Source organism: Asticcacaulis sp., assembly GCF_047605585.1.
Classification (GTDB): Bacteria; Pseudomonadota; Alphaproteobacteria; order Caulobacterales; family Caulobacteraceae; genus Asticcacaulis.
The window spans coordinates 115,344-224,756 of the sequence record NZ_JASGFK010000006.1 but is presented as its reverse complement, the minus strand read 5'-3'; the positions used below and the strand labels follow the sequence as shown (position 1 = coordinate 224,756).

Below are 109,413 nucleotides of genomic sequence, written 5' to 3'. Positions count from 1 at the left end.
GCTGAGGTCTCCCGCGTCTCGATGCTCGGTGCTGAGGCCCCCCACGTCACGATGCGCGGTGCTGAGGTCCCCCGCGTCACGATGCGCGGTGCTGAGGTCTCCCGCGTCTCGATGCGCGGTGCTGAGGTCTCCCGCGTCTCGATGCTCGGTGCTGAGGCCCCCCACGTCACGATGCGCGGTGCTGAGGCCCCCCACGTCACGATGCTTACGTTCGCATCGCCAGTGATGATTAGGGCTGGCGCCATAGCGCCCGTGAGGACGACGCGGAACACGCCCTTAAGGAACTTGATTTCGGCGTTTTCGTCGGCCTTGATGGCTTTGTCGAATTCCGCCTGTGTTGAGACTTCGATCATTTCGACCCCTTGTCGATTAGGTGTTTCCACAGTTTTTGCAGGTACGCGAAAGTTTGAGGGGCGCGCTCTTCGAGGCGAGCCAAGCCGGTCCCGACGCCATCGATCGGCAGGACGATCACGCCTCCTCGTTCAGCTATGTTGAACAGGGGCTCAAAATCGGCTGCGAGAACCTGACATTGTCGTGCGCGGTCACTGTCTGACCAGAAGACGCCGGGAGCGCGGAGTGTGGCTATGCCGTGAGCGTTTTTCTCGCCCCTCATCTCAGCGGCTTGACCACCGAGGCCGTAGCGGGCCTCATTGCAGCCGAAGACGTAAGTGAAGGCCGGATTGGCGCGAAGGTCGCAGCGATAGATCCTGTATTGGTGGATGATCATCACAAACCGCCCAGGCACTTGATGATGACGACCATCGCTGCGAGAATGGCGACAGCATCGGTGATGATTTTGAATTCCTGATAGGTCATGCTGCGGCCTCCTCGGCTGGCATGGTGATGTCCAAGCAGCAGGCATCTCCAATCATGTGGAATTGACCATCGGAGGCCCGCCACGTCTCAACGCCCAGGAACTCGCCCTTGGGTGAGAACATTGCGCCGATGGCGACGGGGATGCCGTGGAAGCTGCAATTGGTGATTTCGTAGACCTTGGCGATGCGACCGCCGCCACGAATGGGATAGGTTCCGGGGGTGAGCATTACCGGACCCCCTTGCGGATGGCGGACGAGATATTCGCAAGCATCTGCTCAGCGGCCATGCCAGCCTCAGTGCGAGGTCCGACAAACACGCGCTTTGGCTCACCGGCCAGCTTGGCCAGCATGTCGCGAGTACCTTCGCGGCCCTCCTGTGTGCGCATGTCAAAAGTGATCAGCGTTCCGGCAGATGCGTAATCAGCCGCATCGGGTGTGTAGGCAGAGGCTTGTATGTCGGTGTGAAGCATCGGTCTGTTCCAATCCGGTGATGTCCGGGCATGGAGATAAGTTCGCAAATTGCGGACTATGTGTCAACAATAAAGTTCGCAAAAATCGGACTTTTATTTTGCCCCCACCTCATCCCCATGCTATAAGGGGTCATGAAAAAGCCCGCCGGAGCGGGCTGGAGGTGGTGATGGATATTTCAGGCCTTGTAATCGCCCTAAGTGATCTTCCAGCCCTTGAGGCCAGAGAAGGCGCCCCTAAGTCTTGCTCTGACCTCAGCAGCGGCGGCATCAGTGACCTTGGCTTTCACTTCGCCCCATGTTCCGAATCTGACACCACAGCTTGCACAAGTGACGGCGCTGTCGTCGTTCGTCTCGTCCTCGACCCGGATACTAATAGGCCCGCAATTCGGGCATGTGAATGATGCTTTGATTTCGTCAGTCATTACATTTCTCCTGTGGTTGTGGTGACCTCGACTCTACATTGAGTCATTCAGGAGTAAAGCCGAGCCGGGGCGGCATATCCCCGGCGCAGAAAAGGCCGCCCGGGAAGGGGCAACTGTGGCAGAACGAAAAAGGCCCCGCTGGGGCGGAGCCTACAGCTAATAATAGGACGTGCTAGCGCGCACCCTTATCGTTACCAAAGATGTAATGTTGTGCGCCCTTGGCCACCACGGCTCCAAGGGCACTACTGAATATTATACTTTGCAGATGCGCTACCTCTTCCGGTTTTAACCAGCGCCATCTCTCAGGGCCGATCATGTGCCATAAAAGAGTAATGCCGCCGGCCCACAATGCAAAGAAAGCGATCCAGACCGTCAACCGAAGACAGCCGCCGACCGCCTTTTGGATGATAATTCTATTCCTATGCGTAGCGCCGCTAAGCGTATCAAGGCGAACCCATCCCGACTGCTCCAGGGCAGCCATAGCATCCGCTGACGAATCGTCGTCCTTGTTGAGCAGGTCTTTGGGATCTGGAATGCGGTTCAATTGTGAACCGCCTCCAAGATGTCCTTGTAGTGTTCCTTGATCAGGTCATTCGATATGCCATCCGACCAGCCATCAGGCCTGAATGTGCGTTGCCAGGGCGTACCGGTGCGGTGCGTAAGATAAGACAACTGAATGCCGGACAGTTTCCCGTACTTGTCAAAAACTTCCTTGATAAGCTGCCTGTCCTCACCCTCTACGGATTCGGAACGCGTCCACAAGGCATTGTCAATCGGGCCTTGAATGATGCCGTTCCCATAGCGCTTCACCGCCTTGTAGAGCGGCGGGATAACAGGGCCATACTTCCAAGCTTCAATGCGGTCGCTGATCAGCGGCGCGTTGTCTAGCGCTAGGGAAAACCCGTGTGCGATATAGGTCAATTTAACCAACTGCATGGGCGTTAAATGTACGCCGCTGCTGTTGGCAATATTTAAAATCTCCTGAGCGACCGTGGTCGAGTGATACGGCTTTGGCATTACCTGACCTCCTGTTCAGAAAAGACATGAATCATCAATATGGCGTTTCGTTAAAGAATTACACCACACTGTGAGATTATATCACTCTTCGCGCGAAATTGTGTCACTGGCTCAGAAATAATTTCGCATTCACCGCCCCGTCTCCTCTATCCTGAACGCCTCTCTCCGTAACTCCTCAGCCTTCTTGCGCAACACAGCTGCACGCTCTGGCTCAGCCCTTTTGGCGGCTTCGTACATTGCCTCGGCCTGGAAGCGGAGCTGGAAAGCGCGGTCGGTGGGGGAGGGCATGATTACGTCATGGCTCGACTGGCGTAGGCGTATCTTGTTGTTGGAGGGGTGATCCATCCTTTAAAGTTTGCTTTTGAGCTTTTGTCAGTTCTTGCAGATTGACGCCTTTCGGGCAAACATACTCAGCCTCCCATGTCACCGGTGCGTCTTTTGCAACCGACTCAATGGCACACCCCACCGGTGACACGAATTTTTCCGCAACAGCCCGATAGTCCTGAATATTTGCGTTGTTGTCGTCTACACCAGATCCAAAAGCAGGTTGAATAAGCAAAGAATTGTACTTTTTGTGCATCTGCACGATGAATTTGCGTCCATTATGGAAAACGGGAAATCTTCCACCTGTATACGATAGCATCGAGTAGGGCGCATCCGAGGCGTTCGCAACCGATGTAATGGCTAAACTTGCCATAGCGAAAACAATGACTATTCGCATTTCACGGCGCCATTAATTTCGGAGCACTTTCTAGAGTCCTTGGTGGCTGCAAACTTTACAACCTCATGCGCATCAAAAACCATAGCAGAAGCTCCATCCGGTATGGGCCCGTGTCTCATTTTGATCATGAACGTCTGGCCAGGCTTTATGATCTGATAATTGCTGGCAAAGGCATATCCTCGACCATAAGAACCAGTTGAAAAGCCCTCTTTTCTTGATCGGTCAGCATCCGAAAGAATTTCGAAGTTGTCGAATCCGGCGCTCAGTGTTGTTTCAGCCGCCTTGCGTAAGGCATAGCGCTGAATTGTATCGGGGTCGGTATAACCATTTCCACGCGCGGTGATCTGGACCGTGTCCGATGTGATCTGCGCGGCGGACACCCCGCCCGTAAAGCCCATTTCCTGATATTTGGTGGCGCAACCGGTCAATGTGACCGCAAATGCGACTGCGACAATAACGGTAACTTTTTTCATATTCCCCTCCAGATATTCTATCTATAGACGCGATTCCTGAATGCGCAACTTAATACTTAAGTGTTCTTAGCGATATAGTCACAACCAATGGCCTGACATCGCTCAGTCAATGCGAGGTAGGTTCCAAAGAATTGATCACACGCCTTGCACTTAACCTCGCCGCTTGGAGCTAAATCATCAGGTACGTTGAGAATATAACCGCCACAATCCAGACAGCAAAACTCAAAATCGCAGTGATAGTTTCCATCCAGGCGCTGATGGTGAGAGGTGACGGAGATGCTCAAGCGATCAAAAGCGCTATCCATGGCCCTTGACTCCAATTATTAAAAAGCGGAACATATGGAGAACATTGTGGGTGGGTGAGGTGTCAAAATGAGCGCCGTAAAGAAGCTTGATAGTTATTGTTTAGGCGCAGGGTGGAAGAAACATCTCAGACTTTCCGACCTTAACCCCGTGCAAAACATATTGATAGTTAAGGAAAACTCTCAGTTTTATACCACGCCACAGGAATTAATCTGCCGGGGAATGCCTGCCCACCTCACGCTCGATGTTGTGGAGTGGGCCTTTTCTTCTCCGGAGGATGCGCGGGAGAATGTTGTACCAATATGGCGAAACCGTCTGCCTCGTGGCCGTTAAGCAATTATGTGCCGGTATCGCTTTCAAAAACCTTCAGGGCACGGATAGCTTTCGGCCGATCGTCGTCTTTAATTGTTGCCCATATCTCAATGATGTCGTCCGGCAAAGTCGCCGGATCGTGTTCCAAGATATAGCCAGGACGAATGCGTAAGGCGGTGGAAATTTTCCAAAGCCACTTCGTTCCAAGTTCGCGCTTGCTGTTTTCAAGGTCGCTGACAACGCCCTTGGTGGTCCCCATCAACTCGGCGAGCTGCTCCTGGGTGAGTTCCTTTTTTTCCCGCCAAGCACGCATGTGGTGAGGCGGGGGCGTGAAGTCCTCCGGGATAAAGTCGACTTCAAGTGTCGAAAGGTCTGCTTTGCTTTTACGAGTCCGCGCCATGCGAACAAAATCGCATGGCCGCGTTCCCATGTCGTCACGCAGAATGCGAACTTTATTTGTTGACAAATAGTCCGCGTTTTGCGAACTTAATGACATGAACATTCAATCCAATCCTTCCGAAATCGCCGCCGGTCTCAGGGCTATGGGCCTGTCGAAGTCTTACGCGAGTGAAATCGCTTCGGGCAAAAGGACGCCTGGATACGACCTCGCACTGCGGATCGAAAAGGCTTTCGATATTCCGCCTCGCTTTTGGGGTGAGCGACAAAAGTCAGCCGCCTAACCCATTCGATCCGTCTCCCCCACGGATTGATAGAGAGCCAGTAAGCAGTAGTCCCACCCATCGGACCCAGTTGCTGGCTCTCACGCCATCCGCCCCGCGCTTCGGCGCTTGGCGTAATGCCGCCGGTCATACCTACCGGCCCCTTGTGGTTGAGGGCAGGGAGACGATGGGACCGTCCTTTCGTCTCCCTCTTTCCACAAGCTGGAACTGAATACCGCAGACAACAACCACGAGGATTCGTCCCATGTTTGAAAAACACGCAAACCCTTACAAATTAACCAATCTTGATAACCTTAACGCTCCCCACACGCCCGGCGACGACACGGCCGGGTGCGACCCAGACTTCGACGCCAGCGATGATGACGACCTCCGCGAGATCAAGGACGGCCTCCGCGATATGGCCCGCATGAACGGGGAGCGCGTGTAATGACCATCCCCGTTTCTACAGGCCTCACCATACCCGACAATGTGCCATCAGACGTTCTCAAGGCCGTCCAGCAGTTCCTTGATGACGCTTCCTCCGCCGACGCAACGGGGGGGGGCATCGCCGTCTATGGCCTGTACCTGCTGAGCGAGCGCGAGGAACTGCACTTTTCCGGATGCTCCGGCAAATTCCTGCAGGACGCTGTGGTCGAGGCCATCACGATCTCGGCGACCATGGACAAGATCATGGGCGGCAAGTCCTGCTCATGTCCCGAATGCCGTCCTGCAACAAAGACGGACGACAAGGCAGTTCCAAACCTCCTCTCTCGTATTTTCGGTAGGGGGAAGTAATGGAACGCAAAATCCCCCTCAGCATCACTCTTACCTGGCTGACGCTGATGTGCGCCACCTTTTGGCTCATCACCCTTTGCTGGCCTGAAATCGTCGGTGCGTCGGTTCTTCTCGTCGGCCTGTTCTGCGCCCTGTGGCGCGGCGTGATCTGGATCCGCACCAAACTCTATGAAAAGCGCCTCGAGGCCGATCTGGCATATTTCACGCGTGGCAAGTCGAGGCCTCAACCGCGTTCGGAAAAGGGTCAATTCGCCTCGCCCAAGGAGGCGACACATGCCCGGCTGAAAGCCGAACTGGCCAACCGGAAGGGGAAGAAGTGATGCGGACCTCAACCAACATGTGGATCGAAAAGCATGGTGCCGAGGCGCTGCATCTCTACGCCAATACCGATATGCGCGCCTCCGAGATTGCAGCGCGCTACGAAGGCGCCACAAAAAACCGCCTCATATCGTATGCCTATTCCAACGGCCTCATGCGTAAGCAACCGTATAAGCCCTCCAAGCGCGCCCTTCGCGCTCGTATCAACGGGAGTGGCAAGGTCGATCTGCGCTACCTGCAAGACGATGTATGCCTCGTCCGCGCCTGTTCCGGCGATCTCAAGAAGATGCTGGCCAAGGCATGTGAACTGAGCGCAATCGGCGTTGCCGATGTGGTGAGCGATGCCCGGTGCAATGACATAGCTCGTCGCCGCTGGCGTGTCTGCTACCTGTTGCGTCAGGCCGACCTCTCATACCCCCGCATCGGTCTGATGCTCAAGAAGCATCACACCTCAGTTCTGTATGGCGTTCAGGCTGTTGAGGCTTGCATTGCCGACGCCCAAGAGGTGGCGGCATGACCCAGCTTACAAAACGCGAACAGGCCTGCCTGAATTCCATCATCCGCCTAACCACTTCAGATGACGTGACGCCTTCGTATCGCGAGATTGCCGACGATTTGGGCCTCAAGTCTGTTTCCGGTGTTGCTGTCTGGATCGGCGTTCTCGAAAGCAAGGGCCGCATCCGTCGCCTCAACAACCGTTCCCGGTCCATTCAGGTCATCAACCCCCTCAGTGTCGAGCTTAACCGTCTCTATGACTTGTTCGGTCGGGATGCGGTTGTGAAGGCGGTGACGCAATGACCGTATCAAGCCTAGACGCCTATCGCGCACTCATTGCTTCGAAGCGGGTTGAGTTCCAGCCGACAGGCTTAACGCGCCTTCCAGCCTTGAACAGCCGTCTCAAGCCTCATCAGGAGCATTCAACCGTGTTCGCCCTGGAGCGCGGCCGCGCTGGTTTGTTTCTTGACACCGGCCTAGGTAAGTCATTCTGCGCCCTGGAATATGGCCGCGTTGTTGTGGAGCATACGAACAGGCCTGTACTGATGCTTGCGCCGCTGGCCGTGTCATCTCAGCACGAGCGAGAGGCGGAAAAGTTCAGCATTGATGCGAAAGCAATTCGCGATCCATCCGAGATCACTACGCCGCGCGTCTACATCACGAATTACGAGCGCGTTCACCTGTTTGACCTGTCAATTTTCGGCGGGGTAATTCTTGACGAAAGCTCTATCCTTAAGGCGCTAACGGGCAAGACATCGCGAAGCCTGATCGATAGCTTTAAACAAACGCCATTCCGCTTGGCATGCACGGCCACACCGGCTCCTAACGATCACGTCGAGCTTGGCAATCACTCTGAATTTCTCGGCGCCCTATCTGCCACGCAGATGCTCACCCGCTTTTTCCTTCATGACAGCGCCGATACGGGCGAGTGGCGCATGAAGGGGCACGCCGTAAAGCATTTCTGGGAATGGGTGTCTTCGTGGTCACGCTGCATCAGCAAGCCCTCTGACGTTGGCTTTTCCGATGAAGGCTACATTCTTCCCGATCTTCTGGAACACACCCACATTGTCCAGATTGCCCGCGATGCCAATGGCGAGACTGACAGGGACGGTCAGGGCTTTCTTTTCCGAATGCCTGATACATCCGCTACGTCGATCCACAAAGAGAAGCGCATCAGCCTATCTGACCGCGTGGCGAAAGTCTCGGACATCGCCGGCAGCAAAGTGACCGATCCATGGGTAATCTGGTGTGATACCGATTATGAGGCCGATGAACTGGCTCGCGCATTGCCCGATGCCGTCGAGGTCCGCGGCTCAATGTCTCCGGACGAAAAGGAAGAGAACCTTGTCGCGTTTTCAACGGGTCAGGCCAGGCAGATCATCACCAAGCCAGGTCTGGCTGGGTTCGGTCTGAATTGGCAGCACTGCAACAACATGGCGTTCGTGGGCCTCAGTTTCTCCTACGAGAACTATTACCAAGCCGTGCGCCGCTGCTACCGCTTTGGCCAGACACGGCCTGTCAATGTGCATGTCGTCTGCGCCGATACTGAGGCGAACATTCATAGCGTAGTCAGCCGCAAGGCCGGCGACCACGACAAGATGAAGACTGAGATGGTCAGCGCTATGCGCCGTGCCATGCGCATCGAGCATGAAACCCAAACATATAACCCGACCAAGAGGGCGTCTTTACCGACGTGGCTGTCAGCATGATCATGGATCAATACAACGGCAAGAACTTCACCGTGATCAATGGCGACTGTGTAGAGTTTGCCATCGATATGCCGAGCGATACGATTGGCTTAAGCGTCTACTCTCCGCCTTTCGCCCAGCTTTTTGTTTATTCCGATATCGATCGGGATATGGGCAACGTGAAAGACGAGGCGGAGTTCATTGAGCAATACCGCTACATTGTCCGTGAACTTTACCGCGCCACGAAACCGGGCCGCTTGACCTGTGTACATTGTTCGGACCTGCCTCGCACCAAGGCTGCGCACGGCACATCTGGGCTTTACGACTTCCCCGCAGATATCGTTCGCGTGCACGTGCAGGAGGGATGGACCTTCCATAGCCGCATCACGGTTTGGAAAGACCCTGTGATCGAGATGCAGCGCACCAAAGCGCATGGCCTGTTGTACAAGACCATCCAGACTGACAGCACCCGTAATCGTCAAGGCATGGCGGATTATGTGCTGGTGTTCCGCAAGACGCCTGATGATGAAGCGCAGGCTGATAAGGTTTCGCAAGACAAGCGCCTATTCCCTGTCGATACATGGCAGAAGTGGGCGTCTCCGGTATGGATGGACATCAACCAGACCAATGTCCTGAACGTCAAGGTCGCGCGCTCTGACAAGGATGAGCGTCACCTTTGCCCATTGCAACTGGATCTGATTGAGCGCTGCATCTATCTGTGGTCCAATGCCGGCGACGTGGTTTTTTCGCCGTTCACCGGAATCGGCTCCGAGGGCTACGCCGCGCTAAAAGCGGGCCGCAAGTTCCTCGGCACAGAGCTTAAGCCGGAATATTATCGCCAGGCTGTCAAGAACCTGATCGATGCCGAGGAAAACAGCGCCACCCTCGATCTGATGGGTGCAGCAGAATGACCTCACGCATTTCCGCATCTCAAGCACGCGATATCTTGCGCAGCACCCTCCCAAAGCCAAAGGCTAATTACGGCAACATCAAGCACCAGGTGGAGGGCATCACCTTTGACAGCAAGGGCGAGCTTAACCACTGGATGCACTTGAACCTTCGCCAGGCGGCCGGTGAGATTTCGAACCTCAAACGTCAGGTTCGTTTCGTTCTGTGCCCGCCTGTCAGGTTGGTTGGTGAGGATCGCGCCTCCGCCATCACATACGTCGCTGATTTCCAATACGAAGAGGACGGCAAGACGGTCGTGGCTGATTACAAGGGTTTCGACACGCCGATGGGCCGCCTGAAGCGCCGCCTGATGGCGCATGTTCATGGCATCGATGTGCTGGTCGTCACCAAGCGTTCTCGCGGTGCGGAAAGCGAGGAGGCGGCGTAATGCAACTCGACCTATTCGCCCCACCACCTCCGCCGCCGGTTGTCTACGTTCCGCGAGAGCGCCGGCAAGTCATGACCAAGGCCTATGGCGAAGATTATGCCATGGATATCTATGTTGAAGATCCTGATCCATTTGAGATAGAGGTGCGTGGCATCCCGGCGCTTATCACGCGCGGGTTCTGCACCTATGCGATACGTCCCGCTGGTTCGCTGTTTTGGTCTGAAACCGGATTCCGCTCTTTCGGCATAAATGTCATCGATCGGGATGAGGTCGCTGAGTGCATCGAAACGCATTTGGCAAAGTCAGGCAAGATAGAGCGCTGGTGGCCGCGTTACGTCCTGTGGTGGCGTCAAAGTCTCGCCTTTGAGCTAGAGATGACCGCCCGCCTCGGTCGGGCTAACATTTGGGATCAGTGGGGACCGGAGAAGCACGCAGAGGCATGGGCGAACCATGACGCAAAGCAGGCTGAACATATGGCCCACATGCTGGCTGACGGCATAGACCCGAATGAGGTTCAGAAGCCTGTGCACTTTAAAGGCAAGTGGCCGCGCTTTGATATCGCGAGGTTGGCTGCATGAGTGACCTCAAGATCAACTCCTACCCTATGCACATAGGCGACTGGCATAGCGGTACATCCCGAATGAGCCTTGCAGAGGCCGGCGCCTATATTCGCCTGTGCAACCAGTATTACCTCGACCAGGGCGATGGTTGGACGGTCAACGAGTGCCTACGCCTGTGTGCGGCTATGTCTCGTGACGAGCAGAAAGCCGTCAAGAACGTGCTGGCGTCCAAGTTTGAGGCTGTCGATGGCGGTTATCGTCACGATGGTATGGATAAGCGCATTGCGGAAATACAGGCGGCGTCGGAACGAAACCAAGAGCGCGCCCGACGCGCAGCCAACGCCCGGCATCACGGTAAGCAGTCCTCAGAGGATGCTGCAAGCAGTGCTGCAAGCAATGCTCCAAGCACACAACAAGCAGTGCTTGAGGAGTGCGATCCAAAAGCCAAAAGCCAAAAACCAGATAATAAGATTGATGATGATGGCGCGAGCGCGAGTGATTGGCCTGATCTCGATAAGGTCCTGTCCGACCTCCAAGCCTCCGCTGGCATGACCCCGGCGGAGTGGCAGGCGCACACTGCCCGGGTCCTGATCTCATGGCGGAACAGCGGGTTCAGCTACCGGCTGGATGTAGTCCCGACCGTTAAGGCCGTCTCGGCCAGAATGCACCACGCCCCGAAATCGTGGGCCTATTTCACGGATTCGGTGGCCCAGGCCTGCGCCGACCGAACGAAAATCATTCCGCTGCCTGATGCGCAGCCGCCACCGCCCCGACGAGGTTACGGACCGGCAGAAGGTGAGATCAAGGCAGCGTTACGGAAGGCATTGGGATGAACGACAACGAGGAAATTCTGGAGAAATTCGAGGCGATGTACCTCGTCTACAATGCGCGCTCCCCGCTGGTGGGCGATGCCCTGGTCAAGTACTTCAGCCAGTACTCCGAGGCCTTGCGTGGCTGCACTGTTGAGATGTTCGACCGCGTGCTTCGCATCTGGCAGTACGAGCGCGAGAGCAAGCGTTTCCCGTACCCGAATGAGCTGAACGAAATCGTCCAGTCCCTGCGCAGCCGTGCCGATGAGCCTGTGGCCGAGGCCTGGCATCAGATCAGCCGTCAGGAATACGCCGACCTCACTCTGCGCGCAAAGGTGCGATACCTGACCATCCTCGCGTTTGAGTACCGCAAGGCTGCTGGCCCTATGTTTGGGCCCGGCAAAGGTGAGGGGCCCGCAAAGCCCGAAGCGTTCGCCAAGTGGTCACCCCTTGCCGAGCAATGCGAAGCCGAGTGCCGGCGCCTGAGCCAGCAGCTCAGCGGCTACGACGACGGCAAGGAAGCCGTGTTTCAGGAGCCCGTCATGCGTCTGGTGGCGTCGCTGCCTTTTGGTCGATCAGCTGAGTTCATGGAGGCGGCACAATGAAAATTCACATCGAGACAGAAACGCAAATACCGTCGATGGAGCCGATTGTCGGCAACGTTTACCCCAGAATGGGCGGTCGTTCACGTCAGGCAGGCGAGATGATGATCATCTTCGCGATCAGCGATCCAGCCAAGCAAAAGGAACGGTTCCAGTATCGAGGCCGCATGGCTTGCGTGATGGTCATTGATCCAGATGGAAACATCGTCGGCGCAGATTCGTACGGCATGAGCTATTTCGATGGAAAGTGCCCCATCGCTTTCGTTGAGGGCTTGGAAGATATCGACCTGACCATGAGGACCATCTGATGGCAGAAGCCGCTGAACACATCGCCGCACTGGCTGACATCATCCGCCGCAGAGGCCCGACCGGCATGAGCCTGGGTCACCAAACAATCGCTTGGACCAAGCAGTGCTGGCGCAATGACGCAACCCGTGAGGACGCGGAGATCATCATGCAGGCGTTTCCGCGGGAGGACTGGAGGTGACTGGTTTCCCGCACATCAGACTGACATCGGAACAAGTCGAGGGGCGCTGGCAGAAGGCCAGCGTTGTGCGTTGCTCGCAATGTCATCGCGATAGATCGTTCCCCAGGTTCCCAGATCATCTGACTGCCAAATACCTCCAACAGCGAGGATATCAGAACCCATTGGACGGAAAGTCCATCACATGCCCGGAGTGCGTCTCAATGGCCGAAGAAGAGAAGAAAAAACTGACCCAGAAGCAGGCGGCATACCTGCATTTCAACAAACCGAAGGAGAAGCCCATGGCAGACGCCGTCAAGGCCGAAGCGCCCCGCCAGCCCACACGCGAGGAAAACCGTCGCATCAACGACGCCCTTGAGGAGCATTACGAGGTCGCCAAGCAATGCTACCGCCTGAATTTCAGCGATGAGAGTTTGGCCGGAAAACTCAACGTGCCGCGCGCCTGGGTCTCCGATATCCGTGACAGATTCTTCGGACCGAACGTCAGCGCGTCAAAACTGGAGGCTCCGGCAAAGCTGCGGGAATACGAGGCTAAGCTGAAAGAACTGTCCGACAAGGCGTTGGGCCTGGCCCAAGAGGTTGAGGACACACTGAAGTCCTTGCAGCAGTACCGCGTCGGCCTTGACTACCAGGGAGTGGCGTAACAGCGATGGCCAGTAAGAAGCGAAACCGCAAGGCCCGCACTACCATCCCGACGCCTGCCGAGATGCGGGCTATACGTGAAGCGCAGGAACAGGCACGGAAGGACAGGGAACTTATGAAAACCGCGGAGGGCAAGAAGGTCGAGAACTGGGGTCCGAACATGGAGGGCGGCCTATACGACTACAAGCGCCACGTCGGCACTCAGATGACCCGTGATGATCGTGGCAAGCCTCGTGGCATTTGGCGCACCAACCCGTTTGTTGCGCTAGCCACCCGTGACACGATCACGCAGGACGAAGGCAACGCGGGAATGGATTACCTGCGCTTCCATGCGTCATCTAAAGGCTTGGAGGGACCGCCAGAACCGGCCGGCGCTCCCGACCACACAAAGGAATGGGGCAAGGAAGACCGCAAGCGCTATTACATCCGCCTGTGCGCCGCTGTTCTGGCCCTAATGACGATGCGCTCTCGCCAACTGATCAGCGCTTTCGCCTTCGCGCTGATAGAGGAGGATCGCCCCCTTGAATGGCGCGGCATCATCGAACATGAACTTGGCGAGAAAGACCCGGCAAAGCAGGTTACCCGCTTTCAGGTTATGTGCGAGGAGTTGATTGAGGTTATACCAAAGGCTCGGAAAGAATTGCGAGATTTCTACGACAGGGCCGCTTGACCAAACATTCGAATAACCGTACAAATACCTATCATCGCACGGAAACGTGTGACACGAACAATCACCCCGCAGGTTCACGCCTTGCGGGGTTTGTCGTTTCTGGAGGTCGGCATGAGCAACCCCAGCCACAAAGCCGCCTCTCACATTAACGCCCTCGCCAAGAAGCATTATCCCAAGCGGGGCAACACAGTCACTCCGAAGCCATCATCTATCCCGGAAGCTGAGGCAATGGGTAGCGTGAAGACGAAGGCGTGACCTAATAGGCCAAGAAAGGCACCGACATGCCTGATAAGCCATTGACCCCAAAGCAACAACGGTTTGTTGACGAATATTTGATCGACCTGAACGCCACCCAAGCAGCTATCAGGGCGGGCTATAGCGGCAAGACGGCTTGTGAGATAGGTGTAGAAAACCTCAGAAAACCTCAGATAGCCGAGGCCATAGCCAAGGCACAGGCGGCGCGTGCAAAGCGTACCGAGATCACTGCCGACAAGGTGCTTGCTGAGCTTGCTAAGGTGGGCTTTGCGAACGCTTCAGACGTGGTGAACTGGGGCACCAAGGAAATCGCATTCGGCTACACCGAGGATGGCAAAAAGCTTGCCCCGGAGGATCTGGGTGATGCTGCTGTCGTCCGTTATGTCGAGGCTCCGTTCGTGGAGCCCATAGACCGCGACGACCTTCCGGAAAACATCAAGGCCGCAGTGTCCGAGGTCAAACTGACCCGCGACGGTTTCGCGATCAAGATGCACGACAAGGTGGGGGCTCTGGAAAAGATCGGTCGCCACCTTGGCATGTTCAAGGACAAGATTGAACTGACTGGCTCTGAAGGCGGCGCAATCAAGGTAGAAACCAAGACATGGCGCGAGATGCTGCGGAAGGAGCGCGAGTAGCCTGTACGGCGCTGACTAATCCCGCACTTTATGACTTCTGGGAGCAAGTCTTTCTCGGTGAGGTCGATACCGCTGTCCTATATGGCGGGCGGTCCAGTTCGAAGACCCGTGACACGGCCTGCCAGTTAATTAGACTGGTGGACCACGTACCGGCCAGGATGCGGGTCCTATGTATCCGGCGTTTCCAGAACCGTATTCAGGAGTCGGTCTACACCGAACTGAAGTGGGCGATTAATCACCTGGGCCTGGCGGATAAGTACGACGTCCAGAAGACGACGATCATCCATAAGGCCACGGGTTCGGAGTTCATATTCTACGGCATTGAGCGCAACCTTGAAGACATCAAGGGCACGTCCGATATCGATATCCTATGGGTGGAGGAGGCTGAAAAGCTAACCGAGGATCAGTGGACCGTCATTGGCCCGACGATCCGTAAGGAAGACAGTCTCGCCATCCTGCTGTTCAACCCGAAATTCGTCACCGACTATGTGTGGCAGAACTTCATCGTCAAAACCCCGCCGCACTGCCTCGTCAAGCGGATCAACCACGACGAAAACCCGTTTCTGTCTAGTAAGGCGTTGCGCGACATCGCTGCGATGCTTGAATCGGACCCGGAGAAATTCGAGCACGTCTATGGCGGCGTGCCGCTGGGCGATAGCGAGTTGTCGATCTTCAAGCGTCGCTGGCTTGAGGCCTGCGTCGATGCGCATAAGGTTCTGAAACTCAGTCTGACTGGTAGGTCGGTAATAGGCTTCGACCCCGCTGACGCTGGCGAGGATAACAGCGCGACAGCTGACAAGGTTGAGGGCGTGTTTGTCGATGTCGGTGACTGGGCATCGGAACAGGACCAACTGGTGCAGAACGCCAAGAAGGTCTGGGCCAGGGCGAGGAACATCGGCGCCACGGTTTCGTATGACACGATCGGCGTCGGTGCTTTCGTCGGCGGCTACATCGATGAGCAAAACGAAAAGGAAGGCGCTAAGGTAGAGCACTTCGCATTCCATGCCGGCGGCGCTGTCATGGACCCGGACAAGCCTAGCGACCCGCAGAACGCGAACAGCCCGTTGAACAGCATAGAGTACCTAAACCTCAAGGCTCAGGCCTGGGCCAACACGGCCCGCCGGGCGATGCTGACGTTCAACGCTGTGACGCGCGGCCACCCCATCAAGCCGGAGGACGTTCTGTCGTTCGCGTCTGATATGGGCAAGGCAAAACTTGACGCGCTATTCACTGAACTCTGTGTGCCCTGGTGGGTCGAGACGGAGGGCAAGAAGCGTGTCGTTCCGAAGGCCAAGCTCAAGAAGGACTTGGGCGTGAAGTCCCACAACCTGGCTGACGCGGTGATCGCGGCGGACAACATTAACATGTCGGGCTCGACGTTCACGTTGGCTAACCTTTAGGAGCGCGAATGGGCGACATCATCACCTTTGCCCGCGATACCCTGACCAATCTGGTCAGCCGCATGGGTACGGATCGCGACAAGGGCGCGGCGTCATTCTATGGCCGGTCGGTGCTGGATGATGGCCAGATCGCAAATGCGTACGCCGGCGCCTGGCTGCCACGTAAGATTGTTGATGTGCCGGCGTTCGATAGCGTTCGGGTGTGGCGTGACTGGCAAGCAAAGCCGGACCAGATCGAGGCCATTGAAGCGGAAGAGCTGCGCCTCAACCTGAAGGCCAAGGTCTTTGAGGCCCGCACAAAGGCCCGCCTGTTCGGCGGCGCTGCGATCATGATCGGCACCGGCGATGTGGTACTGGACAAGCCGCTGAAGCCCGAAGGCATCGGCAAGGACGGATTGAAATACCTCACGGTCCTGTCGTGTCGAGACCTTGCCGGTGGCGAGATCGAGCGAGATCCAACCTCGGAATGGTACGGCAAGCCAAAATACTACACTCTGTCTAACGCCAATGGGCAAAGCCTGAAGATTGACCCGTCCCGACTGGCGATCTTCATGGGGGCGCAGATAGCCGATCCCAGCCTGTCGCCACCGACTCATTCGGGCTGGGGTGACAGTTGCCTGCAAGCGGTTCTGGATGCGGTCAAGCAGGCTGACAATACCGCGGCGAACATCGCAACGCTCGTTTTTGAAGCCAAGATCGACATTATCCGCGTGCCGGATTTCATGAAGAACCTGGGCGACAACGCTTATCGCGAGAAGATCCTTCAGCGCTACACCTTGGCCAATACCGCAAAGGGCATCAACGGCACGCTGATGCTCGACAAGGAAGAGGAATACGAGAGCAAGTCAACGTCCTTCGCGACGTTGCCTGACGTGCTCGACCGCTTCCTGCAGATCGTCTCCGGCGCCGCCGATATTCCGGCTACCCGGCTGCTTGGGCAGGCCCCGGCCGGTATGAATGCGACGGGCGAGAGTGACACGCGGAACTATTATGATCGCATCTCATCGATGCAGCAGATCGAGATGACGCCAGGCATGGCCCGCCTTGATGAATGCCTCGTTCGTTCCGCATTGGGCAGCGCTCCACCTGAAGTGCATTACAACTGGGCTCCGCTTTGGGGAATGTCCGAGAAAGAAAAAGCCGACGTATTCAAGACCAAGGCCGATGCTGCCCGCACCATTGCAGGAACCGGCGGCGCGAGTCCGTCTCTTATGCCGATCGATGCTCTCTCGGATGCTTTGGTGAATGAGCTCATCGAGGATGGAAGCTTGTCTGGGCTTGAGTCGGCCATCGAAGAATACGGCAAACTTTCGGAACAGGAAGATGATCCGACTGACCTTGAGGCCGCCGTCACACCAACCACGCCTGAGGCTGTTGCCGCCAATGATGCCGCGCCTCGGTCTTTGTATGTGCGCCGCGATGTCTTGAACGCTGGCGATATCATCGCATGGGCCAAGGGGCAGGGTTTCGACACGACACTGCCGGCCGACGATATGCACGTCACGATAACTTACAGCCGGGCACCGGTCGATTGGATCGCAATGGGTGAGAACTGGAGCGGCGACGATAAGGGCAACCTGACCATCAACGCAGGCGGCCCGCGTATGATGGAGCAATTCGGCAAGGCCACGGTCCTGTTGTTTGCCTCGTCATCTCTGTCGTGGCGTCATGAAAGCATGATGCGCAATGGCGCTTCGTGGGATCATGAAGAGTACCAGCCACACATCACCATCTCGTATGACTTCGACGGCGACATCTCAAAAATTGAGCCGTATCGCGGCGTGATCAAGCTTGGGCCTGAAATCTTTGAGGAGATCAAAGACGACTGGCAGGCTGGAATCACCGAGGAGTAATCCAGTGCAATTCACAGACGCTGCAACTGTCGCCGGCACGCGACGGACTGATGACGGCTACCTGATTGCTGAGGCTCGTGCCGTTCGCACAGGCATCCAGCTTTATCTCGGCTCCGAAATGGATATGGCCGACAAGGATGTGGTGCGCGTCTATCGCCCGCCAGAAGAGGTCTTTGCCGACGCCAGCCTGCGCAGCGCCTCGCACATGCCCGTCACCATCGATCACCCGAGGGATCAGGTTTCAGCTGACAACTGGAAGAAACTGGCGGCCGGCGAGGTCAGTACGCTGGCCAAGAAGGATGGGGAGTGGGTTCAGTTCCCCCTGATCCTGAAGGACTCGGACGCCATCGGCGCTTTCGAGGCCGGTAAGCGTGAGCTTTCCGCTGGCTATACCTGCGTCATCGACTGGACACCTGGCACGACTGCTGACGGCCAGGATTACGATGCGGTTCAACGCAACATCAAGTTCAACCACCTCGCGCTCGTGGATCGGGCGCGCGCTGGTTCTCAAGCTCGCATTGGTGACAGTGCGATTTCGTGGGGCGCTGCCCCGATCACCGTAGCAGACGAAAGGAATCCGCAAATGCCGGACAATCTGCGCAACGTGATGGTTGACGGTCTTTCGGTTTCTACGACCGATCAGGGCGCTCAGGCCATCGAGAAGCTGACCAAGGATCGGGATGCCCTGCAAACCCGTATCGCCGACGCCGACAAGGCCCACAACACGGCCATCGCCACTAAGGACGAGGAAATTGGCACCCTCAAGGCCGACCTCAAGAAAGCCCAGGATGCCGCCCCGAAAGCCACTGATCTCGACAAGATGGTGGCTGACCGCGCCGCACTGGTCGAAACCGTCAAACTGATTGACGCCAAGATCGACGTCGCCGGCAAGTCCGACGCCGATCTTCGACGCGCCGCTGTCGTGTCCAAGCTCGGTGACGAACTCGCCAAAGATGCCTCCGACGCTGAAATCGGCGGCATGTTCAAGGCCATCGCCAAGGACGCCAAGCCGACTGACCCGTTCCGCGCCGTTGTCGGTGATGGCCTGAAGGTCAATGGCGACCTGCGTGCACAAGCCGACGAAGCCCGCCAAAAGCACATTCAATCGCTTCGTGACGGGTGGAAATCGCCCGTTGACGCGGCCTAAGCGAGGGAGATCAGCACATGGCTGTTGTTCAATCCACCTATTCGACCACGCGTCCTGTCGGGTACGCCGGCATGATCGCGAACGGCGAAACCAGTAACCGCATTAGCCGCACCATCGAGGATTCGGCTGGTGTGGCTTTTGGTAAGCCGGTGTTCCGCGGTGCTGGTGACCATGGCGTTACTGCCACACCGTCGGCTGCCCTCATGGGCTTCACCATCGCCAACTACGCCGCTCCGCCGGTCCAGGCCAGCGGTGTTCAGTCTGATACCTACCCGCAATACGCCACCGCCGGCATCCTGACCCAAGGCGAGATTTGGGTCAATGCTGGCGTAGCTGTTGCGGATGGCGATCAAGCCTACGTCACATCTGGCGGCGTCATCACCAACGTATCGACCTCGAACACCATCCTGACCGGTTGGTTCTTCCAGGACACCATCAGCGCTGCGGGCCTTACCCGCGTCGCGAAGCGCTAAGGAGGCGCGCACATGAAACCCATGCAGTTCGCCGATGCGCAGTCCGCTATCGGCTTCGTGACGCCCGCATTCTACAATATCGAGCGCACGATCTATCAACGCAAGTATCCGTCGTTCGACTACGCCTCGCTCATCCCCGTGATCACCGAGGGTAGCGAATGGGCGCGCGGTACCCTGTTCCGTTCGTCGGACGCCGCCGGTACGGCGGAATTCTTGTCGGGTAAGGGCTTCGACATGCCTTATGCCGATGTGACCCGCGATCAATTCCTCAAGGGCTTCGAACTGGCCGGTATCGGCTACGAGTGGTCCCTGGAAGAGATCAATGTCGCAGCCGCCGAGGGCCGCAATCTGACCGACGAGAAGGCCTCTGCATCACGCCGCATCGCCGAACAGATGCTGTGGACCGTGGCCATGTCCGGCACGACCGAAAAGAACTGGACCGGCCTGATCAACGACGCGAACGTCACCTCGACCGTAGCGCCAGCCGATGGTACGAGTTCGGCAACGGCCTGGGCTAGCAAAACCCCCGACCAAGTGCTGCGGGACTTCAACGCCCTGATCACCAACCAGTACCTGGGCACGTCGGAAACAGCGATTGCTGACACGGTCCTGTTGCCTTGGGCGGTCTTGAATAGCATGGCGACTACCCGCCTCGGTTCGAACGTGTCTGACACGATCCTCCGGTTCCTTCGCGAAAACAACGCGTATACAGCCGAAACAGGCCAGCAACTGACCATCCGCTCATTGCGGGCACTCAATACGGCTGGCGCATCTTCGTCGGGCCGTGCCGTCGCGTATCGCCGTGACCCGGAAGTCCTGCGCTTCCATCTGCCCATGCCACACAAGTTCCTGGCCCCGTGGCAGAAGTCGTCCATGTCATACGAGGTGGCCGGCATCATGCGTACCGGTGGTACGGAAATCCGCCTGCCGAAAGAGGTTCGCTACCTCGACGGCGTTTCCTAAGGAGCGCGCCCATGTTCGCAAAGAACGTAACCAACGGGCCCAAGGGCCTGAACACCAAGGCCGGCGTCATCGAATTAGCTGCAGGCGAAGTTTCGACTGATGTCGAACTGGAAGAAGCCGAGTTGAAATCGATGAAGGCCGCCGGCTGGTTCGATTTTAGCGCCAAGGCGCCGAAGTCAGACGCCTCTGACGAAGCCACCAAGGCTGTGGAGTAAAGCGTAATGGCTGGGTATGGCGACGACGTTGGTTTCAATGCATGGCTGTCCGACAACGGCTATGAGTTGACCTCCGATGCCCCGACCGTCGCTGTCCTCCGTCAACGGGGATCGACTTACATTGATGCTACCTACGCTGCCCGGTTCGTCGGTCGCCCCACCGGCGGCGTGGCTCAGGAACGCCAATGGCCGCGCACCGATGCATCTACGCTCTGGACCGATATTGGACCTGACGTCATCCCGGCTGCTGTGGTCGAGGCCAGCTATCAGGCAGCGTGGTACGAGGCGAATAACTCCGGCGGCCTCGTGGCTGGTGGATCGGCCGCATCTGGCGTCAAGCGCGAAAAGGTCGGCTCAATTGAGGTGGAATATCAGGCATCGTCGTCATCCGACAGCTTTGCGGCTAGCCTGACGCCGCTCATATCGACAGTCGATGGACTGCTGGCGCCGTACCTGCGCGGCGCTTATAGCTGTCCCGCAATCCTCGTTGTGTGATCCGTGGCCGACTTTTACGACCGCGCATCAACTACCGCTTCTCGGTTGCTTACGAAATTCAATCAGGCTGAATACATCCTGTCTCGTGCCGGCATCGTTATTCCGGCTCAGAACGAATGGGACGAGCCGACGCAGTTGCCGCCTCAGACGTGGACGCTTTACGGCACTTCAGATGCCGTGGAAGCCAAGTACGTCGACGGCGACGTTGTGACGGCATCGGCTCGACAATTGATGTTCGCAGCCTTCGATGACGTGATCAAGACCGGCGACGTGCTGACGGTCAACGGCAAGGTTCAGACTGTGCTGAAGATCATGCCGGTGACGGAGCGGAACGTCGCCTGGGTCGTGTTTGTGGTGGGGTGATCCATGCCGAAGCCGACACTTCAGCAGCAGCTCGATGCCCTGTTTGACAAGCTATGGCCAGAAATGGCCCAGGCCTTCCGTGAGGCCGTTGCCGAGATCCGGTCACGTATCACACTCAAAGTGCTGATCGATCGGCTGACTGCTGGCGACATTCAGGGCGCGCTTGAAGCGCTGCACATCGACCGGGCCGCGTTTTACCCGTTGGAGCAGGCTTTGACCCTGGCATACCAGTCCGGTGGGGCTATCGTGTCGCAGGCAATGCCGTTGCAGCGCGAGGCCACGGGCGCCCGCGTCGTGATCCGTTTCGACATGCGCAACCCGCGTGCCGAGGCCTGGCTGGCGGAGCGATCGTCACAACTGGTGACTGGCATCGTTGACGATCAGCGCGCCTCTATCCAGTCCGCACTTGTCGAGGGCATGGCAAAGGGGCAAAACCCGACGACAACGGCGCTTCAGGTCGTGGGGCGCATCAACCGCGCCACAGGCAAGCGGGAAGGTGGCATTGTCGGCCTGACCAGCCAGCAGGCACAGTACGTCGCTGCGGCCCGTCAGGAGTTGCTCAGCGGCGATCCGGCGCAGATGGCGAACTATCTGGCCCGGAGCGACAACACCCGCGATAAGCGTTTCGACAAGGCTGTCAGGGCGGCAATGAAGGCCGGAAAGCCTCTGCCCGCCGATACGGTCAATGCGGCAGTCACGTCCTATGAAAACAGGATGTTGAAGTACCGCGGCGATCTGATCGGAAAGACAGAGACATTTGGCGGGATCGCGGCATCGAAGCACGAGGCATATGCCCAGGCCATTCAGAGCGGGAAGGTTCTGGCCAATCGGGTCAAGAAGCGCTGGAAGCACTTCCCGAACGAGCATCCTAGGCTTTGGCATGAGGCCATGGCCAATGTTGAGGTTCCGTTCGACGGGCTGTTCAGCCTGCCAGACGGATCGCAAATGGCGTTCGCACATGATCCTACCGGCGGCATGAAGAACAACGCGGGCTGTCACTGCCAGACGGATTACTTCATCGACTATTTCGAGAGCCGGGCCTGATGGGCAGCTTCGTTGACGATATCGAAGCCTTCATCGCCAAGGCTGAAAAGCGGGCGATGGCTGTATTTCATGGCGCGGCACAAGACGTGGCGGAGCAGGTAATAAGGCCGGTCAACGAGGGCGGTCACATGAGAATTGACACTGGCTTCTTGAGGGGCTCGTTCATGGGGTCGCTCGAATCCATGCCGTCGATCAACCCGAACGCCAGGCCGCCATCTGATGCCGCAAAGAACAGCTTCCCGTCCAATGCGGACCAGATCAACCTAGTGATCGCAGGCGCCGGCTGGAACGATACGATTTACATGGGGTTCACTGCCTCGTATGCCCGGCCTCGCGAGTTCAAGGACGGGTTTGTAAGGCTCGCGGCTCAAAATTGGGATCACATCGTCTATGATAATGTACTCAAAGCTATGAAGGCGTATCCGTAGCCTCGTCCCTGATCATAACCATAGCCATTTGAAGGGCGTCTATGTCGCGCAGGGCCGTGGCGATGACGGATTGACCAAGTTTAGTACTGACGGTGCGGCGCTCCAGTTTCAGGCGGATTTCCTGAAGCAGTTCATACACCTGATCGTCTGTCAGAGGCGGATTGTCGGTCATGTCAGCCCATTACCACACGCTGTCCATGCCGGATAGCTGACACACCGGATATGATGCATGACCGAGCCGACCGTCGAGCAAAAGATATGGCAGGCGCTCAAGGCTCGCGTTTTGACGTTGCCGGTCTTCTACCCACAGGAAATGCCGCTCGATGACGACTTTACAAAGCCGGTCGATGGCAACGGCCCGACACCTTACATCGAGGTCCGTCACCTGCCGAACAATTCGACCCGCATCCTGATCACTTCCCCGGGCCCGCACGACCGGCGCGGCCTCATTCAGCTGACCCTGTGCATTCCCGTTTCGATGAAGCGTTCATATGAACAGGTCAAACAACAGGCGGGCGATATAGCCGCTTGGTTCCCGTGCGATTTCAAGATGTCGTTCCAGGGCGTCACGGTTCGCGTCGAAAAGGCGCCAGACGAGGCCCAGCCCTACCGCGAAGATGGCTATATCCGCGTGCCAGTCACGGTGAACTACCAAGCTTACGCATAACCCACTCCGGCCTGCCGGTTTAATCGCCCCGTCAGTTTCTGGCGGGGTTTTTCTTTGACCTAAAAGGAACTCAGCAATGGCACTTCAAAAAGTTGCCGGGGAAAAGCTCTATATCGGCGGCGTCCTCAGCGATAAAGCGGCGGATTTCGTCGCTTCTGACTTCTCGTCCCAAACCTGGACCCTGATTGACGGCTACTCGTCCCGGCCTCCGATTGGTGATGAGGCTGTCGAAATCGCGACTGACCTAATCAATCGCGGCCGCACAATCGTCCAGAAAGGCACGCGCCGTTCTCCCACAGGCGAGCATCGCTTCGCCGCTATCGCCAATGATGCGGGGCAAGTAGCCATGAAGGCGGCGGCCTCGTCTAACTCGAATTATGCCTTCCGCCTCGTGAAGGATGATGCGACCTCGAAGACCTCGACCGTAACCATCACCATCGCCTCTCCCGGCGTCGTGACCTGGGCCTCTCATGGGCTTCAGGATGGAAATACCATCTCGTTCACAACCACCGGTGCGTTGCCGACCGGGCTTACCGCGGGGACGACCTACTATGTGAAGTACGTCGATGCCAACACCTTCCAATTGGCGGCTACTTCAGGTGGCACGGCTATTGTGACGAGCGGCACGCAGTCGGGCACCCATACCGCTACCGCCATGCCGAGCGGGACGACGCTCTATTACATCGGACTGGTTATGTCGAAGTCAGATCAGGGCGGCGAGGCTAATACCGCATCGATGCTGTCCTTCAACGTCGCGCCTAACAGCAACATTGTTGAAGTGCCGGTCGCGGCCTAACCCACCGGCCCGCCAGCCGTTGAAACGTCGCGTCTCTCCGGGCGCGGCTAGGGGTGGTGTGTCGGCGCCACCCCGCCCTCCGACAAGGATAGTGAAATGGATATTTTTTCATTCGAAAAGGACGCCTCTGCAATTAAGGCAGGGCAGTGGGTGAGCGACATTCCAGGCATGGGCGATGCGCGTCTCAAGGTGCGGGGTATGAACAGCCCGGCCGCGCTGGCACTGCGCTCACGCAAGGAGCGAAAGGTAGGACGTGATGGGCGCGAGCGCGATGGCTCACTCAAACCTGCCGAGCGCCTACGCATTACATGCGAAGTGCTTCATGAGGCGGTTCTGATCGATTGGGATGGGTTGACGGAAGGCGGAAAGCCTCTTCCATACAGCATAGAGGCTGCGGGGAAGTACCTTCTTAACCCCAACTTTGAAGCCTTTGCGGATGCAGTGACCTATGCCGCCGGCGTTGTAGATCAGGGGCGGGGCGAGACGAGCGAGGATTTAGCAAAAAACTCGAAAGCGCCGTCCTCTGGAGACTAGAGCACGGCGAAGCCTACGATTGGTTCCTTCAGCATGACAGGGAGCCGCCCGATGACATTTTGCCCCCTGAAATGTTGCCCGGTACTGAAGATGTCTATCGGGCCTTCTGGCAGATAACATCAGACAGGCCTGTTGCGTTCGACCTGGGGTCAATTCCATTCACATCGATTGACCGTTGGGCGGCGCGATACGGAATCACCGATGCAGACGATTTCGACATCTTCGCCAAGTTGATCAGGCGCATGGACGTTGTCTACGTCGAAAAGCTTAAGCCTAAACAACAGTAGCTGAGTCAGGCCGCGGTCAAAGACTTGACTGCTAACTCGCCTTCACGCTCGCGCGCTTTGGCGAGATCGTGACGAGACTGCATCCGCATGAGTGTATCAGCCTTGACGCCGAAAGCGTGTTCAAAACGGATCGCCATATCGGCCGTAAGGGCGGTGTGACCGTTCAGGACATTGCTCAGGTTTTGCCTGGAAACACCGAAGTGTTGAGCTAGTTCTTTCACGCTGTAACCATAAGGCTCCACAACTTGGCGCTTAAGCCACTCGCCAGCATGAACATAAATGGATGGGTGAATCTTGATAGCCATCAGTGATAATCCTCTAAATCGAGATCGGTGATGGTGTCATCATCGGTAATTGTGAATGTCAGTCGCCAGTTCTTCGTCACGGTCATGGCATAGGTGCCCTTGCGGTCACCGGTTAGTGCGTGAAAGCTAAAGTTTGGAGGAACATCAAGTTCCGCAAGCCCTGACGCCGAAACAAGAAATGCAATCATGTCGATCACGCGATCGGCCTCAATAACGCCTTTCACCTTTCCCTTTTCGATAAGGTTGCGCAACGCCTTGTGCGTGATGCTTTCGATTTCCATGTGTCAACTGATACACGACACAGGTATCCGTGTCAATCGGTAATTGACACGAAATCTTCCACCCCGCCCTAACCGGCGGGTCTTGCTATGGAGATAGTTCATGGACATGGCTGCCCTTGGCATCTCCGTAACAAACAAGGGCGTAGATACAGCCAAAAAGGAATTGGATGGGCTGGCGTCGAGCGCAAAAAACGCTGAGCTGGCAAGCGAGAACCTTACCAAGGGTGCCACTCGCGCCGCCGCTGGCCTAAAGGCGGAAACCGACGCAGCCAGGTCCACGGCCGGGGCTATGCGCGACTTCGCCATGGGTAGCGATAAGGCGGCAACATCTCAAGGCGCCCTTGCCAAGCAGGTTCTGGCCGTTGGAAATGCTCATGCCATCGCCGCCCACAATGTCGGCAATATGACCCAGCAGTTGATCGACGTAGGCACAACGGCCGCCATGGGCATTAATCCGCTCATGATCTTGATCCAACAGGGCGGGCAGATCGCTACCGTCTATGCCGCTGCCGGGGTGTCGCTCGGGGCGTGGGCCACGCAGTACGGCCTCATGTTGGGCATTTTGCGCAAGGTGCCCATAGCAAATGCTGAAATCGTGGCGTCAAACGAGGCTGTAGCGCTCTCAGCGGCACAGGTAAATGCAGCCAACCTAGCCTTTGTGCCGACTTCACAAGCGGCAATTGCTGCGCGGGCTGAGATGGCGGCGGCCAACGTAGCGATGGGGGAGACCGCGACAGCTGCCGCTGCGGCTGAAACTGTTGCGCTCACTCCATTGCTTCCGATTATACTAGCTGTAGCAGCAGCGATTGGAGTGGCGGCGGGGGCATTTGAGTTATTCAAAGCCGATACTGACAAAGCGGCCAACAATGATGCTTTCATCGCGTCGCTTGGTTTATCAAAAAAAGAACTCAAGGAACTCAAGAACACGTCGATAACGACCGGTGATGTTCTCAAGGGTTTTTGGCGCACCATCGATTCAAACGGAATGGTCTCAAAGACGTTTACCTCTATCAAAGAGGTAGGCGTGGGGGCTTTTCGTGCTGTTCTGGAGGGCGTTGAGTGGTTCGTAGCTGGCGCTTACGCAGGCCTTCAAGCGGTTGCCCATGCCATAAAGGGTGTGGCTATGGTCGCAAGCGGCGACTTCTCCGGTTTCGATTATTTCAACCACTCGCTGGACAATCTGATCAGCGACACCAAAGCCGCGAAGGCGTCGATGGATCAGTTCTGGGCCTCGGTTCAGAAAAATACCATAGCAGTCAACCATGAGGAAACAGCGGCACGCGCCGCAGCTATTCGAGCCGATGGGACCGCCAAGGCAATCAGAGCTGAGCGAACCGCGAAGGAGGCTTCTGAAGGAAGCGCGACCACCGATCCAAAATGGACTGTTAATGAATACTGGAAGCAAGGCGGAAAAATCACATCGTGGGACAAGTTCACTCAATTAGGCACAGTTAGGCAGGTAAATGAGCTAGCGAGTTCACTTGCCAATCTTCCGAAACTGTTGACGCCGATTCAGGACGCGTTTGTCTCTTTCGGTCAGGCGGTTGGTCAGAGTCTTGGTCAAGCAATAGCCTACAGTCAGGATCTGGGTGATGCTGTTGGCGACATGTTCAAGAAGATGTGGGCTCAATATATAGCCAACAAGATTTCAGACATCTTCACCACTATTGGTAAGGCTTTCGGAAGTTCAGGAAGTAACAATTGGCTCGCTAGTGAGGTGTCCAGTTTTTTTTCGGGCGATTCCACATTGAAGGCTAACGCACTTGGCGGTGTTTATTCCAGCCCGTCACTGCATTCCTACGTCAACGGCGTCTACGACAGGCCACAGACCTTCGCCTTTGCCAAGGGCGGCGTCTTTGCCGAGGCGGGCCCTGAGGCCATCATGCCGCTGTCTCGCGGCTCAAATGGCAAGCTTGGTGTAACAATGAATGGTGGAAATTCCTTCAACCCTCGTGAAATGGCCATGGCCTTCGTTGACCATCTCAGTGCCGAACTGGATCGACGCGCTGCCTCATCGGCTCAGTACTCCAATGCCGCCAGCGCACAGGCCGGTGTAGCTGGGGCGCAAGGCGGAAGTGCTATGTCTATCGCTCGTCAGGCGAAGATCAGCCGGAACAAATTGGCATGAGCATAACGCTTCCCGAGCTGCCCGACATGTCGGCATTTACACCGACGCTCGTCACCTATTCCAATGACCTCAGCGGCCCGTTGGGAGGTCCCACACAGCGCTTGTTGCGCATGGGTGACCGCTGGAAGGTCGCGGTAACGCTGGCCCCTCTGCCGCGTTTGGAGGCGGACGCATGGGCCGCGCTTCTGATTGCCGCTTCTCGCGACACAGCCGTGCTGAACTGGCCCCAGCCGGAAGGGGGCGCTGGTTCGCCGGGCACGCCCGTGGTTTACGGCGCTGGCCAGTCTGGCATGACTCTGACCATTGGTGGCCTGACAGCGGGGTACATGTTCAGGGCCGGTCAGATGATCAGCTTTATCACCGATGGGCGGCGCTACAGCCACATGGTCATGACGGGGGTAACCGTGGCCAGCAATGGCCGTATCGGGCTGTCCATATTGCCCCTGCTGCGCGTCTCACCGGCTGACGGCGACACTGTGGAGGTTGAGCAACCCAGCATCGAAGGTCTGATCGATCCTGACGGCCTGACCATTCCTTACGGTTCCGGCGGCATAACCTCCCTCGGCTTCACCCTGACCGAACAGAAATAGATTTCGAAAATCACTGCTTTGCAACCCGCCCTAACCGGCGGGTTTTTTATTGGAGTAATGGATGACGCTTGACGCCACAATGAAGGCGGCGCTGCAGAGCGATGTCATCGGCCTGTTTGTCGCCGTCGAGATCGTTCACCCGGCGGGCACGATCCACCTGCTGGACGGCGCGGGCTTCATGGTCTTCGGCGGCAAGACCTTCTATGGCCATGTCAATGGCGTGGGGTCGCTCGGCACTATCGATGTCAGCGAGGATTCCACTGGCGGCGATGACGCGCCAACCCTGACGATCGCCATCCTGCCTTCTGACGCCACTGTGGCCGGGCTCTATGCCATCCCGTCGGCGCAGGGTGCCGCGGTATCGCTGTGGATCGGCTGTTTCAACCCCGCGACCGGGCTTGTGGTGGGTACTCCGGACCTGCGCTTTAGTGGCGAGGTGGACACGGTTCAATGGGTGCAGGCCGATAGCGAGGGCTCGGCAACGGCCCTGACGTTCGAGATCGTCTCAGCGTTTGAGCGCTTCTTCGAGGTCGATGACGGGGCGCGACTGGGTGACAGCTTCCACCAATCCGTTTGGCCCGGCGAACTGGGCTTTCAGTACTACTCCGACATTCTCGACACCATTCCCTGGGGCACGGCCGGCACCCGGCCTGCGCTCACTACATCTTCCAGCTAAAATTCATGGACCTTATCTATCGCACAGCCTGCGCGGAACAAACCGTCGCGCAGTACATCGACGCGCGCTTCGAATGGGGCCGCTATGACTGCGCCCGCATGACGGCGGCGCATGTCAAGCGCATGGGCCACAAGGCGAGCCTGGCCATGTTCGGCCATTACAAGTCGTTGGCCGGGGCGAAGCGCGCCCTGACCCGCGCCGGTTTCGACAGCCTGGAAGCCGTGCTTGATGCTCGCTTTGCACGCATCGCTCCGGCATCGGCCTGGGTGGGGGATATCATCGCCCTCCCGGGTGATACCGACATGCCAGCGCTGGCGGTGAGGCTGACGAATGGCCGCGTCATTTGCCTGGCGGGCGAGGGGTTTGTGATAGCGGAGCCGGTTGAGTATGTCGCGGCCTGGCGCATTCCCTATATCGCCGTGAGCGCTACCTGATGGCGTCGGCAGCGATCGCAGCGATCAAGATCGTGAAGGCGGCCTGGACCATCTACAAAGGCTGGGCGGCGACCCATGCCATCGCCGCCTCCGTGGCGAAGCTGGTTGTGACCACGGCCGCCAGTTCACTGATCAGCAAGGCCCTGACATCCAAGACCAAGGGCCTTGGCTCTTCCGGTTCGCAGACCTCCTTCAGCGCCGATACCGATGCCGGAATCCCGTTCGTGCTGGGTCGCAGCGGTGTGGGCGGCGATTGCGTATTCAAGTATCCGTTCGGCCCGAATAACAAGCACCTGATCTTCTTTGTGGCGCTGTCGGCCGCGTCGACCCCGACCGGCGTGCAGGCCATCGAAGCCTTTACGGCCAATAAAACCACGGTGCCTTTCACCGCTTCGACCGGCGCGGTATCCGACACATCCAACGATTTCCACTCGCGCATGTGGATGAAGACCCAGCTTGGTCTAGGGCCTTCCCCGGTCATTCCGCAACCGACCGAACCGGCGACCGATAGTTCGTGGACATCCATCTGGACATCGGCGCACAAGCTTTCGGGCTACTGCGCCGCCGCCTGGGATATCGAGTACGACACGGATGTCTACTCGTCGGGTGAGCCTACGCCGATCTGGGTCGTGCAGGGCATCAAATGCTACGACCCGCGCCTTGACGACACCTACAGCGGCGGATCCGGTCCCCAGCGCATCGCTGACCGGTCCACCTGGACCTATACCGAAAACCCCTACCTCCACGGCCTGACCTATCTGCTTGGCTACGAACAGAACGGGGTCCGTATCGGCGGCGTCGGGATGGCGGCGTCCGAGATCGACATTGCCTCCTATGTCGAGGCGGCGAATGTTGCTGATGCCAATGGCTGGAAGGTCGGGGGCCGGATTACCTCGACCGACAGCAAGTGGGAATGCCTGAAGGCCATCCTGAAAGCCGGGTCGGGCGAGCCGCTCAAGATCGGCGGCATGGTGTCGTGCCGGGTCGATACGCCTCGCACCTCGCTGGCCACGCTGCAAGCCGACGATCTGGCCGGCGAAATCAACATCATGGCGGTCAAGACCCGCCGTGAGCGCAAGAACAGCATCATCCCGCGCTACCGCTCGGAGGCCGATAACTGGATCTATGTGTCCGGCAGCGCCGTGTCGGTGTCGGAATATATCGCCCTGGACGGCGGCCTTCGTCAGCAGGAAACTGAATACACCCTCTGTCAGGACTCGACCCAGGCGGGGCAACTGGCGGCCTATGATCTGGTCAATGCGCGTGAATTCGGCCCGGTTCAGATCGCCTGCAAGCCTGCCTGGATGGGCTACAAGCCGGGCGATTGCATTACGCTCAACCTGCCGGACATGGGGCTTAACAATCAGAAAGCCCTGATCACGGCGCGGGATATCGACCTGACCACCGGGGCGGTATCGCTGACATTCCAAACCGAGACGGATGGCAAGCATGAGTTTGCCCTCGGATCGAGTTCAATACCGCCGGAGACGCCGGGGCTGTCCGTCCCGAACTTCCTGTCCACGCCAGCCCCGGAAAGCGGGCAGTGGAGCGCGGCGCTGGGCACGGATACGGCGGGCATTCCGTCGATCGTCGTCACCGGTTCGGCCTCGGACTACGCGTTTTGCCAGGACATCGTGGTCGAATACCGCGTCACCGGCGCTACGGCATGGACCATGTTCAGCGCATCGCCGCGGACAGCCACGTCGATCACGATTAGCGGTCTCGGCGGCAGCACGGCCTATCAAGTCGCGGTCAGTTACAAGTCGATCTACGGCGTCACGGGGACGCGGCTTGTTCTCGATGCGCTGACTACCGGCGCCAGCACTGTCGATACGATTCCGGCGGAATCCATCACGGGGCAGATCACGGGCGATCAGATCGCCGATGGCGTGATCGCCGATGCTATTGCCGATACGATCGCGGATGTTCAGGCGCAGATTGATGAGGCTCAGGCTGAAGCGTCAGATGCTCTGGAAGCCGCCACCACGGCTGAGGCTGATGCGCAGACCGCCATAGCCGCAGCGGCGCAGGAAGCCGCCGACCGGGCCGCTGAGGTCTCTGCGCTTTCCGCCAGCCTTCAGGCGCAGTTGGATAGCGTGGCGGCTCAGGTCGCTGAACTGAACGACACGGCGGAATATGATTCCGCCACCGCCTATGAAGACGGCGATATCGTCAAGTTCGACGGCGGGCTCTACAAGGCCATACAGGATGTACCGGCGGGGCACGACCCGACCGAGACGGACTATTGGACGAAGATCGGCGACTATGCCTCGCTGGGTGACGCGGTTATCGCGCTTGCCGCTCAGGTCTCGGATCTCGACAGCGAGGTCACCGAACTGGATGGCGAGCTGACGGCCGAAATCACGTCGCGGGAAACCCTGGCTGCGCAGCTGCGGGGTACCTACACCGGCACCGATCCCTCCGCCTTGTCGCAGGGCCTGGTCTATAACGAAAAGCAGGCGAGGGTCAGCGGGGATGCGGCCAACGCGTCATCCATAACGGCCCTGTCGTCCACCGTCACGGCGCTGCAAGGCACGGTGTCGGGCAATTCGACGGCCATCACCGCCCTTCAAACCACGGTCACCAATCAGGGCACGTCGATCACAGCCAACAGTAATGCGATCACCTCGCTTACGTCGACCGTGGCCGGGAAAGCTGATGCCTCTGCTGTCACAGCCCTGACCACGCGTGTCACCGCAGCCGAAAACAGCATCACCAGTCTGTCCAGCTCAGTCACAAACCTTAGCAGTTCGCTAGCGGACAGCGGCTCGCAAAATCTCGCTTACAATCCCTCGTTTGATGTCGGGTCAGGCACGGTCGCAGACGGGTGGGCGAGCTCTGCTACCGGGCTGACCGCGACCTTCACTATCTCCAGCGGCACTTCCTATGACAGCAACGCCGGCAAGTCCCAATACATAACCTCAACCGGGTTCACAACGACCGCCTATGCGGACATCCGAAGTGGCGCGGCCTATTATCCCGCAGTCACGGCGGGCGTCACCTACACCTGGTCGGCCTATGTCCTAGCGACCGCTACCGTTCAACACCGGCTGTATATCCAGTTTCGAAACTCCTCAGGGACGGTCCTCAGCACACCCACGTCCGCTCTGACGGCTGCAACCGGCGACTGGCTTCGCATGTCTATCAGCGGCACGGCGCCGTCGGGTGCGGTTGAAGCCATTCTTTACCTGCGCACCTATGGTCTGACGACGACCGCCGCCACGGCGTCTGTTTATTGGGATCGCGCCCAATTCGAACAAGGTTCGTCCGCCACCGGCTGGCGAGACAACAAGCTTGCCGATGCTGCCGCGCTCACCGCCCTAACCACGCGGGTGACGACGGCTGAAGGTACGCTCACCACTCTTTCAACCTCAGTCACCAGCCTGACCTCGACAGTGGCCGGCAAGGCTGACACTTCCGCCCTGACCGCCCTGACCACGCGTGTCACCGCAGCCGAAAACAGCATCACTTCGCTGTCCACGTCGGTCACCAGTCTGCAAAGCAATCTCGCCTCCAGCGGCGGCCAAAACCTGCTTTACAACCCGGGGTTCGATACAGGCTCCTCGCCTACGGCCACCGGCTGGTCCGCCCAAACATCAAGCGGCGTAACCCAGACGACAACGCTCATAAGCTCGGTCACCTATGATCCGGGTGGCTTAGCTCAGCGCTTATCCGGCACAGGATTGTCGGATTCCCTCTACATGGGTCTTTACGTGCCGAGCAGCACCTATTGGCCAACCGTCGTTGCGGGCAAGACCTATACCTACTCGATTTACGCGGCTGCCGGGGGAGGGCTGCGCGGTCAGATAATCATTCAATGGCTGCAGAGCGACGGTTCCACGGTGATATCCACCGTCTCGCTCGCGCAGACAACTGTAACCGCCGCCTGGATGCGCCTCACATTGACGGTTACGGCTCCCACCGATGCTGTCTACGCTCGTTGTTATGCCCGCTACTACGGCAGTAGTTCGGTGTCCTCCGGTGTTGGGTACTTCGACTGCGCTCAGTTTGAAGAAGGCTCTGTGGCCACGGCCTGGCGGGACAATCCCAAGGTCAACGCCGCCGCGATCACCGCCCTGACCACCCGGGTGACTACGGCTGAAGGTACGATCACTTCGCTGTCCAGCTCGCTGACTTCTTTGAGCAGCACAGTGGCCGGCAAGGCTGACACTTCCGCCCTGACCGCCCTGACCACGCGTGTCACCGCAGCCGAAAACAGCATCACTTCGCTGTCCACGTCGGTCACCAGTCTGACCTCGACCTTGTCGGACGCGGGATCGGAGAACCTGCTATACAACCCGTCATTCGACGCAGGCACCGGGACCGTTGCCGACGGATGGACCTCGTCCGTGTCCTCCGGGGTGACAGCAACGTGCGCCATCGTGGCATCCGACCTGGATGCCGACGGTAAAAGCCAGCGTGTGGTGGTCGATGGGGTGAGTAGCAGCCTTGTGGCTGATCTGGTGACCTATCCATCCGCCGCCTATTATGCCGCCATCACGCCAAGCTCAAACCATACCGGGTCGGTCTGGTACAAGGCCACGTCGGGGCTGCGGATATATCTGATCCTGAGTTTCGGAACCGTCAGCGGGGATACCTTCACGACGGTTCAGAATTTTTCTGGCACCGCTGTTGTCACGACGGGGTCTGGCACGTGGCAAAGGTTGAGCCTGACAGCGCTCGCGCCAAGCGGCGCAACCCATTGCCGTCTCTATTGCCGGACACTTGGCGGATCTACTGCCACCTCCGGCACGGTCTATTGGGACCGTGCTCAGCTGGAGAAAGGCGATACGGCGACGGGGTGGCGCGACAATAGCCAGGCCAACGCCGCTGCGCTCACCGCGCTCACCACGCGGGTGACGACGGCGGAGGGGACGCTCACCACCCTTTCGACTTCGGTGACCACCCTGTCTTCCACCGTATCGGGCAAGGCCGATGCGTCGGCAGTCACCGCCCTGACGACCAGGGTCACTTCCGCCGAAGGTACGATCACTTCGCTGTCGTCCTCGGTATCGTCGCTCTCAACAACGGTCGGCAGCCATACATCCACCATTACGACGCTGACCAGCACCCAGACCACACAGTCCGGCCAGATCACTTCGCTGCTGAGCCGCTGGAGCGTTCTGGTCGATAACGATGGCAACATCTCAGGCATCGTCCTGAACAGCAGCGGCGCGACCAGCAATCTGAATCTGTTGGCCAGCAAGGTGACCATAGGCGACGGAACCACATCCGTGCAGCCCTTTACGGTATCCGGCGGCATTGTCCAGATGACGAACGTGATGGTCAGCGGCACCATCGGCGTGAACAGCGCCGCGAGTTTCGTTGACCCGACCCAGCCCACGCTGGCCCTGCGGTCGCGGGCCCTGGCCTCGTCCAGCTGGGATACGACCGATTTCAGTACCCTGTCCAACACCTACCAGCCCGTTTCCGGGTCGAACGGCAGCTGGATCACCATCGCGGGCAACTGTCTGTTCCGAAACAATTCATCGACCACGGACATCAAGAACCGGGTGCGGACCGGTTCGGTGAGTTTCCGCGTCGATGCCTATGGATCGGTCGATTACGATCTGTCCATCTGGTACCGCATGAATGGCACGGGCGGATATACCTTCCTGGCCCATGCCACGGACAACTCCTCAGCCTATGGCAACGTCTCGGTGGGGTGGGTGGGGGATATCACCATCGCGGCGGGCGACTACATCCAGTTCTACCTGGGTATCTGCGACAGCAGCGGCAACATCTTCAATACCGGCAACCGGCAGTTCGTCAATGCAAAGATCATTGTCGAGGCCACCAATTTCTAACCGAAAAGGAGAGACCATGACCACCTATTCCACAGATGACCGCAAGGCCATGCTGGCGCAGATCGCGACTGAGCGGGACGCGCTTTACCAGGACATCCGCGCCGATCTGGCGGCCATCATCGCCAAGATGGACGCGGCCAAGGACGCCGCCCTGTTCGCCGATGGTGATGAGCCGCAGTTCTTTCTCCTTCTGCGCAACTCCGCCGCCGCCTACAATATGAACGTCCCGGCGAAGACGACCGAGGAGGCGACCAATGACTGATGCGGCGCAAATTGAACGCGCTCTGCGCCTCCAGATCGAAGCCCTGACCTTCCAGCGCAACAAGGCGCAGGATGAGGTGGCCGAACTATACGCGCAGAAGCAGCAGCTTGCGGCAGAACTGGCGGTTCAGAATGCCTATCTGCAGGGTAAAATTGCCGAACTCACGGCTGAGCTGGCCGAACTAAAACCGCCGGTTATTGTGGCTGAAGTACTTGAAGCGGCTGAATGAGGCAACCCTCCATCTCTGAATACACCCACCCGCTTCGGCGGGCTTTTTTATGCCTGCGGATACGAACGCCATGAATGACACACCGGTTTACCGCTTGCCCATCAAGCAGGGCGCCGACTTCAGCTACACCTTCCGGCTGTTCAAGGTCGATGTGCAGGGCCGCGTAACCGACGAAATCGCCGACCTGAGCGGATACACCGGCGCTGTGTCGGAGCTGCGGAAGGCCCCAGGCGCGCCGCTGTTGGCCACGTTCGATACCACCATCGATGTGGGAGACGGCTCAGTCACCATCGCGCTTCCTACCCCCCAGACCAATGCGCTCGATTTCACAACGGCGCGGCTCGACATCTTCCTAATTAAACCGGGCGGCAACCGAGACAAGGTGCTTGTCGGCGCCATAACTTTCGAAAGGAGTATTACCCAATGGCAGGAATAAACTCTGTCGTCATGGCGGTCCCCGTCATTCAGGGCGCACCGGGGCGCTCGGCCTATCAGCTTTGGCTCGACGCCGGAAATGAAGGCACCGAGGCGGACTATATCGCGTCCCTGAAAGGCGACAAGGGGGATAAGGGTGACACCGGTGCTGCCGGGCTTTCGCTCGCCACGGCCGTTGGCCTTTCAATCGCGCTGGGAGGGTAATCATGCGCAAATTATTCGTCGGCATTGACGCCGGCACGGTCGTCTTTGTCCCGACAGCCAAGACATTCACCTTCAGCGGCATCAGCGGCTTTGACCCCCGCCGCGTGATGATGATCACCAATTTGACGCGTGGCAAACTGGTCTACCTGCCGCAGGAGACAACCCTCGGCGGGACGTGGGACGGTCTTGTCAGTGACGGCGGCGTGCTGACCGTTACCCTCGACGTGACGGCGCATTCTGCCGGTGACCGCCTGCAGGTGATTTATGGCGATGCCACCGACAGCACCACACTGATCGGCGTAGCTGGCGACAGCCCTCCGGCGCTGGCCACCAATGCGTCAGGGGTCGTAGGCTGGCTTCGCAAAGTCGTGGATGTGCTGCTGGGCACACTCAAGGTCCAGCCGCCGATACCGGCGTCGGTTGTCGTGGGGCAGACTAAAGTCGCCACCACAGGCACGGCTGTACAACTGGGTGTCGGCGCACTGGTCAATGGCGTCGTTATCACGGCCCGATCCACCAATGCGGGCAAGATATTCGTCGGGGGCGCTGCTGTCACAACGACCGATGATGGAAGCGGAAACGGCTATCCCCTGGCAGCTGGTCAATCCATCTCCGTGGCGTGCGCCAACCTGTCCAATCTTTCGATCAACGGCACAGCCGGTGATTACGTCTACTACGCCGGAAACTAACCATGCCAGCACCAGCGATACCCCCCTCAGTACTCACTTCCCTTGCCATTGCTAATTCGGGCGGGGCGATCATCGGCGCGACGCCGGGCAGTCAGCGCATCGCGGTTCCCGTCCCGTCGGTCTTCAGCACGTCGGACATGTTCCTGCCATCTGACATCAAGTTTACCTCTTTGGACGGCGGGCTAGGCAGTTGCGACTATACGTATTGCAACTATACCGCCGAACAGATTTTCGACCTGAAATCAACGGCCCGGTCGAGCCCCGCGAATACCTATTGGGTTGATCCGGTTTCCGGCTCCGATTCTAACGCCGGCACGGAAGCGGCGAACTTCCAGACGCTCGGCAAGGCCATCGCTACTGGATCGGCGGCGGCTTCACCCTTCAAGGTCAGGCTGAAGGGCGGCGGGGCCTATACCCAGGACGCCGTGAAGACTAAGAATTTCACGAACAACAGTTCGAGCACGACCTATGATAGCGTCGTGGACTTTTGCGTCGAGTTCTACAACGGCGTATCGGTCATCTCCTCGCATGCCGATTTTGCAACGCCTAGCCTGTACACCGGTGCGTCCTATACCTACGCCATCGCCAATACGATCGCGGATAATGTGGTGGATCGTGCCCTTCTCGATGAAAACGGCTGGGATACCCCCATGAACTGGGTGCCGTTCGTAGCATCCGGCGATCTGCCACCGGGCAATAACTGGTCCACTGATGGTACGACCGTCTTGATCCGGCGCGCCGATATGGCCCCGGTCACAAACCTGAACACCCGCATATTCGATCAGGTGCGTAACTTCCGCCTGACCAATAACATTTCTGTCGGGCTCTTCCCCGCCACGGATAACGACTCATTGGTTGTTATCGGCGGTGGCGCGATGAACGGTCCTATAGATATGCTGGTGAGCAGTTCGGTCACGGACAAGACGCCACGAGCGTTCGTTGCTAAAAACGTCACGGCGTTGAGTTACAACAAACGCGGCTCCGGATCCGGTCGATGCTGGAGCATCGACGGGCTTCATGGCATTGTTTGGCTTGAGAATTGCTGGGCAGGTCATGCCAAAACAGATCATTTCAATTTCCATTGTACACGCGGCGCCCTTGGAACGGGTGCGCAATCGGGCGTTAATCAGCGTGTCGTAATGCTTAACTGTCATGGTGACAAAGCAGGCATCGATTTGCGACCTCTAGGCCTGACGCAGCAGAATAGCTGCAATGGTCCGACCGCGCATGAAGACGTTAAGGGCTTCAGCCTTGGCGGATCATACGGTCACACGAGCGGCGGCACGCTGCGCAATATCGGCAGCACGAAGTGGTTCACAGCCGGTGAAATGTTCCAAGACTTCGGTGAGCGCTCGACCGGCTCGACCTTGCGGCCCACCGCCATACGCGCGCAGGACGCGGCGGACATCTACGTGTTCCGGCCAAAGTTCGGATTGATGCCGAGTAACTCCTACAGCCTCGTCAACGCTGGCACGGGCGTCGTTGCCAAGAAGGATGTCTTCCCCAGCGTCTGCCAGACGACCGGCACTATTACAGACGGCTACCAAGCCGCGTAGACCGCACAAGGGCCGCGCATCTGGGGAACACGCGGCCCTCGGCACTCCGCCCCTGCGACGAGGGCGTCTGACAGGCTACCACATCAGCGCAGGGGTTTGTCAAATTACCAACTTCTGACCGCCTCCGGGCGGTTTTTTGATGCCCAAAAGGAGGGCGATATGAAAATCATCGACAATTGGAAAGCCACGCTTTCCTCCTACTCCGCCATAGCCCTTGCCGCGTCAACGGGTCTGGCCTCGCTCGTGGCGACCTGGGGTCAGGTGCCGGACGAACTGAAGGCGCTGATCCCGCAGAAGTATCTGGCCATCATCACCGCCACTGTTGCAGCCGCTGGCTTCATCGGCCGCTTCATCGATCAGCCCCATGTCACGGCCTCAGCCTCTCCGGCGTCAACCGCTGCCGCCGTGGCTGAGGTAGTGGCTGATCAGGTGGTCGATCAGGCCGCGGATGCGATCGAGGACAAGGCTGCCGATATCGTGGCGGACGCCAAGGCCAGCATCATCAAGGCGGTGACGAAGTGACCCTCTATGACCTCCAGGGCCACCTGCGTGCAACGGGGCGCTATAGCGGCGCTCTCGATGGGCTGTGGGGCCGCCTGACCGAGGCGGGCGTCCTCCTCCTGCTCAGCGACGGGCCTGACACTGTTCTGTCGGATGAGGACCTGCGCAGCGCCGCCAAGCGACAGGGCCTGACCTTCGCGCAGGTCAAGGCCGTGACGGCTGTGGAATCGAGCGGCGCGGGCTTCTTTGCGGGGCGACCGCTGATCCTGCCGGAACCGCACCGCTTCTCGAAGGCCACCAAGGGACGTTTCGACAAGACCGACCCTGACGTGTCTTATCCGAAGTGGGGCACCAAGCCCTACCCGAAGACGCAGGATGGCCGCTATGACCAGCTGCTGCATATGATCCGGCTCGATGTCGATGCGGGTTTCGCCAGCGCTTCCTACGGCCGGTTCCAGATCATGGGCGAGAACCACGCCTCATGCGGCTATTCCACGCCCATGGCCTTCGCGGAGGCCATGGCGCGGGACGAGGTCCACCAGCTTCTGGCCTTCGAGACATTTCTCGTGGTCACCGGCCTGCTGGGTAAATTGCGCGCCTGTACCGCTGATCCGGAGACGTGCCGGTCGTTCTGTAAGGGGTACAATGGCTCGGCGTATCAGGCCAATAACTACCACACCAAGCTCGCGGCGGCGATCAAGAGGTATTCGTGATGCCAGCCGAATCCGAATTTCTGAAACCCATATCCGAACAAGCTCTGAGGGAAAGTGAAATTGTGGCCATGCGTACCCTCTCAGGGCACATCGAGAGCCTTGTGAATCAGATGGGTGTACTCAGCTCGGATATGCGTGAGGTGCGGGATAAAGTGATTCAGTTCGAGGCCGCTAAGTTGGAGGTGCAGATCAATCAACTGAGAAGCGATCAGTTAAGCCTGGCGGCCCGGATTACTACGCTGGAGCTTGCCAAAGCATCGGCCACGGGAGCTAGGACGCTGGCCCAAGAGGTGCGGGACTGGATGCCTTACGTGTTTGGTCTGCTGGGCCTGGCGGTCTTTTATTTCAGCCAGCATCCGATCGGCTGATTTCGGTGTGGGGCGGCGAGGTGGTGGCCTTAAATATTGTCGATCTTCCATTCCCGGCGAACCCCATCCCGGCCAGCATATTTTATCGAGCTGGTCCCACTGAGTGTGAAATGCAGCGGATGGGGCCCGAAAAACTTGAGCGGTCTCCCACCGAAAAGCGGGCCCCACCCAGACAATACCGCCAGACTTCTGGGCAAGCCCTTGAGAGCCATTAGGTTTTCATAGTGGCGCGGGCACAAATAGACCTGCAAATCGTCAGCTCCATCCTTGAGCAGTAATTTGATGTCGCGACGAACACGATTGACGATATGGCCTGGATCAGACATTGCGCCTACCCTAAGGCGCCATCACCGAGATAATCTTAGGCGCGCCTGGCGTTAGCGGTTTGCCGTCAGCGAAATAGTCGCGGCCCGCTACCGAGAAAATCCCTCGCAGGACGGCATCACCCTCCGCAAAGTGCAGTCTCCAGTCACCTTCAATTGAGACGCACCTGTCCTGTGACAGGATGATTGGACGCTTGCGCATGGGATGACTCCGTCTTTTGTGTTCCCATTTTGTTCTTATGGCGCGAGCGAGTCAAGATGCTATGATTGCCTGATGAAACGTGACCCTATCGAATGGCTGCTGATCGCCGCTATGGCGGTGTGTTTTGGCGTGGGTCTATGGTTTGGGCTGTTCGGTCATTGAATACCGGATCGGGGCCAGAAATCTTTTACACTGACCTCGTAACCCATTGATTTGTCTAAGGTGCAAATCATCCATTTTTACCAACAAGTATCTGATTTTAAGGAAAAAGCCGGGGCTTGGGAAGCTGCTGCTCTACCATTGAGCTACACCCGCAATCACAAGGTAAGGTGCTAGTGCCATAAGACGGGCGACAGCGTCAACGGATATTGGCGTATAAAAAAGTCCGGCGTAGGGGATACGCCGGACTTTTCTTTTTACACTTTAGCTTGTCCAGCCACCGCCGAGGGCACGGATCAGGCCGACTGTGGACTGGTACTGCGCGGCCCGGACCTTAAGCGCCTGGCGCCGGATCGTCAGCAATTGACGCTGGGCGTCCAGCACCTCAAGCTGCGATGACGAGCCGTTGGTGTAGCGCGACTGCGACATGGCCAGGGCCCGTGTGGCGGCGGAAACCGCCTGATCCTGTGCCGTCTGCTGCTGCTTGAGGTAGGTCAGGTCCGATAGCTGGTCCTCAACATCGGAAAGCGCCACAAGCGTGCTTTGCTGATAATCGGCAAAGGCTGCATCGAGGCCGCCTTTCGCATAGTCGATACCGGCATTGCGGCGGCCGCCGTCGAAGATGGCCTGCGCCAATATGCCGGTCAGCGACCAGGTCTTCGCCGTGTCCTCGAACAGATTGCCGAGGTCGCCGGAGGCATAGCCGCCGGACGCCGTTAAGCTGAGGGTCGGGAGCCAGGCGGCCTTGGCGATGCCAACACGCTTTTGCGCCGCCAGCAATGAAGCGTAGGATGCCGTGACATCCGGGCGGCGTTGCAGCACATCAGCGGGGATGCCGGCGGGGATTATCGGTACGGCACCGGCCCACGGTTCGCTTGACCAGGCAACGGCGGTGATATCGAATGTGCTGGCGGGTTCACCGAGCAGGACGGCCAGGGCATGGGCCAGTTGTGCACGCTGCTGATCAAGCGCCGCGCCCTGGGCCTCCGTAGAGGCGACTTCGGCCTGCATCCGCGCCACATCGATTTCGGCGACATCGCCCTCCTCGAAGCGGCGGGTGGTGACATCGAGACTGCCGCGATAGGCCTTGAGCGTATCGTTGACAATGGCGCGATCCTCATCCAGCGCGCGCAGGGCGAAATAGCTTTCGGCGACGCGCGACTGGATCAGCAACTGAGTGTCCTTCAGCAGGGCTTCGCTCGATTGCGCGTCCAGTTTGGCAGCGGAAGCAGCCTTCGATAGCCGGCCAGACAGATCGACCTCATAGCTGAGATCGAGACCGAGGCCGTGGCCCGTCGCTGGCTTTTGCGAGCCGGGGTTGAGCGTAGGGGTGTTGGCGCCGGTGGCCGCCTGATAGCCGATCCCCGCTTGAGGCCACAGATCGGCCTTTGACGAGCGGATAAGGGCCTGGGCCTGCTCCAGATGCGCCGAGGCCAGCTTGATCGTGTTATTGCGGGTCATGGCGCGGGCGGTCAGGTCGTTGAGGACCTCGTCGTTGAAGACCAGCCACCAGGCCGTGCCCTGAGACGGCGCGGGTGAGGCGACCGGTGTGGTGCCGGCAAAGGCCGCGGGCGTTTGATAAGAGGCCTTTTCCAGAGGCGCGGTGGCGCAGCCGGTGAGAAGGAGAGCGGCCAGACTTAAGGTAGCGAAACGGGGCATCTTGGCCTCCTTAATCGATATATTGAACATGCGGGACCTCTTCGGGTTCGCCTTCGCCCTCAAGCGTCGAGGTGTGCGACTTGAGCGGGCGATTACCGGACAGGGCGCGCAGCAGGACGTAGAAGAAGGGCGTCATGAACAGGCCGATGAAGGTGGCGCCGATCATGCCGGAGAAAACGGCCAGGCCCATGGCGCGGCGCATTTCCGAACCGGCGCCCTGACTGATAACCAGCGGCAGCACGCCCATGATGAAGGCGATCGAGGTCATCAGGATCGGGCGCAGGCGCAGGCGGCTGGCGCGGATGGCGGCCTCCAGCGGATTGAGCCCCGTCAGTTCGAGTTCGCGGGCGAATTCGACGATCAGGATGGCGTTCTTCGCCGACAGCCCCACCAGGACGAACAGGCCGATCTGGGTGAAGATGTTGTTGTCGCCATGCATGAGGAACACGCCGATCATGGCCGACATCAGTCCCATCGGTACGATCAGGATGATCGATAGCGGCAGGACGACGCTTTCATACTGGGCGGCCAGCACGAGGAAGACGAGCAGGATGACCAGACCGAAGACGAGGTTGGACGAGTCGCCGGCCAGGATCTGCTGGTAGGTCAGTTCGGTCCATTCGTAGTCGATGCCGGCGGGCAGGGTCTCGGCGGCGATGCGCTTGATGGCGTCCTGAGCCTGGCCGGAGGAATAACCGGGGGCCGGGCCGCCGGAGATGTCGGCGGAGAGGAAGCCATTATAGCGGCTGGCGGTGACCGGACCGGAGGTGTTGTCGACCTTCAGCACGGCGGCCAGGGGCACCATTTCGCCGGTTTTCGAGCGGACTTTCAGCGAGCCAATGTCTTCGGCGCGGGCGCGGTAGGGCGCGTCGGCCTGGACCCGGACGCTGTAGGTGCGGCCGAAGCGATTGAAGTCATTGACATATTGTGAGCCGAGATAGATCTGCATGGTCGAGAAGATATCGCTGACCGAGACACCCAGCTGGCGGGCGCGGGTGCGGTCGATATCGGCGAAAAGCTGCGGCGTATTGACATTATAGCCGGTGAAGACACCCGCCAGTTCCTTGGTCTGCGCCGCCTTGGCGAGGAAGGCCTTGGTGGCTTCGTCGAGCTTCTGGTAGCCGAGGCCGGCGCGGTCTTCGAGCTGGAGCTTGAAGCCGCCGGTGGTGCCCAGGCCAAGCAGGGGCGGCGGCGGGAACATGACGGCATAGCCTTCCTGGATGCCGGCCAGCTTGCCGTTAAGCGCACCCGCAATCGCACCGGCGGAAAGGGCCGCGCCATGGCGTTCGCTGAAAGGTTTCAGCGGCATGAAGACGACCGCTTCATTGGAGGCGATGGTGAAGCCGTTGATCGACAGGCCGGGGAAGGCCAGGGCGTGGGCCACACCGGGCGTGGTGGCGGCGATTTCCGAGACCTTGCGGGCCACGGCTTCGGTGCGGTCGAGCGTGGCGCCATCGGGCAGCTTGACCATGCCGACGAGATAGGCCTTGTCCTGCTGCGGGATGAAGCCGCCGGGCACGACCTGGAAGAGAACGAAGGCCAGGGCGGCCAGACCGGCATAGACGCCGAGCATCAGGCCCTTGCGGCCGGCGATCTTGCCGACGCTGTGGCCATAGGTTTCGGAGGAACGCTTGAACACGTGGTTGAAGCCATTGAAGAAGCCGCCGAGCCAGCGATCCATGAAGCGGGTCAGGCCGTCTTTGGGGGCATTGTGGCCCTTGAGCAGCAGGGCAGCGAGAGCAGGCGACAGGGTCAGGGAGTTGATCGCCGAGATCACCGTCGAGATGGCGATGGTCAGCGAGAACTGGCGGTAGAACTGGCCGGAAAGGCCGGTGATGAAGGCCAGCGGCACGAAGACGGCGACCAGAACCAAAGCGATGGCGATGATCGGGCCGGAGACTTCACGCATCGCCTGATAGGTGGCGTCACGCGGAGACTTGCCGGCTTCAATATTGCGCTCGACGTTTTCGACGACGACGATGGCGTCATCGACCACGATCCCGATGGCGAGCACCAGGCCGAACAGGGTCAGCGCATTGATGGTGAAGCCGAAGACATGCATCACCGCGAAGGTGCCGATGACCGAGACCGGCACGGCTAGCAGCGGGATCAGCGAGGCGCGCCAGGTCTGCAGGAACAGGATGACGACGATGACGACCAGGGCGATGGCTTCGAGCAGGGTGTGGATGACCGAGTCGATCGATTCATGGACGTATTCGGAGGTGTCATAGGCGATCTCGTAGGAAACGCCTTCCGGCATGGCCTTTTTCAGCTCTTCCATCGTCTCGTGGACGTCCTTGGAAAGCTGGAGCGAGTTGGCGCCGGCGGTCTCGAAGATGGGGATGCCGACGGCGTTCTTGTTGTCGAGCAGTGAGCGCAGGGCGTAGTCGGACGCGCCCATTTCAACGCGGGCGATATCGCCGAGGCGGGTGACGGCGCCATCAGCGCCGGTCTTGACGATAATGTTGCGGAAGTCTTCTTCGGTGGAGAGGCGGCCCTGGGCATTGACCGACAATTGCAGGGTCAGGTCAGGGATGCCGGGCGAACCGCCGATAACGCCGGCCGCGGCCTGGACGTTTTCGGAGCGGATGGCGTCGGCGACGTCGGACGGCGACAGGCCACGCTCGGCGACCTTCTGCGGATCTAGCCAGACGCGCATGGCGTATTCGCCGCCACCGAACATCTGGATCGGGCCGACGCCCTTGATGGCTTGCAGGCGGTCCTTGACGTGCAGCAGGGCGTAGTTGCGCAGATAGTTGACGTCATAACGGCCATTGGGCGAGGTCAGGTGGACGACCAGCGGCAGCGAGGACTGCGACTTCTGCGTGGTGATGCCGAGTGCGCGCACGTCTGATGGCAGGCGGGCCTCGGCCTGGGAGACGCGGTTCTGCACCATCTGTTGCGCCAGGTCGGCATTGGTGCCGAGCTTGAAGGTGACGGTCAAGGTCATCTGGCCGTCAGCCGTGGCTTGCGAAGACATGTAGAGCATGTTCTCGACGCCGTTGACCGACTCTTCGATGGGCGAGGCGACGGTTTCGGCGATGACGGCGGGCGAGGCGCCGGGATACATGGCGTGGACCACCACCTGCGGCGGCACCACTTCCGGATATTCGGAAACGGGCAGGACGCGCAAAGAGAGCAGGCCCGCCACGAGGAACAGCAGGGACAGCACGCCGGCGAAGATCGGCCTGTCGATAAAGAATTTGGAGAGGTTCATTTCGAGCCCTTTCAGTGGGCGGAATTTGAAGCAAGACACCCCACCACCATTCCGCAAGCGAAATGGTCCCCTTCCCCGACAAGTCGGGGAGGGATAAGAAGAAGGTGGAAATTGCGCCTCCCTACTTGTTGGGGAGGGGGTATCTTACTGACTAAACTTAGGCTTCCGGCTTGGACTTGTCGGTATTTTGGGCGTTCATGGCGGCGACGGTTTCGGAAACCACCGAGCCGGGGCCGACATGCTGGATACCACTGACAACGATGCGTTCGCCGTCCTTCAAACCGGAGGTGACGATGCGTAGGCCATTGGCCGTGCCGCCGAGCGTCACTTCACGATAGGCCACCTTGTGATCGGCGCCGACGACATAGACGAAGCGCTTGCTCTGGTCGGTGCCGACCGCCAGTTCCGAAACCAGCAGGGCCGGCTTTTGCTGCGCCGCACCCATATGGATACGGACGAACTGGCCGGGGATCAGCTTGCCTTCGGTATTCTGGAAAACGGCGCGGGCGCGCAGGGTGCCGCTGGTGCCGTCGAACTGGTTGTCGATCAGTTGCAGGTGGCCGGAGATCGGCTCACCGCCATCAGCCTCGACCGTTACCGGTATGGTTTCCAGCGAGGTCGAGCCCAGATCGGCGCCATTCTTCTTCAAATCAGAGAGTGTGGTGTGGATGACCTCTTCGTCGGCATCGAAACTGGCATAGATCGGGCTGACCGATACCAAGGTGGTTAGCATGGCGGCCTGCGGGCCGGAACCGACCAGATTGCCGACCGTCACCTCAATGCGGCCGACCCGACCGGAGACCGGGGCGCGTACCTGCGTATAGCTGAGATTGAGATTGGCCGATTGCAGCGAGGCGCGGGCGGCGTCGAGATTGGCCTGTGCCGCCTTGAGATCATTGGTGCGGCTTTCCAGTTCGGATTGCGCGATGGCGTGATCGGCCCACAGGCGCTGGGCGCGGGCCTGCTCGGAAGTGGCCAGGGTCAGGCGGGCGGAAGCGGCGGAAACCTCGGCCTGGGCGCGGGCGGCTTCGGCTTGGAAGGGGGCCGGATCGATGGTCACCAGCAGATCGCCGGCCTTGACCAGCGCGCCTTCGCGGAAGTGGATGGCCTTGATGGCGCCGGCGACGCGTGGGCGGATTTCAACGCGGTCAACCGCTTCGAGATGGCCGGAGAAGTCCGTCCACTGGGCGACATTCTGCGTGTTGACAATGGAAACGGTGACGGGCGTCGGCGCTGCCGCGGCGGGCTGGTTGGCGGCCTGCGTCGAGAGGGCGGTGCCGATACCGGCAGCGGCCAGGACGGTCAGCGACACGGCGCCGGCGACGAGAATCTTGCGGTAGCGGTCAAGCTTTATAGAGGAAACAACAGGATCGAACATGACGATATCCTTTGGGGAGTAAAGGAATGGGAGGAGGTACGCATACGGTGAGACAAAAAATGGGGGTTGCGCTTCTCGGCGGCTGAACCCAATTTAATGCGGCGTCGCATTTAAATAGTCCCGCCTCGTCTTTTTGTAAACATAATTTTATGCGACATCGCAAATAAATATGCTAATGTGTCTGAAAGCGACTGTTTGCCTCTTTGTTTTGGGCTTTTCGCATCAGGGAAAAAATGCTTAGGCTGTTGGCGTGCCAGAAATTGGCAACTGCCAGATTCTGGTTAGGAGTTGCGTGTCGTCATGGATGACCTGAAGACTTTTGAGCTACCCGAAGTGACCTGCGGCGGCCAGGGCGATGCCGCGGCCTGCGCCAGCGCCGTGCGCAAACGCGGCCGTCCGCGCGCCTTCGACCCGGATGCCGTGCTGGAAACGGTGCTGGAAATGTTCTGGATGCGCGGCTTCGCCAATACCTCGCTCGATGATATCTCCGCCGCAACCGGCGTCAGCCGTCCGTCATTGGCCTCGACCTTCGGCGACAAGGAAGCGCTTTATCTCAAGGCCATGGAGCGCTACCGCAACGGCATTTCCGATCAGCTCGACCTGGTGCTGACCTGCAATGGTCCGGGCGACAACCTGCGCGGCATCATCAATCGCTATTTCGATATCATGATCGGCTCCTATACCGGGGAGACTGAAGCCTGTCTGGGCTGTGCCTTTATGTGTACGGCACTGAATGAAGCCCCGCGCCATGAATCGATCATGAGCGTGCTGCAGGGCACAATCGAAGAGTTCGACGCCCGCTTCGAGCGCTTCTTCACCAAGGCGCAGGAAATGGGCCATATCGGCTCCAACCAGGACCCGAAGGTGATGTCGCAGATGATCACCTCCCTGACTTCCAGCCTGGCTGTGCGCGCCCGCGCCGGTGCCCGCCGCGAGGATCTGCAGAAGATCGTCGACGCCACGACGAACTTCCTGTTTCCGTAAGAACTAACCGGCTGTGAAGCTATAACTGCGCCAGTTTATCTTCAGGCGGCCGGAGTCGTGCGTCAGCGTTAAGATGGTCTGTTGTGGCTTGATCCCATGCCTGGCCATGCCTTTCCGTATGGCGCGATTGTCGGCAAAATCCGCCGACGCCATGATGACGCGGCCGCCCGGCTTCAGCCAGCGACGGACCTGCTCGAAGAAGCGCGCCTGCATATCGAGGCAGGTCCGGCGGTCGGCGCGAAAGCCCCAGACCCTGATCGGAAACCACAGATTGGCGGTGATGAGGTCGAATTTTCGCGAAGCCAGCCCGGAAAAGAGATCGCCCTGAACGATATCGATGCGTGATGTCAGGCCATTGAGCTGAGTGTTTAGGGTGGCCAGCCGGACCGCCTGCATGGACAGGTCCGAGGCCATGACCCTGGCGCCTCTGAGCGCGGCGGTAATGGCGATGACGCCGCTGCCGGTGCCGATATCGAGCAGGTCCAGACCTTCCATTCGTACCGGCAATTGCGCGATAATGGCCGAGGGTGAGCCGGTCAGGTCCGGGTGCGCCGGATAGACGCCACCACGCACGGTCAGCGGAAAACCATAGTCATTGTGGGTTTCGTCGGCGGCTTGGCGCAGAAGCGCCCTCTGCCGTTTCATGATGAAGTCGAGATAACGCCGGTGGTCGAACACGCCTGCCGCTCCCATGCCATGGGGAGAAGCGTATCCGGAAAATCAGCTTTTTGTATATAAGTTCTTCAGGCCTCGGCCCACTGGCGCATGAGGTTGTGATAGTGCGCGGTCAGGCCGAGCACTTCGGCGCTGTCGCCCAGCTGCGCGCGCACTTTCCGGATATTCATGTCGAGATCGAACAGCATCTGGCGCTGGGTGCCGTCGCGTACCAGGCTTTGCAGCCAGAAGAAGGAACAGACCCGTGCGCCGCGCGTTACCGGCGTCACCTGATGCAGGCTGGTGGAGGGGTAGAGGATCAGATCGCCGGCCGGCAGCTTGACCTCATGCGTGCCGTAGGTATCGACCACCTCCAGCTCGCCGCCATCATAGTCTTCCGGATCGCACAGGAACAGCGTGCAGGACAGGTCGGTACGCAGCCAGCCTTCACCGCTGACGATTGGCCGCATGGCGCCATCGACATGCAGGCCGTAGGTTTCACCGCCTTCATAGCGATTGAACAGCGGCGGTACGATACGTTGCGGCAGGGCGGCGGCGAAGAACAGGTCGCTGGCCTTGACGGCGTCGAGCACGATCTGGCCCAGTTCGCGCGAGACGGCGCCATGTTCGGGCAGTTGGCGGTTGTTTTTCACGCGCGCGCCCTGTGCGCCCACGGTCGCCTTGCCGTCGAGCCAGTCGGCGGCATCGAGACGGGCGCGCATCTCGCGCACCTGATTGCGGGTCAGAACATTGGGTATGTGCAGCATCATGAGAGAACTCCTGTCATGAAAAACCCCGGCCGTCGCCGGTCCGGGGTTTCTAACTTATTTCTGGAGGCATTTGCCGCAAATCTTGTCGTTAAAGACTGCGGCAAATTGGACCACACTATTCGGAGAGTGCTTTAGAAGTTGACATTGGCCGTCAGGCGGAAGGTCTGCGGCGTGCCCGGCGTATAGCGGTAGCCGGACTTGTTGATCGCTGCCACGTATTCCTTGTCGAACAGATTGTAGACATTTAGCTGTAGCTGCAGGCGACGATTGACCTGATAGCTGGCCAAACCGTCGAAGACGACATAGGACTTGACCAAGGAAGGGGTGCCGACGGCGCCATCGGTGCCACGCTTCATCTCGCCATTGTAGCGCGGACCGCCACCGATGCTGAAACGCTTGTTCGGCGACCAGGTGGTCCAGACGGTCAGCGAGTCGGACGGGTTGTAGGTCAGGTTGGTCGAACCATCGGCGGCCACCAGGGTCTGGTTCTTCACCTTGGTGTTCATGATGGTGTAGCCGGCGCTGATATTCCATTGCGGATTGATCTGGCCGACAGCACCCAGTTCGATACCCGATACGGTCTTTTCACCGGTGCGATAGTAGCTGCCGTCGGTGTCCTGCGCGACCGTGTCGGAGTACTGGGTGTTATAGACGGCGCCGGTCAGCGACAGGCGGTTGTTCAGGATGTCCCACTTGGTGCCGATTTCAGCCGTCTTGGATTCCTGCGGCGGTGTATCTGCATTGTTGGCGTTGGTCGTGGTGACCAGCGGGGCCAGGCTGGCGCCGCCCGGCGGTGTCTTGGTGACCGCGTAGGAGGCATAGATGCTGCCGTTTTTAGCCGGCTTGTAGACCAGGCCCAGCTTGCCGCTGACAATATCGTCCTCGGCTTTCAGCTCCACCGGAATAAAGGTGGCGGGCATGCTGTAGGAATCGATCTTGTAGTGATCCAGACGCAGGCCGGCGGTCAGTTGCCAGGCCTTGCTGAGCTGGATCGTGTCATTGGCGTAAATGCCGATCGTATCCGCCTTGACATCGGTATAGACGCCGTTACGGGCGCGGGTATAGACCGTCGTCGTGTAGACCGGGTTATAGACGCTGACCGTTTCGATTGCGCCGCCGGTCGCGGCCAGGGTGTAGCTTTCCGCCTCTTCGCTGATCAGCTCGATGCCGGTGCTGAGCGAGTGCTGCAGGCCGCCAGTGGAGAACTTCACCTGCAGGTTGGTCTGGTTGGTCAGCATCTTGTTGACGGCGTCGCGATTGTTCATGTTGCGCGTAACCGTCCAGGTGCTGGGGTCATCGGCATCAGGCGTGACGAGCTGAGTGCTGCCCGCCATGAACGACGTCAGCTGGTATTGCTGGCTGGTTTCGCTCCAGCGCGTGATATTGCTCAGGCGCAGACCGTTGTTGAAATCATGCTCGACCGAGAAGGTCAGCACGTCGCTTTGGACGTTCTCGAAATCGCTCTTGGTGCCGTAGAAATTGCTGGAATCGACGCGAGCGGCATTGGTCAGGTAGGCGCGGTTGGTCGGATCGGGCGAGGAATAGCCCGGCAGGCCGATGGTCAGCACGCCACCATCGGGGATATTATCCTGGTCGACATGCATGTAGTCCAGGAAATAGCGGGTCGAAGTGCCGAGACCGTAAGCCAGCGACGTGGCAACGCCCCAGCGCTTGTTCTTGACGACATCGCGACCGGCCACGCCGGCATCCTGATCCATCAGGTTCAGGCGCAGGGCGCTGGTTTCACCGAGGCGCCAGTTGAGATCGGCCGTGGCGCGGGCGAAATCGCCACCGCCGGCGGAAACCGAGGCATTGTAGAAATTATGCAGCGCGGCGTGCTTGCTGTAGATGTTGATGGCGCCCGTAGCCGAACCGCGACCGATATCCGCGCCGGCGGCGCCCTTCAGAACTTCGACGGATTCGATGTTGAAGACATCGCGCGAAATGGCGGCGACATCGCGCACGCCATCGACAAAGATGCTGCCGGACGAATCTGTGCCGCGCATGTAGATGGCATCGCCCGTCGAGGTGCTGCCGTTTTCACCGAGATAGAAGGTGCCGACGCCCGGTGAATTGCGCAGGGCTTCGGTCAGGGTGGTGGCGCCCTGCTCCTTGATGATTTCCTTGCCGATCACCTGAACCGTCTGCGGGGTGTCAAGCAGTTCGGCAGTCGCCTTCTTGCTGGAAGACTTTTCTTCCTTGTAAGGGGCATGACGCTCGCCCTTGATCAGGATTTCTTCGCCATGTTCACGCTTGTAGGTATCGGTATCGGCGGTGTCAGCCGCATGTCCGATGAGGGGAGCAGCCAACAGGGGCAGGGCCAGGGCGGTGAGGGCAGCGGCGTACGGGCTTACCGTATGCTTGCGACTACGGATGGAGGACATTTTTCTTCTTTCAAATTAGGCCGGGGAGGCAAAACTGGGCACTTGGTATTGCGAAGCATTATTAATTGCAAGGTGAATCTGAGAATTATTCTCATATTGAACGGACAAAAGCCGCAATGTTGCCGTAAACACACATACGCCGTTATGCGGTATTCGCTGACGTTTATGAGATTCGGAACCTCTATCCGGGGGGTGCCCTTGACCAGTGACCGCCCAAAATGATAATCATTCTCACCCCTTGAGTGAGCCTTATGAAACTGACCGAATTACCTGCTTTTGCATCCGCCGTGGTCACGGAGGTTGTCGATACCCATGATGGCGATCTGATCAGCAACCGGTTGCGCGAGCTTGGGTTTGTGAATGGCGAAGAGGTCAGGGTGGTCGGGCGTGGGCCCATCGGCGCCGATCCGCTGCTTATTCAGATCGGTTTTACCCGTTTTGCCTTGCGCCGCTCAGAAGCCGCGCGTGTACTGGTCGAGAAGGCCGCGTAAATGGACGCTTTGACAATTGCCCTGGTCGGCAACCCGAACTGCGGGAAGACGGCGCTTTTCAACCAGCTGACGGGCGCGCGCCAGAAGGTGGCCAACTATGCCGGTGTGACGGTCGAGCGCAAGGAAGGCTTCTTCCACGCACCTTCCGGCCGCAAGGTTCAGGTGCTCGATCTGCCGGGCACCTACAGCCTCGACGCCATGGGGCCGGACGAAATCATCACGCGCGATATCTGTCTCGGCAGGCGTCCCGGCGAAACCATGCCAGACCTGATCGTCTGCGTGGCCGATGCCACTAACCTGCGCCTGCACCTGCGTTTTGTGCTGGAGGTCAAGCGCCTGGGCCGGCCGATGATCCTGGCACTGAACATGATGGATGCGGCGAAAAAGCGCGGCATCACCATCGATACCGCCAAGCTGGAATCCGAACTCGGCGTCAAGGTGATCGAGACCATCGCGGTCAAGGCCAATGGTACGGCCGCGCTGGTGGCGCATCTCGATGCTAACGTGGCGCCGCATGTGCCTGAGGTCAATGAAAGCGGTGACCTGCACAGCGATGTTCGCCGTGTGCTGGAGGCCGCGGTGGTCATGCCGCAGCGCACTTCGCTGATCGATGACCGGCTGGATGGCATCCTGCTCAATCCCTTCCTTGGCATTCCGATCCTTATCGCCATCATGTTCGTGGTCTTCCAGGCGGTCTTCACCTGGGCGACGCCCGCCATGGATTTCATCGAGGCCAGCATGGCGTGGCTGGGCGGCTTCGTCACCGAAACCTTGCCGGATGGCCTGCTGAAAAGCTTTATCGCCGATGCCCTGATCGGCGGCCTGGGTTCGGTCATCGTCTTCCTGCCGCAGATCATCATCCTGTTCTTCTTCATTCTGATCCTGGAAGAATCCGGCTATCTGCCGCGCGCCGCCTTCCTGCTCGATAAGCTGATGTCGAAGGCCGGCCTGACCGGGCGCTCCTTCATTCCGCTGCTCTCCAGCCACGCCTGCGCCATTCCCGGCATCATGGCTACGCGAAGCATCCACGATATCCGCGACCGCATCACCACCATCATGATCGCCCCGCTGATGACCTGCTCGGCGCGCATCCCGGTCTATACCTTGCTGATCGCCGCCTTCGTGCCGGAACAGAAGCTGTGGGGCTTTGTCAGCCTGCAGGGTCTGATCCTGTTCGGCATGTATCTCATTGGCATTGTCGGCGGGCTGTCGGTCTCGCTGGTCATGTCGGTCTTCCGTCGTGACAAAAGCGAGCATCCGCTGATCATGGAACTGCCGTCCTATCGTCTGCCGCACGCCAAGAACCTGGCCATCGGCCTGGGCGAGCGCGCCATGATCTTCATGCGCCGCATCACCGGCATCATCTTCACCGTCAATACCCTGCTGTGGGTGACGACCACCTTCCCCGGCAAGCCGGAAGGCGCCACCGGCCCGGATATCGACTATTCGCTGGCCGGCATGATCGGCCACTGGATCGAGCCGGTCTTTTCGGCCATCGGCTTCAACTGGCAGATCTGCGTGGCGCTCATACCCGGACTGGCGGCGCGCGAAGTGGCCGTCTCGGCGCTTGGCACGGTCTATGCGGTGTCCGGCAGCGATGACGCCGTGGCGGCGCAGCTGGGGTCGCTGATCTCGTCGCAATGGACCCTGGCCACCGCCCTGTCGCTGATGGCGTGGTACGTCTTCGCGCCGCAGTGTCTTTCCACCCTGGCCGTTATCCGCCGTGAAACCAATTCGTGGAAAATGGTTGGTATCACCGCCGGTTACCTCTTTGCCCTGGCCTATGCCGCCGCCTTCCTCACCTACGAGATTACGAAAGCCCTCACATGATGTACGCCGTCCTGCAGGCCGTGATCATCACGGCGATTGTCGCCTTCTGCGCCGTGCAGATGCTGCGCAAGATGCTGCCAAAGCTGAGCCATGACCTGCAGGCGAAAGGCGCCCATGCCCTGAACCAGGCCGGTATGACCGGCATGGCGCAAAAGCTGGAGCCGGTTGAAGCCAAGGAGGGTGGCTGTGGCTCTGGCTGCGGCAGCTGCAAGGGCTGTTCGACCAGCTTTGAGATCGGGAAGAACTAGACTTCACTCCGCCGGGCAGCTGGCGCCTGGCTTTGTTTCGAGCAGGCGGATATCGGCAATCGAAATATCAAGCGTGCCGGCCGTCTCCAGGCGCGTGACGCTCGGGGTCGCGGCCAGATCCTGTGCCTTGAAGCACGACAGCGGCACGGCCAGTGTGGCATAGCCGGCGGGAGCGGATTTCAGCCAGCCCGTGACGGGTACAGAGGCTGATCCAACGCCGAGACGCACCTCGGTCGATGGCGTGGCATTCACTCGAAGAGTCAGGGCCAGCATCATGGCGCCATTGGCTTCGCGGGCGATGTCGGAAGGTGTGTCGGCGCCGACTTCGAGCGCGGCCTTCGCCTTGCCATTCCAGATGGCTTTCACCGCACCGTCTTCCTGTGGCGAGACGGTAAGGGCCGCTGTGCCATACAGTGTGGTCTGGGTGCCGACATAGTCCATGCGGTGCTGAGCCTCATCGCTCAGTCTCAACTTGTAGCCGTTCCAAACCGTGCCCTTGCTGAGATAGACATTCTTCTCGCCATATTTGGTGGTGTCCGCCACTTCCGGCAGTTGCGGCGTCTCGGCCGTTGCGGCGTAGGAGAGGCCGTAGCCATAGGCGAACTGCGGATCGTAGTCCTTGTCGCCGACATTGAGCGGTGTCTGGTCGGGACGTTTCGGCCACGAAAAACTGAGCTTGCCGGTGAAATCACGCTTGCCGGTCAGGGCATCGGCGACGCCTTCGCCCTCGGAACCCGGCAGCCAGGCGGCGACGAAGGCATCGGCGGCATTGATCTGTGGATTAACGTAGAGCGCGCGGCCCGACAGCATCACGGCCACGACCGGAACGCCCTGTGCCTTCAGCTTCTTGAGCAATTCCAGCGAGTCGGCATTGTCATGGTGCAGGGCCACATCCGACTGGTCGCCCATGAACTCGGCATAGGGCGTCTCGCCGAAGACGACGATGGCGACGTCCGGTGTCTGCGGTGCGGTGCCATCGGGGCTGTAAAGCGCCTGACCGCCGGACGCTTCGATCTGGGCTTTCAGGCCGTCATAGATGGAGGTGGCGCCCGGGAAGTCGGCATTGCTGTTATCGGCACCCTGCCAGCTGAGCGTCCAGCCGCCCGACTGCATGGCGATATTGTCGGCACCATCGCCGACGATCAGCACGCGCGCGCCGGCCTTGAGCGGCAAGACGCCATTGTTCTTGAGCAGGACCAGCGACTTCGCCACCGCCTCGCGGGCAATGGCGCGATGTTCGGGCGTGCCGATCGGCTGGAATGTGTCTGGCCGGTTGGCGGGCGAGGGCTGGTCGAAGACCTTCATGCGGAACTTGACGCGCAGGATGCGGCGCACGGCGTCATCGAGCCGGGCCACGGGGATGGTGCCGTCCTTGACCTCACGCACCAGATTGGCGTGCAGTTGCTTCCAGTCCTGCGGCGCGTTGAAGATATCCAGCCCGGCATTGAAGGCGGCCGGGCAGTCGCCATTGCTGCAACCGGGAATCTGGGCGTGGGCCAGCCAGTCACCCATGATAAAGCCGTCAAAGCCCATCCGGCCTTTCAGCACATCGGTCAGCAGGGCCTTATTGCCGTGCATCTTGACGCCATGCCAGGAATTGTAGCTGGCCATGATCGACTGCGTGCCGGCATTGATGGCGTCGGCATAGGCGGCGCCATGCAGACGGGCGAGGTCGGCCTCGGAAACGGTCGAATTGCCCTGGTCGCGACCGCCGTCGGTCGAACCGTCGCCGAGGAAGTGTTTGGCGGTGGCGATGACGTGGTGGTCGTCCAGGAAGGTCGGACCAGTTCCCTCGATGCCGCTGACCATAGCGGCGGCATATTGCTTGGTGATGGCCGGATCTTCCGAATAGCTCTCATAGGTGCGGCCCCAGCGATCGTCACGCGCCACGGCGATGGTGGGGGCAAACGACCAGTCCATGCCGGTGGAACGGACCTCGGCCGCCGTAGCTTCGCCGATGCGCTTCAGGAGGTCTGGATCGTGCGCGGCGCCCAGGCCGATATTGTGCGGAAACAGCGTGGCGCCATAGACATTGTTATGGCCATGGACGGCATCCGACGCCCAGATCAGCGGAATGGTGACCTTCTGGCCCGGTGCCACCGATGCCTGGTAGTAGGGCTCGATCAGATCGACCCAGTCCTTGACGGTCGAATGCTTGTTGCCATTCGGCACGGCGCCGCCACCGTTTTCTATCGAACCGATATGATACTGCGTCACCTCTTCCGGCCTGATCGATTTCCATTCCGGCTGGATGACCTGGCCGACCTTTTCCTCGACCGTCATCTGCGCCAGCATATCGGTGATGCGTTTTTCAATGACCGGGTCGAGGCCGACCGGCGATTTGGCGACCGGCCAGATTTTCGGATGGACGGTTGCGGGCTTCTCGGCGGCCTGGACGCCGGCGCCAAAAGCCAACCACAGGGCAGCCACGGACGCGGCGGCCCGCAAGAGGGGACGATGGGACATGGGCGCTTCTTCTCTGATATGGGTATCGTTATTGCCGCCTATGGATCACGGTGACAGCGTTGTCGTCAAGACCTATTGACACCGGTGACGTGCCGTTCGTATTCAGGTCTGAAATAATGATAACAGTGGAGACGTCACGCAATGCAGACTCAATTGACCCTCGGCGAGGCGGAGGCTCGGCTGGCCATCGATGCCTGCGTGGCCGAACTGAACCGGCGCGGCAAGACCGGCGTGGTCGCGGTCGGCGATAGCCATGGCGAACTGCTGGCGCTGTGGCGCATGGATGGCTGCGCCCTGCCGCCGATCGTCATCGCGCAGAACAAGATCTATACCGCGGCCCGCGTGCGCGCCCCCTCCGGCGATCTCGGCCGCAATGCCCAGGCCGATGGCTCCGATGTCCATTATCACGGCGATTCCCGCTATGTTGGCTGGGACGGCGGTGCGCCCGTCATGGTCAATGGCCAGTGCGTCGGTGCCGTCGCGGTCAGCGGCCTGTCCGGCGTCGAAGACCTCGAAATCGCCAATATCGGCATCACCGCCATTCTCAATGCACTCGGCTAATAAATAGGACTAAACATCATGGCTTTCCCCATTCCTTATGTCGCCGCGCCGACCCGTTATGACGCCATGCCCTATCGCCGCTGCGGGCGCTCCGGCCTGAAACTGCCGGCCATTTCGCTCGGCCTGTGGCAGAACTTCGGCGGCGTCGATGTCTTCGAGACCGGCCGTTCCATTCTGCATTATGCCTTCGACCATGGCGTCACCCATTTCGATCTGGCCAACAATTACGGCCCGCCCTATGGCTCGGCGGAAGAGAATTTCGGCCGTGTCATGGCCACCGATTTCAAGGCGCACCGCGATGAGCTGGTGATCTCGACCAAGGCCGGCTGGGATATGTGGCCGGGGCCCTATGGCGATGTCGGCGGTTCGCGCAAATACCTGATCGCCAGTTGCGACCAGAGCCTGAAGCGCATGGGGCTCGACTATGTCGATATCTTCTATTCGCACCGCGTCGATCCGGAGACCCCGCTGGAAGAAACCATGGGCGCGCTGGTGCAACTGCACCGCCAGGGCAAGGCGCTCTATGTCGGCATCTCCTCCTATTCGCCGGAGCTGACGAGCAAGGCCGCCGCCATCCTGAAGAACGAGGGCGTGCCGCTGCTCATTCATCAGCCCTCCTATTCGATGCTCAATCGCTGGATCGAGGCAGGTCTGCTCGATACCCTGGCCGAACTGGGCACCGGCTGCATCGCCTTCTCGCCGCTGGCACAGGGGTTGCTGTCGAACAAGTATGTCAATGGCGTGCCGGCCGATGCCCGCGCCGCCAGGGCCGGTTCGTTCAATCAGCGCCTGATCACCGACGACAATATTCGCCGCATCAAGGCGCTGAACGATATCGCGCAAAAGCGGGGCCAGACCCTGGCCCAGATGGCGATTGCCTGGGTGCTGCGTGACAGCAGAGTCACCTCGGCCTTGGTCGGCGCCCGCACGGTCGAGCAGATGGCCGATACGTTAAAGTCACTGGAGAATCTGGCCTTTACCGATCAGGAACTGGCCGATATCGACACTTACGCCACCGAAGGCGGGATCGATCTGTGGAAGGTGTCGTCCACCCTCTGAAGCCGGGGTTGAGACGGTTTAATTTTGCTCAACTGTCGGGCGATAATTGATCGCCCGACAAATCTACACTAATTCGATATGGTATTATTCGTACCTACGGATAGCCTCATGTCTAAATTCCGCCCTTCGGATACACCGCCAGCCCCCGCCCCGCTGATCTGGTATGCCCGCTGCCCCACCCTGACGGCCCTCGGCCTCATCGCCAATCGCGGCGTGCTGCAGCGCGAATTCCTGCGCGAAAATGTCCATCTCGTCTCGGTGCGGGAAAATTCGACGCCTTCCGTGCGCCAGGGGCATCTCGATCACAGCCTGCCTAACCTGATCCGCGAGGCCGATGCTGCCACGGCGCTGTGGGCGCATGGCCAGAATGAAAAATCGCGCCTGCTGGCGGTCGGTCGGACCTGGCATTCGGTCAGCGTGGTGACGCGCCCCGGTCAGCCGATCCGTTCGCTGCGGGACCTGATTGGCCGGCGTCTGGGCTTGATCAAGGAGGCGGGCAATTTCTCGCCGGCGCAGGTGCGTTCGCTGCGGGCCTGGGAAACGGTTCTGTCCGTTGCCGGTATTCCGCGCTCGGATATCGAGTTCGTGCCGGTGGTGGCCGATCACCCCAGCGTGCCTTTCGGCGATGTGGCAAGGCGTGAGGTCGAGGCCTTGCTGAGCGGCCAGACCGATGCGGCCCTCCTGTTCGGCGCCAAGGGGCTGGAATTGGCGCGCTCGGCGCACCTGAAGGAAGTTCATCGCTTCACGGCCGAAGATATCCGCAAGGATATCCGCCTGTCGGGGCTGGTCGAATTGCGCGCCGTCACGGTCGATCATGTGCTGCTGGACGGCCGGGCCGATATCGTTACCCGCATCCTGGGCAATCTGCTGGAAGCCGGCGAATGGGCGCGCGCCTTCCCGAAGGAAGCTTTGAAACAGGCGGCCATCGAAGGCAAGGTCGAGGCGGAAGACGCCGCTATAGCCTATGGCGACTGGCTGACCGAAGGGGCGCGCATCGGACTTGAGCCCGAGCAACTGGCCGCCCTGGAAGGCCTGGAGATCTGGTTGAAAGGCCGGCAGTTGCTGCCGGAAAGCCACGCCATCGCCGACTGGGCCGAACCGGCCATTCTCGATACAGCAAAAGCGAATTTGCGCGTCACCGCCTGAGGTTCATATCCCTTCCTCTTCCTGGCCGCGCAGATATGGCCCGAAGGTTTCCCCTGCCTTCGGGCCTTTGTGCTATGAGCGCTTTCGACCTGATTCCGGAGTTTGCCATGAACCCTGTCTTTGCCGATCTGCCTGTCAGTATTTTCGAAATCATGTCGCTGGAGGCGAAGGCGCGTGGTGCCGCCAATCTCGGTCAGGGCTTCCCGGAGGTAGATGGCTTCCCCGATGTGCGCGAAGCGGCGGCGCGGGCGCTTATGGAACAGTCCAACCAGTATGCGCCGATGCGCGGCCTGCCGGTGTTGCGTCAGGCGGTGGCGGATTTCTATCAGCGCCAGCAGGGCCTGACGCTCGATCCGGATACCCAGGTGCTGATCACCTCGGGCGCGACCGAAGCGATCTGCGCCGCGATTCTGGCCATGGTCACGCCGGGCGATGAGGTGGTGGTATTCGAGCCGGTCTATGACGCCTATGTGCCGCTGATCAAACGCGCTGGCGGCATTCCGCGCATTGTCCAGCTCAACCCACCGCACTGGCAGTTCAGCGATGACGACCTGAAGGCCGTCTTCAGTGATCGCACGAAGCTGGTCCTGATCACCACGCCGAACAATCCGACCACCCATTGTTTTACGTCCGAACAACTGGCCCTGCTGGCGGACTATTGCGAACGTTTCGACGCTTATGTGATGAGCGATGAGGTCTGGGAGCAGGTGGTCTTCGATCGCGCGCACCTGAGTGTGTTGCATGTGCCGGGCCTGGCGAAGCGGTCGATCAAAATCGGCTCGGCGGGCAAGATCTTTTCGCTCACCGGCTGGAAGATCGGCTTCGTAGTGGCCGAGAGGGCGCTGATCGACCAGGTAGCGAGCGCACACCAGTTCATCACCTTCGCCACGCCACCGGCCCTGCAGCATGGCGTCGCCTATGGGCTTGCTCTGCCGCAGGATCGTTTCGACGCCGCCCTGGCCGAGCTGAAGCACCAGCGCGACTATCTGGGCGGACTTCTGACTGCGGCGGGCTTTCATCTCCTGCCGGCGGAAGGCACCTATTTCCTCAATATCGACCTGCGGGCATCGGGAATTGCCGGCTCAGGGCTGGACTATGCCTTTGACCTGATCCGCAATCATGGCCTGGCCACGATTCCCTTGCAGGCCTTCTGCGAAAGCGGGCGTGACCTGCCGGTGCTGCGCCTGTGCTTTGCCAAGTCACGCGAGACCCTGACACGCGGCGCCCATGCGCTCGCTACAGTGAAAATCAATAGTTGATTTTTATAAATAAAGTTAACAAATCAATGATTTAATCTTAACTCTATTCGCCTGAGAGCGGTGAGGCGCACAGGACAGCCCGGATGGCTTCACACAGACTGTCACGCACGGCCTTCAGATCAGTGTCTGTCTTCGCCTGGCGCGCTGGATCGGCCATGAAGGCTGCCGTTTCCGGCCACAGCCGCTCATAGCTGTAGGGGTGGATTTCCGGCTTTATCTCCGGCGCCGCGCCCTGCACATTGCGGATGTTCTGGAAGGTGTCGTCGACAAAATAGATATCGTCGTATCCGCGCCCTTTCAGGCTCTTCAGCAGGAGGCCGAGCATGACGCCCTTGTTCTGGCCGGAGAGCATCATCACCCCGTCCGAGACGGTCACCGGCCGGTAGGGCTTGGCCTGGACGGTGATGCGGGCCTTTTTCGCCGCTTGGCGGATTTCGGCATCGGTCAGGTTACCGCGGCGTACGCATAGCGGCGGCCCGCATTCCGGCGCGGCGGAGAGGTCAATGTCATTGGCTTTCAGCGCCGTCTCGGTGGCGCCACGCAGGTCCGATCCGCGCGCGCTCAGGGCATAGACGGCGATACCGGCGGCCTGCAGGCGCTTCACCTGTGCGGCGGCATCGGGCTGAGTCGGTGTCATGGTGGTGAGCTGCAGCAGGGCGCTATTGTTGACAAGCAGGGCCTGGAAACCGGCCTCGCTTGAGTCGCGCGTACCCTGCCAGTTGAACCAGGTGTCGCTGCCGAGATCCTGCGGCAGGGTCAGCAGGGTATTGTCGATATCGAAAACGACCATCACGCGCCGGCCCTTTGCCTGGGCGGCGAGAGCGGCATCGACAGGGGTGGCGAGGTCGGTGACGGAAATATAGGCCGGCTGCGGTCGCGGCGCGGCCATGGGAGACGAAGCGCAGGCCAGCACGGCGGCCGCGAGCAGAAGCATCAGGAAGTTGTGTGAAGGTTTCATGATGCTGTGTTAGCGCGCATTTGTCGCCAAGACCAGCTACCAGGAAGACTAGCCTCGCCCTTCGATCAACCGTCTCAGGCTGTCGAAGATTTCGCGCCGCATCTGCGTCGTCTGCCGGCCCAGGCCGCCCTGGTGCGCCGGTGGGATATGCGCCATCGGGTCGCCGTCGGTCTGGAAGATGTAATGGTCGAACATGGTCTTCCAGTAGAGTTTGTCACTGGGGGACAGATCTTTCAGCGCCAGCAGGGCCGCCAGGAAGGGCGCCATCGGGTTTTCGGCGGTTTGGGCGCTGTTGCCCCACCAGTAATTGACCAGCACATTGAAGGCTTCGAGCGACTGGACGTGGTGCCACCAGTATTTGGGCACATAAAGCGCATCGCCCGGTTCCATCTCGGCGACCTGGGCGTGCTTCAGCGCCTCGGCGAATTTCGGAAAGCGGTCAAAATCGGGCTCTTCCAGGCTGGCCAGCGAAATGGCGCGGCCCGAGGGCGTGTGGTCCATGGGGCCGATATAGAGGTTTTTCAGCTGCTCCGGGGGGAACAGGGTAAAGCGTCGCCGGCCAGCCACCACGCAGGCGATATTGTGGTCATTATCATTATGCGTCTGGGCGCGCGTGGCATTGCTGATCCAGATGCGCGGCTGGACGGCCGGCGGCAGGATCGGGCAGGGATTGTCAGCCAGGAAACGCGGCAGATAGTCGCGAATGACGGTGGACTGTATGTAGGTATAGGGGGGATTGGGGTGGTCAAGCGCGGCCAGAATCTGGTCTAGTCCGGCGGAAATCGTCTTGAAACGCTTGTTGAAGTTGAAGTCATGCATATCTGCGCCGTAGGCGAAACGGCCCTGCGTGGCATTATTGGCCTCCAGCACGGTGGTCGGTTGCCCGGTATCCATGGCCTTCAGATATTGGACTGTGGAGTCCACGCCATCCATGCCGCGCCTTACAGCGGGCCAGTGCGTTACCAGCCCCCGCATGATAACTGGCTCGCCGGCCGGTAATATCTGACGGGCGAACACCTCGGGTGTCACACCCTCCCTGCACTCCACCTGTCTCATTTCTGAAAAAGCCAGTGGTAGCGAAGGTACTGTTTTTGACATGGCTGATGATTCTTTATTGCGCGATGGCTGTCCGCACTTCGGCGCTGGATCAGCTCCTGCCGGTGGTAAATCATGCCTGCGCCAATGGCAAGGCGCATGTGGAATGAGTGCCAAAGCTGTACCAATTCAGAAATATTACGTCAAAAAAGATGTTAAATATCGCGAGTGTCGCCTTAATTGCGGAAACGGCGATATTCAGAATGCTGTGCCTCTGAATTTCAGAAAGGCAAGGCCATGCTTTTGGGATTGTTCACGCGAAAAATAATTATAAATATTTGTTTTTATGTCGTTTTATGATTTTTCTTATTGCGCCCCAGCCTGGGGGCAAAAGGGAGATTAATCCAGCGGCATTGCTAATTTTCCTGCGGAAAGCGCTGATTGCCGCCAGCTGGAAGGGTAATCTTGTGTGGCATTCATGCCATTATCTGGCTAGATTGTGGCGAAAGCGTCATATTGGTGCTGGAAATTATTTCACCCTTTATATAACAAATAAAGACGAAATAATAAATCAGGTCGAGAAGCGTTCAGAGGTCACACGGTATTCCAAGATACGCAGAGATATCGCAGGCGGAAATATTTTTGACAAAGTTGTCAAATTTTTTAGCCCGTGAAATCGTTTTCAAGCGTACGCAATGCCACCCGTTTTGATCCTGCCCTAACCCAGCGGCGCCCGCTCGACCGGTTGCTGTTTTGTACGGCCCTTCGCCGCGAATGCTCGGATTCGCGACGCAGGAGTAACAAAGGTCTTACCGGCAGGAACTCGGGCTTGCCGCAGGGACGATTAGGGAGAAGAAAGCATGAAGAGTTCAAAAGGTAAGTCCCTGTCGGCGCTTACGCTTTTAAAGGGGGGCGTGTCTGCAGTCGCTTTGACTGCGCTGGCGGTTTCGCTGGCCGCACCGGCCCAGGCGCAGGATGCCGCGCCGGCCAGTAACAGCGCCACCGCCGATGAGGGCGCCCAGCAAGTCGTCGTCGTTGGCGTGCGCCGGTCACTGAAATCAGCGCAGCAGATCAAGAAGGATGCGGATACGGTCGTCGATTCGATCACCGCCACCGATATCGGCTCGTTCCCGGACAAGTCGGTCGCCGAAGCCCTGCAACGCGTCGCGGGCATCACCGTTACCCGCTTCGCCGCCGCCACTGACACGGCGCACTTCTCGGCGGAACCCTCGGGCGTTCTGGTGCGCGGCCTGCAGCAGGTCCGTTCGGAATTCAACGGCCGTGACGTTTTCTCCGCCAACTCGTCGCGCGGCCTGTCCTGGGGCGATGTCTCGCCGGAACTGATGGCTGGTGTCGATACCTACAAGAACCAGACCGCCGACCTGATTGAAGGCGGTATCGCGGGTTCGATCAACCTGCGCACCCGCCTGCCGTTCGATTCGAAGGGGCAGCTGTTCGCGCTGTCTTTCGATGAATCCTATGGTGACCTGGCCGACAAGGCGACGCCTTCGCTGTCGGGCATCTACTCGAATCAATGGAACACCGAAATCGGCCAGATCGGCATCATGATCAATGCCGCCTATTCGGATATCGCCACGACCTCGCAAGGCATCCAGTACGGCCGTATGGGCATCTTCTGTACCGATCGTGAAGACCTGACGGCGCTCAATACCTGCAGCACCAATCAGTTTGGCCAGCAGGACGCTGATTCCGAACATAACTTTGCCTATATTCCGGTCTCGACCACCTATCGCGACACAAATTTCGACCGTCAGCGCACGGGTATTTCGGCGGCCGCGCAATGGGAAAGCAAGGACAAATCCCTGCTGGCTACCCTGCAGTTCAATACGTCGAGCTATGAAAACGAGTGGCACGAACATTTCGTTGGTACGAGCTATTACGACGTCTGGGCCCAGCCGCTGGGCTATCAGTTCTCGAACAGCACCGCCATGGCGGAACTGGATGCTGACAACCAGTTCACCTTCGACGACAGTGGCCTGTTCCAGTCCGGCCTGCTGACCTCCGACATCGGCTGGTGGGGCGCGGATAATGCCGCTTCCGCTCTAGTTGCTCAAAACGATCAGGGCGAACAGATGGTCAATGCCTGTTACGGCTGGAACGGCTGTTCGCCGGCCCGCAAGGGCGCGACCGTCACCACAGGCACGCGCTATAACCATAACGAGGAAACAACCACCGACACCTCGTTCAATCTGCGCTGGATCATCAACGACAAATTGCGCGCCAATTTCGACGTTCAGTATGTCGATGCCGACGTCAGCAATTATGACATTGAAATCGACATGAACTCGTTCGCCAATGTCTATCTGGACGCCACCGGCGATTATCCCAAGACGACCCTATCCGATCCGCTGAACGTCAATCAGTCGGCGGGCGGTTTGGCCAATCCGAATAACTATTACTACAACTCGGTCATGGACCATACCGAGGATTCCCACGGTAAGGAATTGGCCACCCGGTTTGACCTGCAATATGTCCGCGACGAAGGCTGGATTGACACCATCAAGGTTGGCGTCCGCTACGCTGACCGTCAACAGAATGTCAACTGGTCAACCTATAACTGGAAGAATATCTCCAACACCTACAGTAATAACTGGCAGACTTGGAATATCGATACTCCACTGCGCACCGGCGGGCCGCTCTATCATACCGAAGAGTTCGGCACCGATTTCATGCACCAGAGCGACCTGATCAACCAGCATCAGTTCGTCTTCTTCAACTATGATACGCTTGAAGACCGTCAGAAGCTGTCGGCGGCCATGAGCCAGGCCTCGACCGGTATCGGTTCGTGGGTGCCGATCTGCGACCGCGCCAACGAAGAGCCGGACAGCTGCTACACGGCAGCCGAACGCATGGATATCGAGGAAGAAACCTTTGCCGGTTACCTCCAATTGAAGTTTGGCGGCAATGACAAGACCCTCTTTGGCAAAGCCATCACCGGTAACGCCGGTGTCCGCTGGGTGCAGACCAACATCACCTCAAAGGGTGGCGGCGTCATGTATCCGAATGCGTTCGAATACAACCAGAACAACTGTGACGGTTCGCTGACCGCTCTGCAGATTTCTCAGGCTCAGGCGGCTGGTCAGTATGTGGCCTTCCTGCCCTGTATCACCAACCACTCGGCGGATGATATTGCTTTCCGCGACGGTGCCATTACCGGCGATCCACAGTTCCCAGCGGTTGTGCACACCACGCACATCAACTGGCTGCCATCATTCAATGCAAAGTTGCAGTTGGACGATACCTGGTTGATGCGCTTTGCTTATTCGCGGGCCATGTCACGTCCGGATATGGGCTATCTGCGTAACTACTTCTTCGTGCAGGGTTCTACGTTGACGGCATCCGAAATGTATCTCGGTAACCCGGCTGTTGTTCTTGGAACCGGAGTCGCTACGGATAAAAATCCGGCTGTTAACTGCGCGGTTGGAGCGCCTTGTAGCTATACCGGCTATCGCTATACAGCTTCCTCGGGCAACCCGTACCTGAAGGCGACAACGGCGGATCAGTTCGACCTGACCTTCGAAAACTACTTCGCCTCTGTCGGCTCGTTCTCGTTCGACCTCTTCTACAAGAAGTTCTACGACTACATCCAAAACGGCACGCGCCAGGTGGTCACGCTCACCCATGGTGTGGCGAATTCCTATAATGCTGACGGCACCCCGATCTATGAAGCTGACGGCACGACCCACGTAACACACGCGGTCACCCGCGATGTTCTGGTTACCGGCCCGGTCAATGCCGACGGCGCCAGTCTGAAAGGTTTCGAAGTGTCGTATCAGCGCTACTTCGACTTCCTGCCGTCGCCATTCAATGGTCTCGGCATCCAGGCGAACTACACCAAGATCAATAATACCGGCGTCAAGAATTCGGGCCTTGGCTCGACCTCAGCCGGCGGTACGGGCGGCCTTGGCTCATCGGGCGGCGGGGTTAACTCGCAGTACGACAATATCACCGTCGATCGCCTGGAAGGTCTGTCGGACGACTCGTATAACCTGATCGGCATGTTCGAAAAGGGCCCATGGGCTATCCGCGCCGCCTATAACTGGCGTTCAAAGTTCCTGGTCACGGCCGCTGACTGCTGCGTCGGCTTCCCGATCTGGCAAAAGGCCATCGGTTACCTCGATGCGTCGGTCCGCTACAAGGTCAATGACAATGTCGAACTGTCCGTGCAGGGCTCCAACCTGCTCGACAGCGACACGGTCCTGCTCCAGCAGGTTGATAACCGCGGCACTCTGATGCCGAATGCCTGGTTCAAGAATGACAAGCGCATCCAGATGGGCGTTCGTCTGAAGTACTAAGGACCTGCCCCTTGGCTGGGGATAAACGGGGGGAAGCGCGCCGCGAACTATCTGCGGCGCGCTTTTTCTATGCACGAAGGGCTTGCGCATAACGGGCTGACGTGCATGCTAGACACAAGGCCGCAGCTATAAACGGCCAAAGTGTAACGACGGGAAGATTATGAGTGCACCTTTGCGAGTGGTTATCCTGGGCGGCGGCACATCTGGCTGGATGTGCGCGGCGGCTCTGTCAGGGGTGCTGAAACTGGGGCAGGCGGATAGCCTGCTGGATGTGCGGCTGATCGAGTCGGACGAGATCGGCACGGTAGGGGTCGGCGAAGCCACCTTGCCGCAGATCAAGGATTTCAACGATTATATCGGCATCAATGAAGCCGAGTTCATGCGCCGCACCAAGGCCACCTTCAAGCTGGGTATCGAGTTCCGCGACTGGGGCAAGCTCGGCAATAATTATCATCACCCCTTTGGCGCCTTTGGCATGTCAATCGAGGGCGTTGAATTTCAGCATTGCTGGACCCGCGCCCGGGCTTTGGGACAGGCGGCGCCGCTGGAAGACTATTCCTACGCCATCCAGGCGGCACGGGCGCATCGTTTCGATTTTCCCTCGGAAGACAAGCAGTCGATCAAATCGACCTTCGCCTATGCTTACCATTTCGATGCCGGACTATACGCCGCCTTCCTGCGTGAGTTTTCCGAGGCGCGGGGGCTTCGGCGGACCGAAGGCAAGGTGCGCGATGTCAATCTCCATCCTGACAGCGGCCATATCCGCAGCCTGGTGCTCGATTCGGGCGAGGAAGTTTCCGGGGATCTGTTTATCGATTGCTCCGGTTTTCGCGCCCTGCTGATCGAGGACCAGTTGATGGCCGGCTGGGACGACTGGTCGCGCTGGCTGCCCTGTGATCGGGCCCTGGCCGTGCCCAGCGAGCGGACGGACGATTTCCATTCCTATACCCGTTCGACGGCACTGGCCGGCGGATGGCAATGGCGGATTCCCCTGCAGCATCGCACCGGCAACGGCTATGTCTATTCCAGCGCCTTCATTTCGGATGACGAGGCGCACCGGACCTTGCTTGCCAATTTGGAGGGCGCGGCCCTGGCGGACGCTAAACCGCTGCGTTTCAAAGCGGGGCGTCGCCGCAAGTCGTGGTATCGCAATTGCCTGACGGTCGGGCTGTCGAGCGGTTTTCTGGAGCCGCTGGAATCGACCAGCATTTATCTGGTGCAGATTGCCGTCACCACTTTCATGCAGTTGCTGCCGTCCTGCAATCCGGGAGAGCGGATCGATCCGAAGCTCGCCGATGAGTTCAATCGCCTTATCGATAATGAATATGAGCGTGTGCGGGATTTCCTGATTCTGCATTATCATGCCAATACCCGCACCGATGCCGCCCTGTGGGAATATACCCGCAATATGAGCGTGCCGGACAGCCTCATTGAACGTATCGGACAGTATCGCCACCGCGGTTATATCCGCAAATACAAGGATGGCCTGTTCTCGCCGCCTTCCTGGCTGGCCGTTTTGAATGGGCAGGATATTCCGGCGGAAGGGTATGACCGCATGGCCGATACGCTCAATGAAACGACACTGATCGAGAAGCTTGAAAGCCTGCGCAGCCGTATACGGGCCGGTGTGGATGCAATGCCGGATCATGCGGAATTTGTGCGGGATTATTGTTATGTGCCCCCCGCCAGGGCCGGGATGACCGAAGAGGCGATGAGATGAGCCTTTCGAACATGCAGACGGTCAAAAAAGTCGTCATCGTTGGGCGCGATATCGCTGCCTGGCTGGCGGCCAATACGCTGGAACGGGCTTTAGGCCGTACCGGACTGTGCGTCGAGGTGGCGGAAATGCCCACCCTGCTGCGGCCATACGATATCGTGGCCAGCCTGGCGCCGCTGGAAAGCTTTCATCGCCTGCTGGGGGTGGATGAAGCAGCCCTGATCCGGGCAGTGGGCGGCAGCTTTTCCCTGGGTCAGAGTTTTGTCGGCTTTTCGTCTGCGCCGCCGGCCTTTTTCCACCCTTACGGCGCCCATGGTGTCGGTATCAATCGCCTGCCCTTCCTGCCTTACTGGATCAAGGCCCGTCAGGGCGGTCTGAACGTCGCGTTCGAGGATTTCTCACTGCCTGCCGCCGCTGCGAAGCAGGGGTGTTTTTTCATGCCGACCGATGAGATGCGCGTCTTCGGGCATCTGGACTATGCCTACCATCTCAAGACCAGCGCCTATGTTCAGTTTCTCAGAAATCTGGCCTTGCAGCGCGGAGTCGAGACGACGCCGGTGCGTCTGTTCGATATCGAGCGCGATGGGGTCGATGGCGCTATAAAGGCCCTGGTCACCAATGACGGTCGCAGGATTGCCGGCGATGTGTTCATCGATGCGACAGGGAGCGAAAGCCTGCTGCTGGGCGAGGCCCTGCAGACCGAACTCGAAAGCTGGTCCCGCTGGTTGCCCGGCAATCATGTGCTGACGGTGACGGGTGAACGCCTGCCGGTTCTGCCATCCTATTCCCAGGTCCGGGCCCTGTCCGCCGGGTGCCTGCACCTGACGCCGGTGCCGGATGCAACCGGCCTGCAGTATGTCTATGACCGTGACATACAGACGGATGAAGCTGCGTTGGAAACCGTTGCGCGGACTGCCGGCATGAAGTTGCAGGCCAATGCGGCTGTGGCCTCTCTGGCGGCCGGTTGCCGGCGCAAGCTGTGGGTGAAGAATTGCATTGCCCTGGGCGAGGCGGCCGCCGGGCTCGACCCCATCGACAATACCGGCCTCCACGTCATCCAGCTGGGTCTGGCGCACCTGATCAGCCTGTTTCCGGTCAGCGCGGACAGCCGGATAGAGGCGGATGAATATAATGCCCAGATGCGGGAAGCGCTTGACGGCATCCGGGATTACCAGATGGCGCATTACAAACTCAATCGCGTCGAGGGGCAGGCTTTTTGGGATCGGCCGCGCGACATGAGAATCCCGGAGCGCCTGGCACACAGGATCGAGATGTTCAAGGCGCGCGGAATTGTGCCTGTCTATGAGGGAGAGACCTTTATTCCCGATGACTGGCACGCGCTGTTCATCGGCCAGGGTCTGATGCCGCGCAGCTACGATCCGCTTGTCGATTTGATGCCGCAGGACACCGCGGTCCGCCATTTCCAGGGTTTCCTGTCACGCATCAGGCATGAGGTGCAGCAGATGCAGCCGCAGGAAGCCTTCATCCGGAAAAGAACCCATGGCGGCGGTATTGGCGCCTGATTTCGTGATAATGCCTGCATCGGGGACAGGAAAATGCAAAATTTGATCAGACGGCTGGTGGTGGTGGGCGGCGGGACTGCCGGCTGGATGACGGCCTGCCTGCTGAGCAAGCTGCCCGGAACGCGAAACCATACGATCACACTGGTCGAATCCGAGGCGATCGGCACGGTTGGGGTCGGTGAGGCGACGATTCCGGCGATCCGGCTGTTCAACGATCTTCTGGACATCGATGAAGACGAGTTCGTTCGCCGGACCAATGCCACTTTCAAGCTTGGCATTCATTTCGTCAATTGGCGAAAGGACGGCGAGTCCTACATTCATCCCTTTGGGCTTTTCGGCGTCGACAAGGACGGGATCGAGTTCCACCATTTCATGCTGCGCCAGGCCGCCGCGGGTGGCAGCCGCGATTACGGCCGTTACAATGCAGAGATCATGGCCATTCGCGAGGGCCGTTTTGGCCGTCCACCCGATGTGCCTGAGATGCCGCGGATCAATTACGCCTTTCAGTTCGACGCCGCCCTCTATGCCGCCTTTCTGAGGGAGCAAGCTGAATCGAAAGGCGTCGTCCGGCGCGAAGGCCGTATCGTGAGGGTGCATCAGGCCGCCGAAAGCGGTGACGTCACGGCCGTTGAACTGGAGGACGGCAGCCGCATCGAAGGGGACCTGTTTATCGATTGCTCCGGCTTCAGAGGGCTGTTGATCGAGGAGACCCTGAAGGCGGGATACGAAGACTGGAGCCAATGGCTGCCGTGCGATCGGGCCGTCGCCGTACCCTGCAAAAAGGCCGAGGGGCCATTGCAGCCCTATACGCGCTCAACAGCACAGGAAGCCGGCTGGCAGTGGCGTATTCCGCTGCAGCATCGCACCGGCAATGGCTATGTCTTTTCCAGCCAGTTTATCAGCGAGGACGAAGCGACCGCGAAGCTGATGTCCCGACTGGATGGGGAGCCGCTGAAGGACCCGAAGGTGCTTCGGTTCACGACCGGCCGGCGCAGAAAAACCTGGAGCCATAATGTGATCGCCCTGGGGCTGGCGTCAGGGTTTCTCGAACCTCTGGAATCGACGTCGATTCACCTGGTCCAGGTTGGGCTGGCGAAACTTCTGACCCTGTTTCCCAATCAGGGCATCGTGCCGGCGGCGGTGGATCAGTACAACCGCGAAATGACGGAAGAATATATAAATATCAAAGATTTCCTCATCGCGCATTACTATGTGACCGAACGCGACGGCTCACCCTTCTGGGACTATTGCCGCAATATGACCGTGCCGGACAGCCTGCGGGCGCGGCTGGACCTGTTCGCGGCGACGGGCCAGACCGCCGTCCGTCAGCACGAACTCTTCAAGCCCGTGAGCTGGTTCTCGGTGCTTGTGGGCCAGGGACTGACGCCGCGCGCCTATCATCCGATCGCCGATTCGATGGACGAGGATGCTTTCCGGCGGCGGATGTACAAGGCCCGCGAGCGCGTGGAGAAGCGCGTCAAGGGCCTGATAAGCCACGACGACTTCATCGCGCGTCACTGCAAGGCCATGGTTTAGAAGGTCAGCGCGGCTTCCAGCTTGGCCAGGCCTTCGTCGATGATCTCGTCCGACGCGGTCAGCGGCGCCAGCAGGCGGATGGTATTGCCATAGACGCCGCAGGACAGCAGGATCAGGCCGTTTTCCTGCGCCCTGGTGGTCACCGCCTTGGTGGTGGCGGCATCGGGTGTAAAGCCGCCGCGCTCGGTGACGATATCGAAGGCGATCATGGCGCCCAGGCCGCGAATGGCGGTGATCGGCACAATGGTGTTACGTCCGGCCAGGGCTTCGATCCGGGCCTTCAGCTTTGCGCCCTGGGCATTGGCGGCATCGAGCAGCTTCTCTTCCTCGATCACTTCCAGCACCGCCAGCGCCGCGGCGCAGGCCACCGGATTACCGCCATAGGTGCCGCCAAGCCCGCCGACAATCGGTGCGTCCATCACCTCGGCGCGACCGACCACGCCGGAGAGCGGATAACCGCCGGCCAGCGACTTGGCCATGGTCATCAGGTCGGGCTTCACGTCATAGTTTTCCATGGCAAACAGCTTGCCGGTGCGGCCAAAGCCGGTCTGGACCTCGTCAGCGATCAGCAGAATGCCGTGCTCGTCGCACTTTTTGCGCAAGGCGCGCATCAGTTCGGGCGGGGTGATCAGGAAGCCGCCTTCGCCCTGCACCGGCTCGATGATGATGGCCGCCACGGCATCCGGGGCGATATCGGCCTTGAAGAGGTAATCGAGCATCTTCAGGCTGTCGTCGGTGTCGATGCCGTGTGCTTCCACCGGGAAAGGGATGTGATAGACGCCGGGCTGCTGCGGGCCGAGGTCTTTCTTATAGGGTACGACCTTGCCGGTCAGGGCCGAGGTCAGGGCAGTGCGGCCATGGAAGCCGCCGGTAAAGGCGATGATGCCGTCGCGGCCGGTGAAGCAGCGGGCAATCTTGACGGCGTTTTCGACGGCTTCGCCGCCGGTGGTGAAGAAGGCGCATTTGGCCGTTCCGGCAATCGGGGCCAGGCTGTTTATCTTCTCGGCCAGGGCGATATAGCCTTCATAGGGCACCACCTGAAAGGCGGTATGGGTGAAGGCGTCCATCTGCTTCAGCGCGGCGGCCTGGACCTTCGGATGGCGGTGACCGGTATTGAGCACGGCGATGCCGCCGGCGAAATCGATGAAGCGGTTGCCGTCGGCGTCCCACAGCTCGGCGTTTTCGGCCCGGCCGGCATAGAGCGTGGTGGCGTGACCGATGCCACGGGCAACAGCGGCGGCGCGGCGGGCGGCAAGATCGGCATTATGCGACATGGGAAGCTCCAAAAGTCAGTTTGGCCGGAGATTACATATTGTGATCACAATTTTCCAGACTCTTTTTCATCACCATTTGTATCGATAAAGCCCAGGCTTTCCAGCCGCGCCCGCACCGGGGCCAGCTCGCTTTCGTAACGTCGCCAGGCGCCGATACCTTCGGCATTGATAGGTTTGCGCACCTGATTGGCGCTGGCCGAGGTGACCGCACCCCTGGTTTCGTGTGGCGTCAGACAGGCCGCTTCGAAGGGCAGGCCGCAGGCGGTCAGTAACCGGCGAATCTGCCTTTCGGGATCACGAATAAGCGCCTCAAGCGAGACCTCGATCAGGCCATTGCCAAGGCAGGTACGCCAGTGATCCATCAGTTCGCGGTAGTTGCGGTAATGATCGGCGAGATCGTCCTGATCGAACGACCAGCCGGCGGCGAAGAACAGCTTGTATGCGCCGAACAGCGAATCCATCGGCGCGCGCCTGACGTGGATGATTGCCGCATTGGAAAAGGCCAGCCGGATCAGGCCGGTATAGTCGCTGTTGTGCGGCAGCTTGTCGGTGACGCAAGGTGCACCTTCGCTTAGCCAGGCGGTTTCGCTGGCATAAAGCGCGGCTATGGCCTGCGGATCGGTGCGGCCGGCGCTCTCGATGGTTTCCACATCCACCAGTGTTGGGGTAAGCGCGCCGGAAGCAGCCTTCACCGCTGCCGGAAAGCCGGGCAGTTCGCCCAGCGCCCTGACCTGGCTATGGGCGCCGAGGATGCGCTCGACCAGGGTGGTGCCGGAACGCGGCAGGCCGATAATGAAGAGGCGGCGTGGCCCTTTCCGCGTAATCTCTGGCAGGTGGGTGAAGCGCGCCGGCGGAAAGGCGGTTTTCCAGGCGACGACTTGGGCGCGCTCATCGGCTGCCGACCAGACCGGCCGCCTCGGTGTGGCGGGTTGGGCACGCGCCGCTGCCGCGCCATATTGCAGCCAGTGCCAGGCGGAGGGGGGATCGCCGATATCATCGTATTCCTTGAACAGCGCATAACCCTTGCAGGCTTTGTGCAACGGTGTCTGCACGGGCGCGGCCAGCAGGCTTTCGATGTGGTTGTGCGCCGGCGTCCAGCGCCTGAGCCGGGCCAGAGACAGACGCCCCGCCCAGTTGCCGGTGCCGGCGGCCTTGCCGTAGCTTGTCTCGGCGTCGTCGGTCAGGCCGAGATGATCTTCCGTTTCGCCCCGCGTTTTCCAGTAGGGACCGGTGTCCGGCGCCATGTCGGTGGCGCGTTTGAGCAGCGGCAGGGCCTCTGTCTGACACCGGGCTTCCGTCAGGGACAGGCCTAGCTGATGCCAGGTGGCGGCATCGCCATCGAGGCCGTGCTGTTCAAGCAGGGTGATGGTCTCACGCGCCGCCGCCACGGCTTCGGGCTGGCGGCCCAGCGGGCCCAGTATGCGGCTGTGCTGCGTCAGAAAGGGAATGCGTGAGGTGCCGGAAAGTCCGGACAGCAATCGAACCAGCACGCGGTCGGCTTCGGCAAGATCCTGACGGTTTATGGCCGCCTGTAATTGTGCCGAGGCTATTCGGAGGTCTGTCTCCAAATCAGTGGCTCTTGACCATCTGGGCGGTGTCCGGGCAACCGGTCTGGGCGCAGATGCCCTGGTCCGACCAGGCGATCAGCCGCACCACCATGTCGCCCGGCTCGGTACGCGGATCGGTGGCTAGGGAAAGCACATGGCCATCCGAAGGCGCGGTGATGGTGGCGATGGTCTCGCCGAAGGGATTGCTGACGGTGGCCACCACGTCACCCTTCTTCACATCGTCCTTCAGCTTCACCTTCACCGTGGTCCAGCCACCGCGCGGACTGTCGATATCGGTGACAACATTGCCGACAAACGGGGCGGGATCGCTGAGGTCCGGCTTGCCCGCCAGCATCCCCTTGCCGATCAGCACATTGCGGATGCCGCGCGTGGCGCGCGTAATCATGGCGTCATCGAATTTTTCCGGCGCGCCCAGTTCATAGGTGACGGCGGGGATGCCGGCCGGATTGAGCATGTTCTCGACCGTACCCTCGACGCCGGCATCCATGCCGATAACATCGGGCCGCAACAGGTCAGCGATCTGGCGCGCCGCGCTGGTCTGGGCGAAGACATAGCCGGGATAAGCGCCGCCGCGCGACTGTGTGTGCAGGTCGATGGCGAAGTCGGCATTGCCGATGAAGATCTGGTGCCATAGTCGCCCGGCATAGCGCGAGGCCGGGCCGCCGCTTTCGGCATTGCCCGGCATGACACGGTTGAGATTGTCGCCATTGGTGCCGATCTCGTCAGCCGTAAAGCCGCGCGTCGAATGCAACAGGCCGGGCGTATTGAGGCCGGGCACCGCCACCAGCGTGCCGGACAGCGTTTTCGGATCGAGATCCTGCACCAGATGCTGCAGGACGGAGATACCGTTCAGTTCGTCGCCGTGAATCCCCGCAGTGATCAGCAGCCTGGGGCCCGGCTTGGCACCCTTGACCACGATGACCGGCACGAACCAGCCCTGGCCGATGGAAGTATCCGTTACGCGGAAATAGAGCTTGGTCAACTGGCCCGAAGGCAGGTCGGCCACGTCCAGCTTGTCGATCACGGCCGCGCCATCGACCTTGTCGCCGGTATAGACGGTCTGGGCCGCAACTGGCGAAGACACAAGGAGCAGGGTAGCGGCGAGGGCGCTGAGCGTTTTCATACGATGGGTCTCCAAAACAGCTTTGATGGCAGTCTTAGATGTTTTGCGACGCGCCGCAAGGGACCGATTTAGTGTTTGGACTCAAAGGCCTTGACGATTTGGTATTGCGCCAGACGGATATCCAGTTCGGCGGAACGATCGACACTGCCGTCATCGTGCAGGCGCATGTCGGTCAGCTTGCGCTGGGCATCGCTGTCATAGGCGGCCAGCAGTTGCAGCAGTTCCGGCTTGCTCAGTACCTGCGCCTGGATGAGGGCGTTCATGCGGATGATCTTGTCTTCCAGCTCGGTCTGAGCCACGGCGGCGATGGCGGCGAGGCGATACTTGTCCGAATCGGACAGCTTGGAGAAATCGATATGCTTGGCGACCTCGGCAATGATCAGCTTCATGTGCTGGGTGGCGATGAACTGATGCACGATCTCTTCGGTGCCATCGATGTGGTAGAGCGCGCGCACCAGGCCAATGCGTTCCTCGACCGCCGGATCAATGACCGGCGCGGCGGCGTAGGTGGCGGCGGATTCCGCCGTAGTGCCGGGGCTCTTGAAAGCGGCCGTGATCGCCGTGGCGGCATCGTGATCGAAACCGGCCGAGGCTGGCAGGACCGGGGCGACGCCCTGGCCGGAGGCGAGACCGAAGGTCAGGCTGCCGGGGGTGGTTTCCGGCGCATCGAGAATGGCCAGCATGCCCTTGCGCTTCTTTTTCACCGCCACATCGTCTGTCGACGTATCGCCGGCGGCCTGGGGCGTATCGGAAGCCGCGACCGGCGCCGCGGTGGTCTGGGCCAGCTGTTCGGGCGTCAGGCTGTTCATGGCCTGCATGACGGCGCGGTTGATCTGGCTTTGGGTATCGCTCGGCGTGCGCACCTCGGTGGGCGCCTGATTGAGATAGGCCTGAAGCTGAGTCGATTGATTGAAGGTCAGGGCGGTCTGCGCCTGGACCGGCATGACAGGCAGCATGATCAGCGCGCAAACGCCCGCTGGCAACAGTTTATAAAACACAGACCCCAAACCCGCCCCCGATAAAATCTGACTCTGTTGTTTAAATTACGATGCCTGAGAGGCTGTGAAGGTCTTGATGATCTGGATCACCGCATCGACCATGTAGGACTGGACCTCCGTTGCCGATTGGTCCTGCTGCATGAACTTGGCCGAATTGTACTTGGCGGCGGCGATCGACGAATTGGCGGTGATCAGCTGTTGGATTTCATCGGTGCTGAACAGCGGCGCCTGGGCCTCGGCAATGTTTTCAATCAGATTGTCCTCCGTTTCCAGCAGGATCTTGTCGGCGATCTGGTTGTAACGCGCATCCTGTTCCGGCGTCAGCGTGGCTACACCGGCCCGGTCGATGACGATCAGGCGCGTGGCGGTCTTGGTATTGGCTATGACCTGTCGGACATTGCGCGACACGCCGTTCAGTTCCATCAGCTGCTTGTACAGCTCGATCTTTTCGGCGGCATGGGCGGTTTCGGCGGCGTCATTAAGCTGGGCGACGGCACTGACGGCCACGTCGCCAGCGGCAATGGCATATTGGCTGGACGGCGAGGCAGAGACGATTTCCTGCGCGGCGCACGGCAGGGCCGCGACGCTCAATATGCCTGTAATCGCCAGAACCCTAAATCCGAACACGGCACCCCTCCGCCTCATCTTCGCATTAACCATGGAAGACTAGCGCTATCCACAGGGCGTGGCAATGGCATAATCCCTGGCAGGGGAATGCCCGGCGACGATCCGCCGCCGGGTGTGGCTTCTGTGTCTTAAACCAGCGCGCCGTGGCAGTGCTTGAACTTGTTACCCGAACCACAGGGGCACAAGCCGTTGCGCGAGGTATTTTCCCAGCCGGTAGGCAGGGCCGAAACCGGCAAGGCGGCGCGCTGTTCCGGCGTCAGGTCGTCGGTCAGCTTGGCGGCGCGTTCGTTATGACCGGTCAGCGGATCGAGGTGGACCTCCTCGAAGACGCGGCGTTGCTGCGGCAGGGAGGGCGCGGTAGGCGCGGTTTCCTCGGCCGGGGCCTCGAAGCGGATTTCCATGGTCATCAGCCAGCGCGTAACCGAGTGGCGCAGATTGACCAGCAAGGTTTCGAACAGGGTGAAGGCCTCGGTCTTGTATTCGTTCAGCGGATCGCGCTGGCCGTAGCCGCGCAGGCCGATGACGGCGCGCAGGTGATCGAGGTGCATCAGGTGCTCGCGCCAGTGCATGTCGATCATCTGCAGCAGGAACTGCTTTTCCAGCGCCTTCATCTGGTCGTCGCCGAGCAGGCGCAGGCGCTCATCCATCTTCTCTTCCGCGAGCTTCTGGATGCGTTCCTCGAATTCCTCGTTGGCGATGCCTTCTTCCTGCGCCCAGTCTTCCAGCGGCAGGTCGAGCCCGGTCAGGTTGAGGATGGCCTCCTTCAGCTCCGGAATTTCCCACTTTTCGGCATAGGCCTTGGGGGGCATATGGCGTTCGACCAGATCGTGGATCGTGTCGCTGCGGAATTCGGCGATCAGTTCCGACAGGTCGTTGGAGTCCATGAACTCCTGGCGCTGCTCGAAGACGGCCTTGCGCTGGTCATTGACCACGTCGTCATACTTCAGCAGGTTCTTGCGGATTTCGTAGTTGCGCTGTTCCACACGCTTCTGCGCCGTGGCGATGGCGCCGTTCAGCAGCTTGTGCGTGATGGCCTCGCCTTCCTCGACGCCGAGCGATTTCATCATCGCGTTCAGGCGGTCGCCGGCGAAGATACGCATCAGGTCGTCTTCGCAGGACAGGAAGAATTTCGAGCGGCCGGGATCGCCCTGACGGCCGGTACGGCCGCGCAGCTGGTTGTCGATACGGCGGCTTTCGTGGCGCTCGGTGCCGAGCACGAACAGGCCGCCGGCGGCCAGGGCCTGCTGCTTCAGGTTGGCGATGTCGGCCTCGACCTCGGCCTTCTTGGCCACGATCTGCTCCGGCGTCACGGCAGTGCCGGCCGCGTCCTGATCGGCCAGCCACTTTTGTACGCGCAGGTCGACATTGCCGCCGAGCTGGATATCGGTGCCGCGGCCGGCCATGTTGGTGGCGATGGTGACCGAGCCCGGCACGCCGGCATCGGCGATGATGTCGCCTTCCTGCTCGTGGAAGCGCGCGTTCAGCACGCTGTGCGGAATGCCCTTGCCGGACTTCCAGACGATGTCATAGGCCTCTTCGCCGGCCTTCAGGATATCCTTCTTGTCGGCGTTGACGAACTCGGGCTTCAGGGTACGCGACTGCTCGACCTTGTAGCTGTAGCCATTGAGGAACTTCGACAGGTCGTCGGACTTCTCGATCGAGGCGGTGCCCACCAGGATCGGCTGGCCCTTGACGTAGCAGTAGGCGACCTGACCGGCGATGGCGGTGAATTTCTCGGCCTCGGTGCGGTAGACCTCATCGTCGTCGTCGACGCGCATGATCGGGCGGTTGGTCGGGATTTCGAGCACGTCCATCTTGTAGATGTCGCCGAATTCCTGCGCTTCGGTGGCGGCCGTACCGGTCATGCCCGACAGCTTGCCGTACATGCGGAAATAGTTCTGGATCGTCACCGAGGCCAGGGTCTGGTTTTCCGGCTGGATATCGACATGTTCCTTGGCTTCGATCGCCTGGTGCAGGCCTTCCGACAAACGGCGGCCGGTCATCATGCGGCCGGTGAACTCGTCGATCAGGACCACTTCGCCATCCTTGACGATATAGTCCTTGTTGAGCGTGTAGAGCGTATTGGCACGCAGGGCCTGGTTGGCGTGGTGGACCAGGGAGATATTGATCGGATCGTAGAGACCGGCTGAATCCTCGGCCAGGTGACCGCCGGCTTCCAGCATTTCTTCGAGACGTTCAGAGCCCAGTTCGGAGAGCAGGACCTGACGCTGCTTCTCGTCCAGTTCGAAGGTGTCCGGGTCCTTGATCAGTTCCAGGATGGTGGTGTTGAGAATCTTGTAGAGTTCCGAGCGGTCTTCGGTCGGGCCGGAGATGATCAGCGGCGTGCGGGCTTCGTCGATCAGGATCGAGTCGACTTCGTCGACGATTGCGAAATTGTGGCCGCGCTGGACCATTTCCTGAGTCGAATAGGCCAGGTTATCGCGCAGATAATCGAAGCCGAACTCGTTATTGGTGCCGTAGGTGACGTCGGAACCATAGGCCTGCTTACGCTGGCCCTGGGAAAGCCCTTGCACGATGACGCCGGTGGTCAGGCCGAGAAAACGATAGACGCGGCCCATGAAGTCGGCATCGCGCTTGGCCAGGTAGTCGTTGACCGTAATCAGGTGGACGCCCTTGCCTTCGAGGGCATTGAGATAGACCGGCGCGGTAGCGACCAGGGTCTTGCCTTCACCGGTACGCATTTCGGCGATGCCGCCCTTGTGCAGGATCATGCCGCCGACGAGCTGAACATCGTAATGACGCTGACCGATCGAGCGCCAGGCGGCTTCGCGCACCACGGCGAAGGCTTCGTCCATCAGCGAATCGAGCGAGGCGCCCTTGGCAATGCGGTCCTTGAAAATCTGGGTCTGGCCGCGCAGTTCCTCGTCGCTCATCGCCTTGTATTTAGGCTCCAGGGCGGTGATCTTTTGCGCGCGGGCCATGAAGCCGCGGACCTTGCGATCATTTGAGGAGCCGAAAAGCATTTTGGCGATGGCCAGCATGAGGAACCTTAACTATGAATGTCGTGACACTCTATGATGGCCTATTTCAGCCAAATTAGCCTGTCAGATGTAGAGGATTGTGAGAACGACGCGAAAACTTCTTATTTATCTGTAGTGTTCGTAACGCGATTGAAACGACTTACAGGTCAAATAGGTCCGGATTTGCGCTTTTCAAGCACGGGCACTGACTTAAGCGGCGGATGGGTGTATGTCAATCTTCGCTTGGGAAAGGCACTTATCTCTTGAGGGCCGCTTTGGGGAAATTCATGGGTAGATTGTCAGCTCTGCGTCTCGTTTGCCTGCCGGCGGTGCTGGCCCTGACCTTGAGCGTGGCCGCGTGCAACAAGGCACCGGTCAGCAGCGAGGCCGCGCCGGAGCCGGGCGATGTCGCCGTGGCGCGCATCGATGGTGAAACCATCTGGACCTCTGATGTCCGCGCCGAGGCCGTGGCGCAAGGCCAGATCGGGCCGGGCGAGCCGCTCGATGTGACCTCCGATCTGTTTTCGCGTACGCTGGAAGAGGTGATCGACCAGCGCCTGCTGGCCAAGGCCGCCAGCGCCAAGGGGCTGGAAAAATCAACCACCGCCCAGCGCCGCCTGCGCGCAGCGCATGACCGCATCCTGGGCGACATGCTGGTGGAAAATACCATCGATCGCGATATCGATGAAAAGGCGGTCAAGGACCACTACGACGAGCAGCTGAAGCTGTCGAAGCAGTCGGAAGAGATTCGCGCTCGCATGATCCTGCTGAAGACGCAGGCCGATGCCCAGGCCGCGCTGAAGCAGATCCAGGGCGGGGCGCTCTTCGAAGCTATGGCCATGGAAAAATCGATCGACCAGGGTACGCGTTTCAATGGCGGCGATATGGGCTATTTCACCACGGATATCATGCCGCAAGCCTACAAGCCCGCGCTGATGACCGCCAAGGCCGGCGATACCGTCGGGCCGGTGCAGGTCGATGGCGGCTGGGCCCTTTTCCGCGTCGAGGACCGCCGGCCGGAACAACTGCCGACCCTGGATGAGGAGCGCCCGATCATCATGCGCTACCTGATCTATAACCAGGTCGCCGGCATGCTGAACAGCCTGCGCAAGAAGGCCAATGTCGAACTGCTGGTCAAGCCGACAGCCGGTTCGGCGGAACAAGAACCCGCGGCGGCGCCGGATGAGACAAGTGACGCCTCGGCTTCGGATGAGGCCGGATCTGTTGCCAGCACCTCGACCAGCACTTCGAGTGCTGCCCCGGCAAAGAAGACCGGCAAGAAGAGTTGAACAAGAAGAGCTGAATTAAAAAAAAGCGCGTCCGGCAAATGCCGCGACGCGCTTTTCTTGGCTCGTTTAATCTGAGTGATCAGTCAACGACCGGCAGGCGGTGGGCCTTGCCCCAGCTGACGATCAGATGGACGAGAAAGCTTGCGACGTACTTCATAATTCTACGGTTCCTGCGGGCCTGATAACAAACGGCGGCTCGCCAAATATTGTTGACAGCGCTGTCATATCATATTTCGCATCTGCGAAAAAGCCCTCCGGCTGTCACATCTGGAAAAATCTTCGGTAATAATGCGTGTGACCCGGCCCGCACCGTCTGTGATCCTTTTTACCTATGGTATCCTTGTTGGGTCTCTGTTAAGGGGCAAGACCGCAATACCGCCCGGATAAGGACCCGTGCCCATGACCAAGACGCCGCCCAAAACGCCCTCCGCCAGCCGCATCACCCAGCGCGCCGCCGAAGGGCTGGAGCGCGCGCTTGATCCCATCACCAGCGCGGTGAAGCGCGCGGTGCAGACGGGCGCCGATGCCGTGGCCAACCTGACCCACACGACCGATGCCGAGGCGCCGAAGGCCGCCGCGAGTTCATCGGCTCCGGGTAAGCCCGGCCTGGCCGTATCCCCTCTGGCCGTGCCCCTGCCGGAGATGCCGCCGGTCGGCGGTGTGCAACTCTCAACCGCCCGCTCCGGCTTCTACAAGCATGACCGGAAAGATACGCTGCTGATGAAGTTCGCCGAGGGCACGACCTGCGCCGGCGTCTTCACCCGCCATACGGTCGGCTCGGCGCCGGTCGACTGGTGCAAGAAGCAGCTGGAAGCCAATGAGGGCAGTGATGTCCGCGCCCTGATCTGCAACGCCGGCTGCGCCAATGCCTTTACCGGCAAGCCGGGCGCCGATGCCGCGCGTCGCACGGCCTCGGCGCTCAGCCGCCGCATCGATTGCCGTCAGCGCGACATCATGCTGGCGAGCACGGGCGTGATCGGCGTGGTGCTCGACGATTCCAAGATTGCCGCCAAGCTGTTCGATCTGGACAAGGACCTGCGCGCCGATGCCTGGGCCGAGGCCGCCGGCACCATCATGACCACAGACACCTTCCCCAAGGGGGCGTCGGAAACGGCGGTGATCGAGGGCGTTACCGTGCGCATCAACGGCATCGCCAAGGGCTCCGGCATGATCGCGCCGGACATGGCCACCATGCTGGCCTTTATCGCTACCGACGCGACGCTTTCGCCCGGCGTGCTGCAAAGTCTGCTGGCCCTCTATACCCGCACCACTTTCAATTCGGTGACGGTCGATGGCGATACCTCGACCAATGACACCTGCCTGCTGTTCGCCACCGGTGTCGCCGGCGCGCCGAAGATCTCGCGCGCCGGCGACAAGCGTCTGGCCGATTTCAAGACCAAGCTGGAAAAGGTCATGCACGCGCTGGCCACGCAGCTGATCCGCGATGGCGAGGGCGCCACCAAGTTCGTCAAGGTCAATGTCACAGGGGCGTCAAGCCCGGCCTCGGCGCGCAAGATCGCCAAGTCGATCGCCGAAAGCCCGCTGGTCAAGACGGCGCTGGCCGGCGAAGACGCCAACTGGGGCCGGATCGTCATGGCCGTCGGCAAGACCGAGGAGCCGGTGGATCGTGATCGCATCGCCATCCGCTTCGGCGACCTGGTGGCGGCCGAACATGGCGCTGTGTCGCACACCTATGACGAGGCGGCCATGTCAGCCTATATGAAAAACGCCGAGCTGGAAATCAGCGTCGATGTCGGCGTTGGCCGGGCCCTGGCGCACGTCTATACCTGCGACCTGACGCATGGCTATATCAGCATCAATGGCGATTATCGAAGCTAAAGGCCTCCAGACGGGGCAGTAAATCCGGCTTCGAGAACATGGAAGGCAGGGTTGCCATCAGGTCCATACCTGTCGTGCCTGTAGCCGGTAATGGCTTCCGCGATATCGACCGGCTCATGCGAGGGGTAATGTCGCAAGGCGGTGTTATCCTTTTCCTCCTGGTTACGCCAGGCTTGGGTCAGGAAAGGTTTTGCGATATCCGGAATGGCGCCGTCCGAATGGAGTAAAGACTTGCCCGTCGTGGTCTCGCGTACGACATACCAGCTTGGTTGGCCGTTGATATAATCGTAAATGCCCCAGATATCGGTATGTTCCTCGATAATCATGCCGATGATCTCTCGCCCCGCCGACAAGGCCGCCAGCCGGTCAAAAGACGCCCAGCCGGGATCGTTTGAAAATATAATCGTCCAGCCTGAGGGCATGTTCGCAAACGAGAATGGCGCTTCATTATACGCATCCACTTTTTGCAGAATATGCAGGTTCAGCGTACGCAGGATAGCGGGCGCTTCCGTAGCGCGAAATCCAATCCACGATATTGAAAAGCCCATTTTTCCCCCTCTGCGTCTTTGCGGCGATTATAAATCCTACCCTATGTCTTCCTGGGCAAGTCTGTCGAGACTGTTCACAATTCGGAAAGCGGTGCCGATTTAAAACAACAATCAGTATCAAGTTCAGTTGCATAAGGATGCGCGTTTTGATCCAGATTGTAGTGCTTCTTTATGTCGGCGAGGGCGGGATTGCCGCCCTGCGGGCGCATGAAGCCGATATGGCGCCGATCATCTATCGCCATGGCGGACAGATCATATCCGCCTCGCATCCCTCCGCACCGCAACCGGGCGATCCGGATGAAATTCATATCCTGCAGTTCCCCGACATGCAGGCCTTTGACGATTTCCGCAACGATCCGGACAGCCTGTCGAAAATGGAGCAGCGCCGCCTGGCCATTCGCGACGCCCGACTCTATATCACCGACCAGTTCGTCACCTATATCGACTAGACGGCATTTGCTTCAGCTAGACTTTTAAGCCAAAAAGGATGCCCCTGCGTCCGGAAGCCTGTCATGAAAACCGTCCTTGTTGTTGCCGCTGCCCTTGTGGATTCCGATGGCCGGGTACTGATCGCCCAGCGCCCTGAAGGCAAGTCACTGGCCGGCCTGTGGGAATTCCCCGGCGGCAAGGTCGAGCCCGGTGAAACGCCGGAAGTAGCCCTGATCCGTGAGTTGGAAGAAGAACTGGGCATCGTCGTCAAGCAGGCCTGCCTGGCGCCGTTCGTCTTTGCCTCGCATACCTATGAGACCTTTCATCTCCTGATGCCGCTCTACCTGATCCGCCGCTGGGAAGGCGAACCGGAATCCAAGGAGCACAAGGCGCTGAAATGGGTGCGCCCCAATGATATGGGCCAGTATCCCATGCCGCCGGCCGACGATCCGCTGGTCGCCTGGCTGCGCGATTTTATCTGATCATTAATAGTTTTTGAAAACGCACTATTAGAGTGTTGGGTGTAGCCTGGTCATGTGGAGGGCCGGGCAATGACGCATGGACCAAGCTACGGAAGACAGTCTGACCGTCACGATGCCGCCTTTCTGCGGCAACGCATGGGCGCAACCTCGGGTCGCCTGAGCGCGCAAAGCGAAATCTCCGATCGCCTGAAACTGATGAGCACCTTTGTCCTGATCGGCTTGTGCCTGTATCTGGCTCTGACCCAGTTCAGTCCGTGGGATGTGCCGACCACCCTGCGCCATCTGGCAGCCGGTGGCGGCTGCGATATCGCCCGCTCGGTACACCTTTCTTCGGCGCATCGCGGCCAGCCGGGTTACTGGAGCTATCTCGATCCCCGCCACAAGGGCATTGCCTGCCCAATTCCGAACAGGGCCTGAGGCAGGGACTAAAGCTTGCCTTCCTTGACGCCCAGGGCATCCGCCAGGCGCACTTTTGCCGAACCGGGCCGAAGGGGCTTTTGCTGGCTGTCATGCGCCTTCCAGCCGGATAGGGTAATGATCTCGAAGGTGGCGGTGATGCGACCCTCGTCATCGGCATGACGCTCGAAATAGAGCGCGGAGGCCTTTTCCAGAATGGCGCGGTTCAGGCCCTTGCGTGGGCGCTGGTGCAGGATATTGCTTTCGCCCATGAGCCTCAGGTCGGCCATCAGCCGCAAGGGGTGCTCATAGCTGACCGTCACGCGGTCGCTGTCGACCACCGGCATGGAAAAGCCCGTGCGTTTCAGGAGGTCGATCAGGTCCGGACTTTCGGCGAAGGGCGCAATGCGCGGGCCATAGCCGCCGCGCACCTCTAGCTCGGCCTCCATCAGGCAGGCGCGCAGCTCGGTCAGGGTCTCGCCGCCGAACAGCGAGCCGATAAACAGACCGTCCGGCTTCAGGGCGCGGCGCACCTGCACCAATACGCCCGGCAGGTCATTGACCGTATGCAGGCCCAGAGCATTGACCACCAGGTTGAGGCTGTCATCGCCAAAGGGCAGGGTTTCCTCGTCCATCACCAGACGCGCCGTGCCGGATTGCTGCGCCGACAGCTTGTCCGACAGTTCGCCCTCGATCAGCAGGCCGATCTTGCCTTCTACCGGCGTGCCCCGGACAGCCCGGCCGAAGGCGCCATCACGCGCCGCCATATCGAGCGCCACATCGAACGGGCGATTGATGGCGGAGAGCGTCTCGATCAGGTCTTCCACCGCCCGTTCGCGCAGAAAATGCGCTTGCGAAAAGCCACCGGCCGCGCGATCAAGTCGGTGGGCGAGCAGCGAGCGGTCAAACAGGCTTGGTGGGCTTTTGGGGGGAAGAGACATGACGGGGCACTCAGTATGCGAATAGGCTCCCGTTTAGGCCAAATCCGTTCCGAGGTTAAGGCCTTTGTCGATGACCGCCTGACGCTTTCGCATCTGCGCGCCTCGATGGTCCACGCGCTGGATACAGTTTTTCCGCCGCACCGCTTTGACAGCCACGAGGATGCGCCGCCGGAAGCCCTGATGGGTGCCGGATTGGCTGCCACCGGCTGGTCGCGTATCCGCTTTCTCGATCACGATGGCTGCGATATGTGCGCCCGGCCCTTCGAAGGCGGTCTGTTTCTGGGCGCCGGCGCGCACTGCGATGAGTGTACGGACAAACCCTTTCCTTTTCGTCGTGCCCGTTCCGCTTGCATCTATGACGAGGCGGTCAGCGGCCTGATCCTCGGTTTCAAGAATGGCGACCGGCTCGATCTGGCGCCGATGCTGACGCGCTGGCTGGAACGTGCCGGGGCGGATGTGATCTGTGAGGCCGATATCGTCATGCCGGTGCCGCTGCATCCTTTGCGGCTGCTGCATCGCCGTTTCAACCAGGCGGCGGAACTGGCCCGGCCGGTGGCACGCCGCCAGGGCAAGGTCTATCTCGGCGATGTGTTGAAGCGCAAGCGCCAGACCCATCAGCGCGGCAAGGGCGCTCAGGCGCGCTGGGAAAATGTGCGCGGTGCTTTTTCGGTAAGCGCACGCGCTCAGAAACATATCCAGGGCAAACGCATCGTTCTGATCGATGATGTCTTCACAACGGGGGCCACTCTGCGCGCCTGTGCAGATACGCTTATAAAGGCAGGTGCGGCTTCGGTGGATGTCTGCGTGCTGGCGAGGGCCGTAAAGCACTAAAGACTTTAATTTCCGGCACGTTTTCCTATATTCGTGTAACAGATTCCCTTGTACCGAGTGCCCCATGTCAAAGATCGATATCTACACCAAGCCCTATTGCCCCTATTGCGAGCGCGCCAAGGCGTTGCTGGAACAGAAGGGCGCCGAATATAACGAGATCGTCGCTTCGCACGATCCCGCCCTGCGCGCCGAGATGAACGAGCGCTCGGGCCGCTATACCTATCCGCAGATCTTCATCAACGGCACCCATGTCGGCGGCTGCGATGACCTGATGGCGCTGGAGTCGCGTGGCGGTCTCGATCCGCTGCTGGCTGCCTGATTGATGGCTGACATCCTTAACCTCGCCCTGATCCAGACCAACACCCCGGCCAACCCGGCGGCGGCGCTTGAGCATGTCCGGCCCCTGATCCTTCAGGCGGCGACCGGCGGTGCGTCGTTTATCCTGCTGCCGGAATGCGCCAACCTGATGGAGGCGCGCAAGGAACGCAAGGCGCAGGTGGTCACGACCGAAGCCGAGGATGTCTTTATCAAGGGCATACGCGATCTGGCGCAGCAATTGCGCGTCGAAATCCTGATCGGCTCGGCCATCGTCAAATCCGAGATGGATGATCGCGCCGCGAACCGGAGTCTCCTGATCGATGCGCATGGCGAGGTCGTCGCCCGCTATGACAAGATCCACCTGTTCGACGCCGATACGCCGGATGGCCGCTCCTATCGCGAAAGCGCCACCATGCGGCCGGGCGAAGCGGCGGCCCTGGCCCAGACACCCTGGGGCGCTTTAGGCCTGACCATCTGCTACGATGTCCGGTTCCCGCACCTCTATCGCGCTCTGGCCAAGCAGGGCGCCGACATGATCGCCGTCTGCGCCGCCTTTACGGTGCCGACCGGCAAGGCGCACTGGGAGGTGCTGTTGCGCGCCCGCGCCATCGAGACCGGCTGTTTCGTGCTGGCGCCGGCGCAGGGCGGTCTGCACGAAGATGGCCGCACCACCTATGGCCATTCCATGGTGATCTCGCCCTGGGGCGAGGTCATCGCCCGTCTGGACCATGACCGCCCGGCGGTTCTGGAAGCCAGTATCGATTTCAGTGAAGTGACCCGTGCGCGGCAGGCCCTGCCTTGTCTGCAGCACGACAGAGAGTTCCGGGTATGATCCGCTACGCGTTGAGATGCATTGTTGAGCACGAGTTTGAGGCCTGGTTTTCGTCATCCGATGGCTTTGATGAGCAGGTGGCCAAGGGACTGGTCGAATGCCCGATGTGTGGCTCGAAGGCCGTGAGCAAGGCGATCATGGCGCCGATGGTGCGCACCACCAAGGGCAAGGACGCGCCGCAATCGCTCGCGGAAGCGCAGCAGGCGGTGGCCGAGGCCCTGCATCGCCTGCGACGCCATGTCGAGTCGACGCACGATTATGTCGGGAAAGAATTCGCCAGCGAGGCCCGCGATATGCACGAAGGTCTCACGCCTGAGCGACCGATCTACGGCGAGGCCACGCCGGAAGAGGTGAAGGGGCTGGTTGAGGACGGTGTGCCCGTCGCGGCCGTACCGGTCTTTTCACCGGCCACGGAAGGCGAGGCGAAGGTTCCTCTGCCGCCGCCCACGGCGCCACTGATCGATAAGAAGCTGAACTAAAAAAGCCTCCGATTTTCATCGGAGGCTTTTTCTTAGGCTTCTTCGGACGCGCTGGCGTCCTCTTTCTTTTTGCGGGTGCGCTTGGGCTTGGCCTCGGCTTCCGGCGCGGCGGCGGTGGCCGGTTCGGCGGCTACAGGCGTTGGGCGGTGCATGAAGGCCGGCAGTTGCGCGGCATCATCCGAGGCGTCAGCCCGCGGCTTGCGCGGCGGGCGCTCGCGCTTCACCGGGGCCTCAGCGGCCGGCGCTTCAAACCCCAGGTCAGGTTGCGGTGCGCGGGGCGCGGCGCCAAGCGGCTGGGTCGAGGCGATAAAGGCCGGTGACGTATAGGCCGGCTCGGCGACCGGCAGCGGTGTGGAAGCGTTCATATTGGCTTCCTGCTCGGCAAAACGCTGCTGGCGGCGGCGCTCATAGCGCTCGCGGCGGGTTTCGCGGCGATTGCCGTTCTCGTCGAACTGCGGCTCGTTACGGTCTCCGCCAAAATCGCGGCCCTGATTGTCACGGGGCTGATTGTTGTTGCGGGGCTCGAACGACCGCTGGTCATTGTTGCGCTCGCCGTTGTTGCGATCCTTGAAGTTGCGCTCGCCGCTCATGCGGTCGCGGTCACGATTGTTGCGGTTGTCACGGTCGCGGTTGTTGCGGTTGTCGCGATCGTTATTGCGCTCGCGGGCCTCATAACGCGGCTCGTCCGAAGCCTGCTCGTCGCCGGAAGCCTCAGCCTCGGTTTCGCTGGCCTCGACCTCGACCTCTTCGTAATCATCGTCGAAGCCGCTGGAGAAGGGATCGCGCTGTACGAATTCCGACACCGGTCGCGTCGGCTGCATCTGGCGGATCATGCGGAAATAATGTTCGGCGTGCTGCAGGTGGTTTTCAGCCAGCACGCGGTCGCCGGCCGAATTGGCGTCGCGGGCGAGCTGCTGGTACTTTTCGTAGATGGTCTGGGCGTTGCCGCGCACCTTGGTGCCCTCGGGTCCGTTAGACTCGTAGGCGCGGTTGGGATTGTTGGAATTGCCGGCGGGTTTGCGGTTACGGCTGCGTTGCCGTTTCATGCCCCTGAAGTCTTTCATCGGTAATTTCGTCTCTCTTACGCTCCGCCCGCGTTCATGTCCGGGCGGCGAAATGTGCATAAATTTCAGGTCGGACCGTTGGCTAATCGTCGTGTGTAGCGGTCCTGAACCTTGCAATTGTCCTGGCTTTAAGGGGCGCGGGGGGCCGTGTTCTGACCCAAGAAAGCCTCGCGCTCTCACAGTCCTCTGCCGCGTTGATACCGTCTGTATAAGGCCGGGCCTGTTCGCGATGTGAGGAAGACGGTTATGTCTAGCCTTTCCGAAGCTGTCTGCCAAGCGGAATTTTGTGTCACGCCTGATGCGGCTTTTGTCCGGTAACGACGCGTGGCAGGTTGGAGAGGTCGAGATAGGTGCTTACGTCATCGAAACCTGCTGATCTCATTAGGTTTTCCACATCCATCGCTTGGTCAAAACCGATTTCGAGATAGGCCATGCCGCCCGGCTTGAGCAGGCGGAAAATCTCCGGCGCCAGCTCGATATAGGCCTCCAGGCCCGACTGGCCGCCATCCAGGGCGAGAATCGGATCGTGGTCCTTGACCTCCGGCTCCAGGGTCGGAATCACATCCGAGCGGATATAGGGCGGGTTGGAAGCCACGATATCGAACGTGCCGTCATGCAGGCCGGCGCCCCACGAGGTGCGCAGGAAGGCGGTCTGGCCGCTCAGGCCCAGATTGGCGGCATTGTCGCGCGCTACGGCCAGGGCATCCTCGCTGATATCGGTGCCGAGACCTTTTGCCGCAGGGCGTTCAGACAGCACCGACAGCAGGATGGCGCCGGACCCGGTGCCGAGATCGGCCAGTTGGAAGGCGTCGCCCGGCTGGCTGCGCTTGAGGATCATATCGACGATCACCTCGGTTTCCGGCCGCGGGATCAGCACGTGTTCGGAAAGGTTGAGCAGCAGTTTCCAGAAGCCCTTGCGCCCCAGAATCCGCGCCACCGGCTCGCGCTTTTCGCGGCGGGCCAGGAATTCCTCCAGCGTGTTGATCTCGTTCTCGGTCAGCTCGCGGTAGGGATCGGTCAGGATGTCGGCCCGCGTGGCGCCGGTGGCGGCTTCCAGCAGCAGGCGGGCATCGATGGCGGGCGAGTCGATGAAGGCGCCCTTGAGGCGTTGTTGCGCGCCGGTCCAGGCTTTGACCAAGGTCAAGGTATTTGGGGTAGGGGACATGAATTCAGGCTTTTTAGAAGAAGCTAACCCCGAAAAACACGAAAAGCACGAACAGGTGCGTAGCGCGCCGACCGCCTTGTGGGGCACGTTTTTCGAAACGGTAGGCGCTTCGCGCAGCATTGCCGCGGCAAAAGTTCGTGCTTTTCGTGTTTTTCGTGGTCAGAAATTAAAACGCGGCCGTAACCGGATATTTCGCGACCACCATGTAGTTCACATCGGTGTCGTCCGACAAGGCCCATTGGTCTGAAATCGGATTATAGCTGACCCCGACCGGCCGCTCCGGCAGCAGGGGCGTGCCGTCCAGGAAGGTCATGATCTCCTCCGGCATCAGGAATTTCTGCCAGTCGTGCGTGCCCTTCGGCACCCATTGCAGCACATATTCCGCACCAACGATCGCCAGGGCATGGGCCTTGAGAGTGCGGTTCAGAGTCGCCACGAACAGGATGCCGCCCGGCTTGACCAGCGATGCGCAGGTTTTCAGGAAGGCTTCCGGATCGCTGACGTGCTCGATGACCTCCATGGTCAGGACGACGTCGTATAAAACCTCGCCCGATTCCGCCAGTTGTTCGACCGTCTGGTTGAGATAGCGGATGTCGAGCCCGCCCTGCGTGGCATGGGCGCTGGCGGTGCCGATATTCTTTTCAGAGGCATCGAGGCCGGTGACGGTAAAGCCCATCCGGCGCATCGGCTCGCTGAGCAGCCCGCCGCCGCAGCCGACATCGAGCAGGCGCAGGCCCTCGAAGGGCGCGCGCTGGCGATAGTCGAGGGAGAAGTGCTCCAGACAGGTTTCGCGGATGAATTTGACGCGCGTCGGGTTAAATTTGTGCAGCGGTGCGAATTCACCCTTCACATCCCACCACTTGGCGGCCAAGGCCGAAAAGCGCGAAACCTCCCCCTCGTCGATGCTGAAACCGGCGGCAGAACCTGAATCCAAACTGTTTAGTGTTTCGGTCATTTTGGATGCCTATTTCTCATCTTTTGTCGCCGGAATCGACCTTGCGGCACAGGGGCTTAACCGCTAATTAGGCCGCGCAACAAGTCCGGACAAGGATAGATGCCTGTCCGTCAGAAAGAAAGTGGCGAAATGACGCGTTTAGTGATGAAGTTCGGCGGCACCTCCATGGCCGACCTCGAACGCATCCGCAGGGCGGCACGACTGGTCGCGGCCGAGGTTGACGCCGGTCACAAGGTGGCGGTGGTGGTGTCGGCCATGGCCGGCAAGACCAATGAACTGGTCGCCTGGACCGATGGCGCCGGCCAGCCCACCGGCAAGGCCGCCGAGGTCCATGCCAACAGCGATGACGAATACGACGTGGTCGTGGCTTCCGGCGAACAGGTGACCGCCGGCCTGCTGGCCATGACCCTGCGCAATCTCGGCTATCCGGCGCGTTCGATGATGGGCTGGCAGCTGCCGATCAAGACGTCGAACCTGCACGGCAAGGCGCGCATCGGCGATTTCGCGGCCGACAATCTTATCAATGCCCTCGATTCCGGCCAGATCGTCGTCGTCCCCGGCTTCCAGGGCGTGACCGACGATGACCGCATCACCACGCTGGGCCGTGGCGGTTCGGATACCTCGGCCGTGGCCGTGGCCATCGCCGCCCAGGCCATCCGTTGCGATATCTATACTGATGTCGACGGCGTCTACACCACCGACCCGCGCATCGAGAACAAGGCGAAGCGCCTGCCCAAGATTTCCTTCGAGGAAATGCTGGAAATGGCCTCGCTCGGCGCCAAGGTGCTCCAGACCCGTTCGGTCGAGCTGGCCATGGCCTACCGCATGCCGGTGCGCGTGCTGTCATCCTTCGTCGAGCCCGGCGAGAATTTAGATCAAGGCACTTTGGTGTGCGACGAGGAAGAAATCGTGGAAAAACATATCGTTTCCGGCGTGGCCTACAGCCGTGATGAGGCCAAGATCACCCTGCTGGGCCTGCCCAACAAAATCGGCGTCTCCGCCGCGGTCTTCGGCCGCCTGGCCGCCGCCAATATCAATGTCGACATGATCGTCCAGTCGGAAAAGCGCTCGGGCGAATACGCCAATCAGCTCTTCACGGTCGGCCGCCGCGACGCCCAGCGCGCCGCCGAGATCATGACGGCCGCGAAAGAGGAACTTGGCTTCGACGATATCAAGGTCGATGAAGGCGTGTCGAAAATCTCGATCGTCGGCGTCGGCATGCGCTCGCACACCGGCGTGGCCGAGACCATGTTCCGCGCCCTGTCGGAAAAGGGTATCAATATCCAGGTCATCTCGACCTCGGAAATCAAGATCTCCGTCCTGATCGACGAAGCCTATACCGAGCTGGCCGTGCGCGCCCTGCACGCGGCCTATGGCCTGGACAAGATCGGCGCTTAAGCCCGCCTGTTCCTGAGGGTAAAGAATAGACGGCGCTCCGTACCGCGGGGCGCCGTTAATTGTTTCAGGGCGCCGAAAAGCGGGTGTGGTATTTTGCGACGCTTCTGATTTCAAAGCGAAAATATCTGTAAATGATGCTTAGGGTTACTTTGTGATGTGAAGTAACCTACACGCGATATTAACCATTTCTTTTAAATACTCCTGTTATGCGTCTGTATAGGGCAGGCGGCCTGGTGGAGTACGCCCTCATGTCATCCGGAAGACTGTCATTCAATAACCTGCCCATGATGGGCAAGATCCTGCTGCTGTTTTCCCTGCTGGCGCTGGTATCCGTGTCGGCCTCCGGTTTCGCCTCCTGGCAGATCAATGCCATTACCAGCGACTATGACGCCGCCCTGGTCGGTCCCGCCCGCGCCAATGTGGCCCTGTCCCGCGCCGGCCGTCATGCGGTCTGGACCTCGCGCTCCATCCTCAAGCTGGTGACCGCCAGCACGCCGGAAGGCGTGGCCAAGGCCGAGGCCGATGTTAGCGAAGGCGCGCAGTCGTTCGAGAGCGAAATGCAGCTGGCCAAAAAACTGATGCCAGAAAAGCAGGCGCAGCTTGAAGACCTGCATCAGACCTATCAGGGCATCGTTTCCAGCACCTGCGCCGATACCATCGCTCTGGCCAAGAGCACCGGCAGCGCCGCCGCCATCGAGCATATGAACACGCAATGCGCTCCGCAGCTTCTGACGGTCATCACCGGCCTGTCCAAAATGGTCGATCAGGGTATTGCCGATAATGAAAAACTGGTCGCCCATCTGAAAAAGACCTCGCACGACACCATCCTGATCACCCTGGCCTCGATCATCGGCGGTCTGTCCGTGGTCACGCTCCTGTCGCTGTGGCTGACGAAAACCGGCATTGTCGGCCCGATCAAGGGGCTGATCGATGTCATGACCGGCATGTCGAAGGGCCAGCTCAAACTGACCGTCCCCGGCCAGGACCGTCGCGATGAGCTGGGCACTATGGCGCGCACCACCGAACTGTTCCGTCAGGGGCTTGAGGAAACCGAGCGTATGCGCGAACAGGCCATTCAAACCGAGGAAGCCAATGCCGCCCGCCTGATGGCCGAGCGCCATGCTATCGCCGACGACTTCCAGGCTAAGATGGGCGCCCTGGCCGATTCCGTCGCCCGCTCGTCGGGAGAAGTATCGGACGCCGCCCAGAGCCTCTCGGCCACCGCCGAGGAAACCAGCCGTCAGGCCCAGGTGGTCAGCGGGGCTGCCGAGGAAGCGGCCGCCAATGTCCAGACCGTGGCCGCCGCCACCGAGGAAATGGCCGCCTCGGTTCATGAAATCAACGGCCAGGTCGGCCGGGCCGCCGAAGTGGCGCGCGAAGCTGCCGGCGAGGCCGCCACGACCGAACAGGAAATCCGCGCCCTCTCCGAAGCGGCCGCCAGCATCGGCGTTGTGGTCAGCCTGATCAACGACATCGCCTCCCAGACCAACCTTCTGGCCCTAAACGCCACCATCGAAGCCGCCCGCGCCGGAGACGCCGGCAAGGGCTTCGCGGTGGTGGCCTCCGAGGTCAAGATTCTGGCCACCCAGACCGCGAAGGCGACGCAGGATATCGGCGACAAGGTAGCCCAGATCCAGGGCGCCACCGAACGCACGGTCGGCTCGATCGAACGCATCGTCTCGACCATCACCGATATGCGCAATATATCGGGCAATATCGCCTCGGCGGTGGAGCAGCAGGGCGCGGCCACGCACGAGATCGCCGGCAATACTGCCCGTGCCTCCGATGGCACGCAGGCCGTGACCGAGAATATCTTCGGCGTCGGCCGGGCGGCGGAAATGACGGGTGCCGCCTCTACCCAGCTGATGGGACTTTCCGGGAGCCTGACCGAACAAGCCGCCAGCCTGCAGCAGGAAGTGGCCGCCTTCGTGCATCAACTGCGGGCGGCCTGACCGATTTCTGCGAGTCAGTTGCAATTGAATACGGTAAGTGGATGCCGTTCATGTTTACAATTAATGCGATATTAACGGGCTGTATCTAGATCATACATCACCTGACAAGCGCGTGGACCGGCACCTGTCGGCTTCACCCGCCTGCCAGTTCAGGGGTGTAGTGGTGTAGCGGGGCTTGCGATGTCGTTCAAAAACATGCCGATGCTGGGCAAAATCTTCAGTTTGCTCGGTTTTCTGTCACTGGTCGTGATTGCGGCCGTTTTTTTCACCACATCGCGCATGAGCGCCATCAGCGCCGATTACGGGCGGGTGATTTCCGGACCGGGCACGGCCGCGGTCGATATGGAGCGCGCCAGCAAGAATATCCAGCGTGTTCAGACCGCCTTTTACAAGCTGGTCTCCTTCAGTGACGCACAGGACATCGCCGACGCCAACAGCGAACTGAAGCTGGCGCAAAGCTCTTTCTCCAAGGAAACCAATGAAGCGCTGAAAGCCCTGCCGTCGGAAACCAAACGCATCCAGGGCATCCAGGCCAGCTACAATACCGCCATCGATGAGACCTGCGCCGAAACCCGTCGCCTGGCTGAAAGTGGTGATGATGCCGATGCCCTGCGCCTGATGCGCACCACCTGCGATCCGGCCATTTCGCAGCTCGAAAAGACCATGGCCCAGGTGGTCGATGACACCATCGCCGACAATGTTGCCGCCTCGGCCGCCGCTGGCGCCGATACGCAGCGCACGATCGGCATCACCTGGGCGGGTCTGGGTTTTGGTCTGGTGATCGTCATGGTGGGCGCCATGATCGTGACGCGTATGGGGATCGTGAAGCCGCTGTCGGCGCTGAACGCCACCATGACCGACATGGACAAGGGCCAGCTCGATATCATCGTCCCCGGTCAGGACCGCAAGGACGAACTGGGCGGCATGGCCCGCACGCTGGAAACCTTCCGTCAGGGGCTGGCCGAGGGTGTGGCCCTGCGCGAAGCCGCCGAAGCCGCCAAGGCCGCCGAGATGGCGCGCCTGCACCGCGAACGCCAGGTGGTCGAAAGCTTCCAGGGCAAGATGGTAAACCTCGCCGATTCCTTCGTGCGCTCCTCATCCGAGGTGTCCGACGCCGCGCAAAGTCTCTCCGCCACCGCCGAGGAAACCAGCCGTCAGGCGCAGGTGGTGACCGGTGCGGCCGAGGATGCCGCCGGCAATGTCCAGACCGTGGCCGCCGCCACCGAGGAGATGGCGGCCTCGGTGCAGGAAATAAACGGCCAGGTGCGGCGCGCCGCCGAAGTGGCGGGCGAGGCTGCCGCCGAAATCGGCAATACAGAGGTCGAGATTCAGGCCCTCTCCGAAGCGGCCTCGGGTATTGGCGCCGTGGTCAACCTGATCAACGACATCGCCTCACAGACAAATCTGCTGGCGCTGAACGCGACTATCGAAGCCGCCCGCGCGGGAGAGGCCGGCAAGGGCTTCGCGGTCGTCGCCACCGAGGTCAAGACCCTGGCCAGCCAGACGGCGCGCGCCACCCAGGATATTGGTGATCGCGTGGAACTGATCCAGGACGCCACACGCCGCACGGTCGAGTCGATCCAGCGCATCGTCTCGACCATCACCGATATGCGCCATATCTCGGCCAATATCGCCTCGGCGGTCGAGCAGCAGGGCGCGGCGACGCACGAGATCGCCGGCAATACGGCGCGGGCCTCCGATGGCACGCAACAGGTGACCGAGAACATTTTCGGCGTCGGCCGGGCGGCGGAAATGACCGGCGCGGCCTCCACTCAGCTGATGGGCCTTTCCGGTGACCTCAGTGAACAGGCCGGTGACCTGCAGAAGGAAGTGCAGAATTTCGTGAAGCAGTTGCAAGCGGCCTGAATATACTCAAGGCCACCCTTCCTGATGAGCGAACGCGGTCGCGCACGGTATAGGGCTGTGCTATCTCTTTCCTGGTGAAGGGGCCAGCCTGGTGAAGGGGCCAGTCGCTGATCGCGGTCTGCAACGGCGGCGCTCAGGCAGCGGAGGGGGGATTTATGTCGTCATTGTCGGCGTCGCGCGCCCTAGGCAAGTTACGTCCGCTTCAGGTTCTGAGAGCCGTCGCGGCCATCGGCGTGGTCTTCACCCATGCCATAACGCGCATAAGCATGAGCGTTTCCACTCAGGGAAACCTCTTTTTCCTGGAGCGGGATGGTCAGTTGAGAGTGGGGGATGCCGGGGTGGACATCTTCTTTGTCCTGTCCGGTTTCATCATGCTCTACGTCCACTTTGACGATTTTGGTCGTCCCGGCATGTGGAAAAAATTCGCCGGGAAGAGACTGGGGCGTATTGTTCCGCTTTACTGGCTTCTGACGACGGCCGTTCTGGCGCTTATCCTGACAGAGCCGCAGATATTCACGACTAAATATACCGGTTTCGATCCGGTCTGGATCGCGGGGTCTTATCTCTTCCTGCCGATTTCATCCCATGCCAATGTCCTGCCGATCCTCAGTGTCGGGTGGACCCTGATCTATGAGATGTTTTTCTATGCCTGTCTGGCCGTGGTTATCGGCCTGCCACGGAGCGCGGCGCTGGTCATCCTGGCGGCTTTCCTGTGCGGACTGGTCGCCATCGGTATGGTCTATCCGGTGCGGCTCGAAGGTTTCGGATATTACACAAGCTGGCTGCTGATGGATTTTCTGCTCGGTATTGCCATAGCCTGGGTCATCCGGCAGTTCGGCTATCCGGCCGGATGGGCGAAATGGGCCATGTCCCTGGCGGGTGTAGCCGGTCTGGCCGCGACAATTCTGTGGACACCGCCGGAAGTGGGTTGGCTGCGTTTCGTCATGTGGGGGCTGCCATCGGCATTGCTCGTCTATGGTCTCTGTACGGCAGATTTGCCGCAGACCCCCATGAACAACCTGTTTGTCATGCTGGGAGATGCGTCCTATTCGATTTACCTGATTCAGGTTATCGCCCTGCCGGCCTGGGCGATGGTCATGCGGAGACTGAACTTCGGTCATTTTCGGTCAGAGGTGGATGTGTGCGTCCTTACGCTCCTGACGACCGTAACGGGGGTGGTTTGCTGGTATCTGGTGGAACGCCCGCTGGGCCATATCCTCAAGGGCGCGCGCGGCGGCAAACCCGCTGTGACAAAACACCCATAAGGTCATGGAAGGTATCGTGCGGTTTCCGCGCGCTGCGCACAGATGCCTCAATTGTATCAGACTGTTAAACCAAAGTGATTATAACCCTTTCGTGACTTGCCGCAGGGGCTGCGGACTCGCTAGACAGCGCGCCGAAAGCGCCGCAAAATAAGCGCGGAGTCTGACGGCGGGCCAGTGGGCCGCCAGAGGGGAGTAATGGTGGTAAAACTGGGTCCGTTCGAGAGTATGCCTAAGGCTGTGCCTGCACGCGGCCAGCGCGGCCTGCTGCGCCAGATTCGCGAGACGATGGAGGAGGGCCAGTCCGCCCAGGCTCGCCTCGATACCGTGGTGCGCATCATCGCCTCCAGCATGGTCGCCGAGGTCTGCTCGATCTATCTGCGCCGCACCTCCGAGGAACTGGAACTCTTCGCCACCGAAGGCCTGAACGCCGACGCCGTCCACAAGACGCGGATGCGGCTCTCCGAAGGTCTGGTCGGTGAGGTGGCGCGCGCCGGCGTGCCGCTGAACCTGATGGACGCCCCGGCGCACCCCAGCTTCTCCTATCGTCCGGAAACCGGCGAAGATCCTTACCGCGCCTTCCTCGGCGTACCCCTGTTGCGTGGCGGCCGCACCATCGGCGTGCTGGTCGTGCAGAACATGGCGGCGCGGCGCTATGAGGAAGAGGAGGTCGAGGATCTCCAGATCATCGCCATGGTGCTGTCCGAGATCGTGACGGCGGGCGAACTGGTCGGTCTGGAAGAACTGAAGGACATCGAACTGGCGCCTTCGCGCCCGGAACGGCTGAAGGGGTCGATCTTCGCCGACGGCATTTCGCTCGGTGTCGTCATCCTGCACGAGGTGCCGGTCACCTCCGAACACCTGCTGAGCGATGATTCCGTGGCGGAAGAGGCGCGCCTGCTGGCGGCCATCGATACCCTGCGCGAGCAGATCGACGAGATGTTCGAAGGCACGCATGGTCTGGCGGGGCCCACCTTCGATGTGCTGGAAACCTACCGCATGTTCGCCCACTCGACGAGCTGGGTGCGCAACCTGACCGAGGCCGTGCGCAACGGCCTGACGGCGGAAGCCGCGGTCGATCGCGTGCGTAACGAACAGCGCGCCAAGCTCAACAATGCCCGCGACGCCTATATGCGCGAGCGCCTGCACGATCTCGAAGACCTGGCCAACCGCCTGCTGCGCGTCCTGGCCGGCAAGATCACCACGGCGCGGGAAATCCCCGATAATTCGATCCTGGTGGCGCGCGATCTCGGCCCGGCCGACCTGCTGGAATATGATCGTTCACGCCTGAAGGGCATCCTGCTCGAAGAAGGCTCGGCCTCGAACCACGCCGCCATCGTGGCGCGCGCCCTGCAAATCCCCTGCGTCGGCCGCCTGCAAGGCCTGCGTGACAAGGTCAGCCAGGGCGACCCGGTCATTGTCGACGGCGAAACCGGGGAAGCTTACCTGCGTCCGCGCCCGGATATCGTTGAAGCCGCCACCAGCCGGATCGAGGTCCGCGCCGCCCGCCGCGCCGAATTCAGCAAGATCAAGGATGTCGAGGCGGTCACGCGTGACGGCCAGCGCATCACCCTGCTGATGAACGCCGGCCTGGAATTCGATATCGACATCATGAACGAGACCGGCGCCGAGGGCATCGGCCTGTTCCGCACCGAATTCCAGTTCATGGTGTCCGACGACCTGCCGCGCCTGCGGCGCCAGACCGAGCTTTACGAGCGCATCATGGATGGCGCCGGCGATCGCCCGGTCACTTTCCGCACGCTCGATCTCGGCGGCGATAAAATCCTGCCCTACATGGAAATGGAGCGCGAGGAAAACCCGGCGCTCGGCTGGCGCGCCATCCGCATGGGCCTGGACCGTCCTGCCCTGCTGCGCATGCAGCTGCGCGCCCTGATCACCGCCGCGCGCGGCCGCGAACTGCGCATCATGTTCCCCATGGTCGCCTCGATCGATGAGTTCCGTCAGGCGCGTGAAATGGTCGATATCGAATGCGCCTGGGCCAAACGCCGCGGCCGTGCCCTGCCGGCGCTACTGCGTGTCGGGGTCATGATCGAATGCCCGTCGCTGCTGTTCCACCTCGATGCCCTGCTGCCGCTGGTCGATTTCGCCTCGGTCGGCACCAACGACCTGATGCAGTATACGTTCGCCGCGGACCGCACCAATCCCAAGATGTCGGACCGCTACGATCCGCTGTCGCCGCCCTTCCTGACCGCCCTGTCGATGATCCAGAAGGCGGCGAAGGAGTCGGGCACGCCGGTTTCGGTGTGCGGTGAAATCGCCGGCCGTCCGCTTGAGGCTTTCGTGCTGATTGCCCTGGGCTTTGAGCGCCTGTCGATGCCGCCGGCCGGCATGGGCCAAGTCAAGCGCATGATCCTGTCGTGCGACCGCGAAGCCGCCGCCAAGGCCGTAACCAAACTAATGACCAGCTCCAACGGCAGCGTGCGCAATGAGATACTTTCGCTGGCCCGCAAACTCGATCTGGATATGTAATCCCTTATACCTCCCCAACTTGTTGGGGAGCTCCCTCGCTAAAGCTTCGGGCGGCAAGCCGCACTCGAATGGCCTGTCCCACGAAGCCTTGGCGAAGCGGGATGGGGTTTCTTGCTTAATCCCAAGCCCGTCTGAAAATTCGAACCATAGTCGTGCAGTTTTTTGTCACCAAATGGCGCATGGCAACGTATAGGTAGGCGGAACCATTAAAACGGGTGGCGTGTGTCTTCTTTTCTGCGATTTCTGGCCTGTCTTTTCCTGCTCGCCTTTGCCGTGCCAGCCAATGCTGAAGAGGGAAAATCCGCCCATATCACCGCCCGCCTGATCGCCGAAAGCGCTACGGTCGCGCCTAGTGGCGACGTTACCATCGCGCTTGAATATACCCCCGCACCGGGCTGGCATACCTACTGGGTCAATGCCGGTGATACAGGCCTGCCGCCGAAGTTCACCTGGAACCTGCCGGATAATGTCGCCGTCGGTCAGATCGACTGGCCGGTGCCGGAAGTGCTGCCGTCCTTCGGCCTGGTCAGCTACGGCTTTACGGGGCGGACGACCCTGCTGATGCCGCTGCATAATGCCTCCGCCCTCTCTCCGGGCGATATCCTGCCCATCAAGGCACACGTCGATTTCCTGGTTTGTGCTGATGTCTGCATCCCGGAAAGCCTCGATGTCAGCCTTGATCTCAAGGTCGGCGCGCCGAAGCCCGGCAAGGATGCAGAGACCATCGAAAAGGCGCGGCAGGCGCTCCCCGTAAAGAGTGATGCAACCGCGACTGTCGACCTGAAAAACGGTGAGGTCGAGCTGGGTTTCCCCTTGAGCGACGTCAATGCCCAGGGCGCCTACTTCTTCCCGGAGCAGGGCGGCATCATCAACGCACCGGCGCCGCAGGCACTGGATATGGGGGCCAGTGGTTTCACCCTGCGCACCAAGGCTGTCGGCTCAGACCTGCCGCAAGGCGAACTGACGGGTGTGCTGAAACTGGCGGATGGCAAGGCCTACCAGATCGCCCTGAGCCGTGCGCCGCTGGCAGCGACCGTGCATGGTCTGGGCGCCGCATCGACCGCGAAGACCAGTGCCTCCGGCATACTGATCGCCATATTCGGCGCCTTTGTCGGCGGGCTGATCCTGAACCTGATGCCGTGCGTTTTCCCGGTGCTGTCTATGAAGCTGCTCAGCCTGGCGCGTTCCGGCCATGACAAGGGACTGGCGCAGCAGGAATCGCTGTTTTACGGCGCCGGCACCATTATCACCTTTGTCGGCCTGGCCCTGATCCTGACGGCGGCGCGCCTGTTCGGCCAGTCGGTGGGCTGGGGCTTCCAGCTGCAATCGCCCTATGTAACGGCGACCTTAAGCCTCGTCATGCTGCTGGTGGCGCTGAACATGTCCGGCGTCTTTGAAATCGGCACCTCGCTGCAAGCCGTCGGCGGGTTGCAGGTTTCCGCCAAACGTCCGCGTCTCGGCGCGCTCCTGACCGGTGTGCTGGCTGTGGTCGTGGCCGCACCCTGCACGGCGCCCTTCATGGCAACGGCCATCGGCGTGGCCCTGTCTCAGGGCGGGCTGGTATCCTTCGCCATCTTTGTCAGCCTCGGTATCGGCTTTGCCCTGCCGTTCGTGGCCCTGACCTTCCTGATCACCCTGGTGCCCGGCGTAGCCAAGGCCCTGCCGAAGCCCGGCAAATGGATGGATGGTCTGAAGCACGCCCTCTCTTTGCTGATGTATGCCGCCTGTCTGTGGCTGGTCTGGGTCTTTGCCCAGCAGGTGCAACTGGCGGGCGTTCTGCTGCTTGTCTTTGCCCTGTTGCTGGTCGTGTTGGCGGTGGTGAAGGTGCGTCTGCCGAAGTTCGTCAAGCCGCTGGTGCTGGTGGGCGGCCTGGTGCTGTGCGGACTGGCCGCGTCCTTTCCGCGCGGCGGGCAGGCTCCGTCTGCGGCTGCCGGGGCCTCCGGCGCGCTGGCGCATCAGGCGTTTGATGTCGAGACCCTGGCGAGCCTGCGCGCGGAAGGCAAGCCGGTCTTTGTCGACCTGACGGCCGCCTGGTGCGTCACCTGCAAGGTCAATGAACGGCTGGTGCTGTCGACGAAGGACTTCGAAAAGGCCGTGGCCGATACCGGCACGGTCTACATGGTCGGCGACTGGACCAATCAGGATGCCGCCATCGCCCGTTACCTGACCCTGTTCGGCCGTTCCGGCGTGCCGCTCTATGTGTATTACGGACCGAACAACGCCGAGCCGGTCGTGTTGCCGCAGTTGCTCAAGACGGAAGCCGTGGTCAGGACCCTGCGCGGAAATTAGCCTTTCAGGGCCGACAGGTGCACGCCGAACGGACCATTGTAATAGATGCAGTCGGCATCGTTATTGGCGTGGGTGAACTGGCCGGAGACGACGATTGCCTGACCGAGGCTAAGTGTCATCAATGCCGGATAGACCGGATCGACCTTTGCCACCACGGCTTCCAGCCGGATGCCATGCCCGCTTGCATCCTGGCCGATATTGATTTCGAGATCGGCTGTGCCATCGAGCGTCGAGATGCGCAGGTCCTGGACCTTGCCCTGCCAGGTGTCGAAACGGTCGAACGCCTTGAATCGGGTGCAGAAGTCATCCGAGGCGGCACCCGTGCGGGGCAGGGCCAGGAAGGCGGTCTGTGAAGCCGGCAGGGCGGGAGTGCTCGCGGTCGCCGGCGTCGGCTTGCCCTCAGGCTTGCCGCAGCCTGTCAGAAACACCAGCGCGATCAGGGCCAAGGCCCTCATGCGTCAGGTCCGAATTCGATGGTGCAGTCCAGACCGGATTCGGTGGTGGCCGGGGTCACGATCACGTCGATATTATCGCTCAACAGCTCGGACATATTGGTTAGGGCCGTTTTCAGGTCGGCATCGCTCTTGGCGGCCTCGATGGCGCTGAGCTTGATCGGCAGGTCGCGCGAAACTCCGGTCAGGATGCACTTCAGGTCGCTATCGGTGCCGCGCGCTTTAAGAGTCATATGCCCTTGCAGGTCACCGGCGGAAAGGGCGCGAATATCTTTGGCGTAGGTCTTGAACCTGTGTTTGGAAAGCAGGCTCAGTGCGGGGGTAAAGCCGTCCGTTTCGCGCTTCAGGCGCTCGGCCTCGCTCACCAGGCCGGCAAAAAAGGATTCTTGCGAGATGGCGCTGCGCGGCTCAGGCGCAACCACAGGCTCGGCGGCGGAAGCGCCACTCGCCAGAAAGAGGCTTAAGGCAACGGCAAGGCTGGCATAAGTCACGGCAGACTCCGGAAGTGGCATAGTCATGTCCGGACTATGCAAGCCTGCGGCCAACAAAGCGTTAACGCCCTTTAATTCGTCACCGATCAACGACCCTTGCGCCACTTCGATGGGGACAAAGCGACGTTTTGGGCCGTGTATCAGGGCGCAACTACCCTAGGGCTGAAGATGAAGCTCCGAACCCTCAATTACGCCCTGCGATGAATAGGTTAGTCTGCTTCGAACGGCGTCAGTAACTGACATGCGTGGGTTGCGGGCCCTTGTGGCACGGCACACCGACGGCACACCCGACCGAGTCAAAGGTCGAGAAGGCCCAGGTGATGGCGCCGATAACGGCAACGACGATAACCATGGCTACGACAAAACGCGAAAAGTTCTCAGCGGTATGCGATTTACTCATTGTTTTGCCCTCCTTCAGGGAGCCTTATTTATAACACCGTTTTACCGCATTTTGAAGGGGTTAACCGTAATTTTTTGACTTAAGTGTCAAAATACCGTCGCATCCTTATTTTCCCCTTATGGGCGAACGGTTTCGGATTCGGCTTGTTTCTGAGGGGCGGATGCTTTAATTCGCCGCCCATGACCCAGGACACTACTTCGAACCCCGAAAACACCTTCCGTCCGGAAGCCCGCAGCCCACGCGGTTTCATCGACAAGCGCAGCGGCCAGATCGCCATTGAGCGCCGGCTGATCGAGACGGTGTCGAAGGTCTATGAGGATTTCGGTTTCGAGGCCCTGCAGACCCCGGCCTTCGAATATGCCGACGCACTCGGCAAGTTCCTGCCCGATTCAGACCGCCCCAATGTCGGCGTCTTCGCCCAGCAGGACGATGATGACCAGTGGATGGCCCTGCGCTATGACCTGACGGCGCCGCTGGCGCGCTTCGCGGCGCAGAACTGGGAAACCCTGCCCAAGCCCTTCCGCCGCTATGCCTATGGCCCGGTATGGCGCAATGAAAAGCCCGGTCCCGGCCGTCTGCGCGAATTCATGCAGTGCGATGCCGATATCGTCGGCTCCGACCGCCCGGAGGCCGATGCCGAAATGATCGCCCTGGCCGTCGCCGGCTACAAGGCGCTCGATGTGCCGGCACGCATCCGCATCAATAACCGCAAGCTGCTCAATGGCCTCCTGACCAGCCTGGGCGTTACCGATTCCGTCCAGCAACTGGGGGTCTTGCGCGCCATCGACAAGCTCGACCGCTTCGGTCTGGAAGGCGTGGCCCTGCTGCTCGGTAAGGGCCGAAAGGACGACAGCGGCGACTTCACCAAGGGCGCGCAGCTGCCCGACGCCGCCATCCAGCCGGTGCTCGATTTCGTCAATGCCGGCGGGGCGGATACCCGCTCCGGCGTGCTGGAAAAGCTGGCGGCCGTTCTGGCCAATTCGGCCGAAGGGCAGGCAGGTCTGGAAGATCTGGCGCGCATCAATGCCGCCGTCTCGGCCATGGGCGTGGCCGAAAACGAAGCCATTTTCGACCCCGGTATCGTGCGCGGTCTGGAATACTATACCGGACCGGTGTTCGAGGCTGAATTCCTGCGCGAACTGCGCGATGACAAGGGCAACCTGGTTCAGATGGGCAGCGTTGGCGGCGGCGGTCGCTATGACGATCTCGTGGCGCGCTTCACCGGCCAGACGGTGCCGGCCACCGGCTTCTCGTTCGGTGTCTCGCGTCTGGCGGCGGCGCTCAGCCTGCTCGATGGCAACAAGCGCACCGGCGCCCGCGGCCCCATCGTCATTATCGCCTTCTCCGATTCGGACATGGGCGAATATTTCGGATTCGCCGCCGAGTTGCGCGCGGCGGGCTTGCCGGCCGAAGTCTATCTCGGGCGTTCTGGCATGAAGGCCCAGATGAAGTATGCCGACCGCCGATTCAGCCCCGCCGCGGTCATGATTGGCGAGGACGAGCTGAAATCTGGTACGGTTACCATCAAGGATCTCGATCTCGGACGTGATCTGGCGATGCAAATAAGTGACAATAAGGCCTGGCGCGAAGGGCGGCCCGGGCAGGTCACACTGCCGCGCGCCGAGGCAATCAATCATTTGAAATCTATAGTGGAATCCTGACATTCGCGTACCGACAGCGGTGTCATTTTTACAGTGATTTCGATGTCATTTTGACGCCGGATTCATAAAGAAGGCATAAGGTAAAAATAATTTTGACGTAATGTTACAAAATCAGTTGACAGCCCTGCCGAAAAAATGTTTTCTCCACGTCAAGAGAACGGAACTTCTCCCCGAAGAGAGAAGTCAGTTCCCGCGTTTCGGGGAGGAAACGCTCTTTTAATACAGATAAAAAAGCTCGCCGGGTTATATCCCCCCTAGGCGGGCTTTTTTTTCGTCCTCAATCCGACAAAAGTGACGTGGTCGTCAAAATTATTAAGGTTGCGGTAATATTCCTTAACGCAGGCGTGGGTAACCTGTGGTACGGCCAAACGGTAAGGCGGGCGCAAGATTACCAAATGTTCATGAGACAGGTCTGTTAAACTATATCAATCTTCGGCTTTATTTTTGGAAGCGGCGGGGCTTAAACTGGCCGCTTCATTGCCGGAGAACCCTATGCGTTCCAGAAGCCTTATTTCCACACTTGCCATTACTGCCGCCCTGATGACCGCCCAGGCGATGCAGCCGGCCGCCGCCGAAATGCCGAAACCGGCTCCGCGCACCCTTTTTGCCGATACCGGCATGGCGCCGGACAGCACGGTTGCCAAGACCTATGGCACCTGGGGCTTCGATCCCGCCGGCATGGATACCTCCATCAAGCCCGGCGACGATTTCTTCGACTATGCCAATGGCACAGCGCTCAAGAACACCACCATCCCCGGTGATCGGGCCAGCTATGGCAGCTTCGATGCGCTTTATGATCTGTCCGAACTGCGCCTAAAGGCGCTGGTGACCGGCCTGGCCGCGCGCACCGATCTGACCGGCGAGGACCTGAAGATCGCCGATCTCTACCGTTCGGCCATGAACGCCGATCTCAAGAACCAGCTCGATCTCAAGCCGGCGCAAGGCCAGCTGGCGAAGATCGCCGCCATTTCCGGCAAGGACGACATGGCCGCCTTCATGGGCGCCACCTCGGGGACCTTCGGTTCGGCCTTTTTCGGCATCTTTGTCTATGATGACGCCAAGAAACCCGGCTACCGCGCCCTGCAGATGTCACAGGGCGGGCTGGGCCTGCCGGACCGCGACTACTATCTGACCGATACCTATGCCGACAAGAAGTCCGCCTACGAGGTCTATATCAAGGATCTGCTGACCCTGGCCGGCTATCCCGGCGCCGAACAGGCGGCTAAGGATATCGTGGCGATGGAAACGAAGATCGCCGAGGTCAGCTGGACCCGGATCGACAGCCGCGACGACACCAAGACCTACAACCCGATGGCGCTGAAGGACCTCAATGCCTACGCGCCCGGCTTCAACTGGGATGATTACTTCGCTGCCGCCCATGTCTCCCAGGCGCAGAAGGTGATCGTGGCCCAGAATACTGCCATTCCGAAGATCGCCCAGATCTATGCCGATACCTCGCTGGAAACCCTGAAGGCCTGGGAAGTCTTCAATACGCTGGATCAGGCCGCGCCCTACCTGTCGGATCGCATCTATGCCCGCCGCTTCGAATTCCGCTCCAAGACCATGTACGGCATTGCCGAGCAGCGTCCGCTGTGGAAGCGTGCCATAGGCACGACGGATGATAATATGGGCGAAGCCCTTGGCCGAGCCTATGTCCGCGATTACTTCCCGCCGGAATCCAAGGCCAAGATGGAAGGCCTGGTGCATGACCTGCTGGCGGCCATGAAGATCCGCATCGAAAACCTGACCTGGATGAGCGCCCCCACCAAGGCCAAGGCATTGGAAAAGCTCTCCACCTTCGGCGTCAAGATCGGTTACCCCAACAAGTGGCGCGATTATTCGGCCCTGGTGATCAAGCCTGACGATCTCTATGGCAATATAGAACGCTCCTCGGCCTTCGAATGGGCCTACCAGGTGTCGCATATCGACCAGCCGATCGATCCGGAAGACTGGGAAATGACGCCACAGACCGTCAATGCCTACTATTCCCCGACCAAGAACGAGATCGTCTTTCCGGCCGCCATCCTGCAGCCGCCTTTCTTCGATCCCAAGGCCGACATGGCGGTCAATTACGGCGCGATCGGCGCGGTCATCGGCCACGAAATCACCCATGGTTTCGACGATCAGGGCCGCCATTACGATGCGACCGGCGCGCTGGTCGAATGGTGGGCGCCGGAAGACGCCACCAAGTTCGAGGCCCAGACCAAGGCCCTCGGCGCGCAGTACGATTCCTACGAGCCTGTTCCCGGCGTACATATCCAGGGCGGCCTGACCATGGGCGAGAACATTGCCGATCTCGGCGGGATCCTGCTGGGGCTCGATGCCTATCATATCTCGCTCGGTGGCAAGCCGGCGCCGGTGATCGATGGCTTTACCGGTGACCAGCGCGTCTTCCTCGGTTTTGCGCAGGTGTGGCAGGCCAAGATGTTGGATGACGCCGTCAAGAGCCAGGTGTCATCCGATCCGCATTCGCCGGAAAAGTTCCGCGCCATCGGCGCCGTGCGCAATGTCGATGCCTGGTACAAGGCGTTCAATGTCCAGCCGGGCCAGACCTATTACGTCAAGCCGGAAGACCGCGTCCGCATCTGGTAAAGGGACGAAGCACCCTTGCCCATAACTCGATAGCGCTTGCGGCGTGATCGGTGTTTAAAAAAGCCCGTCTCATCAGAGGCGGGCTTTTTCCCTTTTATAGTTCTCCGTTTATCGGGAGGGGGACCGTACGACACCGCGAAGCGGTTAGATGCGGTGGTGGGGAGCTTTTATGTATTCAATCGGTATTTCAGCATATGGCGCAGATCGCTGGCGGTCGCGGCA

Annotated in this window: 113 protein-coding genes (1 of these 113 cut by a window edge); 74 read left to right on the top strand and 39 right to left on the bottom strand. The window is 60.0% G+C overall.

Annotated features, from left to right (window positions below; genetic code table 11):
- The 10 genes from QM647_RS15305 to QM647_RS15260 form a co-directional block, all read right to left on the bottom strand.
- Positions 1–353: hypothetical protein (locus tag QM647_RS15305; RefSeq protein WP_414996411.1), on the bottom strand; the 353-nt coding region annotated here is incomplete at its 3' end.
- Positions 350–727, bottom strand: coding sequence for a hypothetical protein (locus QM647_RS15300; RefSeq protein WP_414996410.1), 378 nt, complete (start codon positions 725–727; stop codon positions 350–352). The genes QM647_RS15300 and QM647_RS15305, both read right to left, overlap by 4 nt.
- An 85-nt stretch (positions 728–812) precedes the next feature.
- Positions 813–1,043: a hypothetical protein gene (locus QM647_RS15295; protein ID WP_414996409.1), complete on the bottom strand. Its 231-nt coding sequence runs from the start codon at positions 1,041–1,043 to the stop codon at positions 813–815.
- Positions 1,043–1,285, bottom strand: coding sequence for a hypothetical protein (locus QM647_RS15290; RefSeq protein WP_414996408.1), 243 nt, complete (start codon positions 1,283–1,285; stop codon positions 1,043–1,045). Before QM647_RS15290 ends, QM647_RS15295 begins: the two co-directional genes overlap by 1 nt.
- Before the next feature lie 194 nt (positions 1,286–1,479).
- Positions 1,480–1,707 carry an ECs_2282 family putative zinc-binding protein gene (locus tag QM647_RS15285; RefSeq protein ID WP_414996407.1) on the bottom strand — a complete coding sequence of 76 codons (228 nt, stop codon included), beginning with the start codon at positions 1,705–1,707 and terminating at the stop codon, positions 1,480–1,482.
- A gap of 172 nt (positions 1,708–1,879) precedes the next feature.
- The gene (locus QM647_RS15280) at positions 1,880–2,251 is read right to left on the bottom strand and encodes a hypothetical protein (RefSeq protein WP_414996406.1); all 372 of its coding nucleotides are present in this window, start codon (positions 2,249–2,251) and stop codon (positions 1,880–1,882) included.
- Positions 2,248–2,724 carry a Panacea domain-containing protein gene (locus tag QM647_RS15275; RefSeq protein ID WP_414996405.1) on the bottom strand — a complete coding sequence of 159 codons (477 nt, stop codon included), beginning with the start codon at positions 2,722–2,724 and terminating at the stop codon, positions 2,248–2,250. Before QM647_RS15275 ends, QM647_RS15280 begins: the two co-directional genes overlap by 4 nt.
- Positions 2,725–3,019: 295 nt before the next feature.
- Positions 3,020–3,445 carry a hypothetical protein gene (locus QM647_RS15270; protein ID WP_414996404.1) on the bottom strand — a complete coding sequence of 142 codons (426 nt, stop codon included), beginning with the start codon at positions 3,443–3,445 and terminating at the stop codon, positions 3,020–3,022.
- Positions 3,436–3,918, bottom strand: coding sequence for a CC0125/CC1285 family lipoprotein (locus tag QM647_RS15265; protein WP_414996403.1), 483 nt, complete (start codon positions 3,916–3,918; stop codon positions 3,436–3,438). Before QM647_RS15265 ends, QM647_RS15270 begins: the two co-directional genes overlap by 10 nt.
- Positions 3,919–4,558: 640 nt before the next feature.
- Entirely contained in the window at positions 4,559–5,035 is a 477-nt protein-coding gene (locus QM647_RS15260; RefSeq protein WP_414996402.1) for a helix-turn-helix domain-containing protein, read from the bottom strand.
- Between QM647_RS15260 and QM647_RS15255 the strand changes: the two genes are divergently transcribed.
- The 27 genes from QM647_RS15255 (at position 5,028) to QM647_RS15125 (ending at position 22,862) form a co-directional block, all read left to right on the top strand.
- On the top strand, positions 5,028–5,213 hold the full coding sequence (locus tag QM647_RS15255) for a helix-turn-helix transcriptional regulator (RefSeq protein ID WP_414996401.1): 186 nt from the start codon (positions 5,028–5,030) through the stop codon (positions 5,211–5,213). The genes QM647_RS15260 and QM647_RS15255 overlap by 8 nt on opposite strands.
- Positions 5,214–5,457: 244 nt before the next feature.
- Positions 5,458–5,640: a hypothetical protein gene (locus tag QM647_RS15250; RefSeq protein WP_414996400.1), complete on the top strand. Its 183-nt coding sequence runs from the start codon at positions 5,458–5,460 to the stop codon at positions 5,638–5,640.
- A complete protein-coding gene (locus QM647_RS15245; RefSeq protein WP_414996399.1) occupies positions 5,640–5,987 on the top strand; it encodes a hypothetical protein in 348 nt (115 codons plus the stop codon). The genes QM647_RS15250 and QM647_RS15245 overlap by 1 nt, the downstream gene beginning before the upstream one ends.
- On the top strand, positions 5,987–6,307 hold the full coding sequence (locus QM647_RS15240; protein ID WP_414996398.1) for a hypothetical protein: 321 nt from the start codon (positions 5,987–5,989) through the stop codon (positions 6,305–6,307). The genes QM647_RS15245 and QM647_RS15240 overlap by 1 nt, the downstream gene beginning before the upstream one ends.
- The gene (locus QM647_RS15235; RefSeq protein WP_414996397.1) at positions 6,307–6,822 is read left to right on the top strand and encodes a helix-turn-helix domain-containing protein; all 516 of its coding nucleotides are present in this window, start codon (positions 6,307–6,309) and stop codon (positions 6,820–6,822) included. Before QM647_RS15240 ends, QM647_RS15235 begins: the two co-directional genes overlap by 1 nt.
- Positions 6,819–7,103 carry a LexA family protein gene (locus tag QM647_RS15230; RefSeq protein ID WP_414996396.1) on the top strand — a complete coding sequence of 95 codons (285 nt, stop codon included), beginning with the start codon at positions 6,819–6,821 and terminating at the stop codon, positions 7,101–7,103. Before QM647_RS15235 ends, QM647_RS15230 begins: the two co-directional genes overlap by 4 nt.
- Positions 7,100–8,509, top strand: a complete 1,410-nt coding sequence (locus QM647_RS15225) for a helicase-related protein (protein ID WP_414996395.1) — start codon at positions 7,100–7,102, stop codon at positions 8,507–8,509. Before QM647_RS15230 ends, QM647_RS15225 begins: the two co-directional genes overlap by 4 nt.
- Entirely contained in the window at positions 8,506–9,399 is an 894-nt protein-coding gene (locus QM647_RS15220) for a DNA-methyltransferase (RefSeq protein WP_414996394.1), read from the top strand. The genes QM647_RS15225 and QM647_RS15220 overlap by 4 nt, the downstream gene beginning before the upstream one ends.
- A complete protein-coding gene (locus QM647_RS15215) occupies positions 9,396–9,824 on the top strand; it encodes a DUF1064 domain-containing protein (protein ID WP_414996393.1) in 429 nt (142 codons plus the stop codon). Before QM647_RS15220 ends, QM647_RS15215 begins: the two co-directional genes overlap by 4 nt.
- A gap of 71 nt (positions 9,825–9,895) precedes the next feature.
- Positions 9,896–10,402 (top strand): hypothetical protein, encoded by a 507-nt coding sequence (locus tag QM647_RS15210; protein ID WP_414996392.1) that lies wholly within the window; start codon positions 9,896–9,898, stop codon positions 10,400–10,402.
- The gene (locus QM647_RS15205) at positions 10,399–11,217 is read left to right on the top strand and encodes a DUF1376 domain-containing protein (protein WP_414996391.1); all 819 of its coding nucleotides are present in this window, start codon (positions 10,399–10,401) and stop codon (positions 11,215–11,217) included. Before QM647_RS15210 ends, QM647_RS15205 begins: the two co-directional genes overlap by 4 nt.
- On the top strand, positions 11,214–11,798 hold the full coding sequence (locus QM647_RS15200; RefSeq protein ID WP_414996390.1) for a hypothetical protein: 585 nt from the start codon (positions 11,214–11,216) through the stop codon (positions 11,796–11,798). The genes QM647_RS15205 and QM647_RS15200 overlap by 4 nt, the downstream gene beginning before the upstream one ends.
- The gene (locus QM647_RS15195) at positions 11,795–12,103 is read left to right on the top strand and encodes a hypothetical protein (RefSeq protein WP_414996389.1); all 309 of its coding nucleotides are present in this window, start codon (positions 11,795–11,797) and stop codon (positions 12,101–12,103) included. The genes QM647_RS15200 and QM647_RS15195 overlap by 4 nt, the downstream gene beginning before the upstream one ends.
- The gene (locus tag QM647_RS15190; protein WP_414996388.1) at positions 12,103–12,282 is read left to right on the top strand and encodes a hypothetical protein; all 180 of its coding nucleotides are present in this window, start codon (positions 12,103–12,105) and stop codon (positions 12,280–12,282) included. Before QM647_RS15195 ends, QM647_RS15190 begins: the two co-directional genes overlap by 1 nt.
- Positions 12,283–12,482: 200 nt before the next feature.
- Positions 12,483–12,923 (top strand): hypothetical protein, encoded by a 441-nt coding sequence (locus QM647_RS15185; RefSeq protein ID WP_414996387.1) that lies wholly within the window; start codon positions 12,483–12,485, stop codon positions 12,921–12,923.
- A 5-nt stretch (positions 12,924–12,928) separates the two neighbouring features.
- Entirely contained in the window at positions 12,929–13,591 is a 663-nt protein-coding gene (locus QM647_RS15180; protein WP_414996386.1) for a hypothetical protein, read from the top strand.
- A 281-nt stretch (positions 13,592–13,872) separates the two neighbouring features.
- Positions 13,873–14,481 (top strand): terminase small subunit, encoded by a 609-nt coding sequence (locus QM647_RS15175; RefSeq protein WP_414996385.1) that lies wholly within the window; start codon positions 13,873–13,875, stop codon positions 14,479–14,481.
- Entirely contained in the window at positions 14,448–15,881 is a 1,434-nt protein-coding gene (locus QM647_RS15170) for a PBSX family phage terminase large subunit (RefSeq protein WP_414996384.1), read from the top strand. The genes QM647_RS15175 and QM647_RS15170 overlap by 34 nt, the downstream gene beginning before the upstream one ends.
- 8 nt (positions 15,882–15,889) lie before the next feature.
- Positions 15,890–17,734, top strand: a complete 1,845-nt coding sequence (locus QM647_RS15165; RefSeq protein WP_414996383.1) for an anti-CBASS protein Acb1 family protein — start codon at positions 15,890–15,892, stop codon at positions 17,732–17,734.
- A 4-nt stretch (positions 17,735–17,738) separates the two neighbouring features.
- Complete coding sequence (locus tag QM647_RS15160; RefSeq protein WP_414996382.1) at positions 17,739–18,881, top strand: DUF2213 domain-containing protein; 1,143 nt, start codon at positions 17,739–17,741, stop codon at positions 18,879–18,881.
- A gap of 17 nt (positions 18,882–18,898) precedes the next feature.
- Positions 18,899–19,354, top strand: a complete 456-nt coding sequence (locus QM647_RS15155; RefSeq protein ID WP_414996381.1) for a hypothetical protein — start codon at positions 18,899–18,901, stop codon at positions 19,352–19,354.
- A 12-nt stretch (positions 19,355–19,366) separates the two neighbouring features.
- The gene (locus QM647_RS15150) at positions 19,367–20,317 is read left to right on the top strand and encodes a DUF2184 domain-containing protein (RefSeq protein ID WP_414996380.1); all 951 of its coding nucleotides are present in this window, start codon (positions 19,367–19,369) and stop codon (positions 20,315–20,317) included.
- A gap of 11 nt (positions 20,318–20,328) precedes the next feature.
- Complete coding sequence (locus QM647_RS15145) at positions 20,329–20,532, top strand: hypothetical protein (RefSeq protein WP_414996379.1); 204 nt, start codon at positions 20,329–20,331, stop codon at positions 20,530–20,532.
- 6 nt (positions 20,533–20,538) lie between these two features.
- The gene (locus QM647_RS15140; RefSeq protein WP_414996378.1) at positions 20,539–21,027 is read left to right on the top strand and encodes a DnaT-like ssDNA-binding protein; all 489 of its coding nucleotides are present in this window, start codon (positions 20,539–20,541) and stop codon (positions 21,025–21,027) included.
- A gap of 3 nt (positions 21,028–21,030) precedes the next feature.
- Positions 21,031–21,390, top strand: a complete 360-nt coding sequence (locus QM647_RS15135; RefSeq protein ID WP_414996377.1) for a hypothetical protein — start codon at positions 21,031–21,033, stop codon at positions 21,388–21,390.
- Between the two features lie 3 nt (positions 21,391–21,393).
- Positions 21,394–22,434, top strand: a complete 1,041-nt coding sequence (locus tag QM647_RS15130) for a hypothetical protein (protein WP_414996376.1) — start codon at positions 21,394–21,396, stop codon at positions 22,432–22,434.
- Positions 22,434–22,862, top strand: coding sequence for a hypothetical protein (locus QM647_RS15125; protein WP_414996375.1), 429 nt, complete (start codon positions 22,434–22,436; stop codon positions 22,860–22,862). The genes QM647_RS15130 and QM647_RS15125 overlap by 1 nt, the downstream gene beginning before the upstream one ends.
- Here the strand turns inward: QM647_RS15125 and QM647_RS15120 are convergent.
- Positions 22,843–23,034 (bottom strand): hypothetical protein, encoded by a 192-nt coding sequence (locus tag QM647_RS15120; RefSeq protein ID WP_414996374.1) that lies wholly within the window; start codon positions 23,032–23,034, stop codon positions 22,843–22,845. The two genes, QM647_RS15125 and QM647_RS15120, sit on opposite strands and share 20 nt — an antisense overlap.
- A 57-nt stretch (positions 23,035–23,091) precedes the next feature.
- Between QM647_RS15120 and QM647_RS15115 the strand changes: the two genes are divergently transcribed.
- The 3 genes from QM647_RS15115 (at position 23,092) to QM647_RS15105 (ending at position 24,859) form a co-directional block, all read left to right on the top strand.
- Positions 23,092–23,529: a phage tail terminator-like protein gene (locus QM647_RS15115; protein WP_414996373.1), complete on the top strand. Its 438-nt coding sequence runs from the start codon at positions 23,092–23,094 to the stop codon at positions 23,527–23,529.
- 76 nt (positions 23,530–23,605) lie between these two features.
- Positions 23,606–24,325, top strand: a complete 720-nt coding sequence (locus QM647_RS15110; RefSeq protein ID WP_414996372.1) for a hypothetical protein — start codon at positions 23,606–23,608, stop codon at positions 24,323–24,325.
- A gap of 96 nt (positions 24,326–24,421) precedes the next feature.
- On the top strand, positions 24,422–24,859 hold the full coding sequence (locus tag QM647_RS15105) for a hypothetical protein (protein WP_414996371.1): 438 nt from the start codon (positions 24,422–24,424) through the stop codon (positions 24,857–24,859).
- A 292-nt stretch (positions 24,860–25,151) separates the two neighbouring features.
- Here the strand turns inward: QM647_RS15105 and QM647_RS15100 are convergent, their stop codons facing one another.
- Both QM647_RS15100 and QM647_RS15095 read right to left on the bottom strand, forming a co-directional pair.
- On the bottom strand, positions 25,152–25,451 hold the full coding sequence (locus tag QM647_RS15100; protein WP_414996370.1) for a HigA family addiction module antitoxin: 300 nt from the start codon (positions 25,449–25,451) through the stop codon (positions 25,152–25,154).
- Positions 25,451–25,732 carry a type II toxin-antitoxin system RelE/ParE family toxin gene (locus QM647_RS15095; RefSeq protein WP_414996369.1) on the bottom strand — a complete coding sequence of 94 codons (282 nt, stop codon included), beginning with the start codon at positions 25,730–25,732 and terminating at the stop codon, positions 25,451–25,453. The genes QM647_RS15100 and QM647_RS15095 overlap by 1 nt, the downstream gene beginning before the upstream one ends.
- 100 nt (positions 25,733–25,832) lie before the next feature.
- Between QM647_RS15095 and QM647_RS15090 the strand changes: the two genes are divergently transcribed.
- The 14 genes from QM647_RS15090 (at position 25,833) to QM647_RS15025 (ending at position 40,324) form a co-directional block, all read left to right on the top strand.
- The gene (locus QM647_RS15090; protein ID WP_414996368.1) at positions 25,833–27,860 is read left to right on the top strand and encodes a hypothetical protein; all 2,028 of its coding nucleotides are present in this window, start codon (positions 25,833–25,835) and stop codon (positions 27,858–27,860) included.
- On the top strand, positions 27,857–28,450 hold the full coding sequence (locus QM647_RS15085; protein WP_414996367.1) for a hypothetical protein: 594 nt from the start codon (positions 27,857–27,859) through the stop codon (positions 28,448–28,450). The genes QM647_RS15090 and QM647_RS15085 overlap by 4 nt, the downstream gene beginning before the upstream one ends.
- Positions 28,451–28,511: 61 nt before the next feature.
- The gene (locus QM647_RS15080) at positions 28,512–29,126 is read left to right on the top strand and encodes a hypothetical protein (protein WP_414996366.1); all 615 of its coding nucleotides are present in this window, start codon (positions 28,512–28,514) and stop codon (positions 29,124–29,126) included.
- Positions 29,127–29,131: 5 nt separating this feature from the next.
- Positions 29,132–29,560 (top strand): DUF6950 family protein, encoded by a 429-nt coding sequence (locus QM647_RS15075; RefSeq protein WP_414996365.1) that lies wholly within the window; start codon positions 29,132–29,134, stop codon positions 29,558–29,560.
- Positions 29,560–35,367 carry a hypothetical protein gene (locus QM647_RS15070; protein ID WP_414996364.1) on the top strand — a complete coding sequence of 1,936 codons (5,808 nt, stop codon included), beginning with the start codon at positions 29,560–29,562 and terminating at the stop codon, positions 35,365–35,367. The genes QM647_RS15075 and QM647_RS15070 overlap by 1 nt, the downstream gene beginning before the upstream one ends.
- 16 nt (positions 35,368–35,383) lie before the next feature.
- Positions 35,384–35,629, top strand: a complete 246-nt coding sequence (locus QM647_RS15065; protein ID WP_414996363.1) for a hypothetical protein — start codon at positions 35,384–35,386, stop codon at positions 35,627–35,629.
- Entirely contained in the window at positions 35,622–35,858 is a 237-nt protein-coding gene (locus QM647_RS15060) for a hypothetical protein (protein ID WP_414996362.1), read from the top strand. Before QM647_RS15065 ends, QM647_RS15060 begins: the two co-directional genes overlap by 8 nt.
- A 70-nt stretch (positions 35,859–35,928) precedes the next feature.
- Entirely contained in the window at positions 35,929–36,294 is a 366-nt protein-coding gene (locus tag QM647_RS15055; RefSeq protein WP_414996361.1) for a hypothetical protein, read from the top strand.
- Positions 36,282–36,497, top strand: coding sequence for a hypothetical protein (locus QM647_RS15050; protein WP_414996360.1), 216 nt, complete (start codon positions 36,282–36,284; stop codon positions 36,495–36,497). The genes QM647_RS15055 and QM647_RS15050 overlap by 13 nt, the downstream gene beginning before the upstream one ends.
- Before the next feature lie 2 nt (positions 36,498–36,499).
- Complete coding sequence (locus QM647_RS15045; protein ID WP_414996359.1) at positions 36,500–37,186, top strand: hypothetical protein; 687 nt, start codon at positions 36,500–36,502, stop codon at positions 37,184–37,186.
- Between the two features lie 2 nt (positions 37,187–37,188).
- Positions 37,189–38,742, top strand: coding sequence for a hypothetical protein (locus QM647_RS15040; protein WP_414996358.1), 1,554 nt, complete (start codon positions 37,189–37,191; stop codon positions 38,740–38,742).
- Positions 38,743–38,901: 159 nt separating this feature from the next.
- Positions 38,902–39,264 carry a hypothetical protein gene (locus tag QM647_RS15035; RefSeq protein ID WP_414996357.1) on the top strand — a complete coding sequence of 121 codons (363 nt, stop codon included), beginning with the start codon at positions 38,902–38,904 and terminating at the stop codon, positions 39,262–39,264.
- Positions 39,261–39,956, top strand: coding sequence for an N-acetylmuramidase family protein (locus tag QM647_RS15030; protein WP_414996356.1), 696 nt, complete (start codon positions 39,261–39,263; stop codon positions 39,954–39,956). Before QM647_RS15035 ends, QM647_RS15030 begins: the two co-directional genes overlap by 4 nt.
- Positions 39,953–40,324 (top strand): hypothetical protein, encoded by a 372-nt coding sequence (locus tag QM647_RS15025; protein WP_414996355.1) that lies wholly within the window; start codon positions 39,953–39,955, stop codon positions 40,322–40,324. The genes QM647_RS15030 and QM647_RS15025 overlap by 4 nt, the downstream gene beginning before the upstream one ends.
- Before the next feature lie 29 nt (positions 40,325–40,353).
- Here QM647_RS15025 and QM647_RS15020 read toward each other — a convergent pair whose 3' ends face one another.
- The 5 genes from QM647_RS15020 to QM647_RS15000 form a co-directional block, all read right to left on the bottom strand.
- Positions 40,354–40,650, bottom strand: a complete 297-nt coding sequence (locus tag QM647_RS15020) for a hypothetical protein (protein WP_414996354.1) — start codon at positions 40,648–40,650, stop codon at positions 40,354–40,356.
- 10 nt (positions 40,651–40,660) lie between these two features.
- Complete coding sequence (locus QM647_RS15015; RefSeq protein WP_414996353.1) at positions 40,661–40,849, bottom strand: hypothetical protein; 189 nt, start codon at positions 40,847–40,849, stop codon at positions 40,661–40,663.
- 423 nt (positions 40,850–41,272) lie between these two features.
- Positions 41,273–42,667 (bottom strand): efflux transporter outer membrane subunit, encoded by a 1,395-nt coding sequence (locus tag QM647_RS15010; protein WP_414996352.1) that lies wholly within the window; start codon positions 42,665–42,667, stop codon positions 41,273–41,275.
- Positions 42,668–42,677: 10 nt separating this feature from the next.
- Positions 42,678–45,884, bottom strand: coding sequence for an efflux RND transporter permease subunit (locus tag QM647_RS15005; RefSeq protein WP_414996351.1), 3,207 nt, complete (start codon positions 45,882–45,884; stop codon positions 42,678–42,680).
- A 157-nt stretch (positions 45,885–46,041) separates the two neighbouring features.
- Positions 46,042–47,262 carry an efflux RND transporter periplasmic adaptor subunit gene (locus tag QM647_RS15000; protein ID WP_414996350.1) on the bottom strand — a complete coding sequence of 407 codons (1,221 nt, stop codon included), beginning with the start codon at positions 47,260–47,262 and terminating at the stop codon, positions 46,042–46,044.
- A 300-nt stretch (positions 47,263–47,562) separates the two neighbouring features.
- Here QM647_RS15000 and QM647_RS14995 point away from each other — a divergent pair, with 300 nt between their 5' ends.
- Positions 47,563–48,246, top strand: coding sequence for a TetR/AcrR family transcriptional regulator (locus QM647_RS14995; RefSeq protein WP_414996349.1), 684 nt, complete (start codon positions 47,563–47,565; stop codon positions 48,244–48,246).
- 3 nt (positions 48,247–48,249) lie between these two features.
- Here the strand turns inward: QM647_RS14995 and QM647_RS14990 are convergent, their stop codons facing one another.
- The 3 genes from QM647_RS14990 to QM647_RS14980 form a co-directional block, all read right to left on the bottom strand.
- Complete coding sequence (locus QM647_RS14990) at positions 48,250–48,924, bottom strand: methyltransferase (RefSeq protein ID WP_414996348.1); 675 nt, start codon at positions 48,922–48,924, stop codon at positions 48,250–48,252.
- 65 nt (positions 48,925–48,989) lie between these two features.
- Positions 48,990–49,670 carry a Fe2+-dependent dioxygenase gene (locus QM647_RS14985; RefSeq protein ID WP_414996347.1) on the bottom strand — a complete coding sequence of 227 codons (681 nt, stop codon included), beginning with the start codon at positions 49,668–49,670 and terminating at the stop codon, positions 48,990–48,992.
- Between the two features lie 131 nt (positions 49,671–49,801).
- Complete coding sequence (locus QM647_RS14980) at positions 49,802–52,054, bottom strand: catecholate siderophore receptor Fiu (RefSeq protein WP_414996346.1); 2,253 nt, start codon at positions 52,052–52,054, stop codon at positions 49,802–49,804.
- A gap of 251 nt (positions 52,055–52,305) precedes the next feature.
- On the opposite strand from QM647_RS14980, the gene QM647_RS14975 reads away from it, so the two are divergent.
- From QM647_RS14975 to QM647_RS14965, 3 genes are read left to right on the top strand one after another with little or no spacing between them, the layout of a single operon-like run.
- Positions 52,306–52,545 carry a FeoA family protein gene (locus QM647_RS14975; protein WP_414996345.1) on the top strand — a complete coding sequence of 80 codons (240 nt, stop codon included), beginning with the start codon at positions 52,306–52,308 and terminating at the stop codon, positions 52,543–52,545.
- Positions 52,546–54,375, top strand: coding sequence for a ferrous iron transporter B (gene feoB, locus QM647_RS14970; RefSeq protein WP_414996344.1), 1,830 nt, complete (start codon positions 52,546–52,548; stop codon positions 54,373–54,375).
- Entirely contained in the window at positions 54,372–54,623 is a 252-nt protein-coding gene (locus QM647_RS14965) for a DUF6587 family protein (RefSeq protein WP_414996343.1), read from the top strand. Before feoB ends, QM647_RS14965 begins: the two co-directional genes overlap by 4 nt.
- A 3-nt stretch (positions 54,624–54,626) precedes the next feature.
- Here QM647_RS14965 and QM647_RS14960 read toward each other — a convergent pair whose 3' ends face one another.
- Positions 54,627–57,089: a glycoside hydrolase family 3 N-terminal domain-containing protein gene (locus tag QM647_RS14960; RefSeq protein WP_414996342.1), complete on the bottom strand. Its 2,463-nt coding sequence runs from the start codon at positions 57,087–57,089 to the stop codon at positions 54,627–54,629.
- A gap of 141 nt (positions 57,090–57,230) precedes the next feature.
- Here QM647_RS14960 and QM647_RS14955 point away from each other — a divergent pair, with 141 nt between their 5' ends.
- From QM647_RS14955 to QM647_RS14940, 4 genes are all read left to right on the top strand, one after another.
- The gene (locus QM647_RS14955; RefSeq protein ID WP_414996341.1) at positions 57,231–57,650 is read left to right on the top strand and encodes a GlcG/HbpS family heme-binding protein; all 420 of its coding nucleotides are present in this window, start codon (positions 57,231–57,233) and stop codon (positions 57,648–57,650) included.
- Between the two features lie 18 nt (positions 57,651–57,668).
- Positions 57,669–58,709, top strand: a complete 1,041-nt coding sequence (mgrA, locus tag QM647_RS14950) for an L-glyceraldehyde 3-phosphate reductase (protein ID WP_414996340.1) — start codon at positions 57,669–57,671, stop codon at positions 58,707–58,709.
- A gap of 108 nt (positions 58,710–58,817) precedes the next feature.
- Complete coding sequence (locus tag QM647_RS14945) at positions 58,818–59,855, top strand: ABC transporter substrate-binding protein (RefSeq protein ID WP_414996339.1); 1,038 nt, start codon at positions 58,818–58,820, stop codon at positions 59,853–59,855.
- Between the two features lie 74 nt (positions 59,856–59,929).
- Positions 59,930–61,114, top strand: a complete 1,185-nt coding sequence (locus tag QM647_RS14940) for an aminotransferase (RefSeq protein ID WP_414996338.1) — start codon at positions 59,930–59,932, stop codon at positions 61,112–61,114.
- 43 nt (positions 61,115–61,157) lie between these two features.
- On the opposite strand, the gene QM647_RS14935 is transcribed toward QM647_RS14940, so the two are convergent.
- Together QM647_RS14935 and QM647_RS14930 are read right to left on the bottom strand one after the other, a co-directional pair.
- A complete protein-coding gene (locus QM647_RS14935) occupies positions 61,158–62,072 on the bottom strand; it encodes a DUF2608 domain-containing protein (RefSeq protein ID WP_414996337.1) in 915 nt (304 codons plus the stop codon).
- A 48-nt stretch (positions 62,073–62,120) separates the two neighbouring features.
- A complete protein-coding gene (locus QM647_RS14930; RefSeq protein WP_414996336.1) occupies positions 62,121–63,101 on the bottom strand; it encodes a cupin-like domain-containing protein in 981 nt (326 codons plus the stop codon).
- Between the two features lie 67 nt (positions 63,102–63,168).
- Here QM647_RS14930 and QM647_RS14925 point away from each other — a divergent pair, with 67 nt between their 5' ends.
- The 5 genes from QM647_RS14925 (at position 63,169) to QM647_RS14905 (ending at position 72,199) form a co-directional block, all read left to right on the top strand.
- On the top strand, positions 63,169–63,435 hold the full coding sequence (locus tag QM647_RS14925; RefSeq protein WP_414996335.1) for a hypothetical protein: 267 nt from the start codon (positions 63,169–63,171) through the stop codon (positions 63,433–63,435).
- Between the two features lie 532 nt (positions 63,436–63,967).
- The gene (locus tag QM647_RS14920) at positions 63,968–67,423 is read left to right on the top strand and encodes a TonB-dependent receptor (RefSeq protein WP_414996334.1); all 3,456 of its coding nucleotides are present in this window, start codon (positions 63,968–63,970) and stop codon (positions 67,421–67,423) included.
- A 160-nt stretch (positions 67,424–67,583) separates the two neighbouring features.
- Complete coding sequence (locus QM647_RS14915; RefSeq protein WP_414996333.1) at positions 67,584–69,143, top strand: tryptophan halogenase family protein; 1,560 nt, start codon at positions 67,584–67,586, stop codon at positions 69,141–69,143.
- Positions 69,140–70,663 (top strand): tryptophan halogenase family protein, encoded by a 1,524-nt coding sequence (locus tag QM647_RS14910; RefSeq protein WP_414996332.1) that lies wholly within the window; start codon positions 69,140–69,142, stop codon positions 70,661–70,663. Before QM647_RS14915 ends, QM647_RS14910 begins: the two co-directional genes overlap by 4 nt.
- Positions 70,664–70,696: 33 nt before the next feature.
- Positions 70,697–72,199: a tryptophan halogenase family protein gene (locus QM647_RS14905; protein ID WP_414996331.1), complete on the top strand. Its 1,503-nt coding sequence runs from the start codon at positions 70,697–70,699 to the stop codon at positions 72,197–72,199.
- Here QM647_RS14905 and gabT read toward each other — a convergent pair.
- The 6 genes from gabT to secA form a co-directional block, all read right to left on the bottom strand.
- Complete coding sequence (gene gabT, locus QM647_RS14900) at positions 72,196–73,473, bottom strand: 4-aminobutyrate--2-oxoglutarate transaminase (RefSeq protein ID WP_414996330.1); 1,278 nt, start codon at positions 73,471–73,473, stop codon at positions 72,196–72,198. The genes QM647_RS14905 and gabT overlap by 4 nt on opposite strands.
- Before the next feature lie 44 nt (positions 73,474–73,517).
- A complete protein-coding gene (locus QM647_RS14895) occupies positions 73,518–75,041 on the bottom strand; it encodes a sulfotransferase (protein ID WP_414996329.1) in 1,524 nt (507 codons plus the stop codon).
- A 1-nt stretch (position 75,042) separates the two neighbouring features.
- Positions 75,043–76,164 (bottom strand): succinylglutamate desuccinylase/aspartoacylase family protein, encoded by a 1,122-nt coding sequence (locus tag QM647_RS14890; protein WP_414996328.1) that lies wholly within the window; start codon positions 76,162–76,164, stop codon positions 75,043–75,045.
- Between the two features lie 68 nt (positions 76,165–76,232).
- The gene (locus QM647_RS14885) at positions 76,233–77,120 is read right to left on the bottom strand and encodes a hypothetical protein (protein WP_414996327.1); all 888 of its coding nucleotides are present in this window, start codon (positions 77,118–77,120) and stop codon (positions 76,233–76,235) included.
- 87 nt (positions 77,121–77,207) lie between these two features.
- Positions 77,208–77,789 carry a hypothetical protein gene (locus QM647_RS14880; protein ID WP_414996326.1) on the bottom strand — a complete coding sequence of 194 codons (582 nt, stop codon included), beginning with the start codon at positions 77,787–77,789 and terminating at the stop codon, positions 77,208–77,210.
- Between the two features lie 128 nt (positions 77,790–77,917).
- On the bottom strand, positions 77,918–80,791 hold the full coding sequence (secA, locus tag QM647_RS14875) for a preprotein translocase subunit SecA (protein WP_414996325.1): 2,874 nt from the start codon (positions 80,789–80,791) through the stop codon (positions 77,918–77,920).
- A 266-nt stretch (positions 80,792–81,057) separates the two neighbouring features.
- Between secA and QM647_RS14870 the strand changes: the two genes are divergently transcribed.
- Positions 81,058–82,059, top strand: coding sequence for a peptidylprolyl isomerase (locus tag QM647_RS14870; protein WP_414996324.1), 1,002 nt, complete (start codon positions 81,058–81,060; stop codon positions 82,057–82,059).
- A gap of 399 nt (positions 82,060–82,458) precedes the next feature.
- Positions 82,459–83,898, top strand: a complete 1,440-nt coding sequence (gene argJ, locus QM647_RS14865) for a bifunctional glutamate N-acetyltransferase/amino-acid acetyltransferase ArgJ (protein ID WP_414996323.1) — start codon at positions 82,459–82,461, stop codon at positions 83,896–83,898.
- Here the strand turns inward: argJ and QM647_RS14860 are convergent.
- Complete coding sequence (locus QM647_RS14860) at positions 83,895–84,446, bottom strand: hypothetical protein (RefSeq protein WP_414996322.1); 552 nt, start codon at positions 84,444–84,446, stop codon at positions 83,895–83,897. The genes argJ and QM647_RS14860 overlap by 4 nt on opposite strands.
- 146 nt (positions 84,447–84,592) lie before the next feature.
- On the opposite strand from QM647_RS14860, the gene QM647_RS14855 reads away from it, so the two are divergent.
- The 3 genes from QM647_RS14855 (at position 84,593) to QM647_RS14845 (ending at position 85,774) form a co-directional block, all read left to right on the top strand.
- Positions 84,593–84,895 (top strand): DUF1330 domain-containing protein, encoded by a 303-nt coding sequence (locus tag QM647_RS14855; RefSeq protein ID WP_414996321.1) that lies wholly within the window; start codon positions 84,593–84,595, stop codon positions 84,893–84,895.
- 63 nt (positions 84,896–84,958) lie between these two features.
- Entirely contained in the window at positions 84,959–85,357 is a 399-nt protein-coding gene (gene mutT, locus QM647_RS14850; protein ID WP_414996320.1) for an 8-oxo-dGTP diphosphatase MutT, read from the top strand.
- Between the two features lie 69 nt (positions 85,358–85,426).
- On the top strand, positions 85,427–85,774 hold the full coding sequence (locus QM647_RS14845; RefSeq protein WP_414996319.1) for an excalibur calcium-binding domain-containing protein: 348 nt from the start codon (positions 85,427–85,429) through the stop codon (positions 85,772–85,774).
- An 8-nt stretch (positions 85,775–85,782) separates the two neighbouring features.
- Here QM647_RS14845 and QM647_RS14840 read toward each other — a convergent pair whose 3' ends face one another.
- Entirely contained in the window at positions 85,783–86,694 is a 912-nt protein-coding gene (locus tag QM647_RS14840; RefSeq protein WP_414996318.1) for a methyltransferase domain-containing protein, read from the bottom strand.
- Positions 86,695–86,709: 15 nt separating this feature from the next.
- On the opposite strand from QM647_RS14840, the gene QM647_RS14835 reads away from it, so the two are divergent.
- The 4 genes from QM647_RS14835 (at position 86,710) to QM647_RS14820 (ending at position 89,154) form a co-directional block, all read left to right on the top strand.
- On the top strand, positions 86,710–87,525 hold the full coding sequence (locus tag QM647_RS14835; RefSeq protein WP_414996317.1) for a ComF family protein: 816 nt from the start codon (positions 86,710–86,712) through the stop codon (positions 87,523–87,525).
- A gap of 64 nt (positions 87,526–87,589) precedes the next feature.
- A complete protein-coding gene (grxC, locus tag QM647_RS14830; RefSeq protein WP_414996316.1) occupies positions 87,590–87,844 on the top strand; it encodes a glutaredoxin 3 in 255 nt (84 codons plus the stop codon).
- 3 nt (positions 87,845–87,847) lie between these two features.
- Complete coding sequence (locus tag QM647_RS14825) at positions 87,848–88,675, top strand: carbon-nitrogen hydrolase family protein (protein WP_414996315.1); 828 nt, start codon at positions 87,848–87,850, stop codon at positions 88,673–88,675.
- The gene (locus tag QM647_RS14820; RefSeq protein WP_414996314.1) at positions 88,672–89,154 is read left to right on the top strand and encodes a DUF1178 family protein; all 483 of its coding nucleotides are present in this window, start codon (positions 88,672–88,674) and stop codon (positions 89,152–89,154) included. Before QM647_RS14825 ends, QM647_RS14820 begins: the two co-directional genes overlap by 4 nt.
- Positions 89,155–89,186: 32 nt before the next feature.
- Here QM647_RS14820 and QM647_RS14815 read toward each other — a convergent pair whose 3' ends face one another.
- The 3 genes from QM647_RS14815 to ubiG all read right to left on the bottom strand — a co-directional run bounded on the left by QM647_RS14815 (position 89,187) and on the right by ubiG (position 92,338).
- Positions 89,187–90,200 (bottom strand): DUF4167 domain-containing protein, encoded by a 1,014-nt coding sequence (locus tag QM647_RS14815; RefSeq protein WP_414996313.1) that lies wholly within the window; start codon positions 90,198–90,200, stop codon positions 89,187–89,189.
- 307 nt (positions 90,201–90,507) lie between these two features.
- On the bottom strand, positions 90,508–91,383 hold the full coding sequence (gene prmC, locus QM647_RS14810) for a peptide chain release factor N(5)-glutamine methyltransferase (RefSeq protein WP_414996312.1): 876 nt from the start codon (positions 91,381–91,383) through the stop codon (positions 90,508–90,510).
- Positions 91,384–91,549: 166 nt separating this feature from the next.
- The gene (ubiG, locus tag QM647_RS14805) at positions 91,550–92,338 is read right to left on the bottom strand and encodes a bifunctional 2-polyprenyl-6-hydroxyphenol methylase/3-demethylubiquinol 3-O-methyltransferase UbiG (protein ID WP_414996311.1); all 789 of its coding nucleotides are present in this window, start codon (positions 92,336–92,338) and stop codon (positions 91,550–91,552) included.
- Positions 92,339–92,467: 129 nt separating this feature from the next.
- Here ubiG and QM647_RS14800 point away from each other — a divergent pair, with 129 nt between their 5' ends.
- The 6 genes from QM647_RS14800 to QM647_RS14775 all read left to right on the top strand — a co-directional run bounded on the left by QM647_RS14800 (position 92,468) and on the right by QM647_RS14775 (position 103,595).
- Positions 92,468–93,736, top strand: coding sequence for an aspartate kinase (locus QM647_RS14800; RefSeq protein WP_414996310.1), 1,269 nt, complete (start codon positions 92,468–92,470; stop codon positions 93,734–93,736).
- 248 nt (positions 93,737–93,984) lie between these two features.
- Entirely contained in the window at positions 93,985–95,688 is a 1,704-nt protein-coding gene (locus QM647_RS14795) for a methyl-accepting chemotaxis protein (RefSeq protein WP_414996309.1), read from the top strand.
- Between the two features lie 180 nt (positions 95,689–95,868).
- Positions 95,869–97,554 (top strand): methyl-accepting chemotaxis protein, encoded by a 1,686-nt coding sequence (locus tag QM647_RS14790; RefSeq protein ID WP_414996308.1) that lies wholly within the window; start codon positions 95,869–95,871, stop codon positions 97,552–97,554.
- A 155-nt stretch (positions 97,555–97,709) separates the two neighbouring features.
- The gene (locus QM647_RS14785) at positions 97,710–98,819 is read left to right on the top strand and encodes an acyltransferase family protein (protein ID WP_414996307.1); all 1,110 of its coding nucleotides are present in this window, start codon (positions 97,710–97,712) and stop codon (positions 98,817–98,819) included.
- Between the two features lie 195 nt (positions 98,820–99,014).
- Positions 99,015–101,306 (top strand): phosphoenolpyruvate--protein phosphotransferase, encoded by a 2,292-nt coding sequence (gene ptsP / locus QM647_RS14780; RefSeq protein WP_414996306.1) that lies wholly within the window; start codon positions 99,015–99,017, stop codon positions 101,304–101,306.
- Positions 101,307–101,528: 222 nt separating this feature from the next.
- Positions 101,529–103,595, top strand: a complete 2,067-nt coding sequence (locus tag QM647_RS14775; protein ID WP_414996305.1) for a protein-disulfide reductase DsbD family protein — start codon at positions 101,529–101,531, stop codon at positions 103,593–103,595.
- Here QM647_RS14775 and QM647_RS14770 read toward each other — a convergent pair.
- The 3 genes from QM647_RS14770 to QM647_RS14760 all read right to left on the bottom strand — a co-directional run bounded on the left by QM647_RS14770 (position 103,592) and on the right by QM647_RS14760 (position 104,938).
- Positions 103,592–104,050 (bottom strand): hypothetical protein, encoded by a 459-nt coding sequence (locus tag QM647_RS14770; RefSeq protein ID WP_414996304.1) that lies wholly within the window; start codon positions 104,048–104,050, stop codon positions 103,592–103,594. The two genes, QM647_RS14775 and QM647_RS14770, sit on opposite strands and share 4 nt — an antisense overlap.
- Positions 104,047–104,538: a hypothetical protein gene (locus tag QM647_RS14765; protein WP_414996303.1), complete on the bottom strand. Its 492-nt coding sequence runs from the start codon at positions 104,536–104,538 to the stop codon at positions 104,047–104,049. The genes QM647_RS14770 and QM647_RS14765 overlap by 4 nt, the downstream gene beginning before the upstream one ends.
- A 229-nt stretch (positions 104,539–104,767) precedes the next feature.
- Entirely contained in the window at positions 104,768–104,938 is a 171-nt protein-coding gene (locus tag QM647_RS14760; protein ID WP_414996302.1) for a hypothetical protein, read from the bottom strand.
- Positions 104,939–105,117: 179 nt separating this feature from the next.
- On the opposite strand from QM647_RS14760, the gene hisS reads away from it, so the two are divergent.
- Together hisS and QM647_RS14750 are read left to right on the top strand one after the other, a co-directional pair.
- Entirely contained in the window at positions 105,118–106,599 is a 1,482-nt protein-coding gene (gene hisS, locus QM647_RS14755) for a histidine--tRNA ligase (protein ID WP_414996301.1), read from the top strand.
- A gap of 492 nt (positions 106,600–107,091) precedes the next feature.
- Positions 107,092–109,191 carry a M13 family metallopeptidase gene (locus QM647_RS14750; protein ID WP_414996300.1) on the top strand — a complete coding sequence of 700 codons (2,100 nt, stop codon included), beginning with the start codon at positions 107,092–107,094 and terminating at the stop codon, positions 109,189–109,191.
- 167 nt (positions 109,192–109,358) lie between these two features.
- On the opposite strand, the gene QM647_RS14745 is transcribed toward QM647_RS14750, so the two are convergent.
- Positions 109,359–109,413, bottom strand: the 3' portion of a protein-coding gene (locus tag QM647_RS14745) for a hypothetical protein (protein ID WP_414996299.1). It continues 110 nt past the right edge of the window; the window shows 55 of its 165 coding nt (coding positions 111–165); the start codon falls outside the window, past its right edge; its stop codon occupies positions 109,359–109,361.

Bases quoted from the DNA above. Each gene is read 5' to 3' on its own strand.
- QM647_RS15085 (WP_414996367.1), top strand. From the start codon at position 27,857: ATGAGCATAACGCTTCCCGAGCTGCCCGACATGTCGGCATTTACACCG.
- QM647_RS15130 (WP_414996376.1), top strand. From the start codon at position 21,394: ATGCCGAAGCCGACACTTCAGCAGCAGCTCGATGCCCTGTTTGACAAG.
- QM647_RS14815 (WP_414996313.1), bottom strand. From the start codon at position 90,200: ATGAAACGGCAACGCAGCCGTAACCGCAAACCCGCCGGCAATTCCAAC.
- gabT (WP_414996330.1), bottom strand. From the start codon at position 73,473: ATGTCGCATAATGCCGATCTTGCCGCCCGCCGCGCCGCCGCTGTTGCC.
- QM647_RS15180 (WP_414996386.1), top strand. From the start codon at position 12,929: ATGGCCAGTAAGAAGCGAAACCGCAAGGCCCGCACTACCATCCCGACG.
- QM647_RS15150 (WP_414996380.1), top strand. From the start codon at position 19,367: ATGAAACCCATGCAGTTCGCCGATGCGCAGTCCGCTATCGGCTTCGTG.
- mgrA (WP_414996340.1), top strand. From the start codon at position 57,669: ATGGCTTTCCCCATTCCTTATGTCGCCGCGCCGACCCGTTATGACGCC.
- QM647_RS15295 (WP_414996409.1), bottom strand. From the start codon at position 1,043: ATGCTCACCCCCGGAACCTATCCCATTCGTGGCGGCGGTCGCATCGCC.
- QM647_RS14750 (WP_414996300.1), top strand. From the start codon at position 107,092: ATGCGTTCCAGAAGCCTTATTTCCACACTTGCCATTACTGCCGCCCTG.
- QM647_RS15175 (WP_414996385.1), top strand. From the start codon at position 13,873: ATGCCTGATAAGCCATTGACCCCAAAGCAACAACGGTTTGTTGACGAA.
- QM647_RS14940 (WP_414996338.1), top strand. From the start codon at position 59,930: ATGAGCGCTTTCGACCTGATTCCGGAGTTTGCCATGAACCCTGTCTTT.
- QM647_RS14860 (WP_414996322.1), bottom strand. From the start codon at position 84,446: ATGGGCTTTTCAATATCGTGGATTGGATTTCGCGCTACGGAAGCGCCC.
- QM647_RS15275 (WP_414996405.1), bottom strand. From the start codon at position 2,724: ATGCCAAAGCCGTATCACTCGACCACGGTCGCTCAGGAGATTTTAAAT.
- QM647_RS15020 (WP_414996354.1), bottom strand. From the start codon at position 40,650: ATGTCTGATCCAGGCCATATCGTCAATCGTGTTCGTCGCGACATCAAA.
- QM647_RS15230 (WP_414996396.1), top strand. From the start codon at position 6,819: ATGACCCAGCTTACAAAACGCGAACAGGCCTGCCTGAATTCCATCATC.
- QM647_RS15205 (WP_414996391.1), top strand. From the start codon at position 10,399: ATGAGTGACCTCAAGATCAACTCCTACCCTATGCACATAGGCGACTGG.
- QM647_RS14835 (WP_414996317.1), top strand. From the start codon at position 86,710: ATGCGAATAGGCTCCCGTTTAGGCCAAATCCGTTCCGAGGTTAAGGCC.
- QM647_RS15000 (WP_414996350.1), bottom strand. From the start codon at position 47,262: ATGTTCGATCCTGTTGTTTCCTCTATAAAGCTTGACCGCTACCGCAAG.
- QM647_RS14885 (WP_414996327.1), bottom strand. From the start codon at position 77,120: ATGCTGCCTGTCATGCCGGTCCAGGCGCAGACCGCCCTGACCTTCAAT.
- QM647_RS15050 (WP_414996360.1), top strand. From the start codon at position 36,282: ATGGCAGGAATAAACTCTGTCGTCATGGCGGTCCCCGTCATTCAGGGC.
- QM647_RS15145 (WP_414996379.1), top strand. From the start codon at position 20,329: ATGTTCGCAAAGAACGTAACCAACGGGCCCAAGGGCCTGAACACCAAG.
- QM647_RS15190 (WP_414996388.1), top strand. From the start codon at position 12,103: ATGGCAGAAGCCGCTGAACACATCGCCGCACTGGCTGACATCATCCGC.
- QM647_RS14770 (WP_414996304.1), bottom strand. From the start codon at position 104,050: ATGAGGGCCTTGGCCCTGATCGCGCTGGTGTTTCTGACAGGCTGCGGC.
- QM647_RS14920 (WP_414996334.1), top strand. From the start codon at position 63,968: ATGAAGAGTTCAAAAGGTAAGTCCCTGTCGGCGCTTACGCTTTTAAAG.
- QM647_RS14890 (WP_414996328.1), bottom strand. From the start codon at position 76,164: ATGAAAACGCTCAGCGCCCTCGCCGCTACCCTGCTCCTTGTGTCTTCG.
- QM647_RS15300 (WP_414996410.1), bottom strand. From the start codon at position 727: ATGATCATCCACCAATACAGGATCTATCGCTGCGACCTTCGCGCCAAT.
- QM647_RS14975 (WP_414996345.1), top strand. From the start codon at position 52,306: ATGAAACTGACCGAATTACCTGCTTTTGCATCCGCCGTGGTCACGGAG.
- QM647_RS14960 (WP_414996342.1), bottom strand. From the start codon at position 57,089: ATGTCCCATCGTCCCCTCTTGCGGGCCGCCGCGTCCGTGGCTGCCCTG.
- argJ (WP_414996323.1), top strand. From the start codon at position 82,459: ATGACCAAGACGCCGCCCAAAACGCCCTCCGCCAGCCGCATCACCCAG.
- QM647_RS14820 (WP_414996314.1), top strand. From the start codon at position 88,672: ATGATCCGCTACGCGTTGAGATGCATTGTTGAGCACGAGTTTGAGGCC.
- QM647_RS15155 (WP_414996381.1), top strand. From the start codon at position 18,899: ATGGCTGTTGTTCAATCCACCTATTCGACCACGCGTCCTGTCGGGTAC.
- QM647_RS15260 (WP_414996402.1), bottom strand. From the start codon at position 5,035: ATGTTCATGTCATTAAGTTCGCAAAACGCGGACTATTTGTCAACAAAT.
- QM647_RS15250 (WP_414996400.1), top strand. From the start codon at position 5,458: ATGTTTGAAAAACACGCAAACCCTTACAAATTAACCAATCTTGATAAC.
- QM647_RS14870 (WP_414996324.1), top strand. From the start codon at position 81,058: ATGGGTAGATTGTCAGCTCTGCGTCTCGTTTGCCTGCCGGCGGTGCTG.
- QM647_RS14905 (WP_414996331.1), top strand. From the start codon at position 70,697: ATGCAAAATTTGATCAGACGGCTGGTGGTGGTGGGCGGCGGGACTGCC.
- QM647_RS14800 (WP_414996310.1), top strand. From the start codon at position 92,468: ATGACGCGTTTAGTGATGAAGTTCGGCGGCACCTCCATGGCCGACCTC.
- QM647_RS15195 (WP_414996389.1), top strand. From the start codon at position 11,795: ATGAAAATTCACATCGAGACAGAAACGCAAATACCGTCGATGGAGCCG.
- QM647_RS15220 (WP_414996394.1), top strand. From the start codon at position 8,506: ATGATCATGGATCAATACAACGGCAAGAACTTCACCGTGATCAATGGC.
- QM647_RS15005 (WP_414996351.1), bottom strand. From the start codon at position 45,884: ATGAACCTCTCCAAATTCTTTATCGACAGGCCGATCTTCGCCGGCGTG.
- QM647_RS15240 (WP_414996398.1), top strand. From the start codon at position 5,987: ATGGAACGCAAAATCCCCCTCAGCATCACTCTTACCTGGCTGACGCTG.
- QM647_RS14925 (WP_414996335.1), top strand. From the start codon at position 63,169: ATGGCTGATGATTCTTTATTGCGCGATGGCTGTCCGCACTTCGGCGCT.
- secA (WP_414996325.1), bottom strand. From the start codon at position 80,791: ATGCTGGCCATCGCCAAAATGCTTTTCGGCTCCTCAAATGATCGCAAG.
- QM647_RS15265 (WP_414996403.1), bottom strand. From the start codon at position 3,918: ATGAAAAAAGTTACCGTTATTGTCGCAGTCGCATTTGCGGTCACATTG.
- QM647_RS15270 (WP_414996404.1), bottom strand. From the start codon at position 3,445: ATGCGAATAGTCATTGTTTTCGCTATGGCAAGTTTAGCCATTACATCG.
- ubiG (WP_414996311.1), bottom strand. From the start codon at position 92,338: ATGACCGAAACACTAAACAGTTTGGATTCAGGTTCTGCCGCCGGTTTC.
- feoB (WP_414996344.1), top strand. From the start codon at position 52,546: ATGGACGCTTTGACAATTGCCCTGGTCGGCAACCCGAACTGCGGGAAG.
- QM647_RS15235 (WP_414996397.1), top strand. From the start codon at position 6,307: ATGCGGACCTCAACCAACATGTGGATCGAAAAGCATGGTGCCGAGGCG.
- QM647_RS15125 (WP_414996375.1), top strand. From the start codon at position 22,434: ATGGGCAGCTTCGTTGACGATATCGAAGCCTTCATCGCCAAGGCTGAA.
- QM647_RS14935 (WP_414996337.1), bottom strand. From the start codon at position 62,072: ATGAAACCTTCACACAACTTCCTGATGCTTCTGCTCGCGGCCGCCGTG.
- mutT (WP_414996320.1), top strand. From the start codon at position 84,959: ATGAAAACCGTCCTTGTTGTTGCCGCTGCCCTTGTGGATTCCGATGGC.
- QM647_RS14845 (WP_414996319.1), top strand. From the start codon at position 85,427: ATGACGCATGGACCAAGCTACGGAAGACAGTCTGACCGTCACGATGCC.
- QM647_RS14945 (WP_414996339.1), top strand. From the start codon at position 58,818: ATGTCTAAATTCCGCCCTTCGGATACACCGCCAGCCCCCGCCCCGCTG.
- QM647_RS15115 (WP_414996373.1), top strand. From the start codon at position 23,092: ATGACCGAGCCGACCGTCGAGCAAAAGATATGGCAGGCGCTCAAGGCT.
- QM647_RS14980 (WP_414996346.1), bottom strand. From the start codon at position 52,054: ATGTCCTCCATCCGTAGTCGCAAGCATACGGTAAGCCCGTACGCCGCT.
- QM647_RS15120 (WP_414996374.1), bottom strand. From the start codon at position 23,034: ATGACCGACAATCCGCCTCTGACAGACGATCAGGTGTATGAACTGCTT.
- QM647_RS15290 (WP_414996408.1), bottom strand. From the start codon at position 1,285: ATGCTTCACACCGACATACAAGCCTCTGCCTACACACCCGATGCGGCT.
- QM647_RS14965 (WP_414996343.1), top strand. From the start codon at position 54,372: ATGATGTACGCCGTCCTGCAGGCCGTGATCATCACGGCGATTGTCGCC.
- QM647_RS14840 (WP_414996318.1), bottom strand. From the start codon at position 86,694: ATGTCTCTTCCCCCCAAAAGCCCACCAAGCCTGTTTGACCGCTCGCTG.
- QM647_RS15035 (WP_414996357.1), top strand. From the start codon at position 38,902: ATGAAAATCATCGACAATTGGAAAGCCACGCTTTCCTCCTACTCCGCC.
- QM647_RS14995 (WP_414996349.1), top strand. From the start codon at position 47,563: ATGGATGACCTGAAGACTTTTGAGCTACCCGAAGTGACCTGCGGCGGC.
- QM647_RS15080 (WP_414996366.1), top strand. From the start codon at position 28,512: ATGACGCTTGACGCCACAATGAAGGCGGCGCTGCAGAGCGATGTCATC.
- QM647_RS15060 (WP_414996362.1), top strand. From the start codon at position 35,622: ATGACTGATGCGGCGCAAATTGAACGCGCTCTGCGCCTCCAGATCGAA.
- QM647_RS15040 (WP_414996358.1), top strand. From the start codon at position 37,189: ATGCCAGCACCAGCGATACCCCCCTCAGTACTCACTTCCCTTGCCATT.
- QM647_RS14795 (WP_414996309.1), top strand. From the start codon at position 93,985: ATGTCATCCGGAAGACTGTCATTCAATAACCTGCCCATGATGGGCAAG.
- QM647_RS14760 (WP_414996302.1), bottom strand. From the start codon at position 104,938: ATGAGTAAATCGCATACCGCTGAGAACTTTTCGCGTTTTGTCGTAGCC.
- QM647_RS14825 (WP_414996315.1), top strand. From the start codon at position 87,848: ATGGCTGACATCCTTAACCTCGCCCTGATCCAGACCAACACCCCGGCC.
- grxC (WP_414996316.1), top strand. From the start codon at position 87,590: ATGTCAAAGATCGATATCTACACCAAGCCCTATTGCCCCTATTGCGAG.
- QM647_RS14955 (WP_414996341.1), top strand. From the start codon at position 57,231: ATGCAGACTCAATTGACCCTCGGCGAGGCGGAGGCTCGGCTGGCCATC.
- QM647_RS15225 (WP_414996395.1), top strand. From the start codon at position 7,100: ATGACCGTATCAAGCCTAGACGCCTATCGCGCACTCATTGCTTCGAAG.
- QM647_RS15105 (WP_414996371.1), top strand. From the start codon at position 24,422: ATGGATATTTTTTCATTCGAAAAGGACGCCTCTGCAATTAAGGCAGGG.
- QM647_RS15010 (WP_414996352.1), bottom strand. From the start codon at position 42,667: ATGCCCCGTTTCGCTACCTTAAGTCTGGCCGCTCTCCTTCTCACCGGC.
- QM647_RS15200 (WP_414996390.1), top strand. From the start codon at position 11,214: ATGAACGACAACGAGGAAATTCTGGAGAAATTCGAGGCGATGTACCTC.
- QM647_RS15075 (WP_414996365.1), top strand. From the start codon at position 29,132: ATGGACCTTATCTATCGCACAGCCTGCGCGGAACAAACCGTCGCGCAG.
- QM647_RS15015 (WP_414996353.1), bottom strand. From the start codon at position 40,849: ATGCGCAAGCGTCCAATCATCCTGTCACAGGACAGGTGCGTCTCAATT.
- QM647_RS15045 (WP_414996359.1), top strand. From the start codon at position 36,500: ATGCGCAAATTATTCGTCGGCATTGACGCCGGCACGGTCGTCTTTGTC.
- QM647_RS15285 (WP_414996407.1), bottom strand. From the start codon at position 1,707: ATGACTGACGAAATCAAAGCATCATTCACATGCCCGAATTGCGGGCCT.
- QM647_RS15185 (WP_414996387.1), top strand. From the start codon at position 12,483: ATGGCCGAAGAAGAGAAGAAAAAACTGACCCAGAAGCAGGCGGCATAC.
- hisS (WP_414996301.1), top strand. From the start codon at position 105,118: ATGACCCAGGACACTACTTCGAACCCCGAAAACACCTTCCGTCCGGAA.
- QM647_RS15255 (WP_414996401.1), top strand. From the start codon at position 5,028: ATGAACATTCAATCCAATCCTTCCGAAATCGCCGCCGGTCTCAGGGCT.
- QM647_RS15245 (WP_414996399.1), top strand. From the start codon at position 5,640: ATGACCATCCCCGTTTCTACAGGCCTCACCATACCCGACAATGTGCCA.
- QM647_RS14785 (WP_414996307.1), top strand. From the start codon at position 97,710: ATGTCGTCATTGTCGGCGTCGCGCGCCCTAGGCAAGTTACGTCCGCTT.
- QM647_RS15100 (WP_414996370.1), bottom strand. From the start codon at position 25,451: ATGGCTATCAAGATTCACCCATCCATTTATGTTCATGCTGGCGAGTGG.
- QM647_RS15140 (WP_414996378.1), top strand. From the start codon at position 20,539: ATGGCTGGGTATGGCGACGACGTTGGTTTCAATGCATGGCTGTCCGAC.
- QM647_RS15065 (WP_414996363.1), top strand. From the start codon at position 35,384: ATGACCACCTATTCCACAGATGACCGCAAGGCCATGCTGGCGCAGATC.
- QM647_RS14985 (WP_414996347.1), bottom strand. From the start codon at position 49,670: ATGATGCTGCACATACCCAATGTTCTGACCCGCAATCAGGTGCGCGAG.
- prmC (WP_414996312.1), bottom strand. From the start codon at position 91,383: ATGTCCCCTACCCCAAATACCTTGACCTTGGTCAAAGCCTGGACCGGC.
- QM647_RS15165 (WP_414996383.1), top strand. From the start codon at position 15,890: ATGGGCGACATCATCACCTTTGCCCGCGATACCCTGACCAATCTGGTC.
- QM647_RS14790 (WP_414996308.1), top strand. From the start codon at position 95,869: ATGTCGTTCAAAAACATGCCGATGCTGGGCAAAATCTTCAGTTTGCTC.
- QM647_RS15210 (WP_414996392.1), top strand. From the start codon at position 9,896: ATGACCAAGGCCTATGGCGAAGATTATGCCATGGATATCTATGTTGAA.
- QM647_RS15170 (WP_414996384.1), top strand. From the start codon at position 14,448: ATGGCGCGAGATGCTGCGGAAGGAGCGCGAGTAGCCTGTACGGCGCTG.
- QM647_RS15070 (WP_414996364.1), top strand. From the start codon at position 29,560: ATGGCGTCGGCAGCGATCGCAGCGATCAAGATCGTGAAGGCGGCCTGG.
- QM647_RS15215 (WP_414996393.1), top strand. From the start codon at position 9,396: ATGACCTCACGCATTTCCGCATCTCAAGCACGCGATATCTTGCGCAGC.
- QM647_RS15095 (WP_414996369.1), bottom strand. From the start codon at position 25,732: ATGGAAATCGAAAGCATCACGCACAAGGCGTTGCGCAACCTTATCGAA.
- QM647_RS14915 (WP_414996333.1), top strand. From the start codon at position 67,584: ATGAGTGCACCTTTGCGAGTGGTTATCCTGGGCGGCGGCACATCTGGC.
- ptsP (WP_414996306.1), top strand. From the start codon at position 99,015: ATGGTGGTAAAACTGGGTCCGTTCGAGAGTATGCCTAAGGCTGTGCCT.
- QM647_RS15110 (WP_414996372.1), top strand. From the start codon at position 23,606: ATGGCACTTCAAAAAGTTGCCGGGGAAAAGCTCTATATCGGCGGCGTC.
- QM647_RS14910 (WP_414996332.1), top strand. From the start codon at position 69,140: ATGAGCCTTTCGAACATGCAGACGGTCAAAAAAGTCGTCATCGTTGGG.
- QM647_RS15090 (WP_414996368.1), top strand. From the start codon at position 25,833: ATGGACATGGCTGCCCTTGGCATCTCCGTAACAAACAAGGGCGTAGAT.
- QM647_RS15055 (WP_414996361.1), top strand. From the start codon at position 35,929: ATGAATGACACACCGGTTTACCGCTTGCCCATCAAGCAGGGCGCCGAC.